This is a genomic window from Stenotrophomonas sp. STK17_22 (assembly GCF_051983905.1).
In the GTDB taxonomy this organism is placed as follows: domain Bacteria; phylum Pseudomonadota; class Gammaproteobacteria; order Xanthomonadales; family Xanthomonadaceae; genus Stenotrophomonas; species Stenotrophomonas maltophilia_A.
Genome location: NZ_CP197010.1, coordinates 382,501 through 496,391, shown reverse-complemented (window position 1 = coordinate 496,391; position 113,891 = coordinate 382,501). Strand labels below are relative to the sequence as shown.

At 64.5% G+C, this 113,891-nt stretch carries 98 protein-coding genes and 3 rRNA genes (2 of these 101 only partly in view); 42 read left to right on the top strand and 59 right to left on the bottom strand.

The features are described from left to right. Positions 1-202, top strand: partial view of a hypothetical protein gene (locus tag ACSYS9_RS02205; protein WP_049462916.1) — the 3' portion only. The gene continues 122 nt to the left of window position 1, outside the view; 202 of the gene's 324 nt are visible here — the last part of the coding sequence; its start codon lies off the left edge, out of view; the stop codon is at positions 200-202. A gap of 131 nt (positions 203-333) precedes the next feature. Further along, positions 334-1,176 (top strand): class I SAM-dependent methyltransferase, encoded by an 843-nt coding sequence (locus ACSYS9_RS02200; protein ID WP_049462917.1) that lies wholly within the window; start codon positions 334-336, stop codon positions 1,174-1,176. A gap of 3 nt (positions 1,177-1,179) precedes the next feature. On the opposite strand, the gene ACSYS9_RS02195 is transcribed toward ACSYS9_RS02200, so the two are convergent. After that, positions 1,180-2,148, bottom strand: a complete 969-nt coding sequence (locus tag ACSYS9_RS02195) for a polysaccharide deacetylase family protein (protein ID WP_049462918.1) — start codon at positions 2,146-2,148, stop codon at positions 1,180-1,182. A 70-nt stretch (positions 2,149-2,218) separates the two neighbouring features. Further along, entirely contained in the window at positions 2,219-2,878 is a 660-nt protein-coding gene (locus ACSYS9_RS02190) for a hypothetical protein (protein ID WP_177179481.1), read from the bottom strand. Positions 2,879-3,011: 133 nt separating this feature from the next. Between ACSYS9_RS02190 and ACSYS9_RS02185 the strand changes: the two genes are divergently transcribed. Then, positions 3,012-3,692: a hypothetical protein gene (locus ACSYS9_RS02185; RefSeq protein WP_049462920.1), complete on the top strand. Its 681-nt coding sequence runs from the start codon at positions 3,012-3,014 to the stop codon at positions 3,690-3,692. A gap of 91 nt (positions 3,693-3,783) precedes the next feature. On the opposite strand, the gene ACSYS9_RS02180 is transcribed toward ACSYS9_RS02185, so the two are convergent. Further along, the gene (locus tag ACSYS9_RS02180) at positions 3,784-3,957 is read right to left on the bottom strand and encodes a hypothetical protein (RefSeq protein WP_097048477.1); all 174 of its coding nucleotides are present in this window, start codon (positions 3,955-3,957) and stop codon (positions 3,784-3,786) included. Between the two features lie 9 nt (positions 3,958-3,966). Beyond that, positions 3,967-4,779, bottom strand: a complete 813-nt coding sequence (locus tag ACSYS9_RS02175; protein WP_049462921.1) for an alpha/beta fold hydrolase — start codon at positions 4,777-4,779, stop codon at positions 3,967-3,969. A 222-nt stretch (positions 4,780-5,001) separates the two neighbouring features. On the opposite strand from ACSYS9_RS02175, the gene ACSYS9_RS02170 reads away from it, so the two are divergent. Further along, positions 5,002-5,481 (top strand): nuclear transport factor 2 family protein, encoded by a 480-nt coding sequence (locus ACSYS9_RS02170; protein WP_049462922.1) that lies wholly within the window; start codon positions 5,002-5,004, stop codon positions 5,479-5,481. A 75-nt stretch (positions 5,482-5,556) separates the two neighbouring features. Next, positions 5,557-5,949: an XVIPCD domain-containing protein gene (locus ACSYS9_RS02165; RefSeq protein WP_049462923.1), complete on the top strand. Its 393-nt coding sequence runs from the start codon at positions 5,557-5,559 to the stop codon at positions 5,947-5,949. Positions 5,950-5,952: 3 nt separating this feature from the next. On the opposite strand, the gene ACSYS9_RS02160 is transcribed toward ACSYS9_RS02165, so the two are convergent. The 3 genes from ACSYS9_RS02160 to ACSYS9_RS02150 form a co-directional block, all read right to left on the bottom strand. Continuing rightward, positions 5,953-6,897 carry an XVIPCD domain-containing protein gene (locus ACSYS9_RS02160; RefSeq protein ID WP_049462924.1) on the bottom strand — a complete coding sequence of 315 codons (945 nt, stop codon included), beginning with the start codon at positions 6,895-6,897 and terminating at the stop codon, positions 5,953-5,955. Positions 6,898-6,906: 9 nt separating this feature from the next. Further along, positions 6,907-7,542: a hypothetical protein gene (locus ACSYS9_RS02155; RefSeq protein WP_143048151.1), complete on the bottom strand. Its 636-nt coding sequence runs from the start codon at positions 7,540-7,542 to the stop codon at positions 6,907-6,909. A 163-nt stretch (positions 7,543-7,705) separates the two neighbouring features. Beyond that, on the bottom strand, positions 7,706-8,851 hold the full coding sequence (locus ACSYS9_RS02150; protein WP_049462926.1) for a YncE family protein: 1,146 nt from the start codon (positions 8,849-8,851) through the stop codon (positions 7,706-7,708). Positions 8,852-9,070: 219 nt separating this feature from the next. Between ACSYS9_RS02150 and ACSYS9_RS02145 the strand changes: the two genes are divergently transcribed. Continuing rightward, positions 9,071-9,853 carry a hypothetical protein gene (locus ACSYS9_RS02145; protein ID WP_143048150.1) on the top strand — a complete coding sequence of 261 codons (783 nt, stop codon included), beginning with the start codon at positions 9,071-9,073 and terminating at the stop codon, positions 9,851-9,853. Between the two features lie 42 nt (positions 9,854-9,895). Here ACSYS9_RS02145 and ACSYS9_RS02140 read toward each other — a convergent pair whose 3' ends face one another. Beyond that, positions 9,896-10,822, bottom strand: coding sequence for an XVIPCD domain-containing protein (locus tag ACSYS9_RS02140; RefSeq protein WP_049462928.1), 927 nt, complete (start codon positions 10,820-10,822; stop codon positions 9,896-9,898). A gap of 219 nt (positions 10,823-11,041) precedes the next feature. Here ACSYS9_RS02140 and ACSYS9_RS02135 point away from each other — a divergent pair, with 219 nt between their 5' ends. Together ACSYS9_RS02135 and ACSYS9_RS02130 are read left to right on the top strand one after the other, a co-directional pair. Beyond that, entirely contained in the window at positions 11,042-11,902 is an 861-nt protein-coding gene (locus ACSYS9_RS02135) for a hypothetical protein (protein ID WP_049462929.1), read from the top strand. Between the two features lie 27 nt (positions 11,903-11,929). Then, entirely contained in the window at positions 11,930-13,222 is a 1,293-nt protein-coding gene (locus ACSYS9_RS02130) for an XVIPCD domain-containing protein (protein ID WP_049462930.1), read from the top strand. A gap of 54 nt (positions 13,223-13,276) precedes the next feature. On the opposite strand, the gene ACSYS9_RS02125 is transcribed toward ACSYS9_RS02130, so the two are convergent. From ACSYS9_RS02125 to ACSYS9_RS02095, 7 genes are all read right to left on the bottom strand, one after another. Continuing rightward, positions 13,277-16,489, bottom strand: coding sequence for a helicase-related protein (locus ACSYS9_RS02125; RefSeq protein WP_049462931.1), 3,213 nt, complete (start codon positions 16,487-16,489; stop codon positions 13,277-13,279). Next, positions 16,489-18,327 carry a phospholipase D family protein gene (locus ACSYS9_RS02120; protein WP_049462932.1) on the bottom strand — a complete coding sequence of 613 codons (1,839 nt, stop codon included), beginning with the start codon at positions 18,325-18,327 and terminating at the stop codon, positions 16,489-16,491. Before ACSYS9_RS02120 ends, ACSYS9_RS02125 begins: the two co-directional genes overlap by 1 nt. Further along, positions 18,324-19,514 carry a DUF6361 family protein gene (locus ACSYS9_RS02115; RefSeq protein ID WP_049462933.1) on the bottom strand — a complete coding sequence of 397 codons (1,191 nt, stop codon included), beginning with the start codon at positions 19,512-19,514 and terminating at the stop codon, positions 18,324-18,326. Before ACSYS9_RS02115 ends, ACSYS9_RS02120 begins: the two co-directional genes overlap by 4 nt. 530 nt (positions 19,515-20,044) lie before the next feature. Then, positions 20,045-21,910 carry a dynamin family protein gene (locus tag ACSYS9_RS02110; RefSeq protein ID WP_049462934.1) on the bottom strand — a complete coding sequence of 622 codons (1,866 nt, stop codon included), beginning with the start codon at positions 21,908-21,910 and terminating at the stop codon, positions 20,045-20,047. Continuing rightward, positions 21,907-24,120 carry a dynamin family protein gene (locus ACSYS9_RS02105; RefSeq protein ID WP_049462935.1) on the bottom strand — a complete coding sequence of 738 codons (2,214 nt, stop codon included), beginning with the start codon at positions 24,118-24,120 and terminating at the stop codon, positions 21,907-21,909. Before ACSYS9_RS02105 ends, ACSYS9_RS02110 begins: the two co-directional genes overlap by 4 nt. After that, a complete protein-coding gene (locus ACSYS9_RS02100; RefSeq protein ID WP_032968364.1) occupies positions 24,117-25,880 on the bottom strand; it encodes a dynamin family protein in 1,764 nt (587 codons plus the stop codon). The genes ACSYS9_RS02105 and ACSYS9_RS02100 overlap by 4 nt, the downstream gene beginning before the upstream one ends. Positions 25,881-25,968: 88 nt before the next feature. Continuing rightward, positions 25,969-26,973, bottom strand: a complete 1,005-nt coding sequence (locus tag ACSYS9_RS02095; RefSeq protein ID WP_004139622.1) for a helix-turn-helix transcriptional regulator — start codon at positions 26,971-26,973, stop codon at positions 25,969-25,971. A 906-nt stretch (positions 26,974-27,879) separates the two neighbouring features. On the opposite strand from ACSYS9_RS02095, the gene ACSYS9_RS02090 reads away from it, so the two are divergent. From ACSYS9_RS02090 to ACSYS9_RS02075, 4 genes are all read left to right on the top strand, one after another. After that, positions 27,880-28,527, top strand: a complete 648-nt coding sequence (locus tag ACSYS9_RS02090) for a hypothetical protein (RefSeq protein WP_440568789.1) — start codon at positions 27,880-27,882, stop codon at positions 28,525-28,527. A 324-nt stretch (positions 28,528-28,851) separates the two neighbouring features. Beyond that, positions 28,852-29,226 (top strand): TonB family protein, encoded by a 375-nt coding sequence (locus ACSYS9_RS02085; RefSeq protein ID WP_080356568.1) that lies wholly within the window; start codon positions 28,852-28,854, stop codon positions 29,224-29,226. Between the two features lie 454 nt (positions 29,227-29,680). Then, on the top strand, positions 29,681-30,049 hold the full coding sequence (locus ACSYS9_RS02080) for a hypothetical protein (protein ID WP_049462937.1): 369 nt from the start codon (positions 29,681-29,683) through the stop codon (positions 30,047-30,049). Positions 30,050-30,692: 643 nt separating this feature from the next. Continuing rightward, entirely contained in the window at positions 30,693-31,250 is a 558-nt protein-coding gene (locus ACSYS9_RS02075) for an HNH endonuclease (protein ID WP_053093340.1), read from the top strand. A gap of 197 nt (positions 31,251-31,447) precedes the next feature. On the opposite strand, the gene ACSYS9_RS02070 is transcribed toward ACSYS9_RS02075, so the two are convergent. The 3 genes from ACSYS9_RS02070 to ACSYS9_RS02060 are packed head-to-tail and all read right to left on the bottom strand — an operon-like array spanning position 31,448 to position 34,672. Then, positions 31,448-32,665 carry a 5'-methylthioadenosine/S-adenosylhomocysteine nucleosidase family protein gene (locus tag ACSYS9_RS02070; RefSeq protein WP_440568787.1) on the bottom strand — a complete coding sequence of 406 codons (1,218 nt, stop codon included), beginning with the start codon at positions 32,663-32,665 and terminating at the stop codon, positions 31,448-31,450. After that, the gene (locus ACSYS9_RS02065; RefSeq protein ID WP_080356570.1) at positions 32,662-33,141 is read right to left on the bottom strand and encodes a response regulator; all 480 of its coding nucleotides are present in this window, start codon (positions 33,139-33,141) and stop codon (positions 32,662-32,664) included. Before ACSYS9_RS02065 ends, ACSYS9_RS02070 begins: the two co-directional genes overlap by 4 nt. Further along, a complete protein-coding gene (locus ACSYS9_RS02060) occupies positions 33,131-34,672 on the bottom strand; it encodes a hypothetical protein (RefSeq protein ID WP_440568785.1) in 1,542 nt (513 codons plus the stop codon). The genes ACSYS9_RS02065 and ACSYS9_RS02060 overlap by 11 nt, the downstream gene beginning before the upstream one ends. A 100-nt stretch (positions 34,673-34,772) precedes the next feature. Here ACSYS9_RS02060 and ACSYS9_RS02055 point away from each other — a divergent pair, with 100 nt between their 5' ends. Beyond that, positions 34,773-35,741: an IS5 family transposase gene (locus tag ACSYS9_RS02055; RefSeq protein ID WP_440569388.1), complete on the top strand. Its 969-nt coding sequence runs from the start codon at positions 34,773-34,775 to the stop codon at positions 35,739-35,741. A 101-nt stretch (positions 35,742-35,842) separates the two neighbouring features. On the opposite strand, the gene ACSYS9_RS02050 is transcribed toward ACSYS9_RS02055, so the two are convergent. Further along, positions 35,843-37,678 carry a hypothetical protein gene (locus ACSYS9_RS02050; protein WP_440568783.1) on the bottom strand — a complete coding sequence of 612 codons (1,836 nt, stop codon included), beginning with the start codon at positions 37,676-37,678 and terminating at the stop codon, positions 35,843-35,845. A 122-nt stretch (positions 37,679-37,800) separates the two neighbouring features. Continuing rightward, positions 37,801-40,488 carry a pyruvate dehydrogenase (acetyl-transferring), homodimeric type gene (aceE, locus tag ACSYS9_RS02045; RefSeq protein ID WP_004139606.1) on the bottom strand — a complete coding sequence of 896 codons (2,688 nt, stop codon included), beginning with the start codon at positions 40,486-40,488 and terminating at the stop codon, positions 37,801-37,803. Between the two features lie 567 nt (positions 40,489-41,055). On the opposite strand from aceE, the gene ACSYS9_RS02040 reads away from it, so the two are divergent. Together ACSYS9_RS02040 and ACSYS9_RS02035 are read left to right on the top strand one after the other, a co-directional pair. Next, entirely contained in the window at positions 41,056-41,616 is a 561-nt protein-coding gene (locus tag ACSYS9_RS02040) for a PadR family transcriptional regulator (protein WP_049399094.1), read from the top strand. A 59-nt stretch (positions 41,617-41,675) separates the two neighbouring features. Then, positions 41,676-42,473, top strand: a complete 798-nt coding sequence (locus tag ACSYS9_RS02035; RefSeq protein WP_049462941.1) for a siderophore-interacting protein — start codon at positions 41,676-41,678, stop codon at positions 42,471-42,473. Between the two features lie 94 nt (positions 42,474-42,567). Here ACSYS9_RS02035 and ACSYS9_RS02030 read toward each other — a convergent pair whose 3' ends face one another. Beyond that, the gene (locus ACSYS9_RS02030) at positions 42,568-43,401 is read right to left on the bottom strand and encodes a hypothetical protein (RefSeq protein WP_049462942.1); all 834 of its coding nucleotides are present in this window, start codon (positions 43,399-43,401) and stop codon (positions 42,568-42,570) included. 209 nt (positions 43,402-43,610) lie between these two features. On the opposite strand from ACSYS9_RS02030, the gene ACSYS9_RS02025 reads away from it, so the two are divergent. Continuing rightward, positions 43,611-44,012: a hypothetical protein gene (locus tag ACSYS9_RS02025; RefSeq protein ID WP_049462943.1), complete on the top strand. Its 402-nt coding sequence runs from the start codon at positions 43,611-43,613 to the stop codon at positions 44,010-44,012. A gap of 556 nt (positions 44,013-44,568) precedes the next feature. Here ACSYS9_RS02025 and ACSYS9_RS02020 read toward each other — a convergent pair. Both ACSYS9_RS02020 and ACSYS9_RS02015 read right to left on the bottom strand, forming a co-directional pair. After that, entirely contained in the window at positions 44,569-45,276 is a 708-nt protein-coding gene (locus tag ACSYS9_RS02020) for a YceI family protein (RefSeq protein ID WP_080356579.1), read from the bottom strand. 86 nt (positions 45,277-45,362) lie between these two features. Next, a complete protein-coding gene (locus ACSYS9_RS02015) occupies positions 45,363-45,953 on the bottom strand; it encodes a malonic semialdehyde reductase (RefSeq protein WP_004139510.1) in 591 nt (196 codons plus the stop codon). 120 nt (positions 45,954-46,073) lie between these two features. On the opposite strand from ACSYS9_RS02015, the gene ACSYS9_RS02010 reads away from it, so the two are divergent. The 6 genes from ACSYS9_RS02010 (at position 46,074) to ACSYS9_RS01985 (ending at position 50,002) form a co-directional block, all read left to right on the top strand. After that, entirely contained in the window at positions 46,074-47,039 is a 966-nt protein-coding gene (locus ACSYS9_RS02010) for a mitochondrial fission ELM1 family protein (protein WP_049463237.1), read from the top strand. 128 nt (positions 47,040-47,167) lie between these two features. Further along, positions 47,168-47,395, top strand: a complete 228-nt coding sequence (locus tag ACSYS9_RS02005) for a hypothetical protein (protein WP_004139505.1) — start codon at positions 47,168-47,170, stop codon at positions 47,393-47,395. Positions 47,396-47,443: 48 nt separating this feature from the next. Continuing rightward, positions 47,444-48,295, top strand: coding sequence for a DUF2145 domain-containing protein (locus tag ACSYS9_RS02000; protein WP_049463236.1), 852 nt, complete (start codon positions 47,444-47,446; stop codon positions 48,293-48,295). A gap of 19 nt (positions 48,296-48,314) precedes the next feature. Next, positions 48,315-48,818 carry a hypothetical protein gene (locus ACSYS9_RS01995; protein ID WP_049463238.1) on the top strand — a complete coding sequence of 168 codons (504 nt, stop codon included), beginning with the start codon at positions 48,315-48,317 and terminating at the stop codon, positions 48,816-48,818. A 32-nt stretch (positions 48,819-48,850) separates the two neighbouring features. Then, complete coding sequence (locus tag ACSYS9_RS01990) at positions 48,851-49,366, top strand: hypothetical protein (protein WP_004139500.1); 516 nt, start codon at positions 48,851-48,853, stop codon at positions 49,364-49,366. Between the two features lie 75 nt (positions 49,367-49,441). Further along, complete coding sequence (locus ACSYS9_RS01985; RefSeq protein WP_004139497.1) at positions 49,442-50,002, top strand: queuosine precursor transporter; 561 nt, start codon at positions 49,442-49,444, stop codon at positions 50,000-50,002. A 751-nt stretch (positions 50,003-50,753) separates the two neighbouring features. Here ACSYS9_RS01985 and glnE read toward each other — a convergent pair. Next, the gene (gene glnE, locus ACSYS9_RS01980) at positions 50,754-53,549 is read right to left on the bottom strand and encodes a bifunctional [glutamate--ammonia ligase]-adenylyl-L-tyrosine phosphorylase/[glutamate--ammonia-ligase] adenylyltransferase (protein ID WP_049462168.1); all 2,796 of its coding nucleotides are present in this window, start codon (positions 53,547-53,549) and stop codon (positions 50,754-50,756) included. A gap of 401 nt (positions 53,550-53,950) precedes the next feature. On the opposite strand from glnE, the gene ACSYS9_RS01975 reads away from it, so the two are divergent. Continuing rightward, a complete protein-coding gene (locus ACSYS9_RS01975; RefSeq protein WP_049462169.1) occupies positions 53,951-55,465 on the top strand; it encodes an acetyl-CoA hydrolase/transferase family protein in 1,515 nt (504 codons plus the stop codon). A 72-nt stretch (positions 55,466-55,537) separates the two neighbouring features. On the opposite strand, the gene hglS is transcribed toward ACSYS9_RS01975, so the two are convergent. The 9 genes from hglS to ACSYS9_RS01930 all read right to left on the bottom strand — a co-directional run bounded on the left by hglS (position 55,538) and on the right by ACSYS9_RS01930 (position 66,481). Then, positions 55,538-56,902 carry a 2-oxoadipate dioxygenase/decarboxylase HglS gene (gene hglS, locus ACSYS9_RS01970; protein ID WP_049462170.1) on the bottom strand — a complete coding sequence of 455 codons (1,365 nt, stop codon included), beginning with the start codon at positions 56,900-56,902 and terminating at the stop codon, positions 55,538-55,540. Between the two features lie 165 nt (positions 56,903-57,067). Continuing rightward, positions 57,068-57,556, bottom strand: a complete 489-nt coding sequence (locus ACSYS9_RS01965; RefSeq protein WP_049462171.1) for a hypothetical protein — start codon at positions 57,554-57,556, stop codon at positions 57,068-57,070. Positions 57,557-57,587: 31 nt separating this feature from the next. Further along, positions 57,588-58,340, bottom strand: coding sequence for an HAD family hydrolase (locus tag ACSYS9_RS01960; protein WP_049462172.1), 753 nt, complete (start codon positions 58,338-58,340; stop codon positions 57,588-57,590). Positions 58,341-58,435: 95 nt separating this feature from the next. Next, positions 58,436-58,846: an EF-hand domain-containing protein gene (locus tag ACSYS9_RS01955; protein ID WP_004139214.1), complete on the bottom strand. Its 411-nt coding sequence runs from the start codon at positions 58,844-58,846 to the stop codon at positions 58,436-58,438. A gap of 232 nt (positions 58,847-59,078) precedes the next feature. Beyond that, on the bottom strand, positions 59,079-59,450 hold the full coding sequence (locus ACSYS9_RS01950) for a hypothetical protein (protein WP_032968343.1): 372 nt from the start codon (positions 59,448-59,450) through the stop codon (positions 59,079-59,081). A 210-nt stretch (positions 59,451-59,660) separates the two neighbouring features. Then, on the bottom strand, positions 59,661-60,374 hold the full coding sequence (locus ACSYS9_RS01945) for a M15 family metallopeptidase (RefSeq protein ID WP_049461774.1): 714 nt from the start codon (positions 60,372-60,374) through the stop codon (positions 59,661-59,663). Further along, positions 60,307-61,860 (bottom strand): serine hydrolase domain-containing protein, encoded by a 1,554-nt coding sequence (locus ACSYS9_RS01940; RefSeq protein WP_049461773.1) that lies wholly within the window; start codon positions 61,858-61,860, stop codon positions 60,307-60,309. Before ACSYS9_RS01940 ends, ACSYS9_RS01945 begins: the two co-directional genes overlap by 68 nt. Positions 61,861-61,915: 55 nt before the next feature. Then, positions 61,916-64,939, bottom strand: a complete 3,024-nt coding sequence (locus ACSYS9_RS01935) for a TonB-dependent receptor (RefSeq protein WP_049461772.1) — start codon at positions 64,937-64,939, stop codon at positions 61,916-61,918. A gap of 51 nt (positions 64,940-64,990) precedes the next feature. Then, positions 64,991-66,481, bottom strand: coding sequence for a transglutaminase-like domain-containing protein (locus ACSYS9_RS01930; protein WP_049400066.1), 1,491 nt, complete (start codon positions 66,479-66,481; stop codon positions 64,991-64,993). A 132-nt stretch (positions 66,482-66,613) separates the two neighbouring features. On the opposite strand from ACSYS9_RS01930, the gene ACSYS9_RS01925 reads away from it, so the two are divergent. The 6 genes from ACSYS9_RS01925 to ACSYS9_RS01900 all read left to right on the top strand — a co-directional run bounded on the left by ACSYS9_RS01925 (position 66,614) and on the right by ACSYS9_RS01900 (position 73,125). After that, positions 66,614-68,050: a C40 family peptidase gene (locus tag ACSYS9_RS01925; RefSeq protein WP_049421210.1), complete on the top strand. Its 1,437-nt coding sequence runs from the start codon at positions 66,614-66,616 to the stop codon at positions 68,048-68,050. Next, a complete protein-coding gene (locus ACSYS9_RS01920; protein WP_032130035.1) occupies positions 68,051-69,145 on the top strand; it encodes a dipeptide epimerase in 1,095 nt (364 codons plus the stop codon). Positions 69,146-69,761: 616 nt separating this feature from the next. Beyond that, positions 69,762-70,610: a MurR/RpiR family transcriptional regulator gene (locus tag ACSYS9_RS01915; protein WP_049461891.1), complete on the top strand. Its 849-nt coding sequence runs from the start codon at positions 69,762-69,764 to the stop codon at positions 70,608-70,610. A gap of 15 nt (positions 70,611-70,625) precedes the next feature. Beyond that, the gene (locus ACSYS9_RS01910; protein WP_049461892.1) at positions 70,626-71,387 is read left to right on the top strand and encodes a L,D-transpeptidase family protein; all 762 of its coding nucleotides are present in this window, start codon (positions 70,626-70,628) and stop codon (positions 71,385-71,387) included. Then, positions 71,384-72,685, top strand: a complete 1,302-nt coding sequence (locus ACSYS9_RS01905) for an APC family permease (RefSeq protein ID WP_049461893.1) — start codon at positions 71,384-71,386, stop codon at positions 72,683-72,685. The genes ACSYS9_RS01910 and ACSYS9_RS01905 overlap by 4 nt, the downstream gene beginning before the upstream one ends. A 110-nt stretch (positions 72,686-72,795) precedes the next feature. Then, entirely contained in the window at positions 72,796-73,125 is a 330-nt protein-coding gene (locus tag ACSYS9_RS01900; protein ID WP_049461894.1) for a hypothetical protein, read from the top strand. Positions 73,126-73,177: 52 nt separating this feature from the next. On the opposite strand, the gene yiaA is transcribed toward ACSYS9_RS01900, so the two are convergent. Further along, positions 73,178-73,630 carry an inner membrane protein YiaA gene (gene yiaA, locus ACSYS9_RS01895; RefSeq protein WP_049461895.1) on the bottom strand — a complete coding sequence of 151 codons (453 nt, stop codon included), beginning with the start codon at positions 73,628-73,630 and terminating at the stop codon, positions 73,178-73,180. Positions 73,631-73,798: 168 nt separating this feature from the next. On the opposite strand from yiaA, the gene ACSYS9_RS01890 reads away from it, so the two are divergent. Next, entirely contained in the window at positions 73,799-74,968 is a 1,170-nt protein-coding gene (locus ACSYS9_RS01890; RefSeq protein ID WP_049461896.1) for a PQQ-dependent sugar dehydrogenase, read from the top strand. A gap of 70 nt (positions 74,969-75,038) precedes the next feature. On the opposite strand, the gene ACSYS9_RS01885 is transcribed toward ACSYS9_RS01890, so the two are convergent. The 4 genes from ACSYS9_RS01885 to folB form a co-directional block, all read right to left on the bottom strand. Continuing rightward, positions 75,039-75,581: a hypothetical protein gene (locus ACSYS9_RS01885; RefSeq protein WP_049461897.1), complete on the bottom strand. Its 543-nt coding sequence runs from the start codon at positions 75,579-75,581 to the stop codon at positions 75,039-75,041. 131 nt (positions 75,582-75,712) lie between these two features. Further along, complete coding sequence (locus tag ACSYS9_RS01880) at positions 75,713-77,887, bottom strand: glycoside hydrolase family 3 N-terminal domain-containing protein (protein ID WP_049461898.1); 2,175 nt, start codon at positions 77,885-77,887, stop codon at positions 75,713-75,715. Between the two features lie 128 nt (positions 77,888-78,015). Next, complete coding sequence (locus tag ACSYS9_RS01875) at positions 78,016-79,287, bottom strand: mechanosensitive ion channel family protein (RefSeq protein ID WP_049461899.1); 1,272 nt, start codon at positions 79,285-79,287, stop codon at positions 78,016-78,018. Between the two features lie 62 nt (positions 79,288-79,349). Continuing rightward, entirely contained in the window at positions 79,350-79,703 is a 354-nt protein-coding gene (gene folB, locus ACSYS9_RS01870; protein WP_025878255.1) for a dihydroneopterin aldolase, read from the bottom strand. A gap of 360 nt (positions 79,704-80,063) precedes the next feature. Here folB and ACSYS9_RS01865 point away from each other — a divergent pair, with 360 nt between their 5' ends. Further along, on the top strand, positions 80,064-80,729 hold the full coding sequence (locus tag ACSYS9_RS01865) for a hypothetical protein (protein WP_049461900.1): 666 nt from the start codon (positions 80,064-80,066) through the stop codon (positions 80,727-80,729). A gap of 142 nt (positions 80,730-80,871) precedes the next feature. On the opposite strand, the gene tsaD is transcribed toward ACSYS9_RS01865, so the two are convergent. After that, positions 80,872-81,897, bottom strand: a complete 1,026-nt coding sequence (gene tsaD / locus ACSYS9_RS01860; RefSeq protein ID WP_049461901.1) for a tRNA (adenosine(37)-N6)-threonylcarbamoyltransferase complex transferase subunit TsaD — start codon at positions 81,895-81,897, stop codon at positions 80,872-80,874. 166 nt (positions 81,898-82,063) lie between these two features. Here tsaD and rpsU point away from each other — a divergent pair, with 166 nt between their 5' ends. The 6 genes from rpsU to ACSYS9_RS01830 all read left to right on the top strand — a co-directional run bounded on the left by rpsU (position 82,064) and on the right by ACSYS9_RS01830 (position 87,211). Then, positions 82,064-82,279, top strand: coding sequence for a 30S ribosomal protein S21 (gene rpsU / locus ACSYS9_RS01855; RefSeq protein WP_002808376.1), 216 nt, complete (start codon positions 82,064-82,066; stop codon positions 82,277-82,279). A 133-nt stretch (positions 82,280-82,412) separates the two neighbouring features. Next, the gene (locus ACSYS9_RS01850; protein WP_005415013.1) at positions 82,413-82,856 is read left to right on the top strand and encodes a GatB/YqeY domain-containing protein; all 444 of its coding nucleotides are present in this window, start codon (positions 82,413-82,415) and stop codon (positions 82,854-82,856) included. A 105-nt stretch (positions 82,857-82,961) separates the two neighbouring features. After that, on the top strand, positions 82,962-83,882 hold the full coding sequence (locus ACSYS9_RS01845) for a YihY/virulence factor BrkB family protein (protein ID WP_049461902.1): 921 nt from the start codon (positions 82,962-82,964) through the stop codon (positions 83,880-83,882). Between the two features lie 61 nt (positions 83,883-83,943). Beyond that, entirely contained in the window at positions 83,944-85,683 is a 1,740-nt protein-coding gene (gene dnaG / locus ACSYS9_RS01840; protein ID WP_071227447.1) for a DNA primase, read from the top strand. Between the two features lie 27 nt (positions 85,684-85,710). Further along, positions 85,711-86,211, top strand: a complete 501-nt coding sequence (locus ACSYS9_RS01835; RefSeq protein WP_049461904.1) for a fused DSP-PTPase phosphatase/NAD kinase-like protein — start codon at positions 85,711-85,713, stop codon at positions 86,209-86,211. 28 nt (positions 86,212-86,239) lie between these two features. Then, positions 86,240-87,211, top strand: a complete 972-nt coding sequence (locus ACSYS9_RS01830) for a bile acid:sodium symporter family protein (protein WP_049421191.1) — start codon at positions 86,240-86,242, stop codon at positions 87,209-87,211. 117 nt (positions 87,212-87,328) lie between these two features. Here the strand turns inward: ACSYS9_RS01830 and ACSYS9_RS01825 are convergent, their stop codons facing one another. The 6 genes from ACSYS9_RS01825 to ACSYS9_RS01800 form a co-directional block, all read right to left on the bottom strand. After that, positions 87,329-88,072, bottom strand: coding sequence for a hypothetical protein (locus ACSYS9_RS01825; protein ID WP_143048147.1), 744 nt, complete (start codon positions 88,070-88,072; stop codon positions 87,329-87,331). A gap of 677 nt (positions 88,073-88,749) precedes the next feature. Next, positions 88,750-89,556, bottom strand: coding sequence for a hypothetical protein (locus ACSYS9_RS01820; RefSeq protein WP_049461906.1), 807 nt, complete (start codon positions 89,554-89,556; stop codon positions 88,750-88,752). 146 nt (positions 89,557-89,702) lie between these two features. Then, a complete protein-coding gene (gene cyoE, locus ACSYS9_RS01815) occupies positions 89,703-90,596 on the bottom strand; it encodes a heme o synthase (protein WP_010484229.1) in 894 nt (297 codons plus the stop codon). A gap of 4 nt (positions 90,597-90,600) precedes the next feature. Beyond that, on the bottom strand, positions 90,601-91,764 hold the full coding sequence (locus ACSYS9_RS01810; RefSeq protein ID WP_049421194.1) for a COX15/CtaA family protein: 1,164 nt from the start codon (positions 91,762-91,764) through the stop codon (positions 90,601-90,603). Between the two features lie 10 nt (positions 91,765-91,774). Then, a complete protein-coding gene (locus tag ACSYS9_RS01805; protein WP_032129724.1) occupies positions 91,775-92,344 on the bottom strand; it encodes a hypothetical protein in 570 nt (189 codons plus the stop codon). A gap of 109 nt (positions 92,345-92,453) precedes the next feature. Then, positions 92,454-93,170 (bottom strand): SURF1 family protein, encoded by a 717-nt coding sequence (locus tag ACSYS9_RS01800; RefSeq protein ID WP_049461907.1) that lies wholly within the window; start codon positions 93,168-93,170, stop codon positions 92,454-92,456. A gap of 57 nt (positions 93,171-93,227) precedes the next feature. Here ACSYS9_RS01800 and ACSYS9_RS01795 point away from each other — a divergent pair, with 57 nt between their 5' ends. After that, positions 93,228-93,446, top strand: a complete 219-nt coding sequence (locus ACSYS9_RS01795; protein WP_005412025.1) for a twin transmembrane helix small protein — start codon at positions 93,228-93,230, stop codon at positions 93,444-93,446. Positions 93,447-93,466: 20 nt separating this feature from the next. On the opposite strand, the gene ACSYS9_RS01790 is transcribed toward ACSYS9_RS01795, so the two are convergent. From ACSYS9_RS01790 to ACSYS9_RS01765, 6 genes are read right to left on the bottom strand one after another with little or no spacing between them, the layout of a single operon-like run. After that, complete coding sequence (locus ACSYS9_RS01790; RefSeq protein WP_049461908.1) at positions 93,467-94,342, bottom strand: cytochrome c oxidase subunit 3; 876 nt, start codon at positions 94,340-94,342, stop codon at positions 93,467-93,469. A gap of 13 nt (positions 94,343-94,355) precedes the next feature. Then, positions 94,356-94,946, bottom strand: a complete 591-nt coding sequence (locus ACSYS9_RS01785) for a cytochrome c oxidase assembly protein (protein WP_049461909.1) — start codon at positions 94,944-94,946, stop codon at positions 94,356-94,358. Further along, positions 94,943-95,179, bottom strand: a complete 237-nt coding sequence (locus tag ACSYS9_RS01780; RefSeq protein WP_049461910.1) for a hypothetical protein — start codon at positions 95,177-95,179, stop codon at positions 94,943-94,945. Before ACSYS9_RS01780 ends, ACSYS9_RS01785 begins: the two co-directional genes overlap by 4 nt. Before the next feature lie 8 nt (positions 95,180-95,187). Next, the gene (gene ctaD, locus ACSYS9_RS01775; RefSeq protein ID WP_004153896.1) at positions 95,188-96,795 is read right to left on the bottom strand and encodes a cytochrome c oxidase subunit I; all 1,608 of its coding nucleotides are present in this window, start codon (positions 96,793-96,795) and stop codon (positions 95,188-95,190) included. 59 nt (positions 96,796-96,854) lie between these two features. After that, a complete protein-coding gene (gene coxB, locus ACSYS9_RS01770; protein ID WP_049461911.1) occupies positions 96,855-97,832 on the bottom strand; it encodes a cytochrome c oxidase subunit II in 978 nt (325 codons plus the stop codon). Between the two features lie 11 nt (positions 97,833-97,843). Continuing rightward, on the bottom strand, positions 97,844-98,320 hold the full coding sequence (locus ACSYS9_RS01765; RefSeq protein ID WP_004153894.1) for a DUF2244 domain-containing protein: 477 nt from the start codon (positions 98,318-98,320) through the stop codon (positions 97,844-97,846). 274 nt (positions 98,321-98,594) lie between these two features. Between ACSYS9_RS01765 and putA the strand changes: the two genes are divergently transcribed. Further along, positions 98,595-101,813 (top strand): bifunctional proline dehydrogenase/L-glutamate gamma-semialdehyde dehydrogenase PutA, encoded by a 3,219-nt coding sequence (gene putA / locus ACSYS9_RS01760; protein ID WP_071227445.1) that lies wholly within the window; start codon positions 98,595-98,597, stop codon positions 101,811-101,813. An 88-nt stretch (positions 101,814-101,901) separates the two neighbouring features. Here the strand turns inward: putA and pnuC are convergent, their stop codons facing one another. Together pnuC and ACSYS9_RS01750 are read right to left on the bottom strand one after the other, a co-directional pair. Then, positions 101,902-102,474, bottom strand: coding sequence for a nicotinamide riboside transporter PnuC (gene pnuC / locus ACSYS9_RS01755; RefSeq protein ID WP_049461913.1), 573 nt, complete (start codon positions 102,472-102,474; stop codon positions 101,902-101,904). Positions 102,475-102,616: 142 nt separating this feature from the next. Next, entirely contained in the window at positions 102,617-103,966 is a 1,350-nt protein-coding gene (locus ACSYS9_RS01750) for an outer membrane protein transport protein (protein WP_032129717.1), read from the bottom strand. Between the two features lie 226 nt (positions 103,967-104,192). On the opposite strand from ACSYS9_RS01750, the gene ACSYS9_RS01745 reads away from it, so the two are divergent. After that, positions 104,193-104,885, top strand: a complete 693-nt coding sequence (locus tag ACSYS9_RS01745) for a rhomboid family intramembrane serine protease (RefSeq protein ID WP_019662230.1) — start codon at positions 104,193-104,195, stop codon at positions 104,883-104,885. 117 nt (positions 104,886-105,002) lie between these two features. Here the strand turns inward: ACSYS9_RS01745 and ACSYS9_RS01740 are convergent, their stop codons facing one another. From ACSYS9_RS01740 to ACSYS9_RS01730, 3 genes are all read right to left on the bottom strand, one after another. Beyond that, complete coding sequence (locus ACSYS9_RS01740) at positions 105,003-105,413, bottom strand: hypothetical protein (protein WP_032129716.1); 411 nt, start codon at positions 105,411-105,413, stop codon at positions 105,003-105,005. 83 nt (positions 105,414-105,496) lie between these two features. Further along, positions 105,497-106,945: a S41 family peptidase gene (locus ACSYS9_RS01735; protein WP_049461915.1), complete on the bottom strand. Its 1,449-nt coding sequence runs from the start codon at positions 106,943-106,945 to the stop codon at positions 105,497-105,499. Between the two features lie 108 nt (positions 106,946-107,053). Then, positions 107,054-108,352 carry a murein hydrolase activator EnvC family protein gene (locus tag ACSYS9_RS01730; protein WP_049461916.1) on the bottom strand — a complete coding sequence of 433 codons (1,299 nt, stop codon included), beginning with the start codon at positions 108,350-108,352 and terminating at the stop codon, positions 107,054-107,056. A gap of 95 nt (positions 108,353-108,447) precedes the next feature. Between ACSYS9_RS01730 and ACSYS9_RS01725 the strand changes: the two genes are divergently transcribed. Then, on the top strand, positions 108,448-109,110 hold the full coding sequence (locus ACSYS9_RS01725; protein ID WP_032129713.1) for a hypothetical protein: 663 nt from the start codon (positions 108,448-108,450) through the stop codon (positions 109,108-109,110). A gap of 86 nt (positions 109,111-109,196) precedes the next feature. Then, a complete protein-coding gene (locus ACSYS9_RS01720; RefSeq protein ID WP_049401620.1) occupies positions 109,197-110,912 on the top strand; it encodes a M28 family metallopeptidase in 1,716 nt (571 codons plus the stop codon). A 496-nt stretch (positions 110,913-111,408) separates the two neighbouring features. Here ACSYS9_RS01720 and rrf (ACSYS9_RS01715) read toward each other — a convergent pair. The 3 genes from rrf (ACSYS9_RS01715) to ACSYS9_RS01705 form a co-directional block, all read right to left on the bottom strand. After that, positions 111,409-111,523: ribosomal RNA gene (gene rrf / locus ACSYS9_RS01715) — 5S ribosomal RNA — on the bottom strand. Between the two features lie 134 nt (positions 111,524-111,657). Then, positions 111,658-111,772: ribosomal RNA gene (rrf, locus tag ACSYS9_RS01710) — 5S ribosomal RNA — on the bottom strand. Positions 111,773-111,899: 127 nt separating this feature from the next. Next, positions 111,900-113,891, bottom strand: a 23S ribosomal RNA gene (locus tag ACSYS9_RS01705); it runs 888 nt beyond the window's last position.

Below are 113,891 nucleotides of genomic sequence, written 5' to 3'. Positions count from 1 at the left end.
TGGTCGCCACGAGCGCGTTACCGTGCATTGGCTGCTGCAGGAAGACGGCAGCCTGCGCTACGACTTTGATCGGCAGCCACCGGAAACCCAGGAGGTCCACCGTCAGTCGTGCGCGCGAGTAGGCATGCAGCCGTCGCGTGGCGTCGGCGTGATTTCAGGGGAAGGAACCACACACGGCTACAGCTGCACCAGCCAGCGGTAGCGCCGAGCCCACGCTCGGCTCCGCCATGCCGGCACCCACGCGTGGCGTGGATCTAGCGCAACAGCAGCCACACGTGGCCCCGGCAACAGCTGCGGTACCATGCCCTCCCCCGAACCGCCCCGGTACCCGCCGTGCCTCATTACACCGGCCCCCTGCTGACCCGCGACAGCGCTGACACCCTGCGCCGTGCCCATGACAAGGGCGCTGCTGAATGGCAGGGCTCGCTCGACCTGGGCCTGAGCCAGGACAGCGTGGCCCTGAACGCCGACGGCTTCTACTTCCGTGGCCAGCGCTACCCGTGGCCGGGCAAGTTGAAGGACCGCACGCTGTACTACTGGGACGGCGAGGACTTCGCACCGATCTCGCGCTACAGCGGTTCGCTGATCAAACTGGTGCCCACCGAATGGGGCGCACCGACCTTCGAGATCGACGGCATCAAGATGCTGCCGACCTCCAAGCTGTCACCGTTCGAGGATGCGCGCCGCAAGGTCGAGCTGGTCGCCCCGGCCGGCAAGGTCATCCTCGATACCTGCGGCGGCCTGGGCTACTTCGCCGCCTGCGCGCTGGAGGCCGGTGTCGGCCAGATCCGCTCGTTCGAGAAGAACGCCGATGTGATGTGGCTGCGCACGCTCAACCCGTGGTCGCCGGATCCGGACTCGGCCGCCGCCGGGAGCCGTCTGCAGTTCAGCCACGGCGATGTCTCGCAGCAGATCGAGCAGGTGGCAAGCAACAGTGTCGACGCGATCCTGCACGACCCGCCGCGCTTTGGCATCGCCGGCGAGTTGTACTCGCAGGTGTTCTACGACCACCTCGCCCGCGTCATCCGCAAGGGAGGGCGCCTGTTCCACTACACCGGCGCGCCGAACAAGCTGACCAGCGGCCGCGACGTGCCGCGCGAAGTGGCCAAGCGCCTGGAAAAGGCCGGTTTCAAGGCCGAGCTGGCGCTGGACGGCGTGCTGGCCGTCAAGCGCTGAGCTTCATTCCGAGTCAACCTTCGCCAGCTTCATCACCCACTTCGGCACTTCCGGTTCACCGGCGTAGAAGTCTTTCGGCTTCTTCTCGGCCATCGCCCAGCGGTGCAGCCAGCTCGGGCCATAGCGACCGCTGTAGCCCTCGGCGCCACGCCCGTAAGCAGGATCGCGCATCGCCTCATCCAGTGAAATGAAGCGATAGCCGCGCCGCTTCGTCGCCGCCACCAGTTCGGCGAAGGTGGCTGCATTGAGTTCGTTGGCATGCATCAGCCACACCTGCGGCAGCGCGTAGCCCAGCAGCGCCTGCGACTGCTTCTCGTAGTAGTCCAGCTTGTTCAGCATGTAGGGCACATAGCCCTTGCGCAGCTGCGCCAGCATCGCCTCGCGCGCCGGGGAATCAGGCTGCTCGTTCATCACGTTGGCATAGGCGAAGGCCCACACCCACTCACCGTTGTCGACCGTCACCGGCGCCACGCGGTAGCCATGCTGCTTGAAGAACACGTCCATCTCCGCGCGTTCTTCCGGTGTGCGTCCGGCACGCAGATAGGGATGGCGCATCCACTGCGGTTTCAGTCCGCGCTCGGCCAGCAGCGGCCGCAGCACCGTTTCACCACGCAGAAAATCCTGCTGGAACGCAGGCCCCCCCCTGGCGTTCAGATCCATGTGCGAATAGGTGTGGTTGCCCAGCACATGCCCGGCGTCCAGCCAGTCGCGCAGCATCTGCACCCGCGCGGGCTGCACGTGTCCGTTGATCTCAAGCTTGTTCTCGTTGACGAAGCCGACCACCGGCACCCCCGCCTGGCGAAGCTGGGCCATCAGCGCTTCGTGCCGCGATTGCAGGTCCGGCGGAACGATCTCGTCCACCCGCGCCCACGGCAGGTCGTCGATGGTCATCGCGATCCGGCGATCCACCTCGGCGGCGTGTACCGCCAACGAACACAGCAGCAATGGCACCGCACGCAGCAACCAACGCATCAGCACATCCTTGCAGGGGTGAAGTGCTGACTCTAGCGCGATTGCGGACGCGCGGCCGGTCCCACACCCGCTATAGGCCGGGCGACTGCACCTGACGTTCGCGCACGATCGCCCGCCACAGCATGAATCCCGCAGCCATCGCCATCAGCATCAACGCGACCAGCACCAGGGCAAGATCATCGGGATTGCGCAGCAGCGGTGCATGCTCATGGGTGAGGATCTCGAACACCACCTGCTGCGCCTGTGCCAGCGGCAACCGGCCCTGCTCGCCCAGCTCCACCAGGCACGCCGCTGGGGACAGCTTGGCCACGCCAGTCCATGCCAGGTCGTACAGGTGCAATGCCCTGAGGGCCAGCGCCAGGATCGCGGCGTGCAGCGCCATCAGCCCCCAGTTGGCACGTCGCAGGCGTTCCGACAGGCGGCCCAGCCGGTAGACGCTGATCGACATCGCGCCCAGCAGCGCCAGTACCACGCCCGCCATCGGAATCCACTGCAAGGGTTGCCACGGTGCAAGCGCAGTGGACCGCGCCAGCAGTTGTTCGGCCACCTGCATGCGCGCGACAGGGTCGGGCCCACCGCATGCATCATCCACCGGCTCCAGCAGCAGTCCCACACGGTAGTGGAAGAAGCCGACTGCAAGGGCTACCGCCAGCAGCGCCACCACCTGCAGTGCCAGCAGGATCGGGCCAGGACCACAGATACGACAGAAGCGGGTAGCAGCAGAGACCATCGGTTCATCCATGACAACAAAGGACCATCCTAACCAAGCGCCCTGTGCTTGTCGGCTGGCGGATACGACAACCGGCGCGCGGTCCCGGTAGGATGTGGATGAGCATGGATGGTCGTATGTAGAGGTGTTGTGGATGGTCACGCTGTATCTGTGGGTGCGAACGCTGCTTCCGCTGCTGGCGTTCGTGATCGCCTGGATGCTGCTGTCGCGCCTGATCAAGGCCCGCGTGGCGCGCCTTCCACGGGTTCCCTTGAACCTGCCCGAGCACAGCAGCAGCCCGCGCAGGAAGGACCGGCGCATCTACGCGCGCAAGCTGCGGCGAAAGCCAGGTCTGCGTACCGCAACTCGCCCGGCCTCCGCGCCGCGCAGCTGGAACCTCGCAGCGGTGTTCGTTTCGCTCTTCACGTTGATCGCCACCGTGCTGGTCGTGCCGGATGGCGCGCGCTTCCAGGTCATGGTCGAGAGCATCACCGGCTACCCGGCTACGATTGCTGAAGTACATGTTCCCGCTGCCGGGCAGCCCCTCGTACTGCAGGCGTGGCAGCCAGCACTGGCGCAACTGTCGCGGCCGGTAACGATGCGCTACCTGATCGGACGCACCGGCGGCGAGCATGATGCGCACGCCATGCTACCGGTACAGGTGAGGCATCAGGGGGATCGCCTGCAGGTGGCTACGGCAGTGCCGGTGGATGCCGAGCTGCTGCGTGCAGAGCTTGCGCGCTTGGCGGGGCTGCCGACGGAGGCAATCACCGTCCGCCAGCGCGAGATCTCACCCTGGCTGGAACCCGGCTGGAAGCCCCTGGTCGACCTGTAGAGTCGAGCCCATGCTCGGCTGCTGTTGCAGTAGATCCACGCCATGCATGGATGGATGCAGAGCGGAGTCGAGCATGGCTCGATTCTACAGATCACGATCCGCGCGGCAGCTTCGCGGCCCACATGTTGTCCACCAGATTGGGATAACGCCGCCCGTTCTCTTCCGCGCGCTGCCGGGCTGCCTCCTTCTGCGCAGGCGACAACGGCTGCGACGTCTGGCCCTTGGGATTGGGCTTCTTCCACGGGGGCGTCTTCGGTTCACGCATGGGCGCAGCTTACTGCTTCAGAAAGTTCAACAGCGCCAGATTGAAGTGATCCGCATGACTGGTGTTGCAGCCATGCGGCGCGCCTTCCAGGATCACCACCTCGCTGCCCGCAATCGCCTCATGGGTGCGCTGGCCGGAGCCCTCGAACGGCACGATGGCGTCACTGTCACCGTGCAGGATCAAGGTCGGCACCGTGATCTTCTTCAGGTCATCGCGGAAATCGGTAGTGGCAAACGCCTTCATGCAGCCCAGCGCCGCCACCTGGTCGGATTGATGGCACAGCGCGATCGCCGCCTGACGCGTCTCTTCGGTCACCATCAACTGGCCGTTGGCGCTGAAGAAATCGCGGGTGAAGCCATCGAAGAACGCCTCACGATCCTTCTCAAGACCGCTGCGCATTTCATCGGCCTTTTCCTGGGTGAGCGGGCCATCCGGGTTGTCATCACTGCGCAGCAGATACGGCGGCACCGCCGCTGCAAACACCACGCTGTGCAGACGGTCCTGCCCATGATTGCTCACATAGCGCGCCACCTCACCGCCGCCCATCGAGAAGCCGACCAGGCTGACGTCGTGCAGGTCACGCTCCTCGATCACCCCGGCCAGGTCCGCTGCCAGCGTGTCGTAGTCATAGCCCTCGGCCGGCTTGTCGGAACGGCCGAAGCCGCGCCGGTCGTAACTGATCACCCGATGCTGCGCATCGCGCAGGATCGACACCTGTTGTTTCCAGGCATCGGCAGACAGCGGCCAGCCGTGGATCAGAATGATCGGGCGGCCGTCACCACCGGTGTCTTCAACGTGCAGGCGGATGCGGGAAGCAGGCATGGGAGCTCCTGTGGAAGGGGAGGCTTTCAGGCTATTGGCCGGCCCCTATCGCGACCGTGACGGAATCGCCGATCGCCATGACATCGCCTGCACAGGCGACGCCGCCGGAGCCGGGCCGTCAATGCGGGCATTCACTCCGTAGAAGGGCCGTTTCATCGGAAGCCGGCTGCAGCGGCCCAAACGCCATGCGAGCCTGCATGAACCATCCCCGGGAGTTTCGCCATGCTGCTGCTTACCTTGCCCCTGCTTGCTGCCGGTCTCGCTGCCGCACCGTCGCCCGCCGATGACCTGCGCCAACAGATCCGCCAGGCCGATACCCAGCTGTTTGCTGTGGCCTTCGAGGCCTGCGATGCCGACAGGGCCGCCGCGATGACCACCGAAGACATGGAGTTCTTCCATGACAAGGACGGCAAGTCAGCCAGCAACCGCGAGGACTTCCGCCGCAGCGTGGCCAACATGTGCAGCAATGCGCGCGAGGGCGGCTGGAGCCTGCGCCGTGAGCTGGTGGAACCTTCGCTGCAGGTGTTCCCCTTGCGCGACGAGCGGGCGCTGGAAATCGGCGACCACCGCTTCCATGAACGCGGCAAGGACGGCGTGGAGCGCTGGGTGGGCCAGGCCCGCTTCATCCAGGTCTGGCGCCGCGTGGACGGGCGTTGGCTGGCCGAACGGGTGATCAGCTACGACCATCGGCCGGCGGACTGACCCCTCGGGCGCGCTTCACGGGCCGGATCTATACTGACCGGGCCCACCACGACCCATCGCTACCGTTCGATCGCCATGCCAGAGATCACCCCCAACCACCCCGACTACGGCCTCAACCAGCAGATCCGCCAGGGCGTGGCCGCACTGGACGCCCAGCATGGCCGTCCGTTCGACCAGACCAGCGAGCGCCTGGCCGCCAGCCTGACTGTACTCGCCCGCGAGCAGGGCCTGCAGCAGGTCGACCATGTGCTGGTCAGCAATGCGACGGCCCAGCATCCGGCCGGGCACAACATCTTCGTGGTGCAGGGCGACCCGACCAATCCTGCGCATCTGCGGGCAATGATGCCGACCGCTGTGGCGGCGCAGATGCCGGTGGAGCAGTCGATGCAGGCGTTGGGGTTGACGGCGCAACAGCAGGTCGAGCCGCAAGCGCAGGAAATGCAGAATCCCACTCCGCGGATGGGGTGAGCGTCAGCTCATCCGCATCATGCTCTGCTCCTGCACGGCCAGTTGAGGCTCCTGACCTACCGCAAGCGCCTGCGCCTTCTGGTCCTGCTCCAGCTGCTCCACCTTGGCGAACGATTGCTCCACGGGTGCTTGCGCGGCCGTTGCGGTCTCCATGGATGCCCGCGTATGCGCCGGGTTCGCTGGATCGCCCTCGATAAGGAAGATCCGCTGGCCTGCCCCTGCATCTGCAGTGGCCTGGCTCAGCGCCACGTAATCCACCCGCTCGATACCCTTTTCCTTCGCCAACGCGAGCAGACTCGCAGAGATACGCTCGCTTGCATCGTCGTAGACTCGGCCATGCTGCTGGTCCACCTCCGCCACCTTGCTGCGAATGGACTCCAGCAGCTCCCTGTCTTTCTGCGGAAGATGCTGCTCGCTGATCAGGCGCTGCATAAGCGTGCGCTCCGGCATCGGGTTGCGCACTTCCCTGTTCAGCTCGCTGTCCGGAAATGGCGCGCGGATGCTACGGATCGCATCCACGTTGTCCAGCGGCTTGAGGTTGCCCTCGAAGCCCTTCCGCTCCATGCCCAAGATGTTATGACGATGCAGGCCCGCGTGATTCAACGCGCCCCAGGTGAAGTCGATGCAGCTGTTGCTGGCGCCGTTGTAGTTCATCTCAAAGCCATGCTTCGCAGGGGCGTTTCCAAACGCCAGCAGCTTGTCGTACTGCTCCTTGGAGATCTCCATATCACGTCGGTAGATCGGCTTCTGATACTGATCTGCATCATTGGTGTACACCTTGCCCGGGCCACTTCGGGCGCCATGCTCTTCCGGCGCGAATCCCAGGCTGTGGCTCGTCTTTCCATCGGAGACCGTGTAGTACACATGCCCGGCCATGGACGTTCCACCGGCCCGCAACGGTGTTCCGGGTGCGGCAACGTAGATGGAAACAATATAGCGATCATCCATGACGTACTCCTACTTGGCGCGGTGTGTGTAAGCCAACTGCAGTTCAGACGGAACAGCCTCCAGCCCCGCGGCCGGTGACAGCAGGCGAAGGCGCAGGCGGTAGTGACCGGGTTTCACCTGCTCGGCCCAGGCAAAGGTCACGGTGCGATAGTGCCCGTCCGGCCCAATCAGACCGGCAGCCACCAGGGACGCGTCGTCAGCACTGTCGGGTACTACGCCGGGCACATGCCCATCCGAGCCGACAGCCACCATTTCAGAAGGTTCAAAACCATTGAACTGGCGACGGGTCAGCGGCACCGGCTCAGTACCAACCTGCTCGACACGTTCAAGCAGCACTTCAGCCGGCAGTCCCTCGCGCACGAGGCGTTCGGCAGCCTGCGCTGCCTGTGCGTCATCCTCGCCTTTCACGCGAAGGCCGATCAGCAACGTGGGGGCAGCGTTCGGGCCGGGCGGTGTCAGTTCAAAATCGACCACCATCGGTTCATGCATGGCGGTGACCGGGAACGGTCGGATGATCGGCACGACGTTCTCCTGAGCTGTGGCCGCGCGGGTTTGGGGTGCGGGGGCCGCGGCGGGTTGGCAGGCCGCCAGCAGAACCAAGCATGCAGCGCTGGCCGTCCTCAACAGGTAATTCCGAAGTGTCATCCATGGACCTCGTCTGTAGCGTCTTCTGAAAATCTACACCAGGTGCGTAAGCCACAACGTGATGCCAGCTGGATTCCAGGGCATCGGACTGCGCCGTTCAGGTGAAAATGAAGAAGGGCAGGACGCATCGCCCTGCCCTTCCCTCTCACGCTGCCGAACAGCCTTACAGCTGAATCCGCGCCACGCTCTCGTCGGCGCCCTTGTCATCCTTCTCGCCGTTCTTGATGCTCACGTACAGCACGTTGTTCTTCGCATCCAGCGCCAGACTGTTCGGGTGGGTCGGCACCGTGTAGGTGGCCACCTTCTGGTAGCTGTCACTGTTGTAGGCCGTCACCGTACCGGCTTCGCGGTTGGTCACGTACAGGCGCTTGCGCGGTGCATCCAGCAGGATGCCCAGCGGGCCGGCGTCGGTCGGGATGCTGGCCAGTTCCTTGCCAGTGCTGCGGTCGAGCACCAGCACGCGCTGGCCCGGATGCTTGCTGACCAGGCCGCTGCTCTTGGCCTGGTAGCCACGCAGGAATTCCGAGCCCTGGTCGGTCACGAACAGGCGCTTGCCGGCCGGGTCCAGCGCGATGTTCATCGGCTGCTCGGCGGCGATCTTGTGCTGTGCCACCACCTTGTTCGAATCGGTGCCCACCACCACCAGATCGGCCAGCAGGTTGCTGGTGTAGACGCGCTTGTTGGCCGCATCCAGCGCCAGGCCCGGTGCCTTGGCATTGCCCAGGCCGTCGATGGTGTTGATCACCTTCAGCGTGGTGGTATCGATCACGAACAGCACGCTGCTCACGTCCGGCTGGCTGCTGTGGCCGGTCACGTACAGGCGGTTGGCCGCGCTGTCGACCACCAGTTCGCGCAGGTCGTGGGTGTAAGCAGCCTTGCCGTCCTTGCCGGTCTTCTTCTCCATCAGCTGGATGGTGCCGACGGCCTTGTTCTGCGCGGTGTCGACCACGGTCACCGACAGGTCCACGGTGTTGCCCACGTACAGGCGGTTGTGGGCGTCATCCAGCACCACGCCGAACGCTTTGCGCTCCAGCGGGATGCGGGTTTCCACGGCCAGCGTGGCCGGGTTCAGGCGCAGCACCTGGGCCGGGCCGGCGTCATCGCCAAAACCACCGGACGAGGCCACGAACACGGCATTCTGCTTCGGGCTGTAGGCCAGCTCGTACAGGCCCTTGGCCACCGCCTGGCGCTGCACGGCGGCGGTGGCACTGGCGGCGGGTGCGTTGTCGGCGAACGCGGAGGGCACGCCAAGGCTGAGCGAAACGGCAACGGCCAGGGCGGCCGAGCGGAAGAGAGGATTACGGAACATGCGAGCGTCCTTGAATGGGCACGGGAGGGTGTCCTGGCTCGCTGGGCCGTTCTACGACGGCCCGACCTGCATCTGTCTGCGCGGGGTGGGCTGGCTGGGTAGCGGGGGAATGGTAGCAGTTCTCAATTGGCGATGCGCCAATCGGTCTCGGCCACAGTGTGAGGACGAGAAACCGCTCGTTGGCATCTCCGCTCCCCGAAGATGTACGGCCTAAAGAACTTGGCCAACTCGCCGATTGCCACAGTGGGCAATCCACGTTTCGGAGCAAAATTGGAAATCAGGACACGCGCAAAAATCTACGCTTGGCTATTGCTGGCTGCTGCAATCAGCTACGTGGCGTGGTCATCATTGACGATATATACGCCCTTGGTCTCTAGTGAAACGGGTCAGACGTCGCTGAAGGAAATACGCGACTACAGCAATGAACTGGCAGAACGAATGCAGAAGACACGCGCCGAGCACAACCTCCCCTTCATTGGCGAGCAGCAGCTTACGATTGATCACGTTACAGGCATCAATCATCTGGCGGCCGACGCAGCAAGAGCGAGGCAAAGATACTTCGACCCTGAGCACACTTACGTTTGGAAGGGCATACTCGACGACATCAGTAACTACGTCCAACATCTGGACGGATTTGGATCCTCAGACCCAAATGATTCCAAGATGCGCCTTCAGGAACTGAACTCAGCACTCCTGCAGGTCTTGACCAATCGCGACAGGGCTGTGAAGACGATGGAGGGAACCAAGCAAATCTTCAGCGTTCATATTGGCGAAGCCAAGGGCTCGCTGTATACGGACATCCTGATGACGAAGACTTTGCTGGATGCCGGCGTGAACGAACACCTTCTGCTGACGACACAATCAAGTGCACCGCCATTCGAGGATATCGTCCGCTTGCAGAATGCGGAGTGGGCAGTATTCGAGCTGCATCAACAGTTGGGCCGCGACTACGAGCAAGCCAATCGAATCCCAACTGCGATTCGCCTGCTAATCGGGCGTTGATGACACAGCTCGTACAGCCGAGCAAGCAACCGTTGGCGCGGACTATTGCTCCTTCAACCGCAGCGAATCGGCCACATCGGTCTTGGCCGCCACTTCTGTAGCGATGCTGGCGCGGCGGTGCCCCGGGTCGTTGCGATCGCCCTGCACGATGAAGATGCTCTCGGCGGCATGGCTGCTTTGGGTCGGCTGGCTGAGCAGCACGTGGTCCACGCGCGAGAGATTGTTCTGCTTGGCCAGCACCAGCAGGCTGGCGCTGATGCGCTGGCTGGCGGCATCGAACGGGCGGCCATGCGCGGCATCCAGCTCGGCCACTTTCTGGATCAGCTGCGCGAACAGGCGATGGTCCGGATGCGAGGGGTCCAGCAGCGTGCCGGCCACTTCAATCGGCGTCGGCGGCGGCTCATCGCTGGCGCGGTCGCCCTGGCGATGGTGTTCGGCCTCGCGCTCGGGCATCGCATGGTGGGTTTCGGCATTCAGATCGCTACCCGGGAACGGCGCGGCAATGCACTGGATTTCCGGCAGGTTGAACAGCACCGCGAACTCGCCCAGATTGCTGCCGCCGTCCAGCGGCGCCGGCAGCGGATGCAGGCCAGCGTAGTGCAGCGCGGCCCAGACGAAATCGCTGCAGCGGTTGATGGTGGCCGGGCGATCCACATCGAATTCGAACTCGGCCGGTTCCTCGGCGAAATCACGCAGGCAGCCGTAATGCTCCTCAGTGATTTCCAGAGTGCGGCTGTAGTACGGGTCCAGATGCTCATCGGCATCGTCGTGGCGCACCTGCGCGTACTGCGCACCCGTGGGGGCTTCACCCGGCGCCTGGCGCGGCGGTGCGAAGCCGTAGCTGTGGGCCACGTCGCCTGCCGCCACCTGCAGGTACATGTGGCCGCGCGGGGAGATGCCTCCACTCTTAAGCAGGGTGCCGGGGGCGGCCAGATAAAGCGTTGCCGTGTAGCGTGTTGCCTGCTCCATGCCTGTTCAGCCTTGATGGGTGCTGCGGTCCTGGCTGGATGATGGCATAGGTGGGATGGGAGGCAGGTGGAGGAGCCCGGGGCCCGTAGTGGAGGCATGCTGAATGTGTGAACCAGCGAACGCTGAGGCACCGGATGCAGATATGGAGCGTGACCGGCTCTGTGGAATACGCCGCAGAACCTGTCCTATAGTGCCTCGTACACCTCAAGGAACGGCCGCATGAACCTGCCACCGCCGGGCCGCTGGTTGGCCCTGGCCATCGCCTTGGCAAGCAGCACGGCCTGCAGCAAGGCCCCCTCCAAGGAACCGGAGCACCGGGAGACCCCCATGACCGACACCGCACAGTCCCACACCGTGGACGGCTACACCTATACCACCGCCCCCGTGGAAGCCACGCTGGGCCCACACCGCTACGCCTTCCCCGCCAACCTGTACGACGACCAGATGGGTCCGGCGGTGGGCGGCGGCATCGGCCTCACCCTCCTGTGGCCCGACCTGCAGGCGGCACCGCCGGGCACGCGCGCCTCGCGCAGCATGTCCGACCACCACCGCGCCATCAGCCTGTCGCTGGATTACATCGACGCCCTCCCCATCGCCGAGCTGCTGCCGCGCAAGACCAGCACCGAAGCGACCACCGAGGACGGCTCGATCAACCGTGACGACCCGCGCCGCCGGCTGGACCTGCGCAACGCCGGTACGCCGCACTTCGGGCTCACCCCGTACGTCATCGACGAAGCCCGCATGACGCGGTTTTCCGAGGCGTATGCCGCGCAGCGCGGCGCGCCGCCGGTGCGCACGCCCGAAACCGACCAGGAGTGGTACATCGCCCGCGACACACAGGGCGCGCTGGCCACCTTCATCACCTGCAATCCGCCGCAGGATGGGCGCGAGGGGCTGACCGTGCAGGGCACCACGCTGGTGGATGACCCCGATGTGCCGGTGGCCACCTGCACGCATACCTTCACCGACCCGCAGGATGGGCTATCGGTGCGCGCGATCTACCCGCGCGTGCTGCTCAAGGACTGGAAGGCCGTGGAGGACGCCACGCGCGTCCTGCTGGCCCGCTACAAGCTGCGGTAACCGACCAGGGTTCAGGAGGAACGACACATGGGTGAATTGACCCGCAAGGATCTGGAGATCCTCAGGGAATACGCAGACAGCGGAAACCGCGAGCGCTACTGGAGCTACCTGGCGCACAAGGAACATTCCGATGGCTACGGTCTGCTGGCCCTGGGCGTGGTGCGCAACGACAACCTGCCGGGCCAGGTCGCCAACGCCTACGCGCAGTCGCAGGCCCGTGACCAGCACGACCGCAACCCGGCCCTGCAGAACCGCAACCTGACCGAGCGCGAATGGGAGGCCTTCGGCCAGACCCTGCTGCACCGCGACCTGGAACGCCGCGAGCACTGGATGGAGGCCAAGCGCCCCGATCTGGCCCTGAATCTGCCCGGCCGCGATGTGCAGCAGGCGCACGATGAAGCCTTCAAGCGCCACCACCTCGACCCCAACTGCTGGACCCCGCGTGTGCTGCTGGAAGCCACCCGCAAGGAACGCGGAGAGGGCAAGGCCGAGGAAGTCTGGAAGGAGATGCTCAACAACGATGTCGGTGGTACCCAGCGCGCGGCCAACACGCTGGGCAGCGCGTACCTGGCCATGCCCTTCTGGAGCGCCACCGGCTATGTCGGCCGGCTGGGCCTGTACGAAGGCTCGCTCATGGCTGAGGCACTGCCCAGCAGCGATCCCAATGTCATCGGCTCGCGCAGTTCGTACCACATGTATTCGGAAAAGGAGCAGGCCTGGTACCTGCAGGTGCCAGGCAGCATCCCACTGCGTGAGCACAACCCGAGGATCATCGCCTCGCTGGACGACGCCCGTGCCGTGCGCCTGGAGCGCGCGGAGAAGGCCACGCACTTCCACCCCGAGGACAGTTACCGCACCCGCCTTGAAACGCCCAAGGTGGTGATGAACGAGCCGCTGGAGCGCGATGGCCGCGAAACGCAGCTGGCCGCCAACCGCCCCGACCACGCCAACGATCCGGTGTACCAGCAGATCCGCGGCCAGGTGGCCAGCCTGCAGGCCGAGCACGGCCTGGTACTGGGCAACAACCCTGATGGCGTGACCGCGCGCCTGGCGGTGCTGGCCAAAGAGAACAACCTCAGCCAGGTGGACCACGTGATGCTCGGCAAGGCCAACGGCCCTGGGGGTGCGGGGCAGAACCTGTTCCTGGTGCAGGGCGCGCTGGATGATCCGGCCCACCTGCGGGTGGCCATCTCCGCCGAACAGGCCGTGCAGGCGCCGGCCGAGCAGAGCTACCGGCAGCTGGACGCACTGGCGCAGCGTCAGACGCAGGATGTGGAAAGCGCGCAGCAGGTGCAGCGGGAGGGGATGCGGATGGCGTGAGCCTTCCGTGGGCCAGGCAGGGGGCAGCGCATGCGCCCTGCCCGGCCGACCCGGTCAGTCCGGCAGCAGTTCGATCCGCCAGGTATCCAGCAATGCCTGCACATCCTCGCCGCCTTCCGCACGCGCTTGCAGGTGCCCCAGAAGATCCTGCTGGCGCGGCTGTGCAAAGACCATGCGATACAGCGCCAGGCTGCTCTTCAGCCGATCAAAGCGATGCTTGTCCTGGCTCAGAGGAAAATGGAACACCTTTCGCTCGACCGCCACACCGCCCGGTGCCTCGCAGATCCAGTAGGGAATCAAGCCCGCCAATGGCGTGTCCTTGTGAGGCAACTCTGCATTGGTGAATAGTCCCGCCCATGGGTCACCGGCGGCCTGGTCGGCCACGAACCCTGCCAGCCGCGCAACGTTTCGGCGGACGGCCAGTCCTTTGTAGCGATGAACGCGCCCCTCCCGCTGCTCAAGATCCACCGGATTGCCAGGCAGGTTCCAGTGAACGATTGAGTGGCACCAGGAATGGAAGTCCAGCCCTTCCTGCCCCACCGAAGTGGATGCGAGCACGAAGGGACGGAAGGGCGAGTTGAATGCATGCTGCAACGCGTCCTTGCGGGCAACCACCTTGTCGTCCTCGGTGGCATTTCCGTAGCGCATCGCATACCGGCAACGCAATGACAGCGCATCGTCGCGCACGAGCTTTCCATCCAACAGCTTCACACCCTCAGGGTGAAGCTGGCTTGCGCGCACGTGGCCCGCATCACTCACGCCCTTCGCGATGGCCTGAGCATGGGTAGATTTCTCGTCCGCTGCGTTCTGCTCGTGCAGCAGATGCAGGTACTCATCAAGCAAAGCCTGCAAATTGCCTTCTGCGCAGTAGGCCACCGCCCGCCGCCAATACACCCCACCTTCCTCGTGAGTGATGATGGCGACCGCTTCGGGCATATTCAGCTGTCGGCGGAACACGTCCGCAATTTTTATGGCGGCCTGGCGAAGGTCGGCCTCATTGTCTCCCGGCAGCAGGCGCAGCAATGCACGCAAAGCGCACACACCTGGTGCCGCCAATGCGAGATCAGCCAGTACCTCGGCAATGTCGTCGGGACGTGGCCCAAGCGTCTGCAGAGAGGGCTCGTCAAAACCGCGCCCCCATACCTGTCGCCAGTAAGCCACATGACGGGAGAACCCCTGCCCTGAAACGCTGGCGCCACCGTCTTCCTCATCCTCACCCGCACCAATCGTCAGGTCCTCCGAACCCCAGCACGGGTCCACATGCGATTGGACATGCGCACGCTCAAGCAGAAGCAGCGTCAACCAGTACCAGCGCACGTCAGGCGGCCCCGAGTGCCTGGACGCTGGCAGGTCAAGCGACTCCATCCTCTCCCTGATCCGACCGGCAGCCTCACGCCTGGCATCTGCCAAGTGCAGCGAGCCACCTGCAGCGACCGACATCGCCAAGGGATCGACCATTGTGGCCAGCGCGAGGGAAGGAACCAGCAGAGTGAGCGCGTTCATGTCCTCATGCCCGCTCTTGCCGCTGTTGAAGCGCAAGCGAGCACTCAGGCTCTTGCCAGGCGCGTCGTATCCGGGCTGGAGCGCATGCCCCGCCATGGCCAATTGCTCGGCATGGTAGGAAAGAAGGCCGGCAATCGCATCAGGAACCATGTTCCAGCTTGAGAACACCAGCGTCTTGCTGAAATGGGATACCTGCGCGTACGCACCCTCTCCTGCCCAGTAAGGCATGGAAGGAGGAACCCACAACAAGCGCCAGCTGCCCTGGTCCTCCATATCCTTGGCCAGCACGTCCATTCTCGGGTTTGCCGCCACCAACGGGCTGTACCGCTGCAGCGCATCCTGATCCAGCGTCCTGTACTGCGGATGCTGGGACAACGCCCGCCCCAGAGCCGCCTTGCCCTGTCGATCCATCATGCGGCGCTTGAAGGTGTATCCGTCCTCACGCATGAAGTTCAGCAGGTAGGGACTGGAGCGCCAGAACTCCATGACATCATTCGTCCCCGCCGCTCTTGCAAGCGCATCCACGCAGGCGTAGTCCGCCAGGTCCTCCGATGTCAGCGACAACGGAAGCGGGACATCCCTCACCATCGCATCGCGGCCCCGGGTTACACCCACGCGCTCGGTCCGGCACATCACCTTCTTGAGCCGACTCTCGATTGCACCCTTGAGCACACGTGCATCATCCTGCGATGCCCCCACGCCCACCAGCGATGCACGGAATGCGGCGAGGTCAGCGCGGAGCGCGGTCACCTCTTCCGGATCATTGAACAGGAATGACGCCGTTGCCAGGAAGTCGCGGTAGTGATCCTCCTGCTCCTGCTGGGCGACGAACATCTTGTAGGGCGTGGCCGAAAGCAGGAGCACGCGAGGCTTGTTCTCATGGTCGAACAACTCCTGCGCCAGCTTTGCAGCAGAAGATGCCGGGGCAGCCTCGTCATCGGAGTCAGGATCCTGCACGGCAAGAAGCTCGCGGAAGCGCTGGAACTCATCCAGCACCACCAGATCAGGCTTCAGTGCCTTCAGGCAACAGTGCGCCAGCGTGGTGCGCAGCCAGGACGTCAGCTCGAGGGCTTCGGCGCGCTCGTCACTGTCCAGTGCACGCGTCCGCCGACCGGCGTGCCTGTCACAGACTTCGACAAGCTGTCTCAATCGCTTCTTGTCCAACGACTTGACAAACGTACGGGTGATGGCCTCATCCGGTTCATCCACGCCGTCCTCGTGCTCAAAATGCTGCCGCCAGCCATCTCCCAGACCGCCACGCAGCACCCAGGCCAAGCCGTTGGCATTGAGCCTGGATACGCCCTGCAGCATGCGATGGATGAGCACGCGCTCGCGGGCCAGTCCTCCACGGCTGGTTGTTTCAAACGAAGTACCTGGTGTGAAACTGATGAAGTTCACACCGTCGCCTTCCAGACCGCCATCGGCAAGCGCCAGCGGCAGCAGGGTCAACCGGGTAGCGCGAACCGCTTTGGTCGAACGAAGCCGAAGACGCTCCAGGTTCTGCGATGCGATGGAAGCATTGGAGCAGATGTAGATGATGTCCATGCGCTCTTTGCTGGCTGCCTTATGGGCAACCACGCGCGCGATCAGACCTTTGGCCACCTGCGTCTTGCCCAGCCCCACCTCATCGGCGACCAGGAAACGCAGTGCCGGATCGTGATCTTCGTACATGCGTCGGAACGCATAGTTCACCGTCCTACGCTGGAAGCCCTTCAGCCGCTCAAGAACGGGGGTCGGATCCGAAAGATCTGTATTCCTGTTCATTACGCAGCCTCCTTGCCAATAGCGTTTCCCACAACTTCCCAGAGGGCCAGGAAATCATCGGGCAGACAGGGCTGCCCATCGAACTGCTTGTCCTTCAACCGCTTCACCATGCGATCAATCGCTTCAAGTCGTTCAGGCTCGCGGGAATAGATCCGCAGCAGCTGTTCAAACAGCGGGTAGTTCGCCATGAGGCCACTCGCATCCCTGCTGCCGCCGCCGCTGCCTTCGGATCGATTGCGCGCTCCACAGCCTGCGGCCTGGGGATCATCCAGCAGCAGCGCGAGATAGCGCAGGAACGCCGCGCGGTTACCCAGGAGTTGTGCCACCAGCGCGTCCGCGCGGTCGTCTGGAGCGCCTTCCAGTGAAACTTCCAGCGCGAAGCGCAACGGCGGGACGGCCAGCTCCTCGGCGCGGGTACTGTTGGGCGTGACCTGGAAGCCAACCAGCGAACTCACCTCATGGCCGGCAAAGGTTCCCAGATCAACCTGACCCGCCTGTACAGCACGGGCCCGCTCGGAAACCACCGCCAACGGCCACGCGTGCAGCGTGGCACCGTCAAGCGGAAGGCCCGGGCACGAAAGCGCGAGGTTCCATCCCGAGACCGGATGGGTTTCGCAGTGCAGCGTCCAGGCGGCAGCTGCAATCTGGCGACGGATGGCCTCCAGCTGGTCCTGCAGCTGGCGACGCTCTGCGCCCTCCGCATCTTCGCCCTCACCGGGCGTGTACGTGTCCAGCAAGGGCTGGAGATGCTCGTCAAGCCACTGCCTCGGCGCGGGAATCCTGCTCACCGGACCGCTCAGCTCCGCAACCACTTCAACGTTGCTGCCGTTCTGCACAACCGCGTTGGTGTAATTGGCCGAACCGACTGCAACGTGCACCCGTTGGCCGCGCTGGAACACGGCCACCTTGGCGTGCAGGCCCTGCAGCGTATCGGCCTGTCCAGCCTCTTCGCCTTCGGAGAGCAGCGTGTCAGGCTTCAACACGTAGGCACTGTCATCGGCCAGGCAGGCGCCGGCCGGAAGCCTATCCAGCTCATCGGCGCGACTCACCAGCATGAAGTCGCCGTTGCAGTGCTCGCGCAGCGTCTGCAGCGCGCCAGCGCGTACGAAGGGAGAGACGATCAACACATCCTGGGCCTTGCCACCGCCCTCGAGCGGACTCCACGGCACTGCCCGCTTTGCAGTACCCAGCACGTGGAACGCCAGCTGGGTGAAGCCCGGAGGCTTTTCCCAGTCAGCGCGCTCGATGTCCTTCGCCAACGATACGATCATCGCCTGCCGCTCCAGGTCCGGCGACGCCCCTTCGGTATTCAGCGGCAGCCAGCGCAGGAAGTCCGCCAGCGGCTTGTTGCTGGCCTCCTTGGCCTTTCCCGGCACACCATCCAGGCGCAGGCTCACGTCCCAACAGCGGTCCCAGGTCAGATTGCGGGTCAGCACCAGCAGACGTACGACGGTGGCAGGTTCGGCGGCCGCATCGATGGCCACATAGCGCAGCGCCCAGATCTTCGGGTGGAAGGCGCCGCCGTGTGGGGCGCAGACCTCATGCACCATGCCCTCAGCCAGCACCGCCAATGCGCTGCCTGCTGGCGGTGCTTCCATCCGTCCCCGTTCGCAGAACACCGCAAGCCTGCGGCTTGCCCGGCGCAGCCCTTCCACGAGGCGCAAAGGATCTTCTTCGGCGCTGTTGTCGTGGTCGCCGAGCAAGGCGAAATGTGCAGGCAATCCCAGCAACGCGCCCAGCGACAGGCTGTACGTAGTGGCGACGCCGGCATCAAACCGGTAGCCGCTGGGGGGCTGCAAGGCCTCGGTCAGAGTACTGCGTGCAGATGGATGGATCATGCGGCCTCCAGGCCGTGCAGGAGGTCGGCAAGGTGACGGCGCGTGATGCCCCACCGGTAATTGAGGATTCCGAGGCCGGACGCACCGCTCCAGCGATCGAGGTTTTCAGGATTGAAGCGCGAGAGATTGCCTTTCAGCGAGCGCTCCCGCTCACGCACGAGACTGCGTGATTGCGGGCTGTCGGCCTGGCCGGCCTTGACCAGCGCAAGCCAGCTGCTCACGAACTCGCGGGTGCGCGGATGAATCGGACGCCCCACCCGTTCCACCTGCTCCCAGAACCGCACCATGTCCCATTCGCCCAGCTGCGAAGCCGGAACGCCGTCGATCCAGGTCTTCAGTTCCTGGCCGTACTCCTCACGACGTTCATCGTTGGAAGACGCCTCCGCCAGGGCAAGGTTGTAGACCAGCGACGCACCGTTGGCGAGACGGGAGAACTGACGCGCGTGTTCCACGAGCTCACGCAGCGGCTGCGGAGCCTGGCGGATCTGTGGATGCAGCCATGGGAACCCGGCGTCGGCACAGTCGCCCAATCGCCCCTTGTCCTGCGCCAGCCACACCAGCAGGGTCTGCGGGTGATGAACCTTCCATTGCTCGCGGATGAACTCCGCCTCGTCCGCGGTCAGGGACAGCGATCCCTCTTCCAGTGCGGCCACCGGTACGAGCTTCTCCAGTGAGGGATGCCAGGTCTGTGCAATCAGCTCAGCGTCCTCCATCCCGTCGTCGCGTTGCTGCTTCCAGCTGCGCTCCCTGCGAATCTGCTCGATGGCCGAGAAGTAGTCCTGCTGGGAGCCCGATCGCGCGAAGATGCCCCAGGAGCGCATGCCCGCCCAGTAGACGGAGCTGGCAAGGCGCTTGAGCGTGTGGCCGGAATCACGACCGAACGCCCCGTCCTCCGCCGCCAGGCAATCATTTAGCTTCAGCTCATCCTGCCGCGCACGCTCTGCATAATCCCTGGGGCGTACCGAAGAAGCCTCCAGGCCCATGAACATCCTCGGCAGCAGAAGCATGTATCGCAGCCGCGTCTGGATGACGGAGGTGCCGGGGAACAGCTGGTCGGACAACGCATCGCGGATACCGCCAAATCCGAGCTCGTCGCGGGTGCCGGGCTGGTCCAGAAGAGCCAGCAGCGTAGCGCTGCGTGCCTGTGCCGCAGCGTCATGGTCGAGCCATGTCAGGCTGGAAGGCATCTCAAATCCTCCCGCAGGCGCGTGCGCGCGTGGATGCGCGGCGCGATACATGGCGCGTGCATTGGGTCTGCTGGTTCATCACTTTCCCCTGTTCCTGTTTCTGGTGTGGGTGACGCTTGTATCTGTGCTGCTCGATTGCTCTTGCATGTGCCGGCCAGCCATTCTTCCGATCAATGCGTCACTGGCTGTCGCGCCCTCAAAGAGGATGGACCAGCAGGACGCACCATGGGCAGGGATGCCCCCGCCATTCATACGGAGGCAAGCCGCCCATGTGGGGACGTACACAACGTTGGACCTATCACTGCCCAGCCTGCGGTTGGCTTCGTATCACCCCGCCAGCGGGGGATGTGCGTCTGCCGGGGCTGACGCACTTCTCCCATTGCCCGCAGTGCAGGTCACCCGCCGTCTCTGGCCGCCCCACCCGCACCCTCGACCACCTTTGGAATGGTCTGCCTGAGGCCTGGCGGAAGGCAGGCCCCAAGCCATAGCGACATTCAGGCAAAGACAGGTCATGCCAGGCCACACCCGCATCAAGCGGGCGTGAGCACCCGTCTTGCTGCATCGAGGAAAGCGGCATTGATCTGGTCCGCATCGACAAGAAGTCTGGACAGGGCGTCGAGGTTCATCGCCGCGTTGATGGTCTCCACGTTCTGGGTTGCCGAACGCATGGTTGCCGCATCCTGGACATCTCCCTGCATCAGGTCCAATGCAAGCGCACGCGCGGCCGAGCGGCAGGCCTTCGCCGTCGCGATGGATTCGGTGATGGCACTGCGATAAAGCTCGAACACCTCGTTGATCCGATCCTCGACATGCTCCATCGGCAGACGACCCTTGGGACGTTCACGCAGGAAGTCCTGCATGGATTTTCCACGGAATTCGTACTCCTTGCCGTACTTTGAGGAGTAAACACTGATGCCCTCAACCGTGATTCCATTCAGCTCGATTTCGTCCTCGATCTGCCCCAGGATCTCTTCAATCTGATCAGCTGATCGCAGATCGGCCTTGTTCAGAACCACGTAGACAGGGCGTCCCTCGAAACCAATCTCCTTCAGGAATTCGATATCCGAATCCGGAGTCGTACCGTTGGCGTCAATTCCGATGACCCAGAAGAGCACATCCGACTTCCGCGAGTGAGACACGGCTACCGCGCGATCGCTCTGACTGAAACTACCCTCGGTACCCGGGTTGTAGCCGGGGGTATCCATCAGACAGATGTTGCCGGTGCGCTCGGTGTCCATGCTGGTACCGACGCTTACCAAGGGCATGATCCGCTTGAGGTCAAAGCTGAACTTCTCGACAAACGCACGGGACATTTCCTGGTAGAACCCGGCATCCAGATCAATGCAGCCGCCATTGAACGAATACGCCTGGATCTGCGTCTGCTGCGCGGGATACACGTAGCTGGGGATGACGGTTGCCGGCGTGACGCTGGAGAGCAGCTTGAAATCCTTGCCGAGGAAGCTATTGATGAAGGCCGACTTTCCGCTGCTGAAGCCACCGACCACCCCCACGACCGTGCGGCGGAAGATGTCCGGATTGGCCGCCATCAGGTGCAGCTCCTGCTGGATGGACTGCAACAGCCTCAGCGCCTTCGCTTCGTCAGCGAGGGACGCCTCGGCACTAGCAAAGCGCATGTAGTCATCATCGAGCAGCTTCTGGAAGGCTTCGATTCCCTCATTTCGCGGCGGCGGCACAGCAAGCAGGCGCGAAACGAGCGCAAAGCGGATCTGCGTTGCGGCATGTTCGGCCTGCAGAAGATCCAGGTCGCCACCCAACTGACGGCTCTGCTCCTGCTCGCTTTCAAGCGCAGCCTGGGTTGCAGCATGCTGCATGGACTGCACCTTAAGGCGGTCCTGGGCATCCACCAGGCTCGTCGTCAGTTGCGCCCGGGCCATCTTCTCGGCGCCGTAGCGCTGGCTCAGGTCCAGTTCGCGCCTGCCCGCTTCCTGAAGCTCCTTCTGCAGCTCCTGCGAGACCTGCCTCTGGGCATCGAGTTCGCCAGCCAGTGCCTGCTCGCGGGTCTGCGCATCGTCACGCTCGCGACTACGGGTGGTCTCACTCTCGGCCAGGGCCTCGGACACACTCTTCAGCTCAGTTCCCCGCTCCGCCAGAGCCTCCGATGCGCGTTCAAGTTCGGTCTCGCGCTCTGCCAGAGCCCCGGATGCGTGTTTCAGTTCAGCTTCCCGCTCTGCCAAGGCAAGCGCGCGTTGCTCCGCCGTGATGTTGAGCCGTCGATGGTCCTCCACGATGGAGATCCAACGCTGGCTGGCTGCATCCATCTGCTCCTGGATGGCGGTCACGTGGGGCCGACGGCCCCACGGCTTCCACCCGGCGAGGTAGGTAAGGTGCTGCGCGCTGGTGCCTTCGAACAACGGCCTGCCATTGTCACCACTCACTGCATTGCCTCCAGCTCCGCATCCATCATGGTCAGTGTCGCCCGCGTCTTTTCAGCGTCTTCCATCAGCGCCTGCAGTGCATCGAACTGAGCTTGAATGTGCCCAATGAAGTCATCTGCAACAGACTTTGGAATTGCCCTCTTTACTGTCTCAACATACTCGTAGACCGCAGCCTCAGCCGTTTCTCGCAGTGTCTCAATGGCGTGCTGCGCCTGCTCGAGGAACGTATCGGCCTCGCTACCCTTCAGCTTCATGGTGGATGCCTTCAGCACCGGTGCCCGAAGCGAAACCGGAGGAAACTCCACGCCATTGACGATGCTCTTCAGCGATGAATAAACCGCCTCGATGTCCAGCTCATCGTCCAACTGCCGTCGCGCCGTCTGGAGCAGTTCTGCAAACAGCCGCTTGCCAAATTTGGCCTGCAACTCAGTCGCTCTGCTGTCAAGATCTGTTCGCAGCCCACTAGCAAATGCCGATACGGCGGACTTCACAGCAGCAGGCAGGACGGTGCGGTTGTTCTCCTCATACTCCCGGTAGCCGCCATCCCAGAGTTTTCTTGCCACCCAATTGAAGGCGCCAGGAGACTCAGTGCGGCGGGTGGTTTTCTCGGTACCTACCGTCCTGCTCACCCCCGAATCGGCAGCGTCGTAGGCGCCATCGATGACCTCCTTCATGGCCTTCCTGAGGCCATTCACGAAACCAGTCTTGATACCCATGAGCTCATCATCCAGAGCCACCGTAAGGTTGAATTTGCGACGTTCCAGCCCTCGCTTGTTCTTCTTCAGCTCCGTCAGCCCGGCCTCACCAATCTCCCCTCTGCGCAAAGACAACTGTCTGCGCAGCTCACGCAGCAGCTCGACCTGCTTCCGCTCCTTGGCATCCAGCAGGTCCTGGCGCCGAGCGGCCAGCACGCGCGCTTTCGCTAAACGGGTCTGTTCCACCACCTCATGCAGACCGGCCATGTTGGCCAACTGATCGAGATTGGTGCGTGACAGCCCTGGATTGTCATCCCTGAAGTAGTCCGGGTAGGTTTCCTTGAGGTTCTGCCATGCCGTCAGGCGGCCACCTTGCCAATCCGCCACGCTGTCGAACTCGACGGACATCGAATGGCACATGCCGGAACTGTGGATGATCGCATCCTCACCCTTGTCCACCAGGCTCTGGAATACATCGCCAACCTCGGGGTTGGAGAGCTTCAGCTTATCCAGCACCTTGCCCGCATGGCCCGCAAGCTCCCGCCGCAGACCGGTCAGCGAAGCATGCAGCTGTGCCTGCATTTCCGAACCATGCAGCGTGTTGTCCACCTGGCTGGCAACCAGCACCAGTTCGCGGATGCCCTCGGCAGCGGTGATCCGCGCCATCACGTCCAGATCTTCCTGACTCATGAACTGCGCTGCCGGGCTGACGACAAACACCACATCGCAGCACTTCAAGAGATCATGGGTGCGTGCCTCGCGCGATGCAACCGGGTCATTCAGCCCCGGCGTATCGATGATGCGCAGCCCGCGCAGCGCCTCCACCGGCATCTCGATGTCGACGCTCTTGGTTACAGGCATGTAGCGACCTTCCGCGGCAACGTAGTCCGCCAGCAGCGCCGCCAGGCCCTGTACGTCGTCAGCCTCCAGCGGCTTGTCCTCCTTCAGGCGGGCCAACGAAAGGCCGGATGCTGTGATCTTCTCCCACTGCTCGTGCGAGGCCTGCAAGGACGGCTGCTGGGTGGCCAGTGCCCGTCGGGCACCCCGCTCGGCCAGCTCCCTGCGGCGCTCAGGGTCCAGGCCCGCACGCCCTTCCGTGCGTCGCAGCTCTTCGATCAGCGACTTCTCAAGCAGGTCGCTGTACGCAGCAGCGGCCTGCTCGATGTTGGCAAGATCCGCCTCGGAGTAGAAGCGCGCGGTCGCCTTGAACCGGTCGCCGTAGGTCAGCGTGGTCAGTGCTGCGGTCATCGGCGTCGCCGCCTGCGGCAGTACTGACTCCCCGTTGAAAACCAGCGCGTTGAGCAGCGTCGATTTGCCGGCCTTGACCCGGCCGACAATGCCAATGTCCATCAGGCGATTTTCGTCGTCCAGTCGCAACAACGCTTCCTTCAGGCTATCGATCGTGTCGATCTCCCACTGCGACGAAGCCCCGACGGCGCCATTGAGAATGTCGGCGTGTGCTGCAAGCCACGTGATCAACTTCTGCTGACGGTCCAGGATCACTTCAGCACTCATCGGGCGGACTCCAGCGCGACGACTTCGTTCGCAACGGAGGTCAGACCAGCTTCCGCTGCGTCAAGTGCTTTCACGCGTGCCGCGCGGGCAGGACTGCTCTGCTCGGCCACAACACTTTCCAGCAGCTGCCGTTTTTCCTCGATGGCCGTCTTGAACTCATGCACGGCCTGCTCGATCAGGCCATCAACCTGTGCCTGCAGCAGCTCGGGCAGCTTGGTCCGGAACTCGCGCTGCACCGACGGAATAACCTGGTTGTCGATGGTCTTGCGCAGCTCCTCCTCGCGGAGCTTGCGCGACACAAACCCGAGGATCTCCGGCAGGAAGATCACGACCAGCTCGATCGCCGGAGCCACGACGCTGGTGGTGACCGCCAGAACGGTGGTGATACTGCGGAAGGCGACTCGGGCTCTCTGGGTCTTCTCCCGATCATTCTCGTCATCACCGGCATAAGGACGCAGCAGCTTCTCGTCTTCACGCGCCTTCTGCAGGTTGCCCTGCCAGCGCTCGAGCGCTTGACCGGTCTGGGTCAGCGTCTCCTGCACGCGCGTCTGCATCTGCTGCGTCCAGTCCGGTCCGCCGACACTGCCAACCTCATCCACCTCGCGCTGAGACAGGGATTTGGCCAGATCACCAATCGCCTGCTGGCTCAGCCCTTCCATGCGTTCCTTGACCACACGACTCAAGCGCTGGCGGGAAATATCGCTGACGACCTGCGCAAACCGCGGGTTGTTGCCACCGGCAGCGGCCGCCTGCAGCTCACTGGAGGCCTCGCGAAGGGCCTGGCCTACTTCCTCAACGCACTGTTCGACCACCTGGCTCAGGCGGCTACGGCCCAGCTTGGCGACGAGGGCGTCGCGCTGGGCGTTCAGATCATCCAGGGCATCATTCAGCTGACGTACGCTGCGATCAATATCCGCATCGCTCTGATCCAACGCCTTGCGTGCCATTTTCACCTGGGCACGAGCGTGGGCAAGCTGGCGCGAGATTCGCGGCAGGAAGCGGCCGATCCACAGATCACTTGCACTGATCTTGGGCAGCAGACTGGCCAGTCCATTGCCCTGCTTGCGGTCGTCGCGTGCCATGGCCGGCGCAACGCCCAGGCGCAGCTCAAGCTGCTCCCGTACAGCCACTTCCACGGCATCCACTTCTTCGGCCGAACGCAGGTTCGCCTTGCTCAGCAGGATCGAGAATCCAGCCTCATAGGTCTGCATGGTTTCAAGCTGGCGCAGCGTCGACTCGGCCAGAGTACCGTCGGGCACGCTCACGGCCACGATGAAGTGCGCGCCACGCGGCAGATAATGGGCGATGGCCTTGTTGTGGCTGTCCAGCGAGGAGCCGAAGCCGGGCATGTCCACGAGAACCTGTGGATACAGCGCTTCCAGGCGCGGGTCGTCCAGATGCAGTTCCAGGTGCGTGTACGACGAGGCCCGCGGCTTGATGGACAGCAAGTCCTCCACGGCGAGCCGATCACTGCCACCATCGGCACGGTGCGCCAGAACGTGGGGATCCCGGCTGAAGCGCAACTCGGTGGCCAGCTCAGTCTCCGGGGTGATACCGACCGGGAGGATGTCCGCGCCCAGGAAGGTGTTGATCAGCGAGCTCTTTCCTGCACTGAACGCACCGATGATCGGTACCAACAGTTCGGCCCGCTGCATTTCTTCGGCGAGCGAGTGGTTTTCAGGCAGTTCGATCGCTGCGCTGTCAGCCAGCGTCGTAATCCGGTCCAACAGACCAAGGCATTGATTCTTAACAGCGAACATCTGTTTCCCCTGTGTGGCGTGTAGGTCGAAGGAGTAGCGCGGAAAGATTGTGTTGCGGGCGTGCGACATCCGGCGTCGCACCCACACGTCAGTAACGCTGTGCGGCGCTTCGGTGGCGAGCGGCGATATCGTCGGCCAGTGCTGCGGGAGCCAGAACGCGTACCGATGCGCCCAGGCCGAGCAGCCACCAGCGCAGTTGGGCGGAGTCATCGACGGTGGCCCGCAGACGGGGAACAAGACCGTCCCCGACGTCCAGCTTCTGATCACGGGAGAGCGGTGTCTCCGCCAGGTGCTGGGCCAGGGCTTCATCAAGCTCCAGCTCAACGGACAGAGGTCCCTTGCTCTCGAAGCCAGCGGCAACCCGGCTCGCATAGTTTCCGAGTTCGAAGGACTCAGCACCTTCGGTGTCGGCGTCGAGCATTTCTGCACGCTGTACCCGGTGCAGCGACAGCGTAGTGGTCTCCGTGCGCCCATCAATCCGTCCAGCCAGGTAACTGGACGTTCCACGCTGGATCATCCCGTAGGGATGGAAGACGTACTCACTGGCATCGCTACGGCCACGGGCCACGTAGTACAAGCGCAGCTGCTTCTCGTTGAAAAGCGCCTGGTGCACGTTGACCGCCACGTCGGTGTCCACCGCAGCCGGCAGCAGGGACTGGCTGGCTGGCACGACGGCGACCTTCTCGTGCCAGCGCCGCGTGGAACGCGTCGTGCGGACCGCCGCCAGCGTCTTCTCTGCCTGGTCAAAGAACGGCGTCAGTGCAGGCCAGTGATTGGCTGGCAACAGTCCCTGCAGGTTGCGCTGCGCGGTGAGCAGCACCACCGCCTGTGAGACGGACATGCCCGGCATGCTGAAGGCGGCCGCGCCGCGCATCCATGCCCAACCATAGGGTTTCTGAAGATCATTGCTCTCGATGGGGAACTGCAGCGACAGGGCGTTCAGATCCCGCTCGATGGTTCGAGTACCCCCCTTGTAGCTCTCCGCCGCCAAGGTCTGGGCGAGCTCCTTCACGGTGCGGTAGTGCGGAGCAGGCTGCAGCAGCTGCAGCAGACGCCACTGGCGCGCCAGCGAGGAGCGGTTATCGGTGTCCATGTTGCCAGTCCTTTGTATGTTTCCACGACATCCCAGCAGGGGATGAGCCGATTCAACCGAAAGCTGCGACATCTGATGTCGCAAGAAGCCACTTCGGCCAACAACGGGTTCCTTCCCTTGGTCTCGTGATTATCTTGAATCCGATCACGCTTTCACAGCAGACACAGGGCCATCTGCGGGTGCGGATGTGGAACGATGTGTGTTCCGATGGAGGCTCAAGTAATCCAAACGCAAGCCGATAGCGGCCGGCTACGGATGCCAATGGCACGGCGCTCGGCGGGCAGCGACGCATGCCTGCACGGGGCGCCTCGTGGTGGATCGCTCTGCAGCAGAATCTATCGCCAACTCGCGCGCGATGTCTTTAGGAATGGTCTGAAATCCAATCGCGCCGCCACGATCCCGGGAGCGCCGAGTATCGGCCCGGGTGACGCGACACAGGTTGTCGCACCCCTCTGCAGAATGGACGCCGAAGGATCGGAACAGGGGCATTGGACGCCCCGCTACTACCCAGGAGGAGGGACTGCATGTTCAAGATTATCGGTGCCACGGTGGTTTACGGTTTCGCGCTGTATGGGCTGGGCCGCTGGCTGACGGATCAGCAGCTTGTCGGCGCAGATGACTGAGGCTCGGCAGAGCATGTGGGGACTGGCGCAAAAGTCGACCTACCATTGCCGAGACTGCGGCTGGAAGCGGACATTGCCTTCGTCCGGGGATGCGCGTATCGAGGGACTGACCTGGTTCCGCGCCTGCCCCGAGTGCCGCTCCACTGCGCTGGCGTGCGGCAGCGCAGCCACTCTGGATGCGCTTTGGCAGGGATTACCCGAGGCTTGGCGGAGTGCGCGACGTTCGGAGTAGTTTCCCAGCCGGAGGTGCCATGCATAATGGCAAATCTTACAGGGGGGAAAAATGGATTTGACTGCTCTGAAGGAAGTGCATCGTCAGATTCGCGATGCACAACCGGACTCGACGCGCGTGCGCCTACACCGCGCCATCAGCTGGCTCAACCGCGCCGAACAGGAAGACGAGGATACGGACGCGCGATTCCTGTTTCTGTGGATTGCGCTGAACGCAGCCTATGCCCAGGAGTTCGGATTCGAGAATGCCGAGCGCGAACAACTGCGCAAGTTCTTCGATGCTTTGCTGAGGCATGACAAGCAAGGAAGCCTGCAGGACATCCTGTTCAAACAGTTTCCCGGGCCTATCCGAACCCTTATCGGGAATCGCTTTGTCTATGCACGCTTCTGGAAGGCACTGCGGGAACATGACAGCAGCGACCAGTGGGCAGAGCGCTTTGCCAAGGACCAGCGCTCGGCGCTGCAGGCCGTAGTTGAGCGGCGTACTGAAGTCGTGCTCTCCATCGTGCTTGACCGGCTGTACGTACTGCGCAACCAGCTGGTACATGGCGGGGCCACGTGGGACAGCCATGCCAATCGTGAGCAGTTGCGAGATGGCGCCGCCATCCTGGGCCAACTGGTACCGGCAATCCTGCATCTGATGATGAGGGACGACGCGCCCGACCTGGGTGAAGTCGCCTACCCGATGATCCACATCTGAACCACGGCACGGCCAGAGATTTCGGCAGGCCCGGCAACGCGGTTTAGGGACTGAGCGCATGGCTGGGACCCGCCCCAGCCATGCACGCTCCACGCCATCCCCCACCCCCAAGGGGATGATCATGCCCACGATCCTCGCCGGGCGGCTGGAAGGTTCTACCCACGCGCTATCACCCGCCACTACGACGTCGGCCTGGGCGCGGCCAGCCGGTCCAGGCGGGAGCCAGCCGGGGGATGGCCGCGATGCTGATAGCGCACCGGAATGGAAACCACGTATGCCCCGTTTGAACACCGCCCTGGCACTGAACCTCGTTCTGATGCTGCCATGGCCACAGCTGCCATGGCCATGGCGGCGGACCCGCAGGTTTCCACTGAAGTGTTTGTAGAGGCCGGCGACAACCCCACCCTCAAGCTGCAGCAGGCACCTGCCCTTGTGTATTCAACGGCCCTCGCCACGCCGCCCGATACCTTCCTGCAGGCTCCCATGGCGGTGCTGCTGGTTGCTCAATTGGATGAGCTGGGCCACGTTTCCAACGTGATGGTGGCGCGGTCCAGCGGACTGCGGGAGCTCGATCGAGCGGCCTTTACCGCAGTGGACCAGTGGCGCTTTGATCCGGTCGTGGTTGAGTGCGTCGCGCGGCATGCGCGGGTACGGGTCCGTCTGACCTTCGTGCCCACGGCCGAGGCGCCGCCCGGCTGAACCGCTGCTCCAATCTGTCGCGATTGGCCCTAGGCCATCGCCCTGGCTGCGGGCGCTCCTGCGCTTGGGGCCAATAGCGCCAAGCTCTTCAAGAGCGTTGCGGCGCAATCGCTTGCTGGCTTAACACCGTGTGCGACAATGCCGAAAGCGTCAGGACTGGCAATCATCAGTCCTGTGGTTTCTTGGCATTTGGTTGCTGCACGGGTATCTCTTGGCGTGCCACCGGAAAAGGGTGGCGCGGGGTTCGAAAGCCCGCTCAGTAACCTTGTGTTTTGCGCTTGTCAGCCGGCGTCACCTTGTGTGACGCCGGCTGGCAATCCGTTCGCGTTCCATGGCGGGCGGTGCGTGGGGGTCTTCGGACCCACCGGCATGGTTACTGTCCGGCTTTCGAACCACGCATCGTCCGCCGCCTTTATCTGGTGGCGCTGCTATCTGTCCTGTACGGAGCATTGCCATGACCACATCGGACTTCCGTTCCCTGCACGCGCAGTACGATCCGGAGAACGCCGACGCCGAGCGCGAACCATCCCCCGATCCCAACACCTTCGTCGCCACACTGCGCCGCATTGGTAGCGGTGTGGCTGCAGACGGTCAGCCTTGGCCGGAACGGCATCAACTGCCTGGGCGCTGTCTTCAGCTGGCGGATGCGGATTGCGCGCTGGCGGGGCTGCGCGTGGTGGCGGAGCTGATGCTGGCTGCGGAGCGGACTCGGCAGAATGGTGCGCCCGAGGAGTACGTGGGGGATCGGGTGATGGAAGGATTGAAGATGGCGTGTGTGGCGTTGACTGCGCAGGCTATTGAGCGGTTGCAGGTTCGGGAATAGAGCGTGCTTTGCTACGCACATCGAGTGCAACGCGCCGGATTGCATGCACGGCCCTAAGCATGCGCCGCTGTCTGAGCCCCTTAGCCTCCAACACTGGCCTCACTATGCCGAGCCAGACTTTACTTGCCCTGACTGCGGCAGCGTTACTAGGATTGATCATTGGCGGAGCGTACGCGCCAGCCACCACAATGAGTCTTGAGAACTACCCAAGGCTCACCGACTCGGAGTTTGCCCTGTTTCGGGCCGACGCCGAGAGCTTTGCCGAGGAGTTGGCTTGCCAAGGCATCACCATCGGAAAGCATGATCCAGGTGCACACTTCTTTGATCTGAGCCTACGTGACGATGCCATTGTGTTCGTGGACAACTCTGGGCCAAGAATTCTGATAGTCACCATATCCACGGTTGCAAGCTATGCAATAGAGCTACAGCGCTGGAAAGATAGATGGGGCTCAACCGAGGGACGCAGGAGGAACTTGAGCCCACCTGAGAACGGCTGCCCTAGGTCTGCGTCCCAATAGCCCCCATCTGCACCCTGTCCTGGCAGCCAAACCCGTCAGCCAATGACACAAGGAACCTGGTTCTGGCCAGAATCCTGGGCACCTAGCTTCTGGGACAGGGATCCAGGAAGGAACTCCCTTTCGAGGTGGACGCGCTCTACAACCGTCAAAAGCACATCCACGGTGTATTTGGCGGGCAACGGCAAGGCGGCATTTCAACACCCAAGGAGCATCCGCTAGTCATCGCGTTCACTGGCGAGGCTGGCGTGTCTCATGGCTACCATGACTTCTGGAACGACGACGAAGTCTTTCATTACTTCGGCGAGGGTCAAGTCGGAGACATGAAGTATGTGGCGGGCAACCGAGCAATTGGCGAGCACGCCAAGGATGGCAAGACGCTCGTAGTGTTTCAGATGATGGGCAAAAGGTTCCTTCGCGCGAGTCATATCAAACCGTGGGCGGATAGCACTCATAGCGAGCGCGTTGATGACGAGAACGGTCTTCTGCTGGCCCCGCATGCGGACCTGCTCTTTGATCGCGGCTGGATTAGCTTCTCGTCGGCCGGTCGCCTGCTGATTTCGAGCTGCCTACCTTCTGACGTGCAAGTTCGGCTTGGCCTGAAGTTGGATGCATCACTTCGATATAGAGACTTCTCCCAGAAGCAGCTCGGTTTCTTTGAGTTTCACCGAAGACGTTGTCTTTGATAGGCGCCGTCCACCGATACAGAAAGTTTGAAGAGCATGTCAGGCGCTATTGCAAAGATTGCATCAACCCTCGTCCTTTCCTGGTAGTGACGCGACCTGTTTTCGAAGCTGCTGTCTTGGCGCCGCCCCCGCTACTGTAGGCAAGGGCATCGAACCTCCCAAAACACATAGTTCCAGTTGGCATATTCGTCACGCCATTAACAGATATCGAAATATTTGCGAACAAGATGATCAAGAACGGCAGCACTTGTGTAGGCAGAGTATGACTGAAGTCCATCATTCTTATCCGCGTCTGCAAAATCACATACTGCCTTTAATCCTACAAATTTTGGACGAGGAGATGTCGCCATTGCGCACGCGGATGAGACGCCGTAAAGCTCCATTTCTAGCCCTAAAGCGGCGCGCTGTTGGTGTGAGACCTCTTTCGCAAAAGCCCTATCTGCTACCACAGCTGAGCCAGACGCAACGGGACCAATTCGAATTCTAAGATCATTTCGCGGCGGATTTTGCCAAGCATCTCTAATCGATCTCAGAATCTCCTTATCTTCCGACAACTGCTCAATCAGCGCCCTCAGTTCCGGCGAAGACTGAATTTGATGAGGTGCCATCTCAAAACCAGGCTCACCGTTGCCATCCACGATACGCTTCCCGGCCTGATAGTCCCAAACCGGATCTGCGAAAACCACATCGCCCAACTCCACCCTTCCAGAGAATCCAGCACTAATGCCTGGCATCGCGCAAATATCTGGAACAACATCCGCGATCAGTTTGCTCGCCAGCACAGCTGACGCCACCATACCCATTCTCGGAGCAGCGGCAGCAATGACCCTAACATTACCTTTCGCCGTACTTACGACGCCCTTTGAGATGAACGAAACATCATCGAACGGGGTCTCCGCCTCCCAGTTCCAGGGAAGCTTCTTCACGGCCTCCAACTCAGGACTACGAAGCGCGCATATTACGAGAACCTCTGCCTTAGATGTTCTCGTAGCGTCTTCTTTGCGCGCAGAGCGGAGGTAGTTAACACAATTTTTGACTCTCTCCACCCACCCATTGTCGGCCTCAGAGACCTTAATTACATTCCACAGCATCTCATTAAAGGTATCGACAGCGTCAGCAATGCCTTCATCGTACGCAGTGAGCCCAACAATGTTTCCCGGCCTTTTGTACTCACCACCCTCAGAAATATCCTCAAGCAGGTCAACGCAGACCTGGGCATCTGGATCATCTTCTTGACGGAAAGGGATAAGCACATCAAGAAGCAGCAGATCGTAGTAGTTATTTCGTAGAAACTGGCGTGCAGAGTATGAACATACTGCCACCTCGATATGATCCCGAGGAATTCCTGTCTCCATGAGAACGGCAACGATCCGCTTCAACTTGGCTTGTGTATCCTCAACAACAAGAATTCTCAAATCGACACCCTCGCAATAAATTGATCCATCAAGCTAATCAACGCCCTCTTCCAATCCAAATTGGCGTTATCAAATTCCACAAGCCCAAGGAAGACATCCCCATGCTCTTCGCGCAACTCACACTCCAACTCTGACAGAAGATACCATTTTCCATCGATTGAAAAATCTGCGTATTGAGTTACAACAATTACGAGCGGCGAATAACTGAGCCGCTCGAACTCATTAAGAATTTCCACCCCCCCAGCGCCTTGCGGCCTGCCGCCCCCTTCTCCAGCCGCCACATCGAATGTTGGCAACGACATATCTAGCAAGATCAAATCAAAACTCTCTCGACCAAGACGCGCGATGGCTGATCTGACAGATGCGGCCTCAGTGATAATCGCCTCAGGATAATGGGATGCAAAAAGATCACGGACATTCTTCGACTTATGTGCCTCATCCTCAGCCAGGAGTATCGAGAAGCCTCTACTCTTCACAGCAACCTCCCTCTTGAAGAATCAAGGACAGCTTCATATCAACAAAAAAATCCGTTGCAGATGAGAAACCAAAATCCAAGTAACCCTTCGCGGATTGGCTCGCGATGGCAGCCAACTTCTTAAAGCCGGATTCGCCCTCGCGCCTAAGACCCTGTTCAATTCGCCCAGACTTAACTTCATTCAGTATCTCAGAAACACGAAACTGGTTTCGATCGCGCACACCAACTGCAACTTCATTTTTTACGACGATCCTAAGCGTCCCTTCTGCATCATTGACGGAGCAATGTAGGCTAACAATCGCTCCGTCCTGAACTTCAGACTTGGTGTGAATATTTCCAAATATAACCAGAAGCACGTCAGCCAGCACGGGAATGTCCGCTGCGGTTATATCGAAGTCTGGGACTGTAGACTCAGAGAGGTTAAGGTTTGAATTCTTGTAAGTGGCCTTCGACGACTCTATACCAATTGCGAATGCATCCGCCAGTTTGCATCTCATATGGGCGGCATCAAGCCCAGACTTTTCAAACCATTGTGCCACCGACTCAACTTCTCCCAACACATCCCGACAGGCTTGATCCAGCTTACTGAGCAGCAAGGACAACTCAGGATATTTTTGTCGCTTCGCGACTACGGTAGCTCTGACCCTAGAGAACTCCCTAGATATCGATTCAGCAGTGCGTTCCCGGAGGTGCCTACGAACCGCACTCAATGACGGGTTGAGCAACCCCCAGAATGCCGCAAACATTGAATCCAGGAACCCATCGAAAGAGAGATCCCGCCGTACAAACGACCTGATTGTATGATACTCCCCCGCACCGAGATTAATACCAAGAAGTCCACTTACTTTCTCAGCAGTACGAATCTGAACAACGTTGTTCTTTGCATAGAGAAGTTCTGCATCGATTTTTTCACTGAAGTCACACATCGCTCTGACGACCTCAAGCTGTTCGATGTATGGAACTCTAACGTAGCTATCCCGCCAATCGTCCGGCTCGACGTAGGGTAACCCGCTACCCAAAGCCTGGAAAATCATTTCGTGCTGCTCGATCGCACCCCGCAAATGCCCGACGATAGAGCCGTGGCGGATACGCTTACTGAGATAGCTATCAAGGCCATGTTTAGCATCGAAAAGAAATCTGTTGCAGCTCAGATTTATCATTTCAACCAAGAGCTGGTCCGCCTCACTCTTAGGAAACGCAAGATCTCCAGCGCCAGAATCTCCCTTAGCAACCCGCCTCAGAACCTCATCAAACTCTCTCGTGTCTTCCACGGAAACGGGAGCTAGTGCGCGATATCGACTGAATGGCTCTGTCAACTCCTCACGAAGAAGCTGTCGGAGCGCCGCCTCGTCTACATATATTCGACTTTGATCAACTATGCGCCGACCATCCTCAATCATCAACAGATGAGTGATTGATACAATCTCAGAGTCATAGAACTCCTTGTGCTCGACATCAATCTCTCGCAGCACAGAAAGTATCTCTCTCATCTCCTTTCGAAGAGACTTCACCCCGTCTATGGAGTAAATCATGTCTACCACATGCTCCTCGCAGACCTCCCGCCAGAAGTGCCTAAGGATGCTCTGAACAATTCCTCGGCGACAATAGCGCAAGGTTCGACGGATGACGACGATGCAGCTGAGCTTCGGGGACGCGGAACACACGGGCAAGCGGAAGAAGACGCGACGCGAGATCTTCCTGGCGGAGATGGAGCAGGTGGTGCCGTGGAACGTATTGCTGGCGCTGATCGCACCGCACTACCCGAAGATGGGCCAGCGTGGCCGGCAACCGTACGCGCTGGCGACGATGCTGCGCATCCACTTTCTGCAGCAGTGGTACGCGCTGAGCGACCCGGGCATGGAAGAGGCGCTGTACGAGATGCCGGTGATGCGCCGCTTTGCCCGCCTGAGCGGGCTGGACAACATTCCGGACGAGACCACGATCCTCAACTTCCGCCGGCTGCTGGAGACGCATGATCTGGCGCCGCAGCTCCTGGAGCGCGTGAACGCGCACCTGGCGCGCAAGGGCCAGAGCTTGAAGGCCGGCACGATCGTCGATGCCACGATCATTGCGGCACCGAGCTCTACCAAGAACAGGGACGGCAAGCGCGACCCGGAGATGCACCAGACGAAGAAGGGCAACCAGTGGCACTTCGGGATGAAGGCGCACATTGGCGTGGACGAGGAATCGGGCCTGGTGCATCACGTGGAGTGCACAGCGGCGAACGTGAATGACGTGACGCAGGTGCACAAGCTGCTGCACGGCAAGGAAGATACGATCTGCGGCGACAGCGGCTACACCGGCGCGGACAAGCGCGAGGAGCTGCAAGACGTGGAGGCTGCGTTCTGGATCGCGGAGAAGCCCTCGAAGTTGCGAGCGCTGAAGAACAAGCGCGAGCGCAAGTACGCCGAGCGCTGGGAGCACTTCAAGGCCAGCCTGCGGGCGAAGGTGGAGCACCCGTTCCGGGTGGTGAAGCGCCAGTTCGGCTACACCAAGGTGCGCTACCGCGGCTTGGCGAAGAACACGGCGCAGGTGCTGACGCTGTTCGCGCTGTCGAATCTGTGGATGGCGCGGCGACGTCTGTTGCTGCCGACGGGGTAAATCCGTCTGTTGGACGGGGAAACCCGTCGAAAAGCGTCAGAAACGGCGCAAAATCGATCATATCGAGGTCGACTTGGCGCCTTGACGCTGAAATCCAAGTATCAGAGCGCTTTGATCAGACCTTCCCTAACTGCATTTATTCCGTGTACCGCCACATCAATCTGCGAGGGTCGCTCAATGGAATGGATCTTCAGGAAATCGTCGATCGCGAAGCGCAAGCATGTGCTCCAGTATTTCCCGGCATTCCTTTTGTTTAGGTAGTGGGCGGCGATGGATAGTCGGATATCAGAGGAGCATGACCGTATATCCTTCCACCTCAACTGAGCGGAGAACGCCAGTGCGTTTGGTGAGAGAGCTACCGCTCCCAGTCGAACAACCCCATCTGAAAGCACCTCCAAGAATGCAGATACATTTCGGTTTTTCGCAGCAGCTTCCAATGCCATGAGCGTTGCGAAATGACTCATGAACCCAACATCGGAGTGTACAAGGGGAGTTAGCTCGACAAGAACCCTTGGCAGATCACGGGCGACGGAATGCTGCGCTCCCAGAGCAATTGCTCGAGCATCTGAGCTCAGGGCCACTCCGTCACTTGGTCGCGGGGAAACCGAGATATCATTAATCAATCTAACTAAGTCCCCATGCTCCGACAGCTGCGATAGAAGGCGTGTGCTCTGAACGCAGCCAGGTACACTTCGCGCTGCAACTTGCATGGCAACTGAATCGAATATATCTGTCGCTGCGAGCCTGGTACTTGCACTTACAAGATAACCATCATACCAGTTCAAATGTAGCTTTCTCAGATCGGCCTTTGCAGCAACCGATCGCTCAGTTGCCAGCAATGCCTCGGCAAATCTGCTGACGACCTGGTTTCTCAAAGAACGCGCTTCCCTCTCACAACCATGGCCTTGAGCAGCCTGCGCTCGACAGATGGATGCAGTGATAATGTCCTCTATATTCAGGCATTGACGCCCTAGACATTCCTTCATGGCTTGGCGGTAGTGACCTGACACCAGCGAATCCATAGTCTTGCCGCTCAGCCCTAAAGAGGATGCTGACGTACTGAGTCTGCGATCCTCAATGCAGCTCAACTCATGTACGATCGCGTCGACATCAATGCCAACCTGCAGCCGTCCTGAGCGAACTGCGCTCAACAGACATACAAATGTTTCATAAACATCAATGCTAGCGTTGTTCTGCTCAACTCTAAGTACGCTCGCAATTTCAGCCTCATCTGAAGGCCACTGCTTGGTAAGCTTGTATTCAAGATAAACTGCAAGCTCCCTGTCCTTTATCTTCTCACATCGCTTCTTTACATCTGCAGTGAATCTTGCAACTGACGTAGACGGCTCATTGCGCACACTGAAATGATGAGACAAGAATGGGGCAACCCCCCCTTGCAGCGCCCGCTTGACAGTCGCTACGTACTTTTTCTGTGCCTCAAGACCGCCAGCTTGCTGATGGAGGAATATCCTTTTTTCAATAAGAAATATTGACTCCCCGAACTCGTCCGAAATCTCTTGTGCCTTTTCTAGCGCCCCTCTCGCTCCCGCCCAAACAATCTCTCCAAGCTCTTGATTCATCTGAATCGTCTTGGAGATTTCACCTGCCGCAGCCTTTATTCTCGCAATGTTCCAAAGCACTTCATCGGCGAGAGAGAGCTCCGGCATTTCCACGAGAGCTGCAACATTTGAATAGCCTTTTAAGGGAACCAGCCGAAGCATCTCGGCAGCGAACGAATTTATGTAGTCGAAGTAAGCACTATAGGATAATGGGGATAGAGTTTCTCTCGCCTTCCCATGCACATCTCTTAGACCGCGAACTGCACGGAAAGTGCGAACACTCTGGTCGACCCCATATGCCCGCTCCTTGATACTCCCAACAAGCCCACGGAGAGTCCCATACTTTGATGAGGCTTTGCGCACTTTAATGGCTGACATTCACATTCCCTGTATATCGCCCAAAATATTCATCCTTACGAGTGAGGCACGCGTCTCAAAAAGAAGGCGGCTTAATAGCCGCCTTCTTCCCTCACTACCGGAGCGGTCCACACTGGCCGGCTTCAAACCCCAACAGGATTAGCCTTCTCCGGATCAATCTTGTACTGCTTGATCGCCCGGGCCACATCCTTCGCGGTCATCTTCCCTTCCTTCGCCAGCGCCGCAATCGCGGCATGGGCGATGTAGTACCGGTCCACTTCAAAGAACCGGCGCAGGTTCGCACGGGTATCCGAACGACCAAACCCATCGGTACCCAGCACGGTGTACGACATCGGCACGAACGCGCGGATCTGGTCCGCATACGCACGCACGTAGTCGGTGGCGGCAATCGCCGGGCCCTGGCGGCCTTCCAGCAGCTCGGTCACGTAGGCCTTGCGCTGCTCACCTTCCGGATGCAGGCGGTTGGCACGCTCCACGTCGAAACCATCGCGACGCAGTTCGTTGAAGCTCGGGCAGCTCCAGATATCGGCGGTCACGCCGAAGTCCTTGTCCAGCAGCTCGGCGGCAGCAATGGCTTCGCGCAGGATGGTGCCCGAGCCCAGCAGCTGCACGCGCAGCTCGCCCTTCTTCGGCTTGCCGGCGTCGGTCAGCAGGTACATGCCCTTGACGATGCCTTCGGCCGCGCCTTCCGGCATTTCCGGGTGGGTGTAGTTCTCGTTCATCAGGGTGACGTAGTAATACTCGTCCACCTGGTCTTCCATCATGCGCTTGGTGCCGTGCTGCAGAACCACGGTCACTTCGAAGCCGAAGGTCGGGTCGTAGCTGCGCACGTTCGGGATGCCACCGGCCACCAGATGGCTGAAGCCATCTTCGTGCTGCAGGCCTTCACCGTTCAGCGTAGTGCGGCCAGCGGTGCCTCCCAGCAGGAAGCCGCGGGTACGCATGTCCGCCGCCTGCCAGGCGATGTCGCCCACGCGCTGGAAGCCGAACATCGAGTAGTAGATGTAGAACGGCAGCATCGGCACGTTGCTGACCGAGTAGCTGGTACCGGCGGCCATCCACGAGCTGATCGCACCCGGCTCGCTGATGCCCTGCTGCAGCACCTGGCCGCTCTGGTCTTCGCGGTAGAACATCAGCTGGTCCGCGTCCACCGGCTTGTACTTCTGGCCGAACGGCGCGTAGATGCCGATCTGGCGGAACAGGCCTTCCATACCGAAGGTACGGGCTTCGTCGGCCACGATCGGCACGATGTGCGGGCCCAGTTCCTTGTCACGCAAGGTGATGTTCAGGCTCTGCACGAAGGCCATGGTGGTGGAGTAGCTGCGCTCGCCGCTGCTCTTCAGCAGGCGCTCGTAGGCTTCCAGCTTCGGTGCCACGAAGGTCTTGTCGGCCTTGCGGCGGCGCTGCGGCAGGTAACCGCCCAGTGCGGCACGGCGTTCCTGCAGGTACTGCACTTCCGGCGAATCCGGGCCCGGGTGGTAGAACGGCACCTGGCCGTCGGCCAGCTGCGCGTCGGTCACCGGAATGTTGAAGCGGTCGCGGAAGTGGCGCACCGCTTCGTCGTCCAGCTTCTTGGTCTGGTGGGTCGGGTTCAGTGCCTCACCGGCGCTGCCCATGCCGTAGCCCTTCACGGTCTTGGCCAGGATGACGGTCGGCATGCCTTTGGTGTTCACGGCCTGGTGGTAGGCGGCGTACACCTTGTGCGGGTCGTGGCCACCACGGTTCAGGCGCCAGATGTCGTCGTCGGACAGGCCGGCGACCATCGCAGCGGTTTCCGGGTACTTGCCGAAGAAATGCTCGCGGGTATATGCGCCGCCGAAGGCCTTGCAGTTCTGGTATTCGCCGTCGACGGTTTCCATCATCAGCTTCTTCAGGACGCCGTCGCTGTCCTTGGCCAGCAGGGCATCCCAGTAACCGCCCCACAGCAGCTTGATCACGTTCCAGCCGCCGCCACGGAACACGCCTTCCAGTTCCTGGATGATCTTGCCGTTGCCGCGCACCGGGCCGTCCAGGCGCTGCAGGTTGCAGTTCACCACGAAGATCAGGTTGTCCAGGCCTTCACGGCCGGCCAGGGCGATGGCACCCAGGGTTTCCGGCTCGTCGCTCTCGCCGTCGCCGATGAAGCACCACACCTTGCGGTCGGACTTCTCGATCAGGCCACGGTTTTCCAGGTAGCGCATGAACTGCGCCTGGTAGATGGCGGCCAGCGGGCCCAGGCCCATCGACACGGTCGGGGTCTGCCAGTATTCCGGCATCAGCCACGGGTGCGGGTAGGAGGACAGGCCACCGCCGTCCACTTCCATGCGGAACTTGTCCAGCTGCTCTTCGCTGATGCGGCCTTCCAGGAAGGAACGCGCGTAGATGCCCGGGGCGCTGTGGCCCTGGATGAACAGCAGGTCGCCCGGGTGGTTTTCGCTCGGGGCGCGCCAGAAGTGGTTGAAGCCCACGTCGTACAGGGTGGCGCCGGAGGCGAACGAGGCGATGTGGCCGCCCAGGTCACCCGGCTTGCGGTTGGCGCGGACCACGGTGGCCATCGCGTTCCAGCGGATGATCGAACGGATGCGCCATTCCAGCTCGGCATTGCCCGGGCTCTTGGCCTCGAGCTGCGGCTCGATGGTGTTGACGTACTCGGTGGTGGGAGAGAACGGCAGGTAGGCGCCCGAACGACGGGTCAGTTCCACCATGCCTTCCAGCAGCTGATGCGCGCGCTCGGAGCCCTCGACATCAATAACGGCCTTCAACGACTCGATCCACTCCTGGGTTTCCACAGGATTCGGGTCGTTGTTCAGCACCTCGTTCAACCAGTTCATTAGCGCTCCCATAACCGCACGCACGCGCGCGACTGTTGTATAGATTTCTAGACCGCAAAGTGTAGCGCACCAAGGGCTTTCGTCACTTGGCTACGCAGGCGTATGGATGCAACCGGCCAGTGTCCGCAAGGGGCTTGCCGGGCCCGCTGAAGGCCCTGCGGCGGGCCTTGTTGGCTGCGCGGGCTGTCGCTTGCGGGCCGCTGCGCCCATGTGCAGGACGCAGTGTTACCGCTGCCGATGACGGTTGTAGGGCAGCGCCATGCCCACCTGTATCGGCTCCGCGTGCTGGCGCTGAACGGACGACAACGTGTCGCACCTGCCTCTGGATCGCCCCCCGCCCTGCCCTCAGGGTAGGCCTCGAGTGTTGGCCTCGCCCGCTTCGGTCCGCCGTCTGGCCCTGCCTCACTCCCTTCCACAGTGTTTCCGGGGCGCCTCGCAAGGGGCGCCCCTTTTGCTGTGCGCGGGGCCGGCCGTGGCCCAAAACTGACCTGCTTGTGGCCGGATCGATGATTGTCGTCTTCGATATATCGATATATCGTTTGCACACTCGTTTACCGATATATCGAAATGAGCCGTACCGCTTCTCCCAGAGCCCGTTCCACCAATCCGGAAGTGCCACGCCGCAACGGCCAGCCGCGGGTGCTCAGCCGCGGCGACCTGCGCCTGCTGGTGCTGGCCCTGATCGGCGAGCAGCCGCGCCACGGCTACGAGCTGATGCAGCTGATCAGCAACCAGTTCATGCAGGCCTACACGCCCAGCGCCGGCACCATGTACCCGCTGCTGGCCAGCTTCGAGCAGGCCGGCTGGATCGAGGCCGAGGAAGTGGACGGCAAGCGGATCTTCCGCATCACCACCGCCGGCGAGTTCGAGCTGAAGGTGCAGCGCACCCAGGTGCGCCTGGCGCAGCGACGTGCCTTCGACCGTGCCCGCGAGATCACCAAGGCCTCGCTGCCGCCGCCGCTGGCCGGCGCCCTGCGCGAGTTCAAGCGGGCGCTGGTGCATCACCACGGCCGCTGGGCCGAGGGCGAGGCAGAAGAAGTAGCGGCGCTGCTGACGCGGGCGTCCGCGCTGCTCAACGGTACGGCCGGTAGCGAGAGCCAATCCTTTTCTACGACCCAGCCAGACTGAATCCAGCCAGGTCGCCCCTACGCCGCGCGCCCCCGCGCGACACCTTTACAGGTAACCCCATGACCGAACACAACAACACGCGCCTGCGCCTGGATGTGCGCTTCCGTGAACTGACCGTGCTGCGCACCGAAGAGGTCACCCCGCACATGCGCCGCATCGTGCTGGGCGGCGCCGAGCTGGCCGGTTTCGATTCGCCCGGCGCCGACGACCACATCAAGCTGTTCTTCCCCAATGCCAGCGGCGAGATGGTGCTGCCGGTGGTCACTGCCGAAGGCCGCAGCTATCCGGCCGGCAAGGAGCCCTCACCGGCCCGCGACTACACGCCGCGCTGGTGGGACCACGAAACCGGCGAGCTGGCCATCGACTTCGTGCTGCACGACCAGGGCATTGCCGGGCCGTGGGCCGAGCAGGCCAAGGCTGGCGACACGCTGGTGATCGGCGGCCCGCGCGGCTCGTTCGTGGTGGCCGACAGCTACGACGCCTATGTGCTGATCGGCGATGAAACCGCGCTGCCGGCCATCGCCCGCTGGCTGGACGTGCTGCCGGAGGATGCCGAGGTGCAGGCCTTCATCGAAGTGAGCGATGAAGCCGAACGCCAGGACCTGCCGCAGTACGAGAACGTGCGTATCCACTGGCTGGAGCGCAATGGCTTCGCCGCGGCCAGCAGCACGCTGCTGGAAGACATGCTGACCGACTTCGAGGCACCGGACGGCGATGTCTTCTACTGGATCGCCACCGAATCGCGCCGCGCCCGGATGATGCGCAAGTTCATCGAAGGCCACCTGGGCGTGCCGCGCGACTGGATCCGTTCCACCGGCTACTGGAAGGCCCACCCGGACGAAACCGACGGCGATTGACCGGGCAGCCGGTGGGTGCGGCCCCTGCTTGGTGGGTGCGGACCGTTGGTCCGCACGCCCTGCAACAGGTAGTGCCGGCCGCTGGCCGGCAACCTCATGAACCTTCGGCAGGAACCTGCAGTTGCCGGCCAGCGGCCGGCACTACCACGTTGGATGCCACCTGCCGCTTCCACCCGAACCGCTGCGCGGCCCAGATCTCCAGCGCCACCAGCAGCGCGATGATCAGCAACGGCAACAGCAGCCCGAAGTACACACCGGGCATCATGCCGTTGATCTGCGCTTTCACCAGCCGCAGCACGCCACGGGTGTGCAGCAGCTCATCAACGTGCATGGTCAGTACCTCGCGTACCACCTTGGGTTCCAGCCCAATCGTGCCGGCCTTGTCCACCAGCGTGTCTTCCACCATGCCGCGCAGCAGGCCTTCGCGCACTTTGCCGATCACCCAACCGGTGCCGCGCGCCAACGGGCCGTTGCCAAGACGATCAAGACCGGGCAACGGATGTTCGCTGAGGTAGGCCGAAGCGATGGTATCGGCCACATCCCCCACCGTGCCCTGGCTGCGCAATGCCTCGCGCATGCGCGGGTCGTCCAGCGAATCGGTGAAGCCTTCGCTCCAGCCTTCCACCAGGGTCTGCAGGTGCGGCTGGAAATGATCGAGCTGCTTGAACAGCGCGCGGTGCGCGCCAGCAGTAAAGCCCAGCTGCAGGCCGAAGAAGGCGGTGGCCAGTGGCAGCAGCACCACGTAGCTGGCCAGCAGCCAGTGATGCCAGCGCTTGCGCCGCTGCAACCAACCCCGGCGGTGCAGCCAGCGCCAGGCAAAGATGCCCAGCACCAGGCCAAGCAGCGTACCGAGCACGCTGCCGCCCAGCAGATCGAGCACGCTCAGGCCCGTCCAGAATTCGTTCAACCAGTACTGCGCGTCCTGCATGGATCTTCCTTCCGTGGGTGGTACAGCGGGCCATTGTAGAGCCGAGCCCATGCTCGGCTGCTCTCCGCCTCCGGTGGGTGCGGACCGCCATCGACTGGTGGGTGCGGACCGTTGGTCCGCACACTCCCATGCAATTGCCGGCCAGCGGCCGGCACGACCCGCCAAGCAATGCGACAATCGCGCTCCTTTCCTGCAGCAACGAGGGCCACATGGCCAAACTGACCCTGGCCAGCGTGGATGCGCTGCGTACCCGCTTCGCCGATGACGCCGCCTGCGACGCGGCACTGGCCGCCTTCGCCGACACCGCTGCCCTGCGCGTACCGCTGCGTGAGCTGGTGGAAGCACAACACCGCTACCTGCAGGCCGAATTCGAAGTGGCGCAGGTGGCCGATGTGCTGCGCCGCGACCAGAAGTACGCGCCGGTGGGCCGGCCTTCGATCAACATCGTGCAGCTGCGCAAGCAGCAGGCCGCGACCAAGCAGGCCGCGCTGATCGCACGCCAGGTGGTGGCGCAGGCAGCGCAGACCTTCGTTCGGGTGAGCGGGCTGGCGGTGAAGGCCAAGCAAAGCCCGAGCGAAGCGTGCGTGGCATGGTTGGGCGCGCTGCGCTGAACGCGCGTACCCGGTAGTGGCCAACCTTGGTTGGCCTGCGAAATGCTCGTGTGCCAACCAAGGTTGGCACCTACCAAAGCACTCTCCGGCCCTGCATGAACCGGTAGTGGCCAACCTTGGTTGGCCCGCGAAGTGCTCGTGCGCCAACCAAGGTTGGCACCTACCAAAGCACTCTCCGGCCCTGCATGAACCGGTAGTGGCCAACCTTGGTTGGCCCGCGAAGTGCTCGTGCGCCAACCAAGGTTGGCATCTACCAAAGCACTCTCCGGCCCTGCATGAACCGGTAGTGGCCAACCTTGGTTGGCCTGCGAAATGCTCGTGTGCCAACCAAGGTTGGCACCTACCAAAGCACTCTCCGGCCCTGCACGAACCGGTAGTGGCCAACCTTGGTTGGCCCGCGAAGTGCTCGTGCGCCAACCAAGGTTGGCACCTACCAAAGCACTCTCCGACCCTGCATGAACCGGTAGTGGCCAACCAAGGCGTCCCCCACGCCCAAAAAAGAAGGCCCGCTTTTCAGCGGGCCTTCTGCCTTCTCACGACGAGTGAGCGGGGTGCATCAAGCGGCCGGCTTTTCGCCGGTGGCTTCGGTGGTGATGCGGATCTTCACTTCATCGCTGACGTTCGGGGCATACGCGCCGACGCCGAAATCGCTGCGCTTCAGGGTGGTGGTGGCATCGAAGCCGGCGGCCGGAACCTTGGCCATCGGATGCTCGCCGCCGCCGTTGACGGTCACGTCCAGGGTGACCGGCTTGGTGATGCCCTTGATGGTCAGGTCACCGGTGACGGTCAGCTTGTTGGTGCCAGCGGCTTCCACCTTGGTGCTCTTGAAGGTGGCATCGGCGAACTTGGAGGCGTCGAAGAAGTCGGCGCTCTTCAGGTGCTCGTCGAACTTGGCGGTGAAGCTGTTCAGGCCGCTCAGCGGCAGCTTCACTTCCACGGTGGACTTGGTCACGTCGGCGGCGTCGTACACCAGGGTGCCTTCGACGTTGCCGAAGTGCGCGCTGGGGTTGGAGAAGCCAAAGTGGCTCCACTGGGCCAGCACGTCGGTGTGGGTCGGGTCCAGCTTGTAGGTGCCCGAGGCGATCTGGATCGCTTCGGCGGCCGGCGCGGCGGCAGCGGCATCGGCAGCCGGGGTGGCGGCCTGTTCGGTGGTGGCCGGGGCGGCAGCGTCAGCAGCCGGGGCAGCGGTGTCGGCCGGCTTGGAGCAGGCGGCGATGGCCAGGGTCAGGGCCAGCGGCAGCAGCAGTTTACGGGTGGCGCTCATCTGAGGAACTCTCCGGATCGTAGGGTGGGTACACGGTGCAGCAAGAGCCTGCCACGGGACGGCAGGCCCGAAACCGATACAGCGACTTACGCGATGCGCGCCGCTTCGTCGAACGACAGGCGCGGCAGACGCGGGAACAGGCCCGCCGAGTCACCGTAACCCAGGTTGACCAGGAAATTCGACTTGATGGAGGTGCCGGCGAAGAAGGCTTCATCCACCTTGGCTGCATCGAAGCCCGACATCGGGCCGGCATCCAGGCCCAGCGCGCGTGCGGCCAGGATCAGGTAGGCGCCCTGCAGGCTGCCGTTGCGGATGGCGGCTTCGTGGCGGCCTTCCTGCGGGCCGTCGAACCAGGCCTTGGCATCGGTGTGCGGGAACAGGTACGGCAGCTTCTCGTGGAAGTCCAGGTCGAAGCCGATGATGACGGTGACCGGGGCGGCCATGGTCTTGTCGTGGTTGCCTTCGGACAGGGCCGGGGCCAGCTTGGCCTTGGCTTCCTTCGAGGTGACGAAGACGAAACGGGCCGGCGTGGTGTTGGCGGCGGTCGGGCCCCACTTCACCAGGTCATACAGTTCCTGCAGCAGGCTGGCCGGGACCGGCTTGTCGAGGAAAGCGTTCTGGGTGCGGGCAGTACGGAACAGCTGGTCGAGGGCAGCAGCGTCGAGCGCGTGGGACATCGGTGGATCTCCAGGGCGGCTAAGGGAAGTCAGTGCCCGCGGGCGGCGCGGGGCGAAACGACGAGCCGCAGTGTAGAGTGTCGCGACTGTTGCAACACCCAGCAGGGCTGAAACGAATTAATGCCACAGGTGAAACGATCGAGCGCGCCCTGGACGGTCACGGACGGCCGTGCGGGCAATGTCCGCCAGGCGGTCGCGCTGGCCTCTGCGCTGCGCCAGGGCACCCATCGGCCGCTGGTCCTGCAGCCCCGCGCACCCTGGCGCTGGCTGTCGCCGCGGCGGCTGCCCGGTGATGTGAACGGCTATGGCGAGGCATTCGCGACGCTGGCCGCGGACGCACCGCCGCTGGCGATCGGCTGTGGCCGTCAGGCCGCCGGCGCACTGCGCGTGCTGCGCGCACGTGGCAGCCAGGTGGTGCAGATCCTCGACCCGCGCATCAATGCCCGCCACTGGGACATGGTGGTGGTGCCCGAACACGATGCCCTGCGTGGCAGCAACGTGCTGACCCTGCTCGGCAGCCTCAACCCGGTGGATGACGACTGGCTGGCCTGGGGCCGCGCCGCGTTCGCTGGCTTCAGTACCCTGCCTGGCCCGCGCACCGCGCTGCTGGTGGGCGGGCCGACGCCGCTGGCACCCTGGGACGAGACCGCGATGGTGGGCGTGTTCCAGGCGCTGGCCGATCAGATCCGCGCTGAGGGCGGCAGCCTGCTGGCCACGACTTCGCGGCGCACGCCACCGGCATTGGCCGAGATCCTGCGCGCGAAATTCTCCGACCTGCCGCACGTGATCTGGGGCGATGGTGGCGACGGCACCAATCCCTATGGCGGCCTGCTCGGCTGGGCCAACCGCGTGGTGGTCTCGCCCGATTCGGTGAACCTGCTCTCTGAGGCCTGCGCCACGCGCATGCCGGTGATGGTGGCGCTGGCCGAGACTGCGCAGGGCCGCTTGGCGCGCTTCCAGCAGCAGCTGCGCGAGCGCGGGCGATTGCAGGCGCACTGGCTGGACTGGCAGTACGACCGTATCGAGCCGCTGCGCGAGACCGCGCGGGTGGCGGCAGAAGTGAAACAGCGCCTGGCAGCGGGGTAGTGCCGGCCGCTGGCCGGCAATCCTGGGCACCTGGCATCACGGTAATGCCGGGTGCCCAGCGTTTTCTGAACATTTCGATCCGGTACCGCGGTTAGAGTCCAGCTTCCCCCATCACTCTGAACGTCTTCATGCGTACCTTGCTCCTGCTGCCCCTGGCCCTGCTCGCTGCCTGCTCCACCACGCCCACCGAGCTGGATCCGATTTCGTATCAATGCCAGCAGCAGTTGGACGCGTACCGCGAACAACCGGCGCTGCGCGATCCGAAGGGCCAGCGCCCACCGCTGCCGGTGGCCCCGATCAGCGATGCCTGCGACAAGGAGCTCCAGCGCAAGGGCGTGGATCGTCCCCTGCGCTGAGCAGCGTATGATCGGCGCGCGGGCCTGCCCGCCGTTGAAGGTATCGACATGGATCGTTTCTCCCACCTGCCGCGCGCCGCGCTGCTGATCACCAGCCTGCTGGCGACCGCACCGGCCTGGGCCAACAGCACCGAATGCCGCGAGCGCTACCCGAGCGTGGCCGCGCAGGCGGCGATGCTGGACGTGGCCTGGACCACCGCTGAGCGCCTGGACGCGCTGCCCGATGTGGACGTGGTGGTAGCCGCGCGCGGTGGCCAGGACCTGAGCCGCTACGGCCTGCGCCACAGCCACCTGGCCTTCCTGGTGCGTGAGGACAATGGCCGCTGGCGCGCGATTCACCTGCTCAACCGCTGCAAGACCGACAGCTCGCAGCTGTACCTCGAAGGGCTGGGCAACTTCGTCGGCGAGAGCGGCGGCCATACCGACCTGCGCATCGGCGTGCCCTCGGCGCCGCTGCGTGCCGCGTTGAAAGCGATGCTGGTGTCGCCGTCGATCCAGCCGAAGGCGCTGCACGAAACCAAATACAACGTGGTTGCCTACCCGTTTGCCACCGACTACCAGAACTCCAACCAGTGGGTGCTGGAAGTGCTGGCCGCGGCGATGGCGCAGACCGAAGGCGCGCCGGCCATCGTCAAGCGCGAACAGGCACAGCAGTGGCTGCGCCAGCAGAAGTACCAGCCCAGCGTGCTGCATATCGGCCTCGGCAAGCGCGTGGGTGCGCGCCTGTTCGTGGCCAACGCCACCACCACTGACCATCCGGCCGGCGAACGCATCTCCGGCAACTATTCGGTGGTGACGGTGGAATCGGTGTTCGATTTCCTGCACCAGCGCAGCCAGCTGCAGCAGGAACTGGTGATCCCTCACGTGCCGGTAGCCGGTGCTGCCGCCGCCACGCCCTGAATCCAGCAAGGAGAACGACATGCGTACCCTGCCCGCCGTCCTGATGCCGATGCTGATCGCCGCAAGCCTGGCCTGGTCCACGGCCGCTCATGCAGAGCGCCGCATCGTGATCATCCACGACCCGGGCCCGCAGGGACCGAGCCTGGAGATGTCCACGCAGATGGTGACGTCGGCCCGCGCGGCGGCGGCGAAGGAAGCCCAGGATGCCGCCGACGCTGGCCAGCCGCTGGCCCGCCCGCAGCAGATCAAGCTGCCGCAGATGCAGGTGAGCGCGATCGCCACCACCGTGGATGGCCGCCGCGAAGTGCTGCTGCGCGATGCCAACGATCCGCAGAACACCGCATCGATGCAGTACCCGCGCGGCATCGGCGATCCCGCCGTGCAGTTCACCGTGGGCCAGACCGTGAACTTCGAACCGACCGGCGCCGACCAGGGCTGGCAGCTGAAGGACAACCAGGGCCGCCCGCTGGAATACCTGCCCGAGGCCACCGGCCCGCGCGACATCTTCGATACCCGGCGCTGAGCCGCCGTCCCCACCCTGACCAGGAGGTCTCCATGTTCCGTTGCCTGCGCGTTCCCGCCACTGCCCTGCTGCTTTCGGCGCTGGTGGTGCCCACCGTCCATGCCGGCGCCGCGCCGCAGTTGAACAGCGGCCAGACCAGCGTGCTGGTCACGTCGCTGATCGTGCTGTCGATTCCGTTGGCCACGTCGATGGGACTGGCCGAACTGTCCAAGGCCCCGTTCAAGGCCAGCGAGCGCAACGGCAAGGTCGCCGCACGCACGCCGGCGGTGCCGCTGCCACCGATGGAAGTGAAGCAGGTCGCCACCACGCCAGCCGGTGATCGCCAGGTGCACCTGCAGGTGCCCGGCAAGGCCGACCAGACCGCAACGCTGCAATGGCCGGCGGCTGCAGGTGATGACCCGATTGCCGGTTTCGTCGTCGGCCAGCAGGTGCGCTTCGACCCGACCGACGCGGGTGCCGGCTGGACCGTGAAGAGCGCGCAGGGCCAGGCGCTGGCCTATGTGCCGACCGCCTATGCCGCCGGCGATGTGATGAGCGAAACGCTGTAAAGCTGAACGGCCGGTTTTGGCATTGCCGCGGGCCGGGCGGATAATGGGCGATCCCCTTTGTCCCCCTGGCTCGCCATGTCCGTGCGTCCTGCCCCTGTGTTTGCCCCGTTGACCGCCCGCGCCCTGGTGCTGGCGGTGCTGGCCATGGGCGCGGTGGTGCTGCTGTCCAACGTACTGGTGCAGTACCCGATCAACGATTGGCTGACCTGGGGTGCTTTCAGTTACCCGGTCGCGTTCCTGGTCAGCAACCTGATCAACCGCCGCTTCGGCCCGGGCCCGGCCCGGCGCGTGGCGTGGATCGGTTTCGCGGTGGCGGTGCTGCTTTCGATCTGGGTGGCCACCCCGCGCATCGCCATTGCCTCGTGCTCGGCCTTCATCGTGGCCCAGCTGCTGGACATCACCGTGTTCGACCGCCTGCGGCGTGGCAGCTGGTGGCGCGCACCGATGGTGGCCACCACCTGCAGCGCGACGGTGGATACCACCATTTTCTGGTCGATCGCGTTTGCCGGTTCGACCCTGCCGTGGGTGAGCTGGGCTGCCGGCGACCTGGCGGTGAAGCTGGCGATCGGCGTCTGCCTGCTGGCCCCGTTCCGCGCACTGTTGTGGAAGATGGCGCCGCTGCGCACCACCAGCTGACCGCCGTTGCTCTGGTAGGTGCCAACCTTGGTTGGCACGCTGTTGCCGGGGTCATGAACGCTGACGGATTGTGCCAACCAAGGTTGGCACCTACCAACAGCAGGCCAACGCTCAGATCATTGATCCGGCGGGTCATCGCCGGGCCATTGATCCGGTAGTCGCCAACCTTGGTTGGCGCTTTGCATTCATGCCAACCAAGGTTGGCATCTACCAACAGCGGGTCATCGCCGGCCAATGATCCGGTGGGTGCCGACCGTTGGTCGGCACGCCCTGCAGAACCCATCGCTGCCGACAGATTGTGCCGACCAACGGTCGGCACCTACCAACAGCGACCATCGCCGAGCCATTGATTGGGTAGCTGCCAACCTTGGTTGGCGCTTTGCATTCATGCCAACCAAGGTTGGCAGCTACCAACAGCAGGTCATCGCCGGCCATTGATCCGGTGGGTGCCGACCGTTGGTCGGCACGCCCTGCAGAACTCATCGTTGCCGACAGATTGTGCCGACCAACGGTCGGCACCTACCAACGGCGACCATCGCCGAGCCATTGATCTGGTAGCTGCCAACCTTGGTTGGCGCTTTGCATTCATGCCAACCAAGGTTGGCATCTACCAACAGCGGGTCATCGCCGGCCAATGATCCGGTGGGTGCCGACCGTTGGTCGGCACGCCCAGCAGAACTCATCGCTGCCGACAGATTGTGCCGACCAACGGTCGGTACCCACCCAAAGTTGTTGCAGCATTTGCACCCACTCAGGCGAACGGCAGCTCCGCGGCGATGCACGCGGCGGTAATCGCGGCACATGCCTCTTCAATCGCGGGCGTGGTCGGCGCCAACCGCGGGCGCCGATCCAGCGTGCAGGCCAGGCCCACGTCCAGCAGCGTGGCATGTGCTCCATGCAATGCCTGCGCCGTGTCTTCCGGCAGGAAACCGGCAACGGCCAACGCATCGATCAACGACGGCGTATCGCGCGGCTGCAGCAGCGCCGCATGCTGCGCACTGCGCGCCAGCACACCGGTCTGCAGCAGGAACTCCAGGTCCACCACGCCGCCAGCACCCTGCTTCAGGTCCAGTCGCGCGGCATCGCTGCGGTCCAGTTCGGTGCGCATGCGGCCGCGCATCTTCAGCACGTCCGCGTACAGCACACCCGTGTCGCGCTCACGCCCAAGCGTCTGCGCACGCACCTGCTCGAAGTCGGCCAACAGGCTGGCATCGCCGGCCACGCCACGCGCGCGCACCAGCGCCTGGTGCTCCCAGGTCCACGCACGTTCGCGCTGGTATTCGGTGTAACTGGCCAACGAAGACACCAGCGAACCCTTGCCACCATCCGGGCGCAGGCGCACGTCGATGTCGTACAGGCGCCCGGCGGCGGTCACCGCACCGAGCAGCGCCATCACCTTCTGCGCCAGGCGTGCATACCAGCGCCCCGGCTCCAGCGGACGCGCGCCATTGCTGGCATCCACCCCGGCCGGGTTGTCGTGCAGGAACACCAGGTCCAGATCGGAACCGAAGCCCAGTTCAAGCCCACCGAGGCTGCCATAGCCGATGATCGCGAAACGCCCGCCGGGAATCTCGCCGTGTGCGGCATGCATGTCCGCTTCGGCCATCGCCAACACGGTGACCACCACGGCCTGCGCCAGCTCGGCCAGTTGCCGCGTGCTGTCCACCGCACCCTGGCGGCCATCCAGCGTGGCCATCGCCATGCGGAAACTCAGTGCCAGCCGCGTTTCATTGAGCCAGCGCAGCGCGGATTCCGGATCTTCCACCGGCAGCACCTGCTGGCACTCGGCCAGCATGCCAGCCGCATCCGGCATCGGCCCGGATACGCGCACGTCCAGCAGTTCGTCCAGCAGCAGCGGATACGCCGCCAACCGCTCGGCCAGCAGCGCGCTGCGCGCCAGCACGTCCACCAACCGCGCCAGTGCGCTGGGCTGTTCGTCCAGCAAGGCGAGATAGCTGGTCCGGCGCAGCACCGCCTGCAACAGGCCGAGCACGCGCTTGAGCGCGGCATCCGGCTGCGGCGAACGCGTGGCCGCATGCAGCAGCGCGGGCAGCACGCGATCCAGCCGCGCACGCGCGGCATCGGACAACGACTTCACGCCGGTGCCCTGGGCGAAATCGCGTAGCGACTGGTCGGCGCCGTTGGCATCGAGGAAACCGGCTTCGGCCAGCAGCGGTGCGTTGCTGCCTTCGGGCAGGCTGCGCCAGTAGTTGGCCAGTGCATCGGGCGCGGCCTGGCCCTTGCGCGGTGCCAGCAGCGCGGCGAATTCAGTACTGACGCGCTGCTGCTGTTCGGCCAGCGCCGCGCGCAGCACCTCCCAATCCGGATAGCCCAGACCCACGGCGATGCGTTCGCGGTCGAGCGCATCACTGGGCAACACATGGGTCTGCGCGTCACGCAGCATCTGCAGGCGGTTCTCCAGGCGCCGCAGGAACAGGTACGCCTCGCGCAGCGCGCTGCCATCCTCGGGCGCGATCTGCCCGGCGGCCACCAGTGCGTCCAGCGCCACCAGCAGCCGACGCTCGCGCAATGCCGGTTCGCGACCACCGCGGATCAGCTGCAGCGCCTGGCACAGGAATTCGATCTCGCGGATGCCACCGGCACCGCGCTTGATGTCGTCGTGCAGTTCGCGGCGTGCGACTTCAGCGGTGATGGCCGCCTTCATTTCGCGCAGGCCGTCTAGCGCGGTGAAATCCAGGTAGCGGCGGTACACGAACGGGCGCAGGGTCTGCAGCCACGCCTCACCGGCCTCGATATCGCCGGCCACCGCGCGCGCCTTCAGCCAGGCATAGCGCTCCCAATCACGGCCCTCGCGCTGGAAATACTGGTCCATCCCCGCGAACGAGAGTGCAACGCGGCCGGCGCTGCCGAACGGACGCAGGCGCAGGTCGACGCGGTGGCTGAAGCCATCGACGGTGGTTTCATCCAGCAGCTTGGCCAGGCGCTGGCCGAGACGGGCGAAATATTCTTCCGCCGCCAACGGACGCGGTCCATCGGATTCACCTCCCTGCGGATAGGCGTAGACCAGATCCACATCGGAACTGAAGTTGAGCTCGCCACCGCCCAGCTTGCCAAGGCCGAACACCACCAGCTGCTGCGGGATGCCGTGTTCATCGGCGATGACGCCGTGACGCTGGGCGAATTCCTGCTGCAGGGCGTCCAGCGCCAGCCGCAGGCAGTCTTCGGCCAAAGCGGTGGCACCGGCCAGAGTCTGCGCCACGTCGTCCAGACCGGTCAGGTCACGCCAGATCAGCCGTGTGGACATCGCGGTACGCCAGCGCCGGATCTGCGCCGGCCAGTCGCTGGGCTGCAGCGGATCGAGCACCGGCGCTGGGATCGGCGGGCAGCCGGGCGCGGCCAGCTGTGCCAGCAAGGCCGGTTGCCGCACCAGGGTGTCCAGCGCGAAGTCGCTGGCCACCGCCAGCCGGGTCAGCAGCGGCAGCAGGTTGGCCGGGATGTGCTCGGGCAGGACCTGGGCCAGGCGCGCCAGAGCGCGGTCGACAAGAGGCTGCAGGGAGGCGGGCACGTCAGCGGGGGCGAGGGTCATGGGCTGATTGTATCGACCCGTTAACGCCGGCCGCTGCCCAGCGAATCCGATGACCCGGTAGTGCCGGCCGCTGGCCGGCAGATCCGATGATCCTGCCGAAGGTTACTGGGGTTGCCGGCCAGCGGCCGGCACTACCGATAATGGAGACCGCGTATTCATACTGGACGACAGGCAATAAAAAAGCCCGCTTGCAGCGAACTGCCAGCGGGCTCTGCTCCCTCCCCCACGTCGGGATGCAGGTCCATCGTGCGGGCTGCGAAAGCACTTTGCACGCTGCACTGCAAAACAAAACCGGCGGGTTTGGGTGACCCCTGCGGGAAAAGCCATTCCACGAAGGTAGAACCCCCCGTACGGATGAGGATGGCCGATAATCGGAATTCCCCCAAGCAACACGTGTCGTCATGTCTGTTGATCGCATCGCCAACGCGCGTCTTCGTGACCGCGTGGTCTCCGCAGAGGCCGCAGCCGCGCTGATCCAGCCCGGTGAAACCGTGGCCATGAGCGGCTTTACCGGCTCCGGGTATCCCAAGGCCGTTCCCGTCGAACTGGCCCGCCGCATCGAAGCGGTGCATGCCCAGGGCCAGCCCTTCCAGATCAGCCTGATGACTGGCGCCTCCACAGCGCCGGAACTCGATGGCGCGCTGGCCAAGGCCGATGGCATCGCCATGCGCATGCCGTTCCAGAGCGACCCGGATGCGCGCAACCGCATCAACGAGGGCAAGCTGGATTACATCGACATCCACCTCAGCCACGTGGCCCAGCACGTGTGGTTCGGTTTCTATGGCGAGATCGATACCGCCGTGATCGAAGTCTCGGCCATCCGCGAAGACGGTTCGCTGGTGCCCTCCACCTCGGTCGGCAACAACAAGACCTGGCTGGACCTGGCCAAGAAGGTGATCGTCGAGGTCAACGAATGGCAGCCGGCCGGCGTCGACGGCATGCATGACATCTACTACGGCACCGCGCTGCCGCCGCACCGCAAGCCGATTCCGCTGGTGAACGCCAACGACCGCATCGGCGACACCGCGCTGCGCTGCGACCCGGACAAGATCGTGGCCGTGGTGCGCACCAACGGCCCGGACCGCAACAGCCCGTTCAGCCCGATCGATGCGACCAGCGAGCAGATCGCTTCGCACCTGATCGAGTTCCTGCAGCACGAAGTGAAGAAGGGCCGCCTGCCGCCGAACCTGCTGCCGCTGCAGTCGGGCGTGGGCAATATTCCGAACGCGGTGCTGGCCGGCCTGGCCAAGAGCGGCTTCCGCGACCTGGCCGCGTTCACCGAAGTGATCCAGGACGGCATGCTCGACCTGCTGCGTGACGGCGTGCTGAGCTATGCCTCGTGCACCGGCTTCGCGCTGAGCCCGCAGGCCAACGAGACGTTCAAGGAGAACATCGATTTCTACCGCGAGCGCATCATCATGCGCACGCAGGAGATCTCCAACCATCCGGAACTGGTGCGCCGCCTCGGCTGCATCGGCATGAACGGCATGATCGAGGTGGACATCTACGGCAACGTCAATTCGACGCACGTGATGGGCACGCGGATCATGAACGGCATCGGCGGTTCCGGTGACTTTGCCCGCAACGGTTTCCTGTCGGCGTTCCTGAGCCCGTCCACCGCGAAGAACGGCACCATCTCGGCGATCGTGCCGATGGCCAGCCACGTGGACCACACCGAACACGACGTGTCGGTGATCGTCACCGAACAGGGCCTGGCCGACCTGCGTGGCCTGACCCCGCGCAAGCGTGCGCAGGTGCTGATCGACAACTGCGCGCACCCGGATTTCCGCCCGCAGCTGCAGGACTACTTCGACCGTGCCAGCCGCGAGAGCTACGGCAAGCACACCCCGCATCTGCTGCCGGAAGCGTTGTCGTGGCACCAGCGTTGGCTGGATACCGGCACGATGAAGAGCTGAGATCCGGAGACTCTGGTAGAGCCGGCCGCTGGCCGGCTCCCCAGAACAGCCGGCCAGCGGCCGGCTCTACCTTCACGCGGTGCGCAGCGCCGCCAGCGACTCAGCCTGCAGCCGCTCGTAGATCTCGAACTCGTCATTCACCGCCACGCCCAGCGCCTGCTCGAAGGCCTCGCGGTTGGCGTGTGCGGCATACGCACGCTGTTCTTCGCCGCCCAGGTTCGACTGGAAGATGCCCGCCGCACTGACCGGCAGGAAATCCTCATAGACGATCGGGTCGGCCGTGGCCAGGCCGGCGGCCACCAGCACTTCGGCGGGCAGATCGGCCACGCGCTCCGGCGCGGCGCGGCCAGCGTCGGTCAGCTGGTAGCGGTAATAGCCCAGTCCTTCCTGGCGCAGCGTGTCATGGTCATCCGGGAAGCTGGCGAACACCGCCTGCAGGCGCTGGCCGTAGTCGCCGCCGGTGCTGCCTTCGCCACCGGCATCGCGGGCCTGCGACAGCAGCTGGTCGTACAGCGCGCGGCCCTTCGGGGTAAGCGCAAGGCCCCGCTGTTCGATCTCGCCGAAGCGCGCGGTGTGGGTGCCGGCATCGCCACCCTCGCTGTCCGGGAAATGCACGGCTTCTTCCAGTGCCTTGAAGCTGGTCTGCCGCAACAGGATCGGGCAGGCACGGCGCGGCGGACCTTCGATCACCGCCTTGGCGGCCATGCCATGCTCGATCATCGCCGCCTGCGCCGCGTCGATATCCAGCGTACGCGGGGTCAGATGGTTGATGTGCGGGCCACGGAAGCTGACCACGTCGGCCACCAGGCGATGCGCGTTGTGCAGCGCGTGGTAGGTCGGCAGGTCGACCGTGGCATCGCCATGCCAGCGGAAGGTTTCCAGTGCTTCCTCGACGAAGCGCTCGGCATCGGCCTGCGAGAGCCCGCCGTCACGCTCGGCCTGCTCGATCAGCGCCAGCGCGCCCTCGGTGAAGATGCGGCGACGTGCAAGGATCTTTGCCGATTCGGCACGCAGCGCTTCGTCTTCGATCAGCTCCAGGCGCAGCAGCGAGGTGAACACGCGGAACGGGTTCTGCGCCAGCGCGGCGCCGGTGAGCGGGCGGAACGCGGTGGAGTGCACCGGCACGCCGGCCACCGACAGGTCGTAGTAGCCGACCGGGTACATGCCCATCACCGCGAACAGGCGGCGCAGCGTGGCCAGTTCCTGCACGGTACCAACGCGGATCGCGCCGTGGCGCTCTTCATCCAGGCGCGCACGCTCGTCGTTGCGCTGCAGCTGTGCGGCCAGCGCAGGGTCCTGGTCAAGCACCTGCGCGTTGATCCGCTCCACCAGTTCCACCAGCGTGCCGTACAGCGGCACTTCGGTGCGGTACATGCGGGACATGGCCTGCGCGAACAGGCGGCGGATCATATCAGGCGAAACGAAAGAGGCGCTCATCAGTCACTCGATTACGGGAACGGGGAACAGCTCGAACCCGTATTGTCGCCGGAGCGCGGGGCCGCGGCGATATGCAGAGCAACATGAAGGAAATCGGTAGTGCCGGCCGCTGGCCGGCAACCTCCGGATGCCTGGAAGGATGCAGTTGCCGGCCAGTGGCCGGCACTACCGCTTGAGCTGGCGCCTCAGGGTGGCATCCAGGGTGATCGGCCGGTCCCAGTGCTGGTAGCTGGCCACGATGGCATGGCGCACGGCGCGGTAATGCAGGTTGTCCGGCTTGGCCGGCATGCGCTTCACCACCGCCTCCCAGCCGCCCTCCGGGTCCTGGCTGAAGGCGCGCACGCTGTCGCGACAGGTCTGGCCGCTGGCCTTGGCCCAGAAGCAGGCGAAGTAGATATCCCCGGCCTGCCAGCCATGGGTGGTGAACAGCGCGCTGATGTAACCGCGCGGCACCTCGGCATAGCGCGACACTTCGTCGAGGAAGGCGTCGGGGTAGCGTTCGGCGTAGTGGTTGATGTCCTGCAGCTGGGCATCGACCCAGCGGTCACCGGTTTCCACCGTGTAGGCCGCCGAACGCTTGGCGGTCTGCTGGGCCAGCACGATGGCCGGCACCAGCAGCAGGGACAACAACAGCGCGCGCAGTCGGACGTTCATGCCACGATTCTGCCGCAGCCGCCGGGTCCTGTCAGGCCGCCGCCGAGGCCTTGGCCTCGATCGCGGCCAGTGCGGCCGGCCAATCATGGGCGGTATCGGCAGTGACCATGCGCGGTTCGTCGTCGGCCACGCCGTGCTGGGTCTCGTGGGCCCAGGTCACCGCGTACGGGGTATGCACGCCCCAGCCACCCAAGGTCACCACCGGCTCGATGTCCGAGCGCAGCGAGTTGCCGACCATCACGAAGCGCTGCATCGGCAGGTCGAATTCGGCCAGCACGCGGGCGTAGGTCTCCGGGTCCTTCTCGGAGACGATCTCGATGCGCGGGAACAGCTCGGCCAGGTTGGCGACCTTGATCTTCGCTTCCTGGTGGAACAGGTCGCCCTTGGTGATCAGCACCACTGGATAATCTTCGGCGATCGCAGCGACTGCTTCACGCACGCCGTCGATCAGCTCGACCGGGTGGCGCAGGGTGTCGTGGCCGATGTCCAGGATGCGCTGGATGTCCTTGGCCTCGATGCGCTGGCCGGTGATGTCGATGGCCGCTTCGATCATCGACAGCGTCATGCTCTTCACGCCGTAACCGAAGGTGCCCAGGTGGCGCTGCTGCACTTCCAGCAGGTGGCGCGCGGTCTGCGTGTCATGCACGTCGACGTAGCGCGACAGCAGGTCAAGATAATCCTGCTCGGCCTTGCGGTAGTAGTCCTCGCTCTTCCACAGCGTATCGTCACCGTCAAAACCGACCAGGCCGATGGCGCGCGACGGCGCAGGCGTGGGGGTGTTCATCGCACAAGGATACAGGGGTGCTGGTGACGATAAAAACCCGGGCGGCCGCAGCCGCCCGGGTCCCCATGCACCGGTCTTCCCGAATCAGGCGTGGATCAGCGGCCCTGCGCCGCGCCGGCACCTGCACCGGCCTGCTGGGCGGCCACGTAGGCCTTGTACTCGTCGGCGCTCAGCTCGCCGTCCTTGTTGGTATCGGCCTGGTCGAACACCTGGGCCAGGCCTGCGTTCACCTGCGCCTCGGTCTTGCTGATGGTGCCGTTGCCATCGGTATCGATGCTGGCCCAGGTCTGGCCACCGCCATTGGCCTGTGCCGAAGCCGCTGCGGCCGCGTTGGTCGCCTGGTCAGCCGCCTGCCCTGCCTGTGCCGCCGACTGCTGCGCCTGCGCGGCCTCGTTCTGTGCCTGCGCGGCCTGCTGCTTGGCCGACTGGGCCATCGCCGGAATGGCCAGCACGCTGCCGGCGGCGACGATCAGGGCGATCAGGGGCTTGCGGTTGCGAATAGTCATCAGGGGTGTCTCCTACCAATTGGGTGGTGTTGCGCGGCGTGTTGTCTCCGCACGGCACCTACCCTGCCACCGCGTTTCTGAATCGATTTTGCCCCGCGACCGGCGTCAACACGCACGATTAACCACTCGCCTACGCGCATGCTTTAGCGCGGTGGTTAGCACGAAGTGAGTGGCTCATAAGCTGCGCATTCAGCGCTGCCTGATTTAACCGGCAGCGAACAAAAAACCTGCGTCAGTCGACGTTCTGAGCCGATGACCGCGAACTGAACACCACCCAGCCGAGGGCAACACCGGCGAGCGCGCCGGCGATTTCCAGCACCACGCGGCTGCCGAGTTCGTTCGGATCGTGGATGGTGGCGAGGAAAAGGCGCGCATACAGGGGCGACTCCAGACGCACGATGCCCATGTAGAACAGCTTCCAGGCATCGATGCCGGCGGAGATGATCACGGCGATGACGCAGGACCAGCCGATCGCGTGGCCAACCGTCCAGTGCAGGAGCCGGCACAGCTGCGACCACAGGAAGTACACCAGCAGCCCGACCAGCAGGGCAATGGCGCCCGCTTCGAGGGTACCGAGCAGGCCGAAGTGCAGGGGAAGGTTCATCGGGTGGGCAGGGATGAAGAGGCGGCCAGTGTAAGGGATCTGCCTCGGACCCAATCCGTTAGCCCCGGTAGATCCACGCCATGCGTGGATGAATCCCCATCGAAATCGAATACTCCGATGATTGAACGAAAGGCGTCCACGCATGGCGTGGATCTACCGTGTCGACCAAGGTCGACACCTACCAACAGCAGCGCCCCTCCGCCGATGTCCCTACCGCACGGGGACGTCGTATGCGGTGCCCGGGTCCGGTTCGGGCTGCAGGGTGTAGTGCCACCACTCCTGCGGATAGTTGACGAAACCACGGCGTGCCATCGCCTGCACCAGCTGCTTGCGATTCGCCTGCTGCGCAGCACTCAGCCCGCTCGTCTGCGTATGCGCGCGTGGCCCGAAGAAATCGAAGTCGGTGCCCATGTCCAACGGCGTACATGCACCACTGCCGCAATCCAGCAGCCCCAGATCCACCGTGGCACCGCGGCTATGGCCGGAGCGCTCGGCGATGTAGCCGTCGGCCAGCAGCCGTGGCTTGTCCAGATCCGGGTACTGCAGAGCCTTGCGCGAGCGCTCGCGCGGATCGTTCACCCAGGCCATGAAGGCCTGCACCGAGCGCACCGGCCGGTAGCAGTCGTAGAGGCGCAGGCCAAAGCCATCCGCGCGCAGGTCCTGTTCCACCTGTGCCAGTGCCTTCGCCACCGGCGCCAGCAGGTAACAGGACGGCCCCTCGTAACCCGGCACGCGCGCGCCGGTGAAGTTGTTGGCGCCGGCGTAGCGGATGTCCATCTCGATGCCTGGCGACAACGTGCGGATCTCCACGAATCCGGCGCTGGCGGCATCGGTGGCCGGCGAAACACGCGGCGGCTCAGCGGCGCTGGCGCTCGCTGCCAGGGCAGTCGCCAGTACGAGTGAAATGCAGGTCCTGGAAGTCATAGCTGAAGTCGATGTCCGGGTCGATGGCACGCAGGTCCAGTGTGGGCGGCGCACCGTCACCGGGCTGCAGCCAGGCCTGTGCGTCTTCGCCCAGCGTATCCCAGCGCAGCAGCCAACGCCCCTGCAACTGCAGCACCGTGGCCTGCAGCCGGGGCGACTTGTCCACGCTGAAGCGCAGGCCGTCCGCGCCCGGGCACAGTGAGGCCGGGCCCAGCCACGGATCGCGGTAACGGCCCTGCCAGTGCGGCAGATCCGTGCGGCTCGTCTCCTGCGCCGCAACGGTGGACGGCCGCGAATGGCCGGTCGCCGCCCGCGTTGCCTGGTCTGCCTTCAATTCGGCCAGGTACTCCATCGCAGGCCGCGCATCGTCCGCTGCGGTGAAGCGCTTCAGCGCGGCCTGCATCAACGCGGTACGCGCATCCTCGCCTTCGCCATTGATCAGCATCACCACACCCACCTTGCGGTCGGGCAGCAGCGCCAGCGACGAGTACATCCCTGACAGCGTGCCGGTGTGTGCCACCTTCCACTGCCCATCCATGTCAGACACGCGCCAGCCATAGCCGTAGCCGTAGAAATGCGCGTTGTCCCAGCGCCGCTGGCGCTCACCCAGCGGCATCGGCACGTGTAATGTCCACAACGTGCGGCGCTGTTCACTATCCAACCAATCCTGCACCACGGCAGGATCAAGCAGTACCTGCATCCAGCGCGTCATGTCGCGCAGCGAACAGCGGATGCCTCCGGCAGCCATGGAAGGCAGGTCCGGGCTGATGGCACCGTCAGCGTTCACCACCTCATTGCGATCACGACGCCAGGCATGTGGCTGCGCGACGTTGCCTACGCGCTTCACCGACCAGGCCCCCACCTGGCAGCGCGTCATACCGAGTGGTTCAAACACCTGCTCGCGCATCAACTGGTCGTACGATTTGCCACCGGCCGCAGCGGCCACTTCGCCGGCCACCACATACATCAGGTTGTCGTAGGCATAGTGGCTGCGGAAGCTGCTGACCGGCTTCAAGTGCGCCAGTCCGGCAATGATGTCGGCGCGGGTGAACGTGTTCGGCTCCGGCCACAGCATCAGATCACCGGCGCCCAGACCGAGACCGCTGTTGTGGATCAGCAGGTCGCGCACCTGCATCTGCTGGCCCACCCATGCGTCATGCATGCGGAAGCCCGGCAGGTGCCGCCGCACCGGGTCATCCCAGCGCAGCTTGCCCTGCTGCACCAGCCGCGCCAGCAACGCGGCGGTCATCGCCTTGCTGTTGGAGGCGATCTTGAACAGCGTGTCCTCGTCGATGCGGCCGCCATCACCGCGCGCGCCCTCGGCATGGCGATAGACCACGTGCCCATTCTCGACCACCGCCATGGCCAGCCCGGGCAGGTGCTTATGCTGGACCACGGCGGCGACATCGGCATCGATGGATGCGGTATCGACCGCCGAAGCGGAGGGTGCGGCCAGTGCCGCTGCGAGGATCAGCAGATGATGCATGCACGCTTCCCTTCCAATGCCCGCGCCGCCCACACGGACGGCACGGGATGCAGCCTCAGAAATTCCAGGTCACCACCAACTGTGTATAGCGCGGAGCCTGCCAGCGCGTCCCGGTGGCGAACGTCGCCTCGCGGTACTGGCCGGGCTGCGCTTCATAGCGCTGGTGCACGTTGATGGTCTTCTGATTGTTGAACAGGTTGTAGACCGACAGCCGTGCGCTGAGGTCGATGCCTTCCACCGGCAAACGCCACGTCACATTGGCGCCCATGGTCCACGTCCATGGCAGGCGACCGAACGCGCCGCGCGGACTGTACTCGAACTGTCGCTGGTTGTATGGGCCGGAGCAGTTGGCCACGCACAGCCAACCGGTGCCACCGCCACTACCTTCACTGGAGGTACTGCCACCGGCGATGGAGTCGTTTGGCCACATCACGCCATACGCAGTGATCGGGCCACCGGACTGCACCTGCAACGTGGTGCCGAAGGACCATTGCTTGTTCAGTGCGTACGCAGCTCGCAGCTTGAACTGGTGGCGGAAGTCGTTGAACAGTACGCCGTAGCGCTCGTTGGTGGCGGGGTGGTCCCAGAACTGGACCATGCCGGTATCACCGTAGTTGGTATCGGAGTTCACTGGTCCTTCGAAGTTGCCTTCACTCTTCGACCACAGGTAGGACGCGTTGAACATCCACTTCTCGTCCCATGCACGGTCGATCTGGAACTCCAGCGCCTTGTAGGTACGCTTGGGCTTGGAGTAACCGATCACCTCGCCACTGCCGCCCTTTCGATAGCCGCTGTTGGCGGTGTCGATGGTGATCCAGCCTTCGTTGGCGCAACCGATGCTCTTGTCGCCCCAGATCGTCAGGCTCTCGCCCGGGTTGGCGATCGGCCACAGCGTGCTGGGGGTCGGGCCGCACGGGGTGTAGTTGATGCGGATGTCATCCAGAGCGCGGGTCATGCGCCGGTAGGTGGCGTTGACGCCCCAGGACCACGCCTGGTTGATCATGTTCTGGAAGCCCAGGATGTACTCGTCCTGGTAGACCGCCTTGAGATCGCGGTCCACGCTCTGGCGCAGGTCGGCACCGCCGGTGTTCATGCGGGTGTCGGTCGGCCCGATCTGCTGGCCGACGATCGGTGCCATGTACGGCGAGCCTGTCGGCGAGGTCTTCTGTTCCCAGCCATTGAGCACGTAATAGCTGTATTCGTCGGTGAGACCACCGGCGAAGTTCACGTTGATGTTGTTGGTAACCGGCAGGTAGTAGCGGCCGGCGTTGCCGAAGAGCTTGGTGCTGCCATCACCGCGCATGTCCCACGAGAAGCCCACACGCGGCGCGACCAGGTCGTCCATCTTGATGAACGCCTTGCCGGCGGCGGTGCGGTTTTCGAAACGGTCCCAGCGCACGCCGAGGTTGAGCATCAGGTTCGGAGTGATGTTCCAGATGTCTTCCACGTAGAAGGCATTGGCTTCAGTCTCGAACGTGCCTCCCGACTTGCGGTTGCGCGCACGCAGCATTTCGGTAACGCCTGCTGGCACGTAGGCATTGGCACCGTCCCAGACTTCGTCGCCAGGTCGCGCTACGTAGGCCGTGTAGCTCAACTCGGTCGGACCGGGGTAGCGGGTGGACTGCTTTGTGGTCATCAGCTCACGGTCGACACCGAAGCGTAGCAGGTGATCACCCAGCTGCCATTCGAAGTCCAGTCGCGCCACGTCACGGGTATCGTCACGCTCGGCCACTGCCGTGCCGGTGGGGTGGCAGCCTGCGCGCAGGCCCTGCAGCTTGCCCAGGCGCGGGCCGTAGGTGCTGTCGGTGAACACCGGGCTGCACGCCTGATCCAGCGACGAATTGGTGAACGCACGCTGGTTGTTCTGGCCGACCATGGCGCGGGCGGTGAAGTTCTGGCCGAAGTGGCCGGTATAGGTGGCCGACCAGTTGCGACCACCCGTCTCGGTGACCGAATCACCGCCCCATGCACCGAGCTGGTCTGCGTTCCAGTTGTAGCCATACGAGGCGTTGGTGACGTCACCTTCGTCGGAGAACGCCAGCAGTGCCAGGCTGTGGTTGTCGTTGATGTTCCAGTCCAGCTTGGTGCCCCAGAAACCGTTGCCGGAATCATTCTTGAACCAGGTACTGCCATCGGACGAGGTGTTGTGCCCTTTGTCACTGCGGTCTTCATACATCGCGAACAGGAACAGCTTGTCCTTGATGATCGGACCGGAGCCCCACACGTTGGTCTTCAGGAACGAGTTGTTGTCGCGGCTGCCATACGAATGCGGGGTTCCATCACGATGGAAGTGGTCGCCGCCGCTGGAGCGCCATGCACTGGGTTCAGCGGTGACTTCCACGCCGCCTTCGAACTCGTTGCTGCCCGAACGGGTCACCGCATTGATCACGCCACCGGTGGAGCGGCCGAACTCGACCGAGTATCCGCCGGTCTTGACCTGAAACTCCTTGAAGAAGGCGAACGGCGCGGTACTGAAGCCGCGACGGGTGTACATGTCGGTGACATTCAGGCCATTGATGAAGACGGCATTTTCAGCCACCGACGAGCCGGCGAAGGACAAGCCACCAAACGACGAGTTGCCGCCGACCACGCCAGGCGCCATCAGTGCGACCGCAGACAGGTCCTGCGCCACAGGAAGGCGCGAGATTTCCTGTCGATTGATGTTGAAGGATGTTTCGGTGGAATAGACATCCACGCGATTGACCACGCGTGTGCCGACCACCTGCAGTGCATCGAGATTGGTGACGCCGCCGCCGCTTGCCAGATTGACCGTGGTGGTGCCGCCGATCGCGACGCTGACAGCAACCTGATCACCCAGCTTCTGGCCATCACGGCTGAGCTGCAACTGGTAGTCGCCCACCGGTAGCTGGCCCAGGCGATAGCTGCCATCGGCACCGACCGTGACAGAGCGGGTCAGGCCCGTGCTGTTGCTGACCACGGTCACCTGATCACCGGCGGTGGCGCGGCCCGCCACCGCGCCGCTCACGTTCTGCGCCATTGCGGTGCCGGGCAGCATCACGCCCAGACACGCCCCAAGGGCGACGCACAACGCCGCCCGCTTGATGCTGTAAGCCTTCATCCCCTGCTCTCTCCTGCAAGAATTGAATGGTGTGGAGTGCGATGTGTCGCGCTAGCGTTGCCTGGCTGGCAGTACCCGCCACTGGAAGTCGTAGTTCCATTGGTCGAAGTACAGGTTGCCGCCAGCCCACTCGGCCTCGCCGCGCTGCGAGTCGACCGTTTCCGAGCGGAAGTGCTGCTTGGCCGGCACCAGGGCCTGGCCGAAATCGTCGTTGAAGGCGATGCGGTAGCCGTCGAGGCCACCCAGGTAGAAATCGCGCAGGGCCGGCACGTCGCTGGCCAGTGCGCCGGTGGTCACGTCCATCGGCAGCCATCCATACGGCGCCAGGTAGACCTGCCCCCAGTCATGCAGGTTGTTGTAACCACTGCCATCGTCGGAGAACACCATGCCCGACTGCCAGCGTGCGGGAATGCCGTTCAGGCGCAGCAGCGCGATCAACAGCAGGGTCTGCTGCCCACAGTCGGCATGCCCGGCATGCAGCGCGTAATCGCTGATGTTGCTGATCGTGGAGTATTCGCGCGCACCGGCCCATGGAATGCGATCCACGGCAGCAAACAGCTTGCGCACCACTTCATACGGGCGGGTTTCCCCCTGCAGCACCTGGTCGGAGAACAGCTTCAGCGCCGGCGTGAAGCGCACGTGCGGCAGCTGCTCGGCCAGGTAGGGTTTCAGTGCCGGATCGGCCGGTGTCGGCTGCACCTTGGCCGGATCGATCGCGGTATGCCGGGCCAGGATCGTGACCGCATAGCGGACCTCGAAGCGGGTCGGCTGCCCGGCCACCGCTTTGGCTTCCAGATAGGCGGTACGCTGCAGGGTGCTGGCTGGTGCCACGCGCGCCTTGCCCGGGGTGCTGCCCAGCCACTGCACCTGCTCCTGCTGGCCGGGTATCTCGCGCGGGTACGGAATCCAGGCGCGTACGGTCTCGCCGGCCGGCACCGCATCGGCTTTCACCGTGAGCGACTGGGTGAATTCAATGCGCTGCGGCAGTACCGACGCCTGGCCACTTTGTTCCGCTGCGGCAAGCACGCGTGCGTGGTGCGCGTTGAGCACCTCGTTTGGGCCCGGCGCCGGCATCGGTGCATCCGCGCGGCGGCGCGCACGTGCCTCGTCGCTGAGCAGGAACAGGTTCAACGGTGCGCGCTTGAAGTACCAGCGCGTGCCATCGATGTCGAGGTGTTCGATCAGTCCAAGCTGGTCCCAGCGTGCGAATTCCTCGTCGGTCAGGTCGGGAATCCAGCGGCGCACGGCAGACTTGGCGGCGGCTTCGTCGAGGGAAAAATCCAGGCGGATGCGGCGCATGCGCTCTTCCTGGAACGCGATGTCGTCGAAACTGACGCCAGGCTCCGCCGCGTCCGCAGCCGACCAGGTGTTCAGTTCGCTGCCGGCTTCGGAGAACCGTCCCGCGTCGATCATCTGCACGACCCGCGCAAACTGGATGGCCGAGGGTGGCGGCTCCGCTCCCGCCGACCACGCCCACAGCAGCAGCGCGGCACACAGGCCGGCAGTGGCAGGCAGACGTGGTTTGCGAACGGCAGGATCCACAGCGACACTTCCCCAGCGCGGGTGGTAACGGCTGTGTAACACGGGCCGGGATGCCGGTCAATAATTTATTCTTGCTTTCGATGCCAAAAGGAATAAATATTCCAACAGGCATTCGAGGAGGGTGTGCAGCGCATGATCCTGGCTTCCCGCGAACGGCATCGGCATTGGCCACGCCGCTTGACCCTGGCCCTGTGCCTGCTGGCCGCACCGGCCTTTGCACAGGCGGCCCCGCCGCCCGACCCGGGCGCGCCGCTGCCCTATGTGATCGGCCTGCACGAGGCCTACCTCACCCCGCAGTACTGGACCGCGCGCCTGGACAACGCAGACGTGCCGATCCTGGACCGCAGCCAGATCGAGGCACAGAACGCACGGATGCGGTCACAGGACAGCCACATCCAGGACATCGCCGCACTGCCCGAGCAGCTTGATGCGGCGGCGGTGCGCGCCAGCATCACCTCGCTGTCGAGCTGGCCCACCCGCACTCTGTACAACGACAAGGGCCAGGCCGTTGCGCCGGCACTGCGCAGCGCGACCGAAGCCAATCTGGGCCTACAGTCCATTCCCGCGCAGACGACACCGCAATACGGGCTGGTGGTGAAGCGCGCTGCACTGCGCACCTTCCCCACCCGCGAGCGCGTCTTCAGCAGCGTCGGTGACATCGACATCGATCGCTTCCAGGAATCGGCGCTGTTCCCCGGCGACAAGGTCGCCGTGGTCCATCGTAGCGCCGACGGCCGCTGGCTGTTCGTGCACAGCGAGCGCTACAGCGCATGGATCGAGGCCGATGCCATCGCCAGCGGCGACAAAGCCACCGTGCTCGGCTACGGCGCGAAGGGACCGTACCGGATCGTCACCGGCGCCACCGCACAGACCGCCTACACCCCGGAAGAACCGCGCGTCTCGCGCCTGCAGCTGGACATGGGCGTGCGCTTGCCGGTGCTGGCCGACTGGCCGGCGTCAGAGCCGGTGAACGGCCAGCAGGCACATGCGTCGTGGGTGGTGCAGCTGCCGGTACGCGAGGCCGATGGTCGATTGAAGCTGGTACCAGCGCTGTTGCCGCGCTCGCAGGACACCGCCGCCGACTATCTGCCGCTGACCCCACGCCTGCTGCTGCAGCAGGCCTTCAAGTTCCTCGGCGAGCGCTACGGTTGGGGCCACGACTACGACACCCGCGACTGCAGCGGTTTCGTTTCCGAGATCTACCGCAGCTTCGGCGTGCTGCTGCCGCGCAATACCAGCGCGCAGGCGGTCAGCCCGGCGCTGGACCGCGTGCCATTCACCGGCAAGGACGGCAAGGCCGTGCGCGACCGCGCCGTCACCGACCTGCAGGTGGGTGACCTGGTCTACATCCCCGGCCACGTGATGATGGCCATCGGCCACGTCGACGGCCGCACCTGGGTGATCCACGATACGGCGGGCGGCAGCTGGTTCGGTGCTGACGGCAAGCGTGTGCAGGCCCACCTCAATGGTGTTTCGGTCACCCCGCTTGAGCCGATGATGGCCAGCGACAGCGTCCGCTACATCGACCGCATCACCAACATCCAACGCCTGCGTGCCAAGACCCCCTGAATGAAGATCACTGCCATCGAACTGGGCATGCTGCGCGTGCCGCTGAAAACACCGTTCAAGACCGCCCTGCGCACGGTGGAAACCGTGGAAGACGTAGTGGTGCTGATCCGCACCGACACCGGCCACACCGGCTACGGCGAAGCGCCGGCCACCGCGGTGATCACCGGTGATACCCACGGCTCGATCATCGAGGCGATCCGTCACTTCATCGCGCCGCGCCTGATCGGCCAGGACGTGGCCAACCTCAATCGCCTGTGCGGTCTGGTGCAGACCGCGATGGAGCGCAACACCAGCGCCAAGGCGGCGGTGGAGATCGCGCTGTACGACCTGTGGGCACAGCTGCATGGCGCGCCGCTGTACCAGATGCTGGGTGGCGGCGACCCGGTGATCACCACCGACATCACCATCAGCGTGGACTACATCGACAAGATGGTGGCCGATTCGCTGTCGGCGATCGAGCGCGGCTTCGAGTCGCTGAAAATCAAGGTCGGCAAGGACATCGGTCTGGACATCGAACGGGTCAAGGCGATCCACGCCGCCGTGGAAGGCCGCGCCCTGCTTCGGCTGGACGCCAACCAGGGCTGGACGGCCAAGCAGGCGGTGCATGCCATGCGCACGCTGGAGGAAGCGGGCGTGGTGCTCGAGCTGCTGGAGCAGCCGGTGAAGGCCGCCGACATCAGTGGCCTGAAGTACGTGACCGACCGCGTCAACACGCCGGTGATGGCCGACGAAAGCGTGTTCAGCCCGAGCCAGGTGATGGACCTGATCCAGCAGCGCGCGGCCGACATCATCAACATCAAGCTGATGAAGACCGGCGGCCTGTCCAACGCGATCCGCATTGCCGACATCGCCGGCATCTACGGCGTGCCGTGCATGATCGGCTGCATGATCGAATCCAGCATCAGCGTGGCTGCGGCCGTGCACCTCGCGGTGGCCAAGAGCGATGTGATCACCAAGGTCGACCTCGACGGCCCCTCGCTGGGCCAGTTCGACCCGGTCAGTGGCGGCGTGCACTTCAACGAATCGGAGATCAGCATCAGCGACGTGCCGGGGCTGGGCATCACCGAAGTGCGCGGGCTGGAGATGCTGGGGTGACCCGCGCAGTCGAGCATGGCTCGACTCTACAAGGGCCGTGCTTATCTGATGCCTGGTCGGGCGTTACTTTTCTTTCTGCGGAAAGAAAAGTAACCAAAAGAAACGCTCCGCCAGCCGCGAGCCGACGTGCTGCGCACGTCGGTGCCCTGCGCTCCTCGGTCCGTCAAGGGACGGCGCGGAACTCGCTGCGCTCAGACACCCGCGCCTCTTCGCCCTCGCAGGACCTGCGGTGCTCGGCTCGCTACAAGGCGGACTCAACGTCCAAAGCAACAGCTGCACCCAGTAAATCCATGCCACGCGTGGATGCACCTTCTCTTGCTTCTGCCCTACCCCGTAACCCCTTCGCGGCTGGCACGCGCGCGATGTGTCCGAGGTCGGGCGGGTGGGGTTTGCAGGGGTGTCCGCGCCATGGGCCCGAGGCATGCCTCGGGCGGGTTGGGCAGGACGCCCAACCCCGGTCTTGCCGTTTGCGCAGGACAGCGCAAACGAGCAAGCGCGGCCAAGCCTCCATGGACGGATTCACGGCGTCCCCTGCAAACCCCACCCGCCCGACCCACTCCATGACACGCTCTACGCGACCAACCGCAATGCGCCTACACATGCCCGGACTCCCCGCATGCCGCCCCTGCTGAAGATCCGTTCCGAGCGCGGGCAGATGTCGGCCATCGAGCGTCGCATCGCCGACTTCATTCTCGACAACGCACACCTGCTGCGCGACTACTCGTCCCAACAGCTGGCCAGCGCGCTGGGCATCAGCCAGTCCAGCGTGGTGAAGTTCAGCCAGAAGCTCGGCTTCAAGGGCTACCCGGACCTGAAGTACTCGATCGGCCAGGATGTGGCTCGCGCCGGTGCCGATCCACAACAGGCGCCCAGCGAACCGGACAGCGGTGACGACTACCTGCGCCTCGGCGAGGCCCTGCGCCGCAGCAAGGCACAGGCCGAGGAGGAAACCCGCCAGGCCAATCCACGCGGGGAAATCGAGCGCATCGTGCAGCTGATCGACGGCGCGCCGAAGCTGTTCGTGTACGGCCTGGGTGACGACGGCCTGTACGCGCGTGAGTTCGCCATGCGATTGTCGCTGCTCGGCCTGCTGGTGGTGCCGCATACCGACCCGATCCTGATGCTGGCCAACCTGTCGGCCGCGCGCCCCGGCGATGCGCTGCTGGTGTTCTCCGAGTTCGGCAACCTGCCCCAGCTTTCGCAGCTGTCGCGCCAGTTCCAGGACATGGGTGGCAAGGTGATTTCCATCACCCGCCACACCGCCAACCCGCTGCGCGCGCATGCTGATGCAACACTGGTGGTGTGTGCGCACGACCGCACGCCGCAGGTCGCGCAGCTGCTGTACCGTAGCGCCATGCACGCGCTGCTCGATTTCCTGTTCGTGCTGCTCTGCCACGCCAATCCGGATCGCCAGCAGCAGCTCGCGGTGAACCTGGAGCGGATCGACCACCTGCTGGATTCCTGACCGGAGCGCACGTTGATGAAATCGCTGGTCCGCCTCGCTACCGCTGCGCTGCTGCTTGCTGCAGCGGTGTCCGTATACGCGGCGCCGCTGGATGGTGCGCGCCAGCTGATCGTGGTCACCAGCGATGGCTGGGACAGCACCGAGGGCCAGCTGCAGGCCTATGTGCGCGATGGCAAGGGCTGGCACGCGCATGGACAGGCGTTCCCGGTGGCGCTCGGCCGTACCGGCAGCGCCTGGGGCCTGGGCCTGCATCCGGCACAGGCCGACGGCCCGCAGAAGCAGGAAGGCGATGGCCGCAGCCCGGCCGGCGTGTTCGCGCTCGGCAGCGCCTTCGGCTATGCCATCACCCGCCCCGGCACCGCGATGGCCTACCAGCCCATGCTTGAAAGCAGCTACTGCATGGATGTGTCCGGCTCTCCGTTCTACAACCGCATCGTGGATGAAAAGAAGGTCGGCAGCGCCGCGGTCAAGGGCTCCACCGAGCCGATGCGGCTGGACCTTCACAACCAGGGCGACGTGCGCTACCAGGAAGGCTTCGTGATTGCCCATAACCCGGACAACCAGCCCGGCAAGGGCAGCTGCATCTTCGCCCATCTGTGGCGCGCGCCCGGTGAGGCCACGGCTGGCTGCACCGCCATGCCGCAGCCACGCATGCAGGCGCTGCTGGACTGGTTGCGCCCGCAGGATATGCCGCGCTTCGTGCTGCTGCCGCGCGCCGAGTACAAGCGCCTGCAGGCACAGTGGCAGCTGCCCGCACTGAGCGGAGACGCCCGTTGAGCGCGCAGGACGAACCGCAGCTGCAGCGCGCGGTCAGCCGCTGGCAGATCGTCGGCCTGTCGATCAACGATGTGATCGGCAGCGGCATCTACCTGCTGCCGGCCGCCACCGTCGCCCTGCTCGGCCCCTTCAGCCTGTGGGGCGTGGTCGCCGCCGGCATCGTCGTTGCCCTGCTGGTGCTGTGCTACGCGCAGGCCGCCAGCTACTTCGATGAACCCGGTGGCAGCTACCTGTATGCCCGTGAGGCGTTCGGGCGATTCGCCGGGTTCGAGATCGGCTGGATGATCTGGTTGACCCGCATCAGCTCGGCGGCCGCATTGAGCAATGCACTGGCCGATGCGGTCGCGCGCTTCTGGCCGTGGGCCGGCGCCGGCATGGGCCGCATCGCGGTGATCGTGGTGTCGCTGGGCTTCCTCACCGGCGTCAACATCATCGGCGTGCGCTCGGCCGCGCGCACCGGCGTGGTGCTGGTGATCGGCAAGATGCTGCCGCTGCTGCTGTTCGTGGCCATCGGTGCGTTCTACATCGATCCGCAACTGGCCTTCTCCGGCCAGCGCCCGGACCCGCATGACCTGCAGCGCATGGGCGAAGCCGCCTTGCTGCTGCTGTACGCCTACGCCGGCTTCGAGAACATTCCGGCGGCCGCCGGCGAGTACCGTAATCCGCGCCGCGATATTCCATTCGCCCTGATCACCATGATCATCACCGTCACCGTCATCTACGGCGCGGTGCAGGTGGTGGCGCAGGGCACGCTGGCCGGCCTGGCCAGCTCGGCCACGCCGCTGGCCGATGCCGCCGCCGGCTTCGGTGGCGAGGCACTGGCGCTGATCCTGACCATCGGCGCGACCATCTCCATCCTCGGCACCAACAGCAACACGATGATGATGGGCCCGCGCTTCCTGTTCGCGCTGGCCCGCGATGGCTACGGCCCGAAGATCCTGGCCCAGGTGCATCCGCGCTTTTACACGCCGGCCGCGTCGATCCTGTGCCAGGGTCTGATCGCACTCGGCCTGGCCCTGTCGGGTTCGTTCGTGCAGCTGGCGCTGCTGTCGATGACCACGCGCCTGTTCGCCTACATCGGTACCGCCGCGGCAGTGCTGGTACTGGCCAAGCGCTATGCCGACCGCCCCGGTGCATTGAAGCTGCCGGGCGGCCCGCTTATTCCGGTGCTGGCGCTGCTGCTGTGCGTTGCGCTGTTCGCCAGTGCCAGCTGGCAGAACATCGCCGCCGCGCTGGTGGCGTTCGCCATTGGTGCAGTGATCTACAAACTGCCGCGAAAAGATGCCGACGCCGGATGACCGATAGCGCCGGGCCATGCCCGGCGGATTGATCTGGTGATCACGCTGCCGGACCGGGCCGTTAACCGCCACGCAGGCATGATCAGGCTTCGTCCACAACGGAGCCTTCCATGACCGAGTACCAGATTCCCGGCCGCGTACCGGACGACAGCACACCGCGCGATGCGGTCAGTAACTACTGGCGCGAACGCTACACGGCCGAGCCGTACTACGACGACCAGCTGTTCTTCGAGGACTACGAGCCGGCCTACCGCATCGGCCACGCCGCACGTGCGCAGGACGTGATCCGCGCCTACGAGGAAGTGGAACGCGAGCTGGAATCACGCTGGGCCAGTGAACGAGGCAAGAGCCGGCTGGAGTGGGCGCAGGCACGCAGTGCCGTTCGCCGTGGCTGGGAGGAAGCGCGGCAGGTGGAACCGCGCCTGGCACGCGGCCCCTGACGGATCCGATATGCGGCAACGCCGGGCATGGCCCGGCGCTACCGTTGCTGCATCACTCCTGTTCCGGCAGCGGCGGCACGGCCGTGCTGCGCTTGCTCTCACCGCCACCGGCGGCGATCAGGTCGCGGGTGTTCTTCTGCACCGCCACCGCACCGAACAGCGACAGCGCGAAGGCCATGCCGTAGAAGCCCTTCTCGCTCAGCACCAGGGTGGCGTTCCACAGGCCAACCAGCAGCAACAACAGCGCAGACAGCAATGCGAACCAGCACAGCGCGTAATACAGGCCACTCACCGGGATTCCCTCGACACGGTCACGCACGCTCTTCTGCAGCGACACCGCCGCGAACAGGCCGAACAGCAGCAGGGTCAGGTAGTAGCCCTTTTCGTTGAGCGCCATCGTGGCGTTGAACAGACCGATCAGGTAGGCCGCCGCACCCAGCAGCAGGGCCACCCATGAGGCGGCGATGAAGGCGGTGGAGGGCTTGTGGGGCATGGCAGTGTTCATTGCAGATCCTTGGCAGGCAGACGGGCACGCTTTGCCCGGGCGTGCCCACCCTAGACGATCCCGCCGCGCTCGCACAGGGGTCGCAGGACCTTCGGGCCACGACGCTCACGACGCCAGTGGTATACAAGGGACAGCCCGGCCATCCGCATCCCCGCACTGGAGATACCCATGACCCGCACGCCCCTGCTGCTCGCCCTCGGCCTGGTGCCGATCCTTGCCACCTCCGCCTGCAATGCCGCCGACCCGGCCGCCAACGGGGCCCAGACCGCAGCGTCCGCAGCCTCCACCACTGCCGACCAGCGACCGTTCACCGCATCCGAAATCAGTCGTTTCGACCAGCCGTGGGCAATGACCTTCCTGCCCGATGGCAGCCTGCTGGTCACCGAAAAGCGCGGAAAGCTGCAGCACCTGGACCTGGCCAGTGGCCAGAAACACGAGATCACCGGCGTTCCGAAGGTCGCTTACGGCGGCCAGGGCGGCTTCGGTGACGTGATCCTGCACCCGCAATTCGCGAGCAACCACGTGGTCTATCTCAGCTATGCCGAGGAAGGCACGCTGGACACCCGCGGCGCTGCCGTGGCCCGTGCCACGCTGGCGCTGGATGCCAACGGTGCCGGCCAACTGAAGGACCTGAAGGTGATCTGGCGACAGAGCCCGAAGGTGAGTGGTGAAGGTCACTACGGCCATCGCCTTGCTTTCGGCCCGGACGGCAAGCTGTGGATCAGCTCCAGCGAGCGCCAGAAGTTCGATCCGGCACAGGACATGGGCGGCAACCTCGGCAAGATCATCCGCCTCAACGATGATGGCAGCCTGCCCGCCGACAACCCGTTCGCCTCGCAGGGCGGCGTGGCCGCGCAGGTGTGGTCACTGGGCCACCGCAACATCCTCGGCATGGCCTTCGATGCCAACGGCAAGCTGTGGGCCCACGAGATGGGCCCGGCCGGCGGCGACGAGCTGAACCTGATCGTGCGCGGCGCCAACTATGGCTACCCGATCGTCTCCAACGGCAACCACTACGACGGCCGCCCGATTCCCGACCACGATACCCGCCCGGAGTTCGCCGCCCCGAAGGTGACCTGGACGCCAGTCATCTCGCCGGCCGGCTTCGTGATCTACAGCGGCACCCTGTTCCCGCAGTGGAAGGGCAGCGGCTTCATCGGTGGCCTGTCCTCCACCTCGCTGGTGCGCGTGGCCTTCGATGGTGACAGCGCGCGCGAAGCCGAACGCTTCAACATGGGCGAGCGCATCCGCGAAGTGGAACAGGGCCCGGATGGCGCCCTGTGGCTGCTGGAAGATGGCAACAAGGCGCGCCTGCTGAAGCTCACCCCGAAAACCTGACAGGATGGTAGTGCCGGCCGCTGGCCGGCACGTTTTCCCGCAACGGCCCCGCACGCGGGGCCGTCTGCGTTCATTGGATGGTGATGACCTTCACCTCGGTCTTCGTGCAGGCCTGGTCCAGGCACTGCCCGTTCAACCACACCTGGCCATCGCCGATCATCACGCCCTGCTGGTTGACGAAGACCTTGCCGAAGTCCTGTTCGGACACCGCCTTGACCACCGCCGGGGTGATGATCTTCTCGTAGTTGCGCTGGAACTCACCGGGGCCGGTGATCTTCCTTCCGTTAGCGATATTCAGCGGGAAGCGCACTTCCTCCACCACCGCAGCGCGATCACCGCCGACCACCGCGGTCTTGAACGCGTTGAACACCTTCTCGTACTGCGCGGCATCACCGAGCAGGGTCTCGATACGCGCACGTGCGTCTTCGGTAGTCGCTTCCGCTGCGGGCGCGGTCGGTGCCGAAGCAGCGGATTCAGCGGCAGGTGCCGCAGGCGTTGCCGCAGCACTGGCCTCCATCGGCGGCGGTGCGTCCACCGCAGGCTCGGCCGGCGGTGCCGGCTGCGAACAGGCCGCCAGCAACAGGGCGGGAATCAACACAGCGATCGTGCGCATGCGCGGACATCCATCGGTTCAAGAACACCGATGGTAGCGCCGCCGCGGTGAGGACAACAAAAAGGGGACGGAGGGGATTAAGTCGTTAGTGGCACAAACGACTTAATCCCCTCCGTCCCCTTTTTCTTCGATCAGGCCTTCAGCAGCTCGAACTGCACGGCTTCGCCTGCTGCCGACGAGGCGCAGACCCACAGGTCGAACTGGCCCGGCTCGGCACGCAGCACGCCGTCGCGGCCGGTGAACGCCAGCTGCTCGCGGGTCAGGGTGAATACCACTTCGGCCGACTCGCCCGGCTGCAGTGCCACCTTGCGGAAGTCCTTCAGTTCACGCACCGGACGCACGCGGCTGGCCACGCGGTCGTGGATGTACAGCTGCACCACTTCCTCGCCGGCCATGTCGCCGCTGTTGGTCAGCGTGGTGGTGATGGTCAGGGTGTCGTCCCAGCCGAGCTGCGCCGCACTCAGCTGCGGCACGCCGTAGGCGAAGGTGGTGTAACCGATGCCGTGGCCGAACGGGTACAGCGGCTCATTCGGGATCTCGCGCCAGCGAGCCTTGAACTCCGACATGGTCGGCAGTTCCGGGCGGCCGGTGCGCGGGTGGTTGTAGAAGTACGGCTGCTGGCCGGACACCTGCGGGAAGCTGACCGGCAGGCGGCCGGACGGGCTGTAGTCGCCGAACAGCACATCAGCCACGGCATGGCCGGTCTGCGTGCCCAGGTACCAGGTGACCGCCACCGCGTGCGCGTTGCGCACCGCGCCCTGCAGTGCCAGCGCGCGGCCGTTGCGCAGCAGCACCACCAGCGGCTTGCCGGTCATCGCCACCGCCTCGGCCAGTGCCTGCTGTGCCGGCGGCAGGGTGATCTCCACGCGCGACTGCGCTTCACCGCTGTAGCGCTGCGGTTCGCCCAGCGCCAGCACCACCACGTCGGCGCGCAGCGCGGCCGCCACGGCGGCTTCGGTGCCGCCCGGAATGGCAGTTTCCAGTTCGCAGCCCGGCACGATCTCCAGCAGCGCTTCATCGCCGATGGCGGCGCGCACGCCGGTTTCCAGATCCACGTAACGCTGCTTGTCGCCGAACAGCGTCCAGCAGCCTTCAATGTTCTCGCGGTCCTGCACGAACGGGCCGATCAGCGCGATCTTCTGCCCGGTCTTCTGCAGCGGCAGTACGTTGTCACGGTTGTTCAGCAGCACGATCGAACGGCGCGCGGCATCGCGCGACAGTGCGTCATGTGCGGCAATGTGCGAGGTATCCGCTTCGCGCGCCGGGTCCAGCGAACGGTACGGGTCGTCGAACAGGCCGATGGTTTCCTTCAGCCACAGGATGCGGCGCACGCCTTCATCCAGCACCGCCATTGGCACTTCGCCGCTCTCGACCAGGCCCGGCAGGTGTTCGGCGTAGAAGCCGCTCTGCATGCTCAGGTCCAGGCCGGCGGTGAACGCCTTGGCAGTGGCATCACGGTCATCGGCGGCATAGCCGTGCGCGACCAGTTCCATGTCGGCGGTGTAGTCGGAGATCACCACGCCCGGGAACTTCCACTCACCGCGCAGGATGTCGGTCAGCAGTTCGGCATTGGCACTGGCCGGCACGCCGTTGATGTCGTTGAACGAGGACATCACGGTGATCGCGCCCGCATCGAAGGCGGCCTTGAACGGCGGCAGATGCACGTCACGCAGGGTCTGCGGCGAGATGTCCACCATGTTGTATTCCATGCCCGCCATCACCGCGCCGTAGGCGGCGAAGTGCTTCGGCGTGGCCAGCAGCGAATCGGCGGCGCGCAGGTCGCTGCCCTGGAAGCCACGCACGCGGGCGGCGGCGAACGCACACCCCAGCACCACGTCCTCACCGGCACCTTCGGCGCCACGGCCCCAGCGCTGGTCGCGGGCGATGTCCACGGCCGGCGCATAGGTCCAGTGCAGGCCAGCGGCCGTCGCTTCGATGGCGGTGGCGCGCGCGGTGCGCTCGGCCAACTCCGGCTCGAAGCTGGCGGCCTCGCCCAGCGGAATCGGGAACACGGTACGCATGCCGTGGATGACGTCGGCCGCCAGGATCACGGGGATGCCCAGGCGGCTCTCTTCGGTGGCGACCTGCTGGATCCGGCGGCCCAGTTCGGCGCCCACACCATTGAACAGCGAGCCGACCTTGCCCTCGCGCACCTGCTGCAGCACCTGGTCGGCATTGCGCACGTTGGCTTCCGGGTTCACGTCCGGGGCGAACGGGCGGACCATGTCCGCGAAGACACCCAGCTGGCCGACCTTTTCCTCGACGGTCATCTGGGCAATGAGGGATTCGATGCGATCGGAGGCCACCGGCAGTCCTTGATGAAAACGTTTACAAGCCCGGCATTCTAGCGATCCCGGGCGATTTGGCGAGGGGTTTGTTCATTCAGTTTCAGCCACCAGCGGGGTCCGTATGGCCCCGCCGGGGGCACCGCAGCTTACTCCGAGCCGGCCAGCTGGCGCTGCCCGGCCATCAACATGGCGTCGCTGGAGGCCTGGAATACCCGCAGGCCGAAGGCCGGCAGGATCGCCAGCAGGTGGTCGAAGATGTCCGACTGCACCGCCTCGTACTCGCCCCAGGCGGTGCTGCGGGTGAAGCAGTACAGCTCCAGCGGCAGGCCTTCGGTGGTCGGCTGCAGCTGGCGTACCAGCAGGGTCATGTCGGTATGGATGCCCGGGTGGCTGCGCAGGTAACGCTCCACATAGGCCCGGAAGGTACCCAGGTTGGTCACCCGGCGGCTGTTGACCTCGGCCACGCCCTGCTCGCGCAGGCGCCCGTTCCACTGGCCAAGCTCCTGCTCCTTCTCCTGCAGGTAATCACGCAGCAGCGCGAACTGGCCGAGGAAGGCCAAGTCGCCTTCGTCCAGGAAGCCGACGCTGTGCTGGTCCAGGTACAGCGCGCGCTTGATGCGGCGGCCACCGGCCTCCTGCATGCCGCGCCAGTTCTTGAACGACTCGGTCACCAGCTTCTTGGTCGGAATGGTGGTGATGGTCTTATCGAAGTTCTGCACGGTGACGGTGTGCAGCGCGATATCGATGACGTCACCGTCGGCGTTCTGGCTGGGCATTTCGATCCAGTCGCCGATGCGCACACGGCCATCGCCACTGATCTGCACGCTGGCCACCAGCGACAGGATGGTGTCCTGGAAAATCAGCATCAGCACCGCCGTGGCCGCCCCCAGGCCGGTCACCAACGGCCCCAGTTTCACCCCCAGCAGCGTGGCGATGATGGACAGGCCGGCGGCCACGAACACCACGATCTTGACCACCTGCAGGTAGCCCTTGATCGGCTTGTTGCGCGCATCGGGCTTGCGTTCGTACAGGCTGTTGGCCGCGTCCAGCGCATGCGAGAACGCCATCGACACCGTCAGCACGGCCCATACGATGCACAGCTTGATGATGACGTTGACCAGGCCGGGTGGCAGGTCGGGAATGAGGGTGATGCCCGAGGCGATCACCTGGCTGGGCACCACGTTGGACAGGCGCGAGATGACCCGCATCAGATGGCTGCCGCGCCCGGACTCGGCACCTGGCAGGCGCTGCAGCAGGCGCCGCAGGCCACGCACCAGGATGCGCTTGGTAACCCAGTTGGCCAAGCCCGCAGCGATCAGCAGCGCCGAGATCATCAACGCCAGGTAGGCGCCGGGATAGGGTTCCAGTGTGTTCTGCAGCTTTTCCAGCCACTGTACCGCCACCACCGCGTCCACCATCAGTTGTCTCCTTGCGTTGTCGTTGTTGTTGGGGGTGCCGGCCAGCGGCCGGCACTACCGGATCAGTCCCGCGAGCGCTCGATGATCACGCCCACCGCGCGCGCGCCACGCACCGCGCCCGGCTTGCTCAGTTTCAGGCGCAGCCACTTCACGTCGAATTCGTCCAGCACGATCTGTGCGCAGCGCTCGGCCAGGGTTTCGACCAGGCCGAATTCCGACTCGCGCACGAACTGCTCCAGGCGCTTGCTGACCGCCTTGTAGTTCAGGGTGTGGGCGATGTCGTCGGAGGCCGCCGGACGACGGTTGTCGAAGCCCATCTCCAGGTCGAACACCAGGTCCTGGCGGATCCGTCGTTCCCAATCGTAGATACCGATCAGGGCGTCGATCGTCAGCCCCTCGATGAAAACCTTGTCCATTGCGCTTAACCAGCCCGAATACAGGGGGCCATGGTAACGGCACGACGGTGAGCCTGCCCGGAACGGGCGGTGAGTGGCCGGCAGGGGCGCGGCTCCAGAAAAGACAAAGGACCCCGCTAGCAGGGCCCTTTGGTACTACCGTTTGTCCCCGGGGGGAGCTGTTGAACAGCCGCGGGTCCCGGTGGCGCAGGCACGCAGATTAGGTAAAGACGAGATCACCGGTCAAGGCCAATTCCGACAGGGCAGATCAGGTAGTCGTCCGAGGTCAAACGCAGAGAATCAGCCGCGCAGACAACGACGTTCCCTGATGGTGGCCGCCGCCCACTCTCGCGAACATCGATCCCTCCTTCACCACCGCACATGACGATGGCTCCACACGATGTACTGCGGCGCGCGTTGTCAGCGGAGCGTCTGTCTACTTACGAGAGAATCGCATCGACCTGCAGCCCCGACGTCACGGCCGAATCCCTGTACCTCTGGAACATGCGGATGTGCGGTGCACTGATGATGCCGGTCCATCTGTGCGAAGTGGTCACCCGTAACGCCGCTGCTACCGTGCTCGCCCGGCAGCATGGCCCGCGTTGGCCCTGGAATGATGCCTTCCGACGCAGGCTGCCAACCTCGTCCTGTACTTCCGCACGTGCAGCACTGGAACAGGTTGCTGGCCGCACGACCGATACACCCGAAATCGTCGCCAAGCTGCCGATGGTGTTCTGGCAGCAGCTTTTCACCTGTCGCTTCGACGACACGCTATGGATACCCGCACTCAATGGAGTTCTGCGGCATGCACCCTCAGCTCATCCCAGCGTCATCAGAAAAGCCATCCACTCTGACATCGGACGCATTCGCCACCTGCGCAACCGCATCGCGCACCACGAACCCATCCTGGAACGCGACATCGGTGCCGACCTGGCGGCGATCGGGCGGCTGATCCACGCCCGCTGCCCGCATACGCTGGGCTGGCTGCAGCGCCATGAGCGGGCGACAACGGTGTTGGCGGCGTCGCCATTGGCAGGGCGTCCGTAATGTGTAGCCGGGCGTGGCCCGGCGCTACGGAGGCCTGCCTGTAGAGTCGAGCTTGCTCGACTGCTCTGTGTCCGTCATTGCGCCCAGTCGAGCAAGCTCGACTCTACAAACGCCGATCGAGCGGTTCGCGCGGCCGGGGGGCTCAGACCGCCGGCAGGGTCGCCATGTCCCAGCGCGGGGTCACATCCACCTTCGGCGGGCTGTACTGGCCGGCCTGCAGCCGCAGCGCGCCGGCGAAGGCGATCATCGCGCCGTTGTCGGTGCACAACGCCGGCCGCGGGAAGCAGGCACGGCCGCCGAGACGCTCGGCCATCTGCTGCAGGCGTGCGCGCAGGCGCTTGTTGGCGCCAACACCTCCAGCCACCACGATCACGTTGGTGCCGGCCGCTTCCAGCGCGCGTTCGCACTTGATCGACAGGGTCTCGACCACCGCGTCCTCAAAGCCCCGGGCGATGTCGGCACGGGTCTGCTCGCTCTGGTCACTGTCGCGCCAGGCCATCAGGACCTGGGTCTTCAGGCCGGAGAAGCTGAAATCCAGCCCCGGGCGGTCGGTCATCGGTCGCGCGAAGCGGTACACGCCCGGCGTGCCCTGCTCGGCCAGCCTGGCCAGCTGCGGGCCACCCGGGTACGGCAGGCCCATCAGCTTGGCGGTCTTGTCGAAGGCCTCGCCGGCCGCGTCGTCCAGGGTCTCGCCCAGCAGGCGGTACTGGCCGATCGCGTCCACCGCCACCAGCTGGGTATGGCCACCGGACACCAGCAGCGCCACGAACGGCGCTTCCGGCGGGTCGTCCTCCATCAGCGGGGCCAGCAGGTGGCCTTCCATATGGTGTACGCCCACCGCCGGCACCTCCAGCGCCCAGGCCAGCGACCGCGCCACGCCCGCGCCGACCAGCAGTGCGCCGACCAGACCGGGACCGGCCGTATAGGCCACGCCGTCGATATCACCTACACCCAGACCGGCGTCGGCCAGGGTCTGGCGCACCAGCGGCAGCAGCTTGCGGACGTGGTCGCGGCTGGCCAGTTCGGGCACCACACCACCGTATTCGGCGTGCAGGGCGATCTGGCTGTAGACCGCATGGGCGCGCAGGGCCGCGCTGCCGGCCAGGTCGGTGTCATACACCGCCACGCCGGTCTCATCACAGGAAGATTCGATGCCAAGGACTCGCATGCCTGCTATTATGACGCCCCTGCCGCCCCCTCGGGGGACGTGCAGATCTCACTGCTTTCGAACCGCCGGCCCGTATTCAGGGTTGGCCGCTTGCAGTTTGTCTATTCGCCGCTATAATGTGCGGCTCGCCGGGCGTGACCCGGTTCTACTGTGTCCCGGAGATTCCATGCCCAGCGTCAAAGTCCGCGAGAACGAGCCCTTCGAGTTTGCTCTTCGCCGCTTCAAGCGCACTTGCGAAAAGGCCGGTGTGCTGGCCGAAACCCGCAAGCGCGAGTTCTACGAAAAGCCGACCCAGGAGCGCAAGCGCAAGGCCGCCGCTGCTGTGAAGCGTCAGCTGCGCCGCTCGTCGCGCGACGTCACCAAGCGTCAGCGCCTGTACTGATCGGACGCATCTTCATTGCGGCGGGCTTGCCTGTCGCGATGGAGCCGAAGCCGGCACGCGCGAGCGTCGCCGGCTTTTTGCGTTTCCGGGTTCGGGCATCCGCCCCGCCCCACCTACCACCACGAGGTTCCTCATGAGCATGAAGCAGCAGCTCACCGAAGACATGAAGGCCGCCATGAAGGCGGGCGAGAAGCACAAGCTGGGCGTGATCCGCCTGATCAACGCCGCCATCAAGCAGCGTGAAGTGGACGAGCGCATCGAACTGGATGACACCGCCGTGATCGCCGTGCTCGACAAGATGGTCAAGCAGCGCAAGGACTCGGTCAGCCAGTACGAGGCCGCCAACCGCGAGGACCTGGCCGAGATCGAGCGCGCCGAGATCGTGGTCATCGAAGCCTACCTGCCGGCCAAGATGGGCGAAGCCGAGATCGTGGCCGCCATCCAGGCCGCCATCGCCGAAACCGGCGCCTCCGGCCCGGCCGACATGGGCAAGCTGATGGGCGCACTGAAGCCCAAGCTCGCCGGCCAGGCCGACATGGGCCTGGTGTCCAAGCTGGTCAAGCAGCAGCTGGCGTAATCCAGCACTTGGGGTCGGATCCCTTCCGCGACGCGGAAGGGCTCTGACCCCATTGATGCACTCGCTTCACCGCACCTTCGTCGCTCGCCTGCTACAACCGCACACATGGTTGAACCCGAGCCCAACGTTCACGTGTCACTGCACAAGTACATCAAGCGCCTGCAGGACAGCTTCCCGATGGCGGTGGCCAAGCGCTTCATCGACGTCGACGTGCTGACCCAAGCAGCTTCCGTCTCCTTCTACGCGCTGCTGTCGATGGCGCCGTTGCTGGTGCTGCTGCTGTGGCTGACCGCCTCGCTGTACCCACCGGCCCAGCAAGCACTGATCGACCAGATCAGCTCGGTGGCCGGCAGCAGCGCGGCTACCGTGGCCGAAACCGTTCTGAGGAACGCCGACAACCAGCCGGATGTCGGCTCGCTGGCGGGTGTGTGGAGCACGCTGCTGCTGTTCGTCGGCGCCACCGCCGTGTTCGCCCAGCTGCAGAACGCACTGAACCTGATCTTCCGCACCAGCGGCGAGCGCCTGGAAGGCCTCAAGGCCTGGCTGCGCAAGCGCGTGTTCTCGTTCGGCGTCGTGCTGGCGCTGGGCTTCCTGCTGATCCTGTCGATGACCGCCACCACGGTGCTGCAGGTGGCCTTCGCGCAACTGCCTTCGATCCTGCCCGCGCTGGGGTACGTCACCAGCCTGCTGCTTTACGCAGTCGGCTTCGCCTTCATGTACCACTACCTGCCCGACCGTCGCGTGGCGTGGCGCCAGGCCTTCATCGGCGGCGTCATCACCTCGGCACTGTTCGCACTGGGCCGCTACGGCATCGGCGTCTACATCGCCACCGTGGCCCCCGGCAGTGCCTACGGCTCGATGGGCGCGCTGGTGATCTCACTGGTCTGGATCTATTACGCGACCGTCGTGTTCTTCGTTGGCGCGCTGATGACCGCGGTGATCGATGAGCGCCTGCGCGCGCGCCATCACCTGGCCGCCGCCGGCATCGATCCGGCCACCGCCAGCCAGGTGCCCGACAGGGGGTAAACTAGGGCAACCGCCCCCGGTTCCGTCGCGTGGTCCTGTACCGCGCCCTGCCCTGTTGCCCATGGCCCGTATCCCCGACGCTTTCATCGACGATCTGCTGGCCCGCACCGACATCGTCGAGGTGGTGGGCAGCCGCGTGCCGTTGAAGCGCCAGGGCAAGGAGTACGCCGCCCGCTGCCCGTTCCATGACGAGCGCTCGGCGTCGTTCACGGTCTCGCCCACCAAGCAGTTCTATCACTGCTTCGGTTGTGGCGCGCACGGCACCGCGATCAGCTTCCTGATGAACTACGACCGCCTCGAGTTCCTCGACGCGGTGGATGAACTGGCCAAGCGCGCCGGCATGGAAGTGCCGCGCAGCGAGAACCCGCGCAGCCCCCAGCAGCAGGACGACAGCCGCGAGCTGTACTCGGCGCTTGAGGCGGCCACGAAGTTTTTCCAGAGCAACCTGCAGGGCAGCGACAAGGCCCGCAGCTACCTGGATGGCCGCGGCGTGGATGAAGAGAACCGCGCGCGCTTCCAGATCGGCTACGCGCCGGATGGCTACAGCGGCCTGCGCGATGCGTTGGGCAAGGACGAGCGGCGGATGAAGCTGCTCGACCGCGCCGGCCTGTTCTCCAAGAACGATCGCGGTCACGTCTACGACAAGTTCCGCGACCGGGTGATGTTCCCGATCTTCGACCGCCGCGGCCGGGTCATCGCCTTCGGCGGCCGCGTGTTCGAGAAGGACGACGGCCCCAAGTACCTCAACTCGCCCGAGACCGCGCTGTTCCACAAGGGCCGCGAACTGTACGGCCTGTGGCAGGTGCGCCAGGCCAACCAGAAGATCGAGCGGCTGATCGTGGTCGAGGGCTACATGGACGTGGTCTCGCTGTTCCAGTTCGGGGTCACCCAGGCGGTGGCAACACTGGGCACCGCGACCACGCCGGACCATGCGGAGCTGCTGTTCCGCAACGCACCGGATGTGTTCTTCTGCTTCGACGGCGACGCCGCCGGCCGCCGCGCCGGCTGGAAGGCGCTGGAGTCGGTGCTGCCGCGCATGAAGGATGGCCGCCAGGCCTTCTTCCTGTTCCTGCCCGATGGCGAAGACCCGGACACCATCGTGCGCAAGGAAGGCGCCGAGGCGTTCAACGAGCGCCTGAAGCAGGCCACGCCGCTGTCGCAGTTCTTCTTCGACGAACTGACCCGCGAGATCAATCTGGGCACGCTCGATGGCAAGGCACGCCTGGCCGAGCGGGCCAAGCCGATGCTGGCGCAGATTCCCGACGGTGCCTTCGGCGACCTGATGAAGCAGCAGCTGGCGCAGCTGACCGGCCTGGGCGGTACTGCCCAGGTCACGCGCGCGCCGATGCCGCAACGGCAGCCGCAGCGGACGATCCAGCCCGTGGCCAAGCGCAGTCTGGTGCGCGGCGCGATCGCCGTGCTGCTGCAGCAGCCGTCGCTGGCGCTGACGCTGGGCGGCAAGCATCACTTCCAGGGCCTGCGCCTGCCCGGCGTGGAACTGCTGCTGGAGCTGCTGGGACTGGTCGAACAGCGCCCGGACATCAGCACCGGCGCCCTGCTGGAGCACTTCGACGGGCGCGAGGAACAGGCATCACTGCACACGCTGGCTGCGCAGACACTGCCTGGCACCGAGGCCAGCTGGACCCAGGAACTGCACGACGCCGTGGCCCAGCTGGAGAAACAGCTGCTGGTGCAACGTCTGGAGGAGTTGTTGGCAAAGCAGCGCCAGCAGGGCCTGGACGATACTGACAAGTACGAACTGCGCGAGCTGCTGAAGGCGCGCGCCGGACTGCGCCTGTAGCGGCAGAACGTTTTCACGGAGAGGACCATGCTGCTGCGCCTGACCTGCCTGCTGTTGTTGTCGCTCTGCCTGCCGCTGACGGCCCTGGCCGAAGACGCGCCCCTCAACGAAGTCCGCCCCGGCCTGTACGCCGGCGGCCAGCCCAGCGCCGCACAGCTGCAGGCCTTGGCCGCACAGGGCGTGCGCACCGTGATCGACCTGCGCCAGCCCGACGAGGACCGGGGTTTTGATGAAACCCGCGTAGCCGAATCACTGGGCCTGCGCTACGTACGCATTCCGGTGGCCGGTGCCGACGGCCTGGATGCGGCCAACATCCGTGCCGTGCACCAGGCCCTGCAGCAGAGCCAGGGGCCGGTGCTGCTGCACTGTGCGTCCGGCAACCGCGCCGGTGCCGTGCTCGGCCTGGTCAATGCACGCTACGAACATGCCAGCCCCGAACAGGCCCTTCAGCTGGGCCAGCGTGCTGGCCTGAAGTCGCTGGAAGCCGCCACCCGCCAGCGCCTGGCCACGCCGGTCACCTCGCCCTGAACCCTCCGCACCAAGGACTCTGCCCACCATGACCCGCTGGTGGTCGCGCCTGCGACCGGACAACTTCACCCTCGCCCTGCTGTGCACCGTCGGCCTGGCCTCGCTGCTGCCGATGAAGGGCGCCGCCGCCATCGTGCTCGACGATGTCACCACCGTCGCCATCGCCGCGCTGTTCTTCCTGCATGGCGCGCGCCTGCCGCGCGAGTCGATCATCGGCGGCATGCTGCACTGGCGGCTGCACCTGACCATCCTGGCCTGCACCTTCATCCTGTTCCCGCTGCTGGGGCTGATGTTCAAGCCTCTGTCGGGCTGGCTGCTGACGCCGGAGCTGTACCTGGGCGTGCTGTTCCTGTGCACCCTGCCCTCCACCGTGCAGTCGTCCATCGCGTTCACCTCGATGGCACGCGGCAACGTACCCGCTGCGGTGTGCAGCGCCTCGCTGTCGAGCATCCTCGGCGTGTTCCTGACCCCGCTGCTGCTGACCGCACTGGCCGGTACCTCCGGCGGCGTGCACGACCCGCTGCATGCGATCGGCGGCATCATGCTGCAGCTGCTGGTGCCCTTCGTGGCCGGCCACCTGCTGCGGCCGTGGATCGCCGGCTGGGTGGAGAAGCAGCGCGCGCTGCTGCGCTATACCGACCAGGGCACGATCCTGCTGGTGGTGTATTCGGCGTTCGGCGAAGCCGTCACCGAGGGTCTGTGGAGCAAAACGCCGCTGCTCTCGCTGCTGGCCGTGGCGGTCGTGGCCGCCGTGCTGCTGGGCATCGCGATGCCGCTGATCACCTTCATCGCGCGTCGCCTGCGCTTCAATCGCGAGGACGAGATCGCCATCGTCTTCTGCGGCTCGAAGAAGAGCCTGGCCACCGGCGTGCCGATCGCCAAGGTGCTGTTCGCCGGTGGAAGCCTCGGCGCGATCGTGCTGCCGGTGATGATCTACCACCAGATCCAGCTGATCGTCTGCGGTGTGATCGCGCAACGGTATGCGAAGCGCGCGCCCTGATTGGGCGCGCGGGTTTTTGTAGAGAGCCCATCCACGCGCGGCGTGGATCTACCAAACCGCGGATGGCGTGAACCCGCAGTAGATCCACGCCATGCGTGGATGACGCATACGCCGCCGCTAATCCACGATGGCCGCGGCGATGTCGTGCAGCACTCGGGCGTTGCGCTCCACGTCGCTGCCCGGCTCGCCCGTGACGGTCAGACTGTAGGTCTTGCTGTCTCCCGTCCAGACAAGCTCAACCCGAGTACGGCCGACACTATCCACAACCTTCCCGAGGTGAGCGGGCTTGCCGTCCACCACGGTGTTCTGCGCCTCCGCGATGACCTCGATCTGCATGCCCGCAGCGAGGAAGTTGTTCTCGCTGAACTCCACGATGCCGACACCCTCCAGCCGGTAGAAACGGCTCAAGCCCGAGGACTTTCCACCCTCCAACGCACCACTGGGCTCCATGCCAATCATCTCGGCTGCGCCCAGCAGGCTGCTTTCCAGCCTGCTGGGGGGCTGCGGCAGGCGCTGGCGTAGTTCTGGAGTTGAGCGGTGAGTCCGCGGCACGGCAGCCAGCATTTCGGCCTGCGTTGGGATGCTCCCTGCTGCAACCCGCACGACACCGTTGGATCGTTCGATGTCATCGCGAAGCTGCTGCTTCACTTCTCGGGGGGCATCAAGGTCTGCCAGTTTCACCATCTGGTAGCTGCCCACGCTGGCGGACGATCTTCCCATTGCCGAGGCCTCCTGCATTGCAGCCTGCATGGCGCGTTGGTGTAGCCAGCTCCCTACCGCATCGGGAGCAGGTTCATTCTGGGATGCTTGAGCTGACATCGACATGGCCAGCGAGAATGCGATAAAGCAAAGAATCTTCATGATGCTCACCACTCCGAAAGCTGGCAATCGACCGCACTCATGGGTTGCGTAAATACGCGTCCGCCCAGCACCCATGTGTGATATCCGTGAACAACCATTCGTTCTGGATCACTGCCATCGCCTGCGTAAAATCGCCAGGAGTACAGTCCATTGTTAGGCGCACCGAAAGCATGCTTCGGCTCAATGTTCCCGAGGGGAACGTGCCTAGTTACGGCCGACCCCTGAAAATTGCGAAACTGGGGCCGTTCATAGGTCACGGATTCGTTGATGAATCCAATGCAGTTGGCCCGACTCAGTGCTTTTATTTCTGCTGCCGCATTGCCAGCCAGGCTGGTAAGCGCGGCACACAGAACGATGGGCAGAGAAACATGACATCTCATTGATTGCTCCACAGAATTGCGAGTCATCCCGCAATACCTGTGTATCTACTGTTGATGATCCGGTCTGGTGGAACAGTCGGTATCTGTGACGCCTTGCGTGCAGGAAGCTGACAGCGCGGCAAAACCCTACAGCGCGACGGCTTGGTCGATGGGCGCAGTTGCAGCCCTCCCGGGCGAAACCCGACACTGGCTGCGCCGGGTTCCGTGAGAGCCCATCCACGCATGGCGTGGCTCTACTCCCACCGATGGCGTGAACCACCAGTAGATCAACGCCATGCGTGGATGGGTTGCCTGCCGTTACGGGCCCACCAGCGTGCCGACGCTCAACTCCGGCATCCACACCCACAGGTCGTACGGCCGTTTCGCATCGGCATCGACCCGCGGCGCCGTGGCCACCTGCTCTGGAAGTGGCCGCGCCATGCAACGGTCCGCGCACGCCCACGCCTGGCCACGCAGCGCACCCAACCGCACGCTGTAGATATCCAGGTCCCGCAGCTGGGAGGCCATCGGCTGCCTCTGCATTTCCGGCGGCATACCTTCCGGCCGCCGCAGCATGGCGTGGACATTGCCCGTCAGCACCAGCATGCGTGCATTGTCTGGCAACCCTCGATAGAGCCGTCGCAATTCGGCTGCCATGAAGTCATCGCGCGCCTGGTTGCCGCCACTGCTGGCATTGACGTCATAGCCAACCACTTCGATCACGCGCCCCTGCGCCTTCAGCACACGGAGGCCTTCGATCATCGCCAGCATGTCGCGGCTGCGGCGACCATCATGCTGGTCATCGCGCACGGTCCAGAACGCGCGGCCGTGCAGGTGCCGGCGCGCCCTGGCCCCGCCATCGGATTCCAGATAGTCGCGCAGCACAGGGTTCTCGGCGCGTGGCAGTTCCAGCGCCAGCAGGACCGGGCCGTTGCGGCTGTAGTCGTCCACCAGCTGGCGTACCAGCAACGGGGTCTCGCGGGTGCCGTGGAATTCGCCCAGTACCAGCAGGCGGTGCTCACCGGCATGCTGGCGGATCTGCGCGGCGGTGTCATCGGCATGCGCGGTGAGGGCCACACCCAGCGCCAGCAGCAGCGCGGTGGTCCAACGGAAGATCGAATGCATCCCTGCGCCTTCCTTTCCTTTGCGGTCAGGAACAGCAATGGCGACGCAGCAACCGCGGTTCAAGTAGATCCACGCCGTGCGTGGATGCTCCCGCCATCAGACCGGGCCTGAGTCGAGCGTGGCTCGACTCTACAAAGGGCAGCCCCTCACAACCAGGGCAGGATCCAGTGGTCCACCAGCAGGAAGGCGAACAGCGCCATCAGGTAGACGATGGAGTAATAGAACATCTTCATCGAGAACAGTTCGTCCGGCGGATTGAGCATGCGCCAGGCGTACCAGAGGAACACCGCATTGAGCACGATCGCGCCGCCCAGGTAGAACGCACCGCTCATGCCCACCAGGTACGGCAGCAGGCAGACCAGCGCCAGCACCACCGAATACACCATGATCTGCTTGCGGGTGTGCACCACGCCGTGGGTCACCGGCAGCATCGGAATTTCCGCCTTGGCGTAATCCTCGCGGCGGAAGATCGCCAGCGCCCAGAAGTGCGGCGGCGTCCAGATGAAGATGATCAGCACCAGCAGCGACGAGTACGCCCAGTCCGACGAACCCTGCATGCCGGTCACCGCAGCCCAGCCCAGCATCGGCGGCATCGCGCCGGCCAGGCCACCGATGACGATGTTCTGCGAGGTCGCACGCTTGAGGTACACGGTGTAGATCACCGCGTAGCCGATCAGCGAGGCGAAGGTCAGCACGGCGGTGATCAGGTTCACCCACAGCACCAGGATGACCATCGACAACACGATCAGCACGCCGGCGAACACCAGCACCTGCCACGGCTTGACCTTGCCCACCACCAGCGGACGCCACGATGTGCGCGCCATCTGCGCATCGATGTGCGCATCCAGCAGCTGGTTGATCGCCGCGGCGGCCGAAGCGGCCAGCCAGATACCGAGGAAGCCGAGCACGCCTGCGCGCACCTGCTCCCAGCTGGGCACGCCGGGGATGGCCAGGACCATGCCGACCAGGGCGGTGAAGACAATGAGGGCAACGACCTTGGGCTTGGTCAGGTCCCAGTACTGGCGGTAATTGGAAAACATGGAATCAGTCCGGGGCACGCAGGCGGGCCAGCAGGCTGACCAGCACGAACAACAGGGCAACGGCCACGCCGTTGTGGGCCACCGCCACTTCCAGCGGCAGCGCCAGCTTCACATTGAGGATGCCGAGGGTGACCTGCAGCACCAGCAGCGCGATCAACGCGCTGGCCCAGCCACGCATGCTCGGCAACCGGAACAGGCGCACGCCCAGCCACAGCAGGTAGAGGGCCACCACCACCGCGAACAGGCGGTGTGCCATCTGGATGGCGATGCGCGAGGCGCCATCCAGCACGCCGCCTTCGTAATCCACGCCGATGCCACGCCACAGGGTGAAGCCTTCGACGAAGTTGTGCTGCGGCCACCACTGGTTGGCGCAGCGCGGGAAGTTGTCCAGCGAGGCGCTGCCACCGCCGCAGGCCAGCGCCGCGTAATTGGCGCTGACCCAGCCCCCCAACGCGATCTGGGTGACCAGCACCGCCACGCCGATGCGCAGCAGCCACTTCAGCTTCGGCGCCTCGGCCAGCGTGATCGGCATGTGCGTCGCGCGCCAGGCCATCCACACCAGCAGGCCGAACATCAGCATGCCACCGAGCAGATGGCCCATCACTACGATGGGTTTGAGCAGCAGGGTCACCGTCCACATGCCCAGCAAGGCCTGGAAGATCACCACCGCCAGGGTCAGCAATGCAGCGCGCGCCAGGTCGATGTTGCTCCAGCGCAGCGCGGCGATCAGCAGGATCGCCTCACCGATCAACGCCAGCACGCTGGCCGTGCCATGCCAGCCCATCATGTACAGCGGTATGCCGGCGGCCACCAGCACGCAGGCGGTCACCACCGCCGTGCTTCCGAATCGCCGCTTGCGCGTGGCCAACAGGGCCAGGGTCAGGATCTCGATGCCCAGCGCGCCAGCCAGGAAGCGGTGCACCTGCTCACGCCAGGCCTTGTGGGTCTCCAGCGGGCGGATCTCCGCCGCCGGGTGGCCGATGGTCTCTTCCACGTGCTGCGGCCAGGTGGCCTGGCCATAGCAGGTCGGCCAGTCCGGGCAGCTCAGGCCGGCATCGGACAGGCGCACGAACGCGCCGAACATGATCGTGCTCGCGGTCATGATCATGGCGAACCACGCCAGGCGGTGGAAATTGCGGTGCAGCGCCGGACGCGCGGAAAGGCTCATCAAACGGGACTCACTTCAGTTTCAGCAACGTGGCCATGTCCTTGCGCAGGCCACCCAGGTCGGTGCCCGGGGCATGACGCATGATCACGAAGCCGTTCGGATCGATCACGTAGACCGGCAGGCCAGCCGGATCGTCGACGCCGGGCAGGGCCGCGCGCAGTGCTGGCGACGGAGCCAGCGGCCGCAGCGCGGGCAGCGAGGCGATCGACGCCGGTGGCGTTCCCAGCCACAGGATTTCGACATTATCGGCGTTATGGCCGAACAGCTGCCACACCTTGCCCAGTCCCTGCGACAAAGTGACGCACTGCGCGTCGCAGGCACCGGCCGGCGCCACCAGCAGGCGCCAGGTACGGGCCTCGGGGTTCCAGGCGTAGGGCTGGCCGCTGGCCAGGGTCGGCGCCTGCTGGCGCAGGTCCACCGGCGGCTTCAGCAGCTGGCCGGCATTGCGGTGCCCGGTCGGTTGCCAGCCGGAGAAGCGCAGCACGGCGGCCAGTGCCATCGCACCGAAGAACACGGCAAACAGCAGCACCAGGGTCCGGCGGCCGGAGCCGCGCGCCTGCGGGGACGTAGCAGTGTTCATGCGGGGCATTTTCTCATGGTTGGGTAAGGGATGCGGGTGTGGTGCCCCGGTAGTGCCGGCCGCTGGCCGGCATCCAGGAATCCGAGGGGATGCCGGCCAGCGGCCGGCACTACCGGGCCACGGCACGTCTCCTGCGCCACTCCAGCACCAGCGCGACCACCAGCACGGTCAGGGCCAGGCCGAACCACTGCACGGCGTAGCCCAGGTGACGCTGCGGCGGCAGCGTGTTCGGCAGCAGGTCCAGATCGCGTTCGTCGCCGAATGGCAGTGCCGGGTCCAGGCGCAGGACGCGGTCGGGCAATACCGGTAGGCCAAGCGCCGCCGCCAGGCCTTCGGCGGGCAAACGGCTGGCCAGCCAACGCCCGGCCTCATCGGTAGCGGAGAACGCCGGGCCCAGTGCCAGTCCCGCCGACGGCGGCGGCGCCAATAACCCACGCACCGCCACCGGCGAAGGCGGCGCCGGCACATCCGGCAGCGTGCGATCCGGCGGCAGCGCGCGCCAGCCGAGGTCGACCAGCAGCACGCTGCCTCCGTCACTGCGGAACGGACGATAGATCTTCACCCCGGCGCGACCATGCCGGGTCTGGTTGTCCAGCAGCACCACGCCGGGCAGGAAGCGGCCGTGGTCGGCCACGCCGTGCAAGGCGCCGGGCGCCGCCAGGGCCTGCGACAACGGAAGCGCTTGCGCCACAGCTGGACCCTGCGCATCCAACATTGCCTGTTTGGCATGCATGCGCTGCAGTTGCCACAGCCCCAATGCGCTGAAACCGGCCATCGCCAGCACCGCCAACAGCCAGCCGATCACGCGCGTGTGCTGGCGCATCATGACAAGTCCGCGCAAACGCGGTCAGATAGGCGCATCCACCCTGCCCTCGAGCCGCGCATGAGTGATTCGCTGAAGACCCTGCTGGTAATCGCGTTTCTGATCGTCATCGTCTGGAATCTGGGCGCCGGCCTGTATTACCTGCTGGTCGACCGCGGCCAGACCAAGCGCACGGTCAACGCACTGACCCGCCGCATCGCGGTGTCGGTGGCGTTGATCCTGCTGGTGATCGTGAGCATCTACATGGGCTGGATAAAACCGCACGGCATCGGCGGCTGAGGCCACCGATACGTGCGCGGTCAAAGCACGTAGACGAACATGAAGAGCATCAACCACACCACGTCGACGAAGTGCCAGTACCACGCGGCGGCTTCGAAACCGAAATGGTTGTCGCGGGTGAAGTGCCCCTTGGCCGAACGCAGCCACATCACGATCAGCATGATCGTGCCCAGCAGCACGTGCGCACCGTGGAAGCCGGTCAGCATGAAGAACGTTGAACCGTAGATGCCCGAGCCGAGCGTCAGGTTCAGTTCCTTGTAGGCGTGGATGTACTCCTCCGCCTGCAGGGTCAGGAAGCCGAGGCCGAGCACCACGGTCAGGCCCAGCCAGATCAGCAGCTGGCGACGGTTGCCCGCCTTCAGCGCGTGATGGGCGATGGTCAGGGTCACGCCGGAGGTCAACAGGATCAGCGTGTTGATCAGCGGCAGGCCCCAGGCCGGAATGGTCTGGAACGTGCCACCGATCGCCGCCGGGCCATTGGTCGGCCATCCGGCGGAATAGCCCTGCCAGAGCAGCTCGTTGGTCATCACACCGCGGCCTTCGCCACTGAGCCACGACAGGCCCAGGTTGCGGGTGTAGAACAGTGCGCCGAAGAAGGCGCCGAAGAACATCACCTCGGAGAAGATGAACCAGATCATTCCCATCCGGAATGATCCGTCGACCTGGTGGTTGTAATTGCCGGCCTGCGATTCGCGCACCACGTCGCTGAACCACCAGAACAGGGTCAGCACTAGCATCGCGATGCCGATGTAGAACGTCCAGCGTCCCCAGCTGGCATCGTTGAGCCAGCTGGCCACGCCCACCATGGTCACCATCATCGCGATGGACCCCACGAACGGCCATTTGCTCTGGGCCGGGACGAAGTACACGTTGGCATCGGTCGGTGTCTGGGCCATGTCGGTATCCGGGTCAGGGTGCGGCGTGCGCGCCTTCCGAGGTGGCGGCCGGAGCCAGCCGATCGGACAGCGCGTCGTTGCGGTAGAAGGTGTAGGACAAGGTGATCGTCTTGATCTCCGGCGGCAGGTCCGGATCGACGATGAAGCGCACCGGCATGTCGCGCTTCTCGCCGGCCTGCAGCGTCTGCGCGGTGAAACAGAAGCACTCGGTCTTGCTGAAGAAGCCCGACGCACGCGCCGGCGCCACCGACGGTACCGCGCTGCCGACCACCGCCTGCTGGCTGTCGTTGCGGGCGAAGTACAGCGCCTCGTTGAGCTCGCCCGGCACCACGTCCATGGTCAACTGTTCGGGATGGAACGACCAGGGCAGGCGCGAGTTGACGCCGCCATCGAACTCCACGCGCACGGTGCGCTTGCCGGTCACGGCGCCGGTACTGGCCTCGCTGCCGGGACCGCGCTCCAGGCGCACGCCGAATACCTTTTCGCAGGCGATGCGGTACAGCGGCACCAGCGAGAACGTGAGCAGGAACACCGCCACCGCCACGCCGATCAGGCGCGGCAGCCCCGCACTGCGTGACGGTGTGGTGGCCGGCGCCTCGCTCATCGGCCGATCACCCCGCTGAGGATGAAGCCGACGTAGACCAGCACGGCGATGGCGCCGACCCAGAGCGCGGTGCGCCTGGCGCGTTGGCGCTGCTGCTCGATGCTTCCACCCTGGTAGAGCCGACCGCTGGTCGGCTGCGCTTCGCTGTTGTAGAGCCGAGCCGTGCTCGGCGGCTTTTCGTCAGTCGAGCATGGTTCGACTCTACCGATCGGGAGCGGGCTTTCGTTATGCATGCCCCACCTCAATGCGTGATGTCGTCATGCGCCAGATCCCCCGGGCGGATGGTCGGCGGCGTGGTGAACGTATGCGCAGGTGCCGGCGACGGCAGCGTCCATTCCAGGCCGCGCGCACCTTCCCACGATCGGGCCTCGGCCTTCTCGCCGTTGCGCAGCGAGGACAGCAGGATCGCGGCCATCATGAACGGCGTGACGAACATGCCGAACGCGCCGATCGAGCTGATCAGGTTCCAGTCGGCGAAGGCCACGCTGTAATCGGGAATGCGGCGCGGCATGCCGGCCAGGCCGAGGAAGTGCTGCGGGAAGAACAGCAGGTTGACGAACACGATCGACCACCAGAAGTGCACCTTGGCCCACTTCTCGCTGTACATCCGCCCGGTCCACTTCGGCCACCAGTAGTACACCGCCGCGATCAGCGCGAACACCGCACCGGTCACCAGCACGTAGTGGAAGTGCGCGACCACGAAGTAGGTGTCGTGGTACTGGAAGTCAGCCGCCACGATGGCCAGCATCAGGCCGGAGAAGCCACCGATGGTGAACAGGATGACGAACGCCACCGACCACAGCATCGGTGCCTCGAACGTCAGCGAGCCACGCCACATGGTGCTGACCCAGTTGAACACCTTCACCCCGGTCGGGATCGAGATCAGCATGGTGGCGAACATGAAGTAGATCTCGCCACCCAGCGGCATGCCCACGGTGAACATGTGGTGGGCCCAGACGATGAACGACAGGAACGCGATCGCGGCGGTGGCGTACACCATCGCCTGGTAGCCGAACAGCGGCTTGCGACTGAAGGTCGGGATGATCTCGCTGACCACGCCAAAGGCGGGCAGGATCATGATGTAGACCTCGGGGTGCCCGAAGAACCAGAAGATGTGCTGGTACATCACCGGGTCACCGCCACCGGCGGCGTTGAAGAAGCTGGTGCCGAAGAACTTGTCGGTCAGCAGCATGGTCACCGCACCGGCCAGCACCGGCATCACCGCGATCAGCAGGAACGCGGTGATCAGCCAGGCCCAGCAGAAGATCGGCATCTTCAGCAGGTCGATGCCCGGCGCACGCATGTTCAGCACAGTGGCGATGATGTTGATCGCGCCCATGATCGAGCTGATGCCGGCCACGTGGATGGCGAACACGCTGAAGGCGACGTTGTAGCCGCCCTGCAGCGACAGCGGCGGGTACAGCGTCCAGCCGCCGGCCGGCGCACCACCGGGCAGGAACAGGGTCAGCAGCAGCAGGCTGAAGGCCACCGGCAACAGCCAGAACGACCAGTTGTTCATGCGCGGCAGCGCCATGTCCGGCGCGCCGATCTGCAGCGGGATCATCCAGTTGGCGAGGCCGACGAAGGCCGGCATCACGCCGCCAAAGATCATCACCAGCGCATGCACGGTGGTCATCTGGTTGAAGAACTCGGGCTTGACGAACTGCAGGCCCGGCTGCGCCAGCTCGGCGCGGATCACCACGCTCATCGCCGCACCGATGATGAACATGATGAAGCTGAAACCCAGGTACAGCGTGCCGATGTCCTTGTGGTTGGTCGAGAAGAACCAACGCTCGAAGAAACTCTGCTGGTGATGGTGATCGTCGTGCCCAACTGCCGAGTGCGCCATTGCAAAACACCTCTCAGAATCGGTTGTCACCACGGCCGCGAACGGCCGCGGGCTTTACATCACGCGCCGCTGGCCACGGTGGCAGGCGCGCTGCCCGCTTCTGCAGCAGCAGGCGCAGCCGGTGCCTCGCTCGCCGGTGCCTCGCTCGCCGGTGCAGTCGGTGCCGCCGGTTCGGTAGGTGCCGCCGGCGTTGCCGGCTCGGCGGGCGGCGCCGGCTTGCGCTGCGCCAGCCACTGCTTGAACTCTTCCTTGGACACCGCCTCGACCACGATCGGCATGAAGCCATGGTCCTTGCCGCACAGCTCGGCGCACTGGCCGCGGTAGACGCCGGGCTGCTCGATGCTGGTCCAGGCTTCATTGATGAAACCGGGGATGGCGTCCTGCTTCCAGCCCAGCGCCGGCACCCACCAAGCGTGGATCACGTCATCAGAGGTGATGACGAAACGCACCTTGGTATCGACCGGCAGCACCAGGCGGTTGTCGACATCCAGCAGGTAATGCGGGTGAGTCTCGCGGGTCGGCACGATGCCACTTTGCCGCACGCGGTCGGACTCGCGGTCCAGGCGGCTGGTGAAGGTGACGTTCTCGCCGAGATACTCGTACTTCCACATCCACTGGTAGCCGGTGACCTTCACCGTCATCTCGGCATCGCGGGTGTCGTACATCTTGATCAGGTTGGCCGTGGCCGGCCATGCCATCACGATCAGGATGATCACCGGGATCACCGTCCAGATGATCTCGGCCTTGGTGTTGTGGCTGAAGGTGGCGGCGACCGCGCCCTTGGATTTGCGGAACTTGAAGATGGCGTAGGCCATCGCCCCGAACACGATGACGCCGATCACCGTGCAGATGATCAACGAGAGATTGTTCGATTCCCAGGCCAGGCGCGAGGTCTGGGTCACCCCCTTGCCCATGTTCAGCTGCCACGGCTTGGGATCGGCCGCCTGGGCCCAGGCCAACGCCGGCATCAGTCCCCCGGCCACCATGGCGGCGACCGCTGCAACGCACTTCGTGCCCCACCTGCTGCTTTGCTTCATTGCCTAGACCCTTAGCGTCGTCGGTTGCCGCCATCGCTGGCGGCGAGCAAGCTTTCAAGTGTCTCTGCGAGCGTCTGACGTTCGGCCGGCGCGAGGAAACTCCCCACCTCCACCTGCCGGCCGCTGGATGCCAGCCGGACCCTCTCGTCGTCGGTGAGCAGGCGCACCCAGTGGGGGTGGGCCCGGAACACCGGCGATCCACCGGGTACGGGGATGACCTCCACGTACGCCGGCACTACCCGGATCTCCTCCTGCCGTTCACCACTGCGCCACAAGGCACGCAGTGCCGCCGCCAGCACCAGGCTGTACAGCAGCGCGAACAGGGGGGCGAATGCATTGCCGGCCAACCACCCGAGGGCGGACACCAGCCACATCGCACCCGACAACACGGTGAACAACAGGACGAACTGCCGGGCATCGAGCGCCCGTGGGGGACGCAGCCGCAGCTGCGTACCTGACCCATCCGGAGCTGGAAGCACCTCGATCATGTCGCAACCGCGTTCCTGCCGCGGGAAACGTCTCGATGGTAGCCCCGCCCTCTCGCCGGTAGCAAGGGTGCATTCACACTTTTTACCATGCTGCAACACAGCATGAGGTCGGCGGCACGAATGACGAATTCAGCACAAATCCTGCCAAGCTTGCTGAACACGCTGAATCCACTGCAGCTAGGGGCTATCAGCGCTTCACGAAGGTGGCTGTTGGGCACTTCCGCAACCCGCAAAAATGATTAAAATCGCCAAGTTTTCCACTGGCCGGACCGGCATGAACGCACCTTCCTCCTCCCCTGCCGCCCACGACGCTCCGCGTCCCGGCGCGCTGCTGTCGCCGGAACTGCCGGCGCCCCCCAACCCGTTCCGCCAGGCCATCACCGATGGCTGGTTGAAGGACGAGGCCAGCCACGTGCGCGAGCTGCTGGCGCAGGCCCGCCTACCCGCCGAAGAGCAGGCCAAGGTGCAGGCGCTGGCCGCCGACCTGGTCGGCCGCGTGCGCGTGCGTGCCAAGGACCAGGGCGCGATCGAAGCCTTCATGCGCCAGTACGACCTGGGCAGCGAGGAAGGCGTGCTGCTGATGTGCGTGGCCGAGGCGCTGCTGCGCATTCCGGACCAGGACACCGCCGACAAGCTGATCCGCGACAAGCTGGCCGATGCCGACTGGGAAAAGCACCTGGGCGGCAGCGACTCGGTGCTGGTCAACGCCTCCACCTGGGGCCTGATGCTGACTGGCAAGCTGGTGCAGATGAACGACGCCACCCGTGCCGATGCGCCCAGCGCGTTCAAGCGCCTGGTCGGCCGCGTCGGTGAGCCGGTGGTGCGCCTGGCCGTGCGCCAGGCGATGAAGATCATGGGCCACCAGTTCGTCATGGGCCGCACCATCAGCGAAGCGCTGTCGCGCTCGCACAAGGGCGACAACGCGAACTACCGCTACTCCTTCGACATGCTGGGCGAAGGCGCGCTGACCATGAAGGACGCGCTGCGCTACCTGGAAGACTACCGTCGTGCGATCCACGCCATCGGCGGCGACCACAAGGCACGCGGCGGCCGTCCGGACGGCGACGTCAACAACGCGCCGGGCATCTCGATCAAACTGTCGGCGCTGTACCCGCGCTACGAGCACGCCAAGCGCGCGCGCGTGCTGAAGGACCTGGTGCCGGGCGTGCTGGAACTGGCACAACTGGCCAAGAGCTACGGCATCGGCTGCACCGTCGACGCCGAAGAGTCCGACCGCCTGGAACTGTCGCTGGACATCATCGAGCAGGTCTTCTCCGACGCCTCGCTGGCCGGCTGGGATGGCTTCGGCGTGGTCGTGCAGGCCTACCAGAAGCGCACGCCGTACACGATCGACCACCTGGCCGACATGGCCCGCCGCGCCGGTCGCCGCTTGCAGGTGCGCCTGGTCAAGGGCGCCTACTGGGACGCCGAGATCAAGCGCGCGCAGATCGAAGGCTACCCGGGCTACCCGGTGTTCACCCGCAAGCAGAACACCGATGTCTCCTACCTGGCCTGCGCCAAGCGCCTGTTCACGCATGCCGACGCGATCTACCCGATGTTCGCCACGCACAACGCGCACACCATCGCGGCCGTACGCAGCATCGCCAATGGCGGCGTGTACGAGCACCAGAAGCTGCACGGCATGGGCGACGACCTGTACGCCGAAGTGGTGCCGGCCGACCGCTTGAACCTGCCCTGCCGCGTGTATGCGCCGGTCGGTTCGCATGAAGACCTGCTGCCGTACCTGGTACGCCGCCTGCTGGAAAACGGCGCCAACTCCAGCTTCGTCAACCGCATCACCGACGAACGCGTGCCGATCGCCGACCTGATCCGCGATCCGGTCGAGATGGTCGCTTCGTTCGAATCGATTCCGCATCCCAAGATCCCGCTGCCAGTTGACCTGCTGCGCAGCCAGAACCACGACAGGAAGAACTCCATGGGCGCCAACCTCGCCAACGACAACGAACTGCGCGCCCTCGCCGAGCAGATCAACGCTGCAGTGAAGCCGTGGCAGGCCGCCCCGCTGGTGCCGGGTGCGAACCCGGCCGGCGCCGCGCTGCCGGTGACCAACCCGGCCGACACCCGCGAAGTGGTCGGCCAGTGGCTGGCCGCCGATGCCGCCACCGTGCAGAAGGCCCTGGCCAACGCCGTGGCCGCGCAGCCGGCCTGGAACCGCACCCCGGCCGCCAGCCGCGCCGCCATCCTCGAGTACGCCGCCGACCAGCTGGAAGCGCGCATGCCGGAGTTCATGGCGCTGTGCGTGAAGGAAGCCGGCAAGAGCCTGCCCGACAGCATCGCCGAAGTGCGCGAAGCGGTGGACTTCCTGCGCTACTACGCCAAGCAGGCGCGCGAGCAGTTCAGCCACGCCGAGAAGCTGCCGAGCCCGACCGGTGAGTCCAACGAGCTGCAACTGCACGGCCGTGGCGTGTTCGTCTGCATCAGCCCGTGGAACTTCCCGCTGGCGATCTTCCTGGGCCAGGTCGCTGCCGCCCTGGCCGCCGGCAACAGCGTCATCGCCAAGCCGGCCGAGCAGACCAACCTGATCGGCTACTACGCGGTGAAGCTGCTGCACGACGCCGGCGTGCCGGCCGAGGTGGTGCAGTTCCTGCCGGGCGACGGTGCCACCGTCGGTGCCGCACTGACCGCCGACCCGCGCGTGGCCGGCGTGGCCTTCACCGGCTCCACCGACACCGCCCGTGCGATCAACCGCGCGATGGCCGCGCGTGATGCCGCCATCGGCGTGCTGATTGCCGAGACCGGTGGCCAGAACGCCTTCATCGCCGACTCCTCGGCACTGCCGGAACAGCTGGTCAAGGACGCGATCGGTTCGGCCTTCACCTCAGCCGGCCAGCGCTGCTCGGCCGCGCGCGTGCTGTTCGTGCAGGACGACATCGCCGACAAGGTGATGACCATGCTGGCCGGTGCGATGAAGGAACTGAAGGTCGGCAACCCCGGCCTGCTGTCCACCGACGTCGGTCCGGTGATCGACGCCGATGCGCTGCAGATCCTGCAGGATCACGCCGTGCGCATGGACCGCGAAGCACGCCTGATCGCTGCGGCCGAGCTGTCCGCCGAAGCGGCCAACGGCACCTTCTTCGCCCCGCGTGCGTACGAACTGAAGGACCTGGGCCAGCTGCAGAAGGAAGTGTTCGGTCCGGTCCTGCACGTGATCCGCTGGAAGGGCGACCAGCTCGACGCGGTGATCGACCAGATCAACGCCACCGGCTACGGCCTGACCCTGGGCGTGCATTCGCGTATTGACGAGACCGTCGACCGCATCAGCAACGGCGTCCACGTCGGCAACGTCTACGTCAACCGCAACCAGATCGGTGCGGTGGTCGGCGTGCAGCCGTTCGGCGGCCAGGGCCTGTCCGGCACCGGCCCGAAGGCCGGCGGCCCGCACTACCTGCTGCGCTTTGCCACCGAAAAGACGGTGACGGTGAATACCACCGCCGCCGGTGGCAACGCCTCGCTGCTGACCCTGGGCGACTGATCGCCTGCGTCATGCGGTGAACGAAAAACCCCGCGAAAGCGGGGTTTTTTGTGCCTTTTTTCCTGTAGCGCCGAGCGTGGGCTCGGCGCTACACCCGCATCAGGCCGCGCCAATGACGCAACGCCACCAGCGCGTTGATCCAGAAGCCCACGTACAGGATCGAGGTCAGGTGCAGGCCACGGCTGTAGTACAGCGGCACCGCCACGGTGTTCACCAACAGCCACACCCACCACGATTCCAGCTTGCGCCGCATCATCAGGATCTGCGCGATCACGCTCAGCACCAGCACCGCCGAATCGATGTAGGGCGCGTAGGCGTTGGTCAGGCGGGTCAGCATCCAGCCGTAGCCGAACGTGGCCACCACCGCCAGCGGCGCGAGCCAGGCCCATGCACGCGGTCGCAATGAGGTAATCGGCAGCGGCGCACCGTGATCGCCACGCAGCCACTGCCACCAGCCCAGCACGCTGATGGCAATGAAGAAGAACTGCAGCACCATGTCTGCGTACAGGTGCGAACGCTCGAACACGGCGGCGAACAATGTGCAGCCCACGATGCCCAGCCACCAGGTGTGCACGTTGTTGCGGCCGGCCAGCAGGATCGAGCCGGCGACGGCAATGTTGGCAGCCAGCTCCAGCTGGAAGTTCGGATCGGACAGGTTCATGGCGCTATTGTCGTGGATCCGCACCGTGGCTGGCTGCGCTCTTCAGTAGATCCATACCACGCGTGGATGGCCCGTGGCCACAGAAAAAGAAAGCCCCGCTTGCGCGGGGCCTTCCGTGTGCTGCGTCAGGCCGAGGCCCGAATCAGAACTTGTACTGGAACGAAGCCGCCAGCACGTCGCCACGGACCTTGTACTTGCCCGACAGCGAGTTGCCCTGGTTGGCAGTGGTGGCACGCACGTTCACGTTCGGATCGCTGGTGAACAGGTGGGTGTAGCCAAAGTTGTACTCGGTGTTTGCCGACGGGGTCCAGCCCACGCCCAGCGACAGCCACTTGCGGCTGGTATCCGGCACGCGCACGTCGCGGTGTGCGTCGGTGGTCGGGGTCTGGTCCAGTGCAACACCACCGCGCAGGGTGACGGTGTCGCTCAGCTTGTAGTCGGCGCCCAGCGACACGAAGGTGGTGTCACGGTAGCCGAACTCCAGGACCGAGTCCGCCTGCGGCGACGCGTAGTCGACGGTGACGCTGTCAAAGGCGGTCGACCAGGCGGTACGGGTCACGTCGCCCATCACGGTCCAGCGGTCGTTGACCTTGTGGGTCACGCTCAGGGTGGCCGAGGCCGGCATGGTCACCGTGGCCTTGCCGCTGGTGTCCATGAACCAGCCGCGGGTACGCGGCGAGTTGGTCAGCAGCGAACGTGCGCGGTCGGCGCCGCTGAAGGTCGCATCACCACCGGTGATCTTGTGCTCGACCTTCGAACGGTAGCTCAGGCCGATGTGGGTGTTCTCGTCGATCGAGAACAGGCCACCGACGGTCCAGCCCACGGCATTGTTGTCACCCTCGATCTTCAGGGTGCCATCCGCGCTGCCCGGGGCGAAGCCCGGAGCGCCGGCGCCGGCCAGGATGCTGCCGTAGTCGACGGCGTTGCTCAGCTCGATGGTCAGGTGCTCGACGAACACCGACGCGCCGAACGACACGTACGGGTTGACGTCATACGACGCGGCGAAGCCAAGGTCGATGGCCTTCAGATCGGTCTTCAGGCCGCTGTAACGACCGACCCAACCGTTGTCGTATTCGGTCTTGAAGCCGAACGGTGCGGTCAGCGACACACCGAAGTGGGCCTTCTCGCCGATCGGCATGTGGAAGTACGCAGCCGGGACCGGAGCGATCATGCCGGCGTCGCCGCCGTCACCACCGGTCTGCGGGCGGCCTGCCGCATTGCGGCCCTGGCCCTTGAACTCGGCCTTGAAGCTGATGGCGCTCAGGTCGCCCTGGACCATCGTGCCTTCCAGCTGGCGCATGCCGGCCGGGTTGACGGCGATGATGGAGGCGTCGCCTTCGGCGCTGCCGGAACCGGCGAACGCGCGGCCGAGGCCCTTGGCGCTGTTTTCCTTCAGCTGGAAGGCAGCAGCGTTGGCGTCGGCGGCGGCCAGCGCACCGGCAACGCCGACGGCCAGCAGGGTCAGACGGGCAATGGTGGAAGCGGTTTGCATCGTAGTTCTCTCTCCGGTAAGCGGTGATGGTGCTCTGAGTGCGCCTGCGCCCGGCAGGCCTTGGGGCCCTTCGGAGCGCGCCGGATTCCCCTCCCGACATACGACGCCGTATGCGAGTATTACCCAGAGCTGTTAATGAAACAATAACAGCGCAGGCGCTTTTTTCGTCCCAGAAGCTGAACAGGACAATCCCCGCCGTAAGCGCCCGCACGCTAGGCTATTGCCCATGTTCGTCTCCCTCCCGTCGCGCAAGAAGGCGGCCCTGCGCTGGGCCACGCCCGTGCTGTTTGCGGCACTGTGGCTGGCGTTCCTGTGGTCGATCTCGCGTCCGGACGACGCCCGGGGCAGCCTCTGGCTGGACTGGGGCGCCCTGTCCACCGGCCTGACCCACCCGCTGGACTGGTGGGCGACCCTGCAGGACGGCAGCGTGCTGCGGCTGTTCACGGCTCTGTTCCTGCACGCGGACTGGTCACATCTGCTGGGCAACCTGGTGTTCCTGCTGATCTTCGGCCTGCCCGCCGAGCGGGTGCTGGGGCCGTGGCGGCTGCTGCTGCTGTTCCTGGTCGGCGGTGCGGTGTCCAACCTGGTAGCGATCTACACCATGGGCAGCCCGGACCAGATCATCATCGGTGCCAGCGGCGCGGTGTCCGCACTGATCGGCGCCTATCTGGCCCTGTTCCCGGGCGCCCGGCTGGGCGTGGTCATTCCGCTCGGCCTGTTCCTGGAGTTCGTGCGCGCCCCGGCCTACCTGCTGATCGGCGTCTGGGCCGCCCTGCAGGTGGTGTTCGCCCATATCGGCCCAAGCTTCGGCATGGTCGCCTGGTGGGCGCACATCGGCGGCTTCGTGTTCGGCGTGGTGTACGGGGTCTACGTGCGGGCGGCCATCGCCCGCCGCCTGCGCAAGCGCCACGGCTTCTGACCCCTGGTAGTGCCGGCCGCTGGCCGGCTCCACGCGCACCCGCTCGTTCGTGGCGTCGAGCGTGCTCGACTCCTTCATCGATATGGATCTGCTCCGTCCGCGATGACGCCGAATGCGTCACTCGCGACTGACCACCAACGTGTTGTGGTGGGTATCGAACAGCAGCGTAGCGCCGTCATCCAGCACCACGAAGTACTCAAAGAACGGCAACTCGCCGAGCAAAGGAATCAGTTCACTTGCCTGCAGAGTCCAGATCGGCCACGGCAATGCGCGCTCATCTGACGCTACCAGGCACATTTCACCGTTCACTTCCGCCAGCAGTTCAGCCAGGCAGGAAAGGCCTTCATCGCTGCTGTCGTATTGGATCGTCTGATCAGACGTCGCTTTGCCTGCCCACCAATAGACAAAGCGCGGATCGATTCCATGGCGGACCGCCAGGGATTCCAGCAGGGTGGCGGCCCGGTCAGGTGGCAGCGGATCACGGCCAAGGAGTTGGCTGATCGTAGTCGCCAGGTTCGAATCGTCCATGGGCCGATTCTATCGGGCGACGCCTCGGCCGCGTCGCCTTCTGCATGAGCAGGGTGTCCGCCAGGCACAGCCCGGCGCTACCCTCAGGGCTTGGCCGGGACCGGAATGGGCTTCGCTTCCGGCTTCGCTTCCGGCTTCGCTTCTACCTTCGCCTCCGGCTTCGCGGCAGCGGCCTTCGCAGCCTTGGCCGCATCCACTTTCGTCGCTTCGGCCTTCAAGCGTGCAGCCACCGAACCCGGGTTCTTCAGCTCGGCCAGCGCGTCGTTGATCGGGCCATCGCCCGGCAGTACCGCACCGGCGTGATAGCCCTCGGTGCCCTCGTCGTCACCGCGCAGATGGCCCGGCAGGGTCGCTTCGCTGTAATCGCTCAGGCTGGCCGGCAGTGCATCCTCGGCCGGCGTAGCGGCCGGCTTCAGTTCGACCTCCGGCACGATGCCCGTGGCCTGGATCGACTTGCCGCTGGGCGTGTAATAACGCGCGGTGGTCAGCTTCACCGAGTCACCGTTGTCCAGCGGCAGCACGGTCTGCACCGAGCCCTTGCCGAAGGTGCGGCTGCCAACCACGCGGGCGCGCTTGTTGTCGCGCAGTGCGCCGGCCAGCACTTCCGAGGCACTGGCCGAACCGGCGTCGACCAGCACCACCACCGGTGCGCCCTTCAGCAGGTCGCCCGGCGTTGCATCGAAACGTGCATCGCTGATGCTGATGCGACCGCGGGTACTGACGATGTTGCCCTTGTCGAGCAGGTCGTCGGCCACCTGCACGGCAGCGGTCAGCAGGCCACCCGGGTTGCTGCGCAGGTCCAGCACCAGGCCCTTGAGCTGGCCACCGGACTGCTTCTGCAGCTGCTGCACGTGCTTCTGGAAGTCCGAACCGGTGTCGGCCTGGAAGGTGCTCAGGCGGATGTAGCCATAGCCCGGTTCCAGCAGGCGGCTGCGCACGCTGGTCACGCGGATGGTCTGGCGGGTGAGGCTGACATCGAACGGCTTGGGCTTGCCTTCGCGCACGATGGTCAGCACCACCTTGCTGCCGGCCGGGCCGCGCAGCGGTTCGCTGGCATCGATCGCGCTGATCGGCTTGCCGTCGATGGCGATGATCAGGTCACCGGCGAGGATGCCGGCCTTGGCCGCCGGCGTGTCGTCGATCGGCGAGATCACCTTCATGCTGGCGTTGTCTGGCTGCTGCTGCAGCTCAACGCCGATGCCTTCGTAGGCACCGCTGGCCTGTTCGTCGAAGGCCTGCGCGTCTTCCTTGTTGAAGTAGGTGCTGTGCGGGTCGAGGTCGAGCAGCAGGCCACGCACCGCTGCCTGCATCAGCTTCTTGTCATCGACCGGATCGACGTAGGCGGCCCGCACTGCGTTGTAGACGGCCACGAAGCGGCGGATGTCCTCCAGCGGCACCTTCGAGGTCACCGCCTCCTCGCTGCTCGCTGCCTGCCCGCCGGTTTCCTGGCTCGGGGCGGGCGCGGTCTGCTGCGCCCAGGACAGCGCTGGCAACAGGGCCAGCAAGAGGGTGGCGGTACGGGCTGCGCGCATGGATCACTCCTGTCGACGGTGGCATGGTGCCCAAGGCACATGCACCGATTATGCGCGAAGCACAGCTAAATTCCCGTTGAATCCAGCCCGCTCATGGCGAGCCGGGATTCAGCGCCGCTGCAGCCAGCTGTCCGGATTCACCGGTTGCCCGCCACGACGCAGCTCGAAGTACAGCGCGGTGACCCCTTGGCCCCCCGAGTTGCCGACCTTGGCCACCGCATCGCCACGGCTGACCCGTGCACCGGCGTCCTTGAGCAGGGTGTCGTTGTGGGCGTACAGGCTCATGTAGCCATTGCCGTGGTCGACGATCAGGATCATGCCGTAGCCGGTCATCCAGTCGGAGAACACCACGGTACCGTCGGCCACAGCGGTGACGGTGCTGCCGGCCGGTGCGCCGATCAGCACGCCGCTGCTGGTACGCCCGTCAGGCAGCTTGCCGCCGTAGCGGGCCAGCAGGTTGCCGGACAACGGCCAACCCAGGCCCCCCACCTTCGGCGCCGGTGCGGAAGCCACCGCCGGCGGAACCTTGGTGGGCGGTGGCGGCCGTCCCTGTGCCGCGGCCTGGCGTGCGGCACGTTCGGCAGCGGCCTTCTCCGCTGCCGCACGGCGCGCAGCCGCGCGACGCTCGGCCTCGGCACGGGCGGCGGCCGCACGCAGATTGGCCAGCAGTGTTTCCAGCGCCTTGGCGTCCTGGCCCAGCGCCTGTTCCTTCTCGCGCTGGTCCTTGAAGCGCTCGTCCAGCGAGGCCACGGTCTTTGCACGATCGCGGCGGTCGGCTTCCAGCGCCGCTGCCTGCTGCTTCTGGTCCTGCTGCGCCCCCTGCAGCTTCTGCTTGCGCTCGGCAATCTGCGCCTGCAGCGCTTCCAGTTCCTTCAGGTCGGCGGTCAGCGTGGTGATGCGCTGGGCCCGCTCACGCTGCAGGTAGCGGTGGTAGGCCAGGGCGCGATTGGCATCGGCCACCGTGTCCTGCGACAGCAGCAGCTTCAATGGTGCGTGGTTGCCCAGCTGGTAGGCCGCACGCAGCAGGCCGGCCAGCTCGCGATGCTGCTGGGCGAGGTTGACCTGCAGCGTGCTGCGGCGTTGTTCGGCCTCGGCCAGGGCCCTTCCCTGCTCGCGCAGCGCGGTCTCGGTCTGCGCAAGCGCACGGCCGGTGCGGGCCACCTTCTCATCTGCCTCGCGCAGCTGCTGCGAGGCCTGGCCACGCTGGCCTTCGATCTGCCGGCGCTCCTGCGCCACGCCCTTCAGCTCACTGCGCAGCTTCTGCAGCTTGCGCTCGGTCTCGCGCGTGGTCTGCGCGGCACCCGGCAGCGGCAACGCCAGTGCCAGGGCCAGCCCCAACAGCAGGCAGCGCCCGCCGCGAGCAGCGGCGATGTGATGTCGGCGTGATGGGAAGGCGTTGTTGCGCAAGGGCTTTCCAGTGACTTCAGGCAGTTGCAGGGGGTACCGGGGAATGGTGACATCTCCGCACGCGGCCTGCCAGCCGCACATCCATCGAGGTCCCCATGAAAGCTCTCTCCATTCCGCTGCTGTTGGGCGTACTGCTGGTCACCGGGCCAGTGGCAGCGCAGGAAAACATCAGCAAGGTCAACGGCAGCATCAGCGCCGAACCCGGCCAGCGCTACGGCAAGCTGGACACCGTCAACGGCGGCATCCGTGTCGGCGAAGGTGTCGAGACCGGCAGCATCGACACCGTCAACGGCGGGGTCAAGGTCGCCGATCGCGCGCGCACCGGCAAGATCGAAACGGTCAACGGCGGCGTACGCCTGGGCCGCGAAGTGATCGCCCACGGCAGCGTCAGCACCGTCAACGGCAGCATCTTCAGCGATCGCGGCAGCCAGATCGAAGGCGGCGTTGAAACCGTGAACGGTGGCATCGGGCTGGTCGAAAGCCGCGTCGGCAACGACGTGGAAACCGTCAACGGTGACATCACCGTGGGCATCGGTTCGCAGGTCAAGGGCGGTGTGCACGTGCGCAAGCCGAACTTCAGCGTCTCGCTGACCGCCAGCCGCAAGCCGCGCGTGATCATCGGTCCGAATGCCGTGGTGGACGGCCCGTTGCAGTTCGAACGCGAGGTGGTGCTGTACGTGCACCGCACGGCCCGCATCGGCCCGGTCACCGGCGCCGAGCCGATCCCGTTCGACACCGAAACCGCTCCGGCGGACTGAGCACACCGCGCCCATCGGTTCGGTGATACTCGCTGTTACCGGTCGTACACGTGGTGCGGCCGCCCTTTGTTTTCCAGGAATCGACGATGCCCCGCAAACTCCTCCTGTGCCTGGCCGCTGCGGCCGCGCTCAGTGCCTGCAAAGGCGAAGACACTCCGGCGCCCGCGCCGGCCACCGACACCGCCACTGCCAAGCCGGCGGCCCATGCGTTCTCGCCGGAGATCAACGCCGGCGACTTCGCCGAGATGGTCAAGACGCTGGCTTCGGATGAATTCGAAGGCCGCGCCCCGGGCAGCAAGGGCGAGGAACTGACGGTCAACTACATCCGCGACCAGATGCAGCGCATCGGCCTGCAGCCCGGCAACGGCGACAGCTGGTTCCAGGATGTGCCGATGACCGAGACCACGGCCGACGAATCGACCGTGCTGAAGATCACCCAGGGCGGCAAGACCACCGAGCTGAAGTTCGGCACCGACATGGTGGTGGGTACCCGTACCGGCCAGGCCGAGGTGAAGGTCGATGCCAGTGACCTGGTGTTCGTCGGCTACGGCGTCGACGCGCCGGAGCAGAAGTGGAACGACTACGCCGGCCAGGACTGGAAGGGCAAAACGGTCGTCATGTTTGTCAACGACCCGGGCTTCCATGTCGATGACGCGAAGCTGTTCGACGGCAAGCGCATGACCTATTACGGGCGCTGGACCTACAAGTTCGAGGAGGCTGCGCGAAAGGGCGCCGCTGCCGCGCTGATCGTGCACGACACCGCCGGCGCTTCCTACGGCTGGGATGTGGTGAAGAACTCCTGGGCAGGCCCGCAGTACGACCTGCCGGCCAAGGATGACCCGGAAGCCCGCATTCCGGTGCAGGGCTGGCTGAGTGCCGACGCTGCCAAGGCGCTGTTCGCCGGTGCCGGCCTGGACCTGGCGCAGGCCTACAAGGACGCCAGCAAGCGCGGCTTCAAGCCGGTGCCGCTGAAGGCCACCGCTGCAGTCGATCTGAAGAGCCAGATCGCGCAGAAGCAGTCGCGCAACGTGGTGGGCGTGCTGCCGGGCAGCAAGCGTGCCGACGAGGCCGTGCTGTACATGGCGCACTGGGATCACCTGGGCAAGCACGAGGGCGAGACCGGCGACAACATCTACAACGGCGCGGTCGACAACGCGACCGGCGTGGCCGGCATTCTCGAAGTGGCCGAAGCAATGGCCCACCAGGAGCCGAAGCCGGAACGTTCGGTGGTGTTCCTGGCGGTGACCCTGGAAGAATCCGGCCTGCTGGGTTCGAAGTACTACGTTGCCCATCCGACCTTCCCGCTGGACAAGATCGCCGGCGTGATCAACATCGACGCGATGTCGGTGGCCGGCCGTGCCAAGGACGTTACCGTCACCGGCTTCGGCAGCTCGGAGCTGGAAGACATCCTCAAGCCGCTGGCCGCGGCCCAGGACCGTACCCTGCACGGTGAGACCTCGGTGCAGAGCGGCTTCTACTTCCGTTCCGATCACTTCAACTTCGCCAAGGCCGGTGTGCCGGCCCTGTACGCCGATGGCGGCGAAGACCTGCGCGAGGGTGGCGTGGACGCGGGCCGCAAGGCTGCAGCCGACTACGGCGCCAACCGCTACCACGGCCCGAAGGACGAGTTCGATGCGGCCACCTGGAAGCTGGACGGCACCGTCGAAGACCTGCAGCTGATGTACGGTGTCGGCAAGGAGCTGGCCGGTGGTGATCGTTGGCCGAACTGGTACGAAGGCAACCCGTTCAAGGCAGCCCGCGACGCGATGATGAAGGACAAGGCCCCGGCTGCGGCGAAGTAACGTCGAGCTTGCTCGACTGAGTACTGAAGCAAGCCAAGGCGGCGCCCGCAAGGGCGCCGCTTTTTTGTGTGTGATCGCGCCCTGCAGTTGTAGATGCCAACCTTGGTTGGCGCCGTGGTTCCATGCAGAGAGCATCCACGCATGGCGTGGATCTACTTGTAGTGCCGGCCGCTGGCCGGCAAACGATCGCTGTGTGGGCCTGCTGTTGGTAGCTGCCAACCTTGGTTGGCGCCATGGTTCCTCGCAGAGGGCCTCCACGCATGGCGTGGATCTACCGGTAGTGCCGGCCGCTGGCCGGCAATCACAGCGACGCGCACTGTCTGGACCTGCTGCCGGGGGGCGGCACCGCTCTTCGCAGGGACAGCCATCCACGCATGGCGTGGATCTACCGGCCGCTGTGCAGCCACGGCAGTGCCGGCCATCGGCCGGCACTACCCGCATTTCGCGCGCACAAAGAAAAACCCCGCTGCGCGAGCAGCGGGGTTTTGGGTGTAAACCCTGGCGATGACCTACTCTCGCATGGCTTGAGCCACACTACCATCGGCGCAGCTGCGTTTCACTTCCGAGTTCGGGATGGGATCGGGTGGTTCCACAGCGCTAATTTCACCAGGGAGACGGTTGCAGCAGCGCTTGCAGCGCCAGCTTCGCGATCTTGCCCTTGGGGCGGAAGGTACCCGGAAAATGCAGTGCCTTCACTTAATAAGAAAAACCCCGCTGCGCATGCAGCGGGGTTCTCGGGTATAAACCCTGGCGATGACCTACTCTCGCATGGCTTGAGCCACACTACCATCGGCGCAGCTGCGTTTCACTTCCGAGTTCGGGATGGGATCGGGTGGTTCCACAGCGCTAATTTCACCAGGGAGGCGGTTGGAGCGTCGCCATCCGATACAACTGGATAAGGCGCCTGCCTCTCGTAGTTCTTGTGACGTAGCGTGCACTTGGATGCTCTTACGACGTTGTCGTAAAGCCAAGGCAACTTGAGGTTATATGGTCAAGCCTCTCGGATCATTAGTATCAGTTAGCTCAATACATTGCTGTACTTACACACCTGACCTATCAACCACGTAGTCTACATGGTTCCTTCAGGGGGCTTGTGCCCCGGGAGATCTCATCTTGAGGCGCGCTTCCCGCTTAGATGCTTTCAGCGGTTATCGCTTCCGAACATAGCTACCCGGCAATGCCACTGGCGTGACAACCGGAACACCAGAGGTTCGTCCACTCCGGTCCTCTCGTACTAGGAGCAGCCCCTCTCAAATCTCCAACGCCCATGGCAGATAGGGACCGAACTGTCTCACGACGTTCTGAACCCAGCTCGCGTACCACTTTAAATGGCGAACAGCCATACCCTTGGGACCGACTACAGCCCCAGGATGTGATGAGCCGACATCGAGGTGCCAAACACCGCCGTCGATATGAACTCTTGGGCGGTATCAGCCTGTTATCCCCGGAGTACCTTTTATCCGTTGAGCGATGGCCCTTCCATACAGAACCACCGGATCACTAAGTCCTAGTTTCCTACCTGCTTGATCCGTCGATCTTGCAGTCAAGCACGCTTATGCCTTTGCACACAGTGCGCGATGTCCGACCGCGCTGAGCGTACCTTCGAGCTCCTCCGTTACTCTTTAGGAGGAGACCGCCCCAGTCAAACTACCCACCATACACGGTCCCCGACCCAGATAATGGGCCCAGGTTAGAACGTCAAGCACGACAGGGTGGTATTTCAAGGATGGCTCCACTGCAGCTAGCGCCACAGTTTCATAGCCTCCCACCTATCCTACACAGACGAACTCAACGTTCAGTGTAAAGCTATAGTAAAGGTTCACGGGGTCTTTCCGTCTTGCCACGGGAACGCTGCATCTTCACAGCGATTTCAATTTCACTGAGTCTCGGGTGGAGACAGCGCCGCTGTCGTTACGCCATTCGTGCAGGTCGGAACTTACCCGACAAGGAATTTCGCTACCTTAGGACCGTTATAGTTACGGCCGCCGTTTACTGGGGCTTCGATCAAGAGCTTCGCCTTGCGGCTGACCCCATCAATTAACCTTCCAGCACCGGGCAGGCGTCACACCCTATACGTCCACTTTCGTGTTTGCAGAGTGCTGTGTTTTTGATAAACAGTCGCAGCGGCCTGGTTACTGCGACCCTCTTCAGCTATAGCTCGCACGAGCCACCAAAAAGGGTGCACCTTCTCCCGAAGTTACGGTGCCATGTTGCCTAGTTCCTTCACCCGAGTTCTCTCAAGCGCCTGAGAATTCTCATCCTACCCACCTGTGTCGGTTTACGGTACGGTCTGCGTAAGCTGAAGCTTAGGAGCTTTTCCTGGAAGCGTGGTATCAGTGACTTCGCCTTAAAGGCTCGTCTCGGTGCTCGGTCTTAGAGGATCCCGGATTTGCCAAAGATCCAAACCTACCGCCTTTCCCCAGGACAACCAACGCCTGGTACACCTAACCTTCTCCGTCCCTCCATCGCACTTACGCGAGGTGCAGGAATATTAACCTGCTTCCCATCGACTACGACTTTCGTCCTCGCCTTAGGGGCCGACTCACCCTGCGCCGATTAACGTTGCGCAAGGAAACCTTGGGCTTTCGGCGTGCGGGTTTTTCACCCGCATTATCGTTACTCATGTCAGCATTCGCACTTCCGATACCTCCAGCAGACTTCTCAATCCACCTTCAACGGCTTACGGAACGCTCCTCTACCGCGCATAACAAAGTTATGCACCCCAAGCTTCGGTTCTGTGCTTAGCCCCGTTAAATCTTCCCCGCAGACCGACTCGACCAGTGAGCTATTACGCTTTCTTTAAAGGGTGGCTGCTTCTAAGCCAACCTCCTGGCTGTCTGTGCCTTTCCACATGGTTTTCCACTTAGCACAAAATTTGGGACCTTAGCTGTGGGTCTGGGTTGTTTCCCTTTTCACGACGGACGTTAGCACCCGCCGTGTGTCTCCCATACAGTCCGTCTCGGTATTCGGAGTTTGCAA

Excerpts from the sequence above, each read along its gene's own strand:
- ACSYS9_RS02195 (WP_049462918.1), bottom strand. The coding sequence starts at position 2,148 with ATGCGTTGGTTGCTGCGTGCGGTGCCATTGCTGCTGTGTTCGTTGGCG.
- ACSYS9_RS02190 (WP_177179481.1), bottom strand. The coding sequence starts at position 2,878 with ATGGTCTCTGCTGCTACCCGCTTCTGTCGTATCTGTGGTCCTGGCCCG.
- ACSYS9_RS02185 (WP_049462920.1), top strand. The coding sequence starts at position 3,012 with ATGGTCACGCTGTATCTGTGGGTGCGAACGCTGCTTCCGCTGCTGGCG.
- ACSYS9_RS02180 (WP_097048477.1), bottom strand. The coding sequence starts at position 3,957 with ATGCGTGAACCGAAGACGCCCCCGTGGAAGAAGCCCAATCCCAAGGGC.
- ACSYS9_RS02175 (WP_049462921.1), bottom strand. The coding sequence starts at position 4,779 with ATGCCTGCTTCCCGCATCCGCCTGCACGTTGAAGACACCGGTGGTGAC.
- ACSYS9_RS02170 (WP_049462922.1), top strand. The coding sequence starts at position 5,002 with ATGCTGCTGCTTACCTTGCCCCTGCTTGCTGCCGGTCTCGCTGCCGCA.
- ACSYS9_RS02165 (WP_049462923.1), top strand. The coding sequence starts at position 5,557 with ATGCCAGAGATCACCCCCAACCACCCCGACTACGGCCTCAACCAGCAG.
- ACSYS9_RS02160 (WP_049462924.1), bottom strand. The coding sequence starts at position 6,897 with ATGGATGATCGCTATATTGTTTCCATCTACGTTGCCGCACCCGGAACA.
- ACSYS9_RS02155 (WP_143048151.1), bottom strand. The coding sequence starts at position 7,542 with ATGACACTTCGGAATTACCTGTTGAGGACGGCCAGCGCTGCATGCTTG.
- ACSYS9_RS02150 (WP_049462926.1), bottom strand. The coding sequence starts at position 8,851 with ATGTTCCGTAATCCTCTCTTCCGCTCGGCCGCCCTGGCCGTTGCCGTT.
- ACSYS9_RS02140 (WP_049462928.1), bottom strand. The coding sequence starts at position 10,822 with ATGGAGCAGGCAACACGCTACACGGCAACGCTTTATCTGGCCGCCCCC.
- ACSYS9_RS02135 (WP_049462929.1), top strand. The coding sequence starts at position 11,042 with ATGAACCTGCCACCGCCGGGCCGCTGGTTGGCCCTGGCCATCGCCTTG.
- ACSYS9_RS02130 (WP_049462930.1), top strand. The coding sequence starts at position 11,930 with ATGGGTGAATTGACCCGCAAGGATCTGGAGATCCTCAGGGAATACGCA.
- ACSYS9_RS02125 (WP_049462931.1), bottom strand. The coding sequence starts at position 16,489 with ATGAACAGGAATACAGATCTTTCGGATCCGACCCCCGTTCTTGAGCGG.
- ACSYS9_RS02120 (WP_049462932.1), bottom strand. The coding sequence starts at position 18,327 with ATGATCCATCCATCTGCACGCAGTACTCTGACCGAGGCCTTGCAGCCC.
- ACSYS9_RS02115 (WP_049462933.1), bottom strand. The coding sequence starts at position 19,514 with ATGCCTTCCAGCCTGACATGGCTCGACCATGACGCTGCGGCACAGGCA.
- ACSYS9_RS02105 (WP_049462935.1), bottom strand. The coding sequence starts at position 24,120 with ATGAGTGCTGAAGTGATCCTGGACCGTCAGCAGAAGTTGATCACGTGG.
- ACSYS9_RS02100 (WP_032968364.1), bottom strand. The coding sequence starts at position 25,880 with ATGTTCGCTGTTAAGAATCAATGCCTTGGTCTGTTGGACCGGATTACG.
- ACSYS9_RS02095 (WP_004139622.1), bottom strand. The coding sequence starts at position 26,973 with ATGGACACCGATAACCGCTCCTCGCTGGCGCGCCAGTGGCGTCTGCTG.
- ACSYS9_RS02090 (WP_440568789.1), top strand. The coding sequence starts at position 27,880 with ATGGATTTGACTGCTCTGAAGGAAGTGCATCGTCAGATTCGCGATGCA.
- ACSYS9_RS02085 (WP_080356568.1), top strand. The coding sequence starts at position 28,852 with ATGGCCACAGCTGCCATGGCCATGGCGGCGGACCCGCAGGTTTCCACT.
- ACSYS9_RS02080 (WP_049462937.1), top strand. The coding sequence starts at position 29,681 with ATGACCACATCGGACTTCCGTTCCCTGCACGCGCAGTACGATCCGGAG.
- ACSYS9_RS02060 (WP_440568785.1), bottom strand. The coding sequence starts at position 34,672 with ATGATTTACTCCATAGACGGGGTGAAGTCTCTTCGAAAGGAGATGAGA.
- ACSYS9_RS02055 (WP_440569388.1), top strand. The coding sequence starts at position 34,773 with ATGCAGCTGAGCTTCGGGGACGCGGAACACACGGGCAAGCGGAAGAAG.
- ACSYS9_RS02050 (WP_440568783.1), bottom strand. The coding sequence starts at position 37,678 with ATGTCAGCCATTAAAGTGCGCAAAGCCTCATCAAAGTATGGGACTCTC.
- aceE (WP_004139606.1), bottom strand. The coding sequence starts at position 40,488 with ATGAACTGGTTGAACGAGGTGCTGAACAACGACCCGAATCCTGTGGAA.
- ACSYS9_RS02040 (WP_049399094.1), top strand. The coding sequence starts at position 41,056 with ATGAGCCGTACCGCTTCTCCCAGAGCCCGTTCCACCAATCCGGAAGTG.
- ACSYS9_RS02035 (WP_049462941.1), top strand. The coding sequence starts at position 41,676 with ATGACCGAACACAACAACACGCGCCTGCGCCTGGATGTGCGCTTCCGT.
- ACSYS9_RS02030 (WP_049462942.1), bottom strand. The coding sequence starts at position 43,401 with ATGCAGGACGCGCAGTACTGGTTGAACGAATTCTGGACGGGCCTGAGC.
- ACSYS9_RS02025 (WP_049462943.1), top strand. The coding sequence starts at position 43,611 with ATGGCCAAACTGACCCTGGCCAGCGTGGATGCGCTGCGTACCCGCTTC.
- ACSYS9_RS02020 (WP_080356579.1), bottom strand. The coding sequence starts at position 45,276 with ATGAGCGCCACCCGTAAACTGCTGCTGCCGCTGGCCCTGACCCTGGCC.
- ACSYS9_RS02015 (WP_004139510.1), bottom strand. The coding sequence starts at position 45,953 with ATGTCCCACGCGCTCGACGCTGCTGCCCTCGACCAGCTGTTCCGTACT.
- ACSYS9_RS02010 (WP_049463237.1), top strand. The coding sequence starts at position 46,074 with ATGCCACAGGTGAAACGATCGAGCGCGCCCTGGACGGTCACGGACGGC.
- ACSYS9_RS02005 (WP_004139505.1), top strand. The coding sequence starts at position 47,168 with ATGCGTACCTTGCTCCTGCTGCCCCTGGCCCTGCTCGCTGCCTGCTCC.
- ACSYS9_RS02000 (WP_049463236.1), top strand. The coding sequence starts at position 47,444 with ATGGATCGTTTCTCCCACCTGCCGCGCGCCGCGCTGCTGATCACCAGC.
- ACSYS9_RS01995 (WP_049463238.1), top strand. The coding sequence starts at position 48,315 with ATGCGTACCCTGCCCGCCGTCCTGATGCCGATGCTGATCGCCGCAAGC.
- ACSYS9_RS01990 (WP_004139500.1), top strand. The coding sequence starts at position 48,851 with ATGTTCCGTTGCCTGCGCGTTCCCGCCACTGCCCTGCTGCTTTCGGCG.
- ACSYS9_RS01985 (WP_004139497.1), top strand. The coding sequence starts at position 49,442 with ATGTCCGTGCGTCCTGCCCCTGTGTTTGCCCCGTTGACCGCCCGCGCC.
- glnE (WP_049462168.1), bottom strand. The coding sequence starts at position 53,549 with ATGACCCTCGCCCCCGCTGACGTGCCCGCCTCCCTGCAGCCTCTTGTC.
- ACSYS9_RS01975 (WP_049462169.1), top strand. The coding sequence starts at position 53,951 with ATGTCTGTTGATCGCATCGCCAACGCGCGTCTTCGTGACCGCGTGGTC.
- hglS (WP_049462170.1), bottom strand. The coding sequence starts at position 56,902 with ATGAGCGCCTCTTTCGTTTCGCCTGATATGATCCGCCGCCTGTTCGCG.
- ACSYS9_RS01965 (WP_049462171.1), bottom strand. The coding sequence starts at position 57,556 with ATGAACGTCCGACTGCGCGCGCTGTTGTTGTCCCTGCTGCTGGTGCCG.
- ACSYS9_RS01960 (WP_049462172.1), bottom strand. The coding sequence starts at position 58,340 with ATGAACACCCCCACGCCTGCGCCGTCGCGCGCCATCGGCCTGGTCGGT.
- ACSYS9_RS01955 (WP_004139214.1), bottom strand. The coding sequence starts at position 58,846 with ATGACTATTCGCAACCGCAAGCCCCTGATCGCCCTGATCGTCGCCGCC.
- ACSYS9_RS01950 (WP_032968343.1), bottom strand. The coding sequence starts at position 59,450 with ATGAACCTTCCCCTGCACTTCGGCCTGCTCGGTACCCTCGAAGCGGGC.
- ACSYS9_RS01945 (WP_049461774.1), bottom strand. The coding sequence starts at position 60,374 with ATGACTTCCAGGACCTGCATTTCACTCGTACTGGCGACTGCCCTGGCA.
- ACSYS9_RS01940 (WP_049461773.1), bottom strand. The coding sequence starts at position 61,860 with ATGCATCATCTGCTGATCCTCGCAGCGGCACTGGCCGCACCCTCCGCT.
- ACSYS9_RS01935 (WP_049461772.1), bottom strand. The coding sequence starts at position 64,939 with ATGAAGGCTTACAGCATCAAGCGGGCGGCGTTGTGCGTCGCCCTTGGG.
- ACSYS9_RS01925 (WP_049421210.1), top strand. The coding sequence starts at position 66,614 with ATGATCCTGGCTTCCCGCGAACGGCATCGGCATTGGCCACGCCGCTTG.
- ACSYS9_RS01920 (WP_032130035.1), top strand. The coding sequence starts at position 68,051 with ATGAAGATCACTGCCATCGAACTGGGCATGCTGCGCGTGCCGCTGAAA.
- ACSYS9_RS01915 (WP_049461891.1), top strand. The coding sequence starts at position 69,762 with ATGCCGCCCCTGCTGAAGATCCGTTCCGAGCGCGGGCAGATGTCGGCC.
- ACSYS9_RS01910 (WP_049461892.1), top strand. The coding sequence starts at position 70,626 with ATGAAATCGCTGGTCCGCCTCGCTACCGCTGCGCTGCTGCTTGCTGCA.
- ACSYS9_RS01900 (WP_049461894.1), top strand. The coding sequence starts at position 72,796 with ATGACCGAGTACCAGATTCCCGGCCGCGTACCGGACGACAGCACACCG.
- yiaA (WP_049461895.1), bottom strand. The coding sequence starts at position 73,630 with ATGAACACTGCCATGCCCCACAAGCCCTCCACCGCCTTCATCGCCGCC.
- ACSYS9_RS01890 (WP_049461896.1), top strand. The coding sequence starts at position 73,799 with ATGACCCGCACGCCCCTGCTGCTCGCCCTCGGCCTGGTGCCGATCCTT.
- ACSYS9_RS01885 (WP_049461897.1), bottom strand. The coding sequence starts at position 75,581 with ATGCGCACGATCGCTGTGTTGATTCCCGCCCTGTTGCTGGCGGCCTGT.
- ACSYS9_RS01875 (WP_049461899.1), bottom strand. The coding sequence starts at position 79,287 with ATGGTGGACGCGGTGGTGGCGGTACAGTGGCTGGAAAAGCTGCAGAAC.
- folB (WP_025878255.1), bottom strand. The coding sequence starts at position 79,703 with ATGGACAAGGTTTTCATCGAGGGGCTGACGATCGACGCCCTGATCGGT.
- ACSYS9_RS01865 (WP_049461900.1), top strand. The coding sequence starts at position 80,064 with ATGACGATGGCTCCACACGATGTACTGCGGCGCGCGTTGTCAGCGGAG.
- tsaD (WP_049461901.1), bottom strand. The coding sequence starts at position 81,897 with ATGCGAGTCCTTGGCATCGAATCTTCCTGTGATGAGACCGGCGTGGCG.
- rpsU (WP_002808376.1), top strand. The coding sequence starts at position 82,064 with ATGCCCAGCGTCAAAGTCCGCGAGAACGAGCCCTTCGAGTTTGCTCTT.
- ACSYS9_RS01850 (WP_005415013.1), top strand. The coding sequence starts at position 82,413 with ATGAGCATGAAGCAGCAGCTCACCGAAGACATGAAGGCCGCCATGAAG.
- ACSYS9_RS01845 (WP_049461902.1), top strand. The coding sequence starts at position 82,962 with ATGGTTGAACCCGAGCCCAACGTTCACGTGTCACTGCACAAGTACATC.
- dnaG (WP_071227447.1), top strand. The coding sequence starts at position 83,944 with ATGGCCCGTATCCCCGACGCTTTCATCGACGATCTGCTGGCCCGCACC.
- ACSYS9_RS01835 (WP_049461904.1), top strand. The coding sequence starts at position 85,711 with ATGCTGCTGCGCCTGACCTGCCTGCTGTTGTTGTCGCTCTGCCTGCCG.
- ACSYS9_RS01830 (WP_049421191.1), top strand. The coding sequence starts at position 86,240 with ATGACCCGCTGGTGGTCGCGCCTGCGACCGGACAACTTCACCCTCGCC.
- ACSYS9_RS01825 (WP_143048147.1), bottom strand. The coding sequence starts at position 88,072 with ATGAAGATTCTTTGCTTTATCGCATTCTCGCTGGCCATGTCGATGTCA.
- ACSYS9_RS01820 (WP_049461906.1), bottom strand. The coding sequence starts at position 89,556 with ATGCATTCGATCTTCCGTTGGACCACCGCGCTGCTGCTGGCGCTGGGT.
- cyoE (WP_010484229.1), bottom strand. The coding sequence starts at position 90,596 with ATGTTTTCCAATTACCGCCAGTACTGGGACCTGACCAAGCCCAAGGTC.
- ACSYS9_RS01810 (WP_049421194.1), bottom strand. The coding sequence starts at position 91,764 with ATGAGCCTTTCCGCGCGTCCGGCGCTGCACCGCAATTTCCACCGCCTG.
- ACSYS9_RS01805 (WP_032129724.1), bottom strand. The coding sequence starts at position 92,344 with ATGAACACTGCTACGTCCCCGCAGGCGCGCGGCTCCGGCCGCCGGACC.
- ACSYS9_RS01800 (WP_049461907.1), bottom strand. The coding sequence starts at position 93,170 with ATGATGCGCCAGCACACGCGCGTGATCGGCTGGCTGTTGGCGGTGCTG.
- ACSYS9_RS01795 (WP_005412025.1), top strand. The coding sequence starts at position 93,228 with ATGAGTGATTCGCTGAAGACCCTGCTGGTAATCGCGTTTCTGATCGTC.
- ACSYS9_RS01790 (WP_049461908.1), bottom strand. The coding sequence starts at position 94,342 with ATGGCCCAGACACCGACCGATGCCAACGTGTACTTCGTCCCGGCCCAG.
- ACSYS9_RS01785 (WP_049461909.1), bottom strand. The coding sequence starts at position 94,946 with ATGAGCGAGGCGCCGGCCACCACACCGTCACGCAGTGCGGGGCTGCCG.
- ACSYS9_RS01780 (WP_049461910.1), bottom strand. The coding sequence starts at position 95,179 with ATGCATAACGAAAGCCCGCTCCCGATCGGTAGAGTCGAACCATGCTCG.
- ctaD (WP_004153896.1), bottom strand. The coding sequence starts at position 96,795 with ATGGCGCACTCGGCAGTTGGGCACGACGATCACCATCACCAGCAGAGT.
- coxB (WP_049461911.1), bottom strand. The coding sequence starts at position 97,832 with ATGAAGCAAAGCAGCAGGTGGGGCACGAAGTGCGTTGCAGCGGTCGCC.
- ACSYS9_RS01765 (WP_004153894.1), bottom strand. The coding sequence starts at position 98,320 with ATGATCGAGGTGCTTCCAGCTCCGGATGGGTCAGGTACGCAGCTGCGG.
- putA (WP_071227445.1), top strand. The coding sequence starts at position 98,595 with ATGAACGCACCTTCCTCCTCCCCTGCCGCCCACGACGCTCCGCGTCCC.
- pnuC (WP_049461913.1), bottom strand. The coding sequence starts at position 102,474 with ATGAACCTGTCCGATCCGAACTTCCAGCTGGAGCTGGCTGCCAACATT.
- ACSYS9_RS01750 (WP_032129717.1), bottom strand. The coding sequence starts at position 103,966 with ATGCAAACCGCTTCCACCATTGCCCGTCTGACCCTGCTGGCCGTCGGC.
- ACSYS9_RS01745 (WP_019662230.1), top strand. The coding sequence starts at position 104,193 with ATGTTCGTCTCCCTCCCGTCGCGCAAGAAGGCGGCCCTGCGCTGGGCC.
- ACSYS9_RS01740 (WP_032129716.1), bottom strand. The coding sequence starts at position 105,413 with ATGGACGATTCGAACCTGGCGACTACGATCAGCCAACTCCTTGGCCGT.
- ACSYS9_RS01735 (WP_049461915.1), bottom strand. The coding sequence starts at position 106,945 with ATGCGCGCAGCCCGTACCGCCACCCTCTTGCTGGCCCTGTTGCCAGCG.
- ACSYS9_RS01725 (WP_032129713.1), top strand. The coding sequence starts at position 108,448 with ATGAAAGCTCTCTCCATTCCGCTGCTGTTGGGCGTACTGCTGGTCACC.
- ACSYS9_RS01720 (WP_049401620.1), top strand. The coding sequence starts at position 109,197 with ATGCCCCGCAAACTCCTCCTGTGCCTGGCCGCTGCGGCCGCGCTCAGT.